General features: G+C 68.2%; 113 protein-coding genes and 1 tRNA gene (2 of these 114 running past the window's edge). 78 read left to right on the forward strand and 36 right to left on the reverse strand.

Translation table 11 applies throughout. The features are described 5' to 3' along the window. On the forward strand, window positions 1-688 hold the 3' portion of the coding sequence (locus ALI144C_RS43780; protein WP_076993166.1) for a VanW family protein. It extends 1,193 nt beyond the left edge of the window; 688 of the gene's 1,881 nt are visible here — the last part of the coding sequence; its start codon lies off the left edge, out of view; its stop codon occupies window positions 686-688. A 260-nt stretch (window positions 689-948) separates the two neighbouring features. Here the strand turns inward: ALI144C_RS43780 and ALI144C_RS43785 are convergent, their stop codons facing one another. Both ALI144C_RS43785 and ALI144C_RS43790 read right to left on the reverse strand, forming a co-directional pair. Then, window positions 949-2,781, reverse strand: a complete 1,833-nt coding sequence (locus ALI144C_RS43785; protein ID WP_076993167.1) for an acyl-CoA dehydrogenase — start codon at window positions 2,779-2,781, stop codon at window positions 949-951. A 134-nt stretch (window positions 2,782-2,915) separates the two neighbouring features. Beyond that, the gene (locus ALI144C_RS43790; protein WP_083753992.1) at window positions 2,916-3,656 is read right to left on the reverse strand and encodes a response regulator transcription factor; all 741 of its coding nucleotides are present in this window, start codon (window positions 3,654-3,656) and stop codon (window positions 2,916-2,918) included. A gap of 196 nt (window positions 3,657-3,852) precedes the next feature. On the opposite strand from ALI144C_RS43790, the gene ALI144C_RS43795 reads away from it, so the two are divergent. The 8 genes from ALI144C_RS43795 (at window position 3,853) to ALI144C_RS43830 (ending at window position 11,268) form a co-directional block, all read left to right on the forward strand. Next, on the forward strand, window positions 3,853-4,134 hold the full coding sequence (locus ALI144C_RS43795; protein ID WP_441297606.1) for a DUF6191 domain-containing protein: 282 nt from the start codon (window positions 3,853-3,855) through the stop codon (window positions 4,132-4,134). A gap of 50 nt (window positions 4,135-4,184) precedes the next feature. After that, window positions 4,185-5,054, forward strand: a complete 870-nt coding sequence (locus tag ALI144C_RS43800; protein WP_076993169.1) for a TIGR03619 family F420-dependent LLM class oxidoreductase — start codon at window positions 4,185-4,187, stop codon at window positions 5,052-5,054. A gap of 11 nt (window positions 5,055-5,065) precedes the next feature. Beyond that, complete coding sequence (locus ALI144C_RS43805; protein ID WP_076993170.1) at window positions 5,066-5,518, forward strand: nuclear transport factor 2 family protein; 453 nt, start codon at window positions 5,066-5,068, stop codon at window positions 5,516-5,518. A gap of 112 nt (window positions 5,519-5,630) precedes the next feature. Continuing rightward, on the forward strand, window positions 5,631-7,133 hold the full coding sequence (locus ALI144C_RS43810; protein ID WP_076993171.1) for a sodium:solute symporter family protein: 1,503 nt from the start codon (window positions 5,631-5,633) through the stop codon (window positions 7,131-7,133). 178 nt (window positions 7,134-7,311) lie between these two features. Continuing rightward, window positions 7,312-7,569, forward strand: coding sequence for a DUF1707 SHOCT-like domain-containing protein (locus ALI144C_RS43815; RefSeq protein ID WP_076993172.1), 258 nt, complete (start codon window positions 7,312-7,314; stop codon window positions 7,567-7,569). Window positions 7,570-7,737: 168 nt separating this feature from the next. After that, window positions 7,738-8,973, forward strand: a complete 1,236-nt coding sequence (locus tag ALI144C_RS43820) for an MFS transporter (RefSeq protein WP_143231219.1) — start codon at window positions 7,738-7,740, stop codon at window positions 8,971-8,973. A 244-nt stretch (window positions 8,974-9,217) separates the two neighbouring features. Next, on the forward strand, window positions 9,218-10,531 hold the full coding sequence (locus ALI144C_RS43825) for a sensor domain-containing diguanylate cyclase (protein ID WP_083753919.1): 1,314 nt from the start codon (window positions 9,218-9,220) through the stop codon (window positions 10,529-10,531). Window positions 10,532-10,755: 224 nt separating this feature from the next. Then, window positions 10,756-11,268: a phosphoribosyltransferase family protein gene (locus tag ALI144C_RS43830; protein ID WP_237774640.1), complete on the forward strand. Its 513-nt coding sequence runs from the start codon at window positions 10,756-10,758 to the stop codon at window positions 11,266-11,268. Here the strand turns inward: ALI144C_RS43830 and ALI144C_RS43835 are convergent. Then, complete coding sequence (locus tag ALI144C_RS43835) at window positions 11,265-13,499, reverse strand: DUF7507 domain-containing protein (protein WP_076993174.1); 2,235 nt, start codon at window positions 13,497-13,499, stop codon at window positions 11,265-11,267. The two genes, ALI144C_RS43830 and ALI144C_RS43835, sit on opposite strands and share 4 nt — an antisense overlap. A gap of 53 nt (window positions 13,500-13,552) precedes the next feature. Next, entirely contained in the window at window positions 13,553-14,146 is a 594-nt protein-coding gene (dcd, locus tag ALI144C_RS43840; RefSeq protein ID WP_076993175.1) for a dCTP deaminase, read from the reverse strand. Window positions 14,147-14,202: 56 nt separating this feature from the next. On the opposite strand from dcd, the gene ALI144C_RS43845 reads away from it, so the two are divergent. The 3 genes from ALI144C_RS43845 (at window position 14,203) to ALI144C_RS43855 (ending at window position 15,687) form a co-directional block, all read left to right on the forward strand. Then, window positions 14,203-14,273 (forward strand) — tRNA-Gly (locus tag ALI144C_RS43845). A gap of 140 nt (window positions 14,274-14,413) precedes the next feature. Further along, window positions 14,414-14,905: a SigE family RNA polymerase sigma factor gene (locus ALI144C_RS43850; protein WP_076993176.1), complete on the forward strand. Its 492-nt coding sequence runs from the start codon at window positions 14,414-14,416 to the stop codon at window positions 14,903-14,905. Next, entirely contained in the window at window positions 14,902-15,687 is a 786-nt protein-coding gene (locus tag ALI144C_RS43855) for a hypothetical protein (protein WP_076993177.1), read from the forward strand. The genes ALI144C_RS43850 and ALI144C_RS43855 overlap by 4 nt, the downstream gene beginning before the upstream one ends. Before the next feature lie 19 nt (window positions 15,688-15,706). Here the strand turns inward: ALI144C_RS43855 and ALI144C_RS43860 are convergent, their stop codons facing one another. Continuing rightward, window positions 15,707-16,393, reverse strand: coding sequence for an alpha/beta fold hydrolase (locus ALI144C_RS43860; protein ID WP_076993178.1), 687 nt, complete (start codon window positions 16,391-16,393; stop codon window positions 15,707-15,709). A gap of 10 nt (window positions 16,394-16,403) precedes the next feature. Beyond that, complete coding sequence (locus ALI144C_RS43865; RefSeq protein ID WP_076993179.1) at window positions 16,404-17,018, reverse strand: SRPBCC family protein; 615 nt, start codon at window positions 17,016-17,018, stop codon at window positions 16,404-16,406. Between the two features lie 230 nt (window positions 17,019-17,248). Here ALI144C_RS43865 and ALI144C_RS43870 point away from each other — a divergent pair, with 230 nt between their 5' ends. Genes ALI144C_RS43870 through ALI144C_RS43890 form a run of 5 tightly spaced genes read left to right on the forward strand, consistent with a single transcriptional unit; the run spans window position 17,249 to window position 23,751 of the window. Next, window positions 17,249-18,082 (forward strand): FAD binding domain-containing protein, encoded by an 834-nt coding sequence (locus tag ALI144C_RS43870; protein WP_076993180.1) that lies wholly within the window; start codon window positions 17,249-17,251, stop codon window positions 18,080-18,082. Further along, the gene (locus tag ALI144C_RS43875; RefSeq protein ID WP_076993181.1) at window positions 18,079-20,391 is read left to right on the forward strand and encodes a xanthine dehydrogenase family protein molybdopterin-binding subunit; all 2,313 of its coding nucleotides are present in this window, start codon (window positions 18,079-18,081) and stop codon (window positions 20,389-20,391) included. Before ALI144C_RS43870 ends, ALI144C_RS43875 begins: the two co-directional genes overlap by 4 nt. After that, a complete protein-coding gene (locus ALI144C_RS43880) occupies window positions 20,388-20,867 on the forward strand; it encodes a (2Fe-2S)-binding protein (protein WP_076993182.1) in 480 nt (159 codons plus the stop codon). Before ALI144C_RS43875 ends, ALI144C_RS43880 begins: the two co-directional genes overlap by 4 nt. Further along, complete coding sequence (locus ALI144C_RS43885; protein ID WP_076993183.1) at window positions 20,864-23,125, forward strand: xanthine dehydrogenase family protein molybdopterin-binding subunit; 2,262 nt, start codon at window positions 20,864-20,866, stop codon at window positions 23,123-23,125. The genes ALI144C_RS43880 and ALI144C_RS43885 overlap by 4 nt, the downstream gene beginning before the upstream one ends. Next, entirely contained in the window at window positions 23,122-23,751 is a 630-nt protein-coding gene (locus ALI144C_RS43890; protein WP_076993184.1) for a GntR family transcriptional regulator, read from the forward strand. The genes ALI144C_RS43885 and ALI144C_RS43890 overlap by 4 nt, the downstream gene beginning before the upstream one ends. 11 nt (window positions 23,752-23,762) lie before the next feature. Here ALI144C_RS43890 and ALI144C_RS43895 read toward each other — a convergent pair whose 3' ends face one another. Both ALI144C_RS43895 and ALI144C_RS43900 read right to left on the reverse strand, forming a co-directional pair. Further along, window positions 23,763-24,758, reverse strand: a complete 996-nt coding sequence (locus tag ALI144C_RS43895) for a cation diffusion facilitator family transporter (RefSeq protein WP_076993722.1) — start codon at window positions 24,756-24,758, stop codon at window positions 23,763-23,765. A gap of 49 nt (window positions 24,759-24,807) precedes the next feature. Then, complete coding sequence (locus ALI144C_RS43900) at window positions 24,808-26,994, reverse strand: (Fe-S)-binding protein (RefSeq protein ID WP_076993185.1); 2,187 nt, start codon at window positions 26,992-26,994, stop codon at window positions 24,808-24,810. 104 nt (window positions 26,995-27,098) lie between these two features. Here ALI144C_RS43900 and ALI144C_RS43905 point away from each other — a divergent pair, with 104 nt between their 5' ends. The 9 genes from ALI144C_RS43905 to ALI144C_RS43945 all read left to right on the forward strand — a co-directional run bounded on the left by ALI144C_RS43905 (window position 27,099) and on the right by ALI144C_RS43945 (window position 36,643). Further along, complete coding sequence (locus tag ALI144C_RS43905) at window positions 27,099-27,425, forward strand: DMT family transporter (protein WP_054296175.1); 327 nt, start codon at window positions 27,099-27,101, stop codon at window positions 27,423-27,425. Beyond that, window positions 27,422-27,988 (forward strand): TetR/AcrR family transcriptional regulator, encoded by a 567-nt coding sequence (locus ALI144C_RS43910; RefSeq protein WP_076993723.1) that lies wholly within the window; start codon window positions 27,422-27,424, stop codon window positions 27,986-27,988. Before ALI144C_RS43905 ends, ALI144C_RS43910 begins: the two co-directional genes overlap by 4 nt. Before the next feature lie 55 nt (window positions 27,989-28,043). After that, window positions 28,044-28,769, forward strand: a complete 726-nt coding sequence (locus ALI144C_RS43915; RefSeq protein WP_143231220.1) for an HAD family hydrolase — start codon at window positions 28,044-28,046, stop codon at window positions 28,767-28,769. After that, entirely contained in the window at window positions 28,766-31,114 is a 2,349-nt protein-coding gene (locus ALI144C_RS43920) for a glycoside hydrolase family 65 protein (RefSeq protein WP_076993187.1), read from the forward strand. Before ALI144C_RS43915 ends, ALI144C_RS43920 begins: the two co-directional genes overlap by 4 nt. A gap of 284 nt (window positions 31,115-31,398) precedes the next feature. Continuing rightward, window positions 31,399-32,232 (forward strand): DUF4097 family beta strand repeat-containing protein, encoded by an 834-nt coding sequence (locus ALI144C_RS43925; RefSeq protein WP_168211505.1) that lies wholly within the window; start codon window positions 31,399-31,401, stop codon window positions 32,230-32,232. A 153-nt stretch (window positions 32,233-32,385) separates the two neighbouring features. Beyond that, window positions 32,386-34,239 (forward strand): molecular chaperone DnaK, encoded by a 1,854-nt coding sequence (gene dnaK / locus ALI144C_RS43930; RefSeq protein ID WP_076993189.1) that lies wholly within the window; start codon window positions 32,386-32,388, stop codon window positions 34,237-34,239. Further along, a complete protein-coding gene (grpE, locus tag ALI144C_RS43935; RefSeq protein ID WP_076993190.1) occupies window positions 34,236-34,991 on the forward strand; it encodes a nucleotide exchange factor GrpE in 756 nt (251 codons plus the stop codon). The genes dnaK and grpE overlap by 4 nt, the downstream gene beginning before the upstream one ends. A 24-nt stretch (window positions 34,992-35,015) precedes the next feature. Next, a complete protein-coding gene (gene dnaJ / locus ALI144C_RS43940; protein WP_076993191.1) occupies window positions 35,016-36,191 on the forward strand; it encodes a molecular chaperone DnaJ in 1,176 nt (391 codons plus the stop codon). Beyond that, window positions 36,188-36,643 (forward strand): heat shock protein transcriptional repressor HspR, encoded by a 456-nt coding sequence (locus tag ALI144C_RS43945; protein ID WP_076993192.1) that lies wholly within the window; start codon window positions 36,188-36,190, stop codon window positions 36,641-36,643. The genes dnaJ and ALI144C_RS43945 overlap by 4 nt, the downstream gene beginning before the upstream one ends. Window positions 36,644-36,653: 10 nt before the next feature. Here ALI144C_RS43945 and ALI144C_RS43950 read toward each other — a convergent pair whose 3' ends face one another. Then, window positions 36,654-37,757 (reverse strand): FAD-binding oxidoreductase, encoded by a 1,104-nt coding sequence (locus tag ALI144C_RS43950; RefSeq protein ID WP_076993193.1) that lies wholly within the window; start codon window positions 37,755-37,757, stop codon window positions 36,654-36,656. Between the two features lie 331 nt (window positions 37,758-38,088). Between ALI144C_RS43950 and ALI144C_RS43955 the strand changes: the two genes are divergently transcribed. The 12 genes from ALI144C_RS43955 to ALI144C_RS44010 all read left to right on the forward strand — a co-directional run bounded on the left by ALI144C_RS43955 (window position 38,089) and on the right by ALI144C_RS44010 (window position 48,611). Next, window positions 38,089-38,862: a pyridoxamine 5'-phosphate oxidase family protein gene (locus ALI144C_RS43955; protein WP_076993194.1), complete on the forward strand. Its 774-nt coding sequence runs from the start codon at window positions 38,089-38,091 to the stop codon at window positions 38,860-38,862. Further along, window positions 38,859-39,317 (forward strand): MarR family winged helix-turn-helix transcriptional regulator, encoded by a 459-nt coding sequence (locus ALI144C_RS43960; RefSeq protein WP_076993195.1) that lies wholly within the window; start codon window positions 38,859-38,861, stop codon window positions 39,315-39,317. Before ALI144C_RS43955 ends, ALI144C_RS43960 begins: the two co-directional genes overlap by 4 nt. A gap of 50 nt (window positions 39,318-39,367) precedes the next feature. Next, entirely contained in the window at window positions 39,368-39,814 is a 447-nt protein-coding gene (locus ALI144C_RS43965; RefSeq protein ID WP_076993196.1) for a MarR family winged helix-turn-helix transcriptional regulator, read from the forward strand. A gap of 252 nt (window positions 39,815-40,066) precedes the next feature. Further along, entirely contained in the window at window positions 40,067-42,652 is a 2,586-nt protein-coding gene (gene clpB, locus ALI144C_RS43970; RefSeq protein WP_076993197.1) for an ATP-dependent chaperone ClpB, read from the forward strand. Window positions 42,653-42,685: 33 nt separating this feature from the next. Beyond that, window positions 42,686-43,381, forward strand: a complete 696-nt coding sequence (locus tag ALI144C_RS43975; RefSeq protein WP_076993198.1) for a hypothetical protein — start codon at window positions 42,686-42,688, stop codon at window positions 43,379-43,381. A 9-nt stretch (window positions 43,382-43,390) separates the two neighbouring features. Next, complete coding sequence (locus tag ALI144C_RS43980; RefSeq protein ID WP_076993199.1) at window positions 43,391-44,161, forward strand: SDR family NAD(P)-dependent oxidoreductase; 771 nt, start codon at window positions 43,391-43,393, stop codon at window positions 44,159-44,161. Between the two features lie 13 nt (window positions 44,162-44,174). Continuing rightward, complete coding sequence (locus ALI144C_RS43985) at window positions 44,175-44,975, forward strand: phospholipid scramblase-related protein (RefSeq protein WP_076993724.1); 801 nt, start codon at window positions 44,175-44,177, stop codon at window positions 44,973-44,975. A gap of 26 nt (window positions 44,976-45,001) precedes the next feature. After that, window positions 45,002-45,553 (forward strand): orotate phosphoribosyltransferase, encoded by a 552-nt coding sequence (gene pyrE, locus ALI144C_RS43990; protein ID WP_076993725.1) that lies wholly within the window; start codon window positions 45,002-45,004, stop codon window positions 45,551-45,553. Window positions 45,554-45,675: 122 nt separating this feature from the next. Continuing rightward, a complete protein-coding gene (locus ALI144C_RS43995; protein WP_076993200.1) occupies window positions 45,676-46,044 on the forward strand; it encodes a DUF2784 domain-containing protein in 369 nt (122 codons plus the stop codon). After that, on the forward strand, window positions 46,041-46,682 hold the full coding sequence (locus ALI144C_RS44000; protein ID WP_237774605.1) for a TrmH family RNA methyltransferase: 642 nt from the start codon (window positions 46,041-46,043) through the stop codon (window positions 46,680-46,682). Before ALI144C_RS43995 ends, ALI144C_RS44000 begins: the two co-directional genes overlap by 4 nt. A gap of 78 nt (window positions 46,683-46,760) precedes the next feature. Next, complete coding sequence (locus ALI144C_RS44005; RefSeq protein WP_143231221.1) at window positions 46,761-47,873, forward strand: glycoside hydrolase family 76 protein; 1,113 nt, start codon at window positions 46,761-46,763, stop codon at window positions 47,871-47,873. Between the two features lie 9 nt (window positions 47,874-47,882). Next, entirely contained in the window at window positions 47,883-48,611 is a 729-nt protein-coding gene (locus ALI144C_RS44010; RefSeq protein WP_076993202.1) for an SDR family oxidoreductase, read from the forward strand. Between the two features lie 6 nt (window positions 48,612-48,617). Here ALI144C_RS44010 and ALI144C_RS44015 read toward each other — a convergent pair whose 3' ends face one another. Next, on the reverse strand, window positions 48,618-49,610 hold the full coding sequence (locus ALI144C_RS44015) for a LacI family DNA-binding transcriptional regulator (protein WP_076993203.1): 993 nt from the start codon (window positions 49,608-49,610) through the stop codon (window positions 48,618-48,620). Between the two features lie 141 nt (window positions 49,611-49,751). On the opposite strand from ALI144C_RS44015, the gene ALI144C_RS44020 reads away from it, so the two are divergent. From ALI144C_RS44020 to ALI144C_RS44045, 6 genes are all read left to right on the forward strand, one after another. Then, the gene (locus ALI144C_RS44020) at window positions 49,752-50,756 is read left to right on the forward strand and encodes a substrate-binding domain-containing protein (protein WP_076993204.1); all 1,005 of its coding nucleotides are present in this window, start codon (window positions 49,752-49,754) and stop codon (window positions 50,754-50,756) included. Between the two features lie 4 nt (window positions 50,757-50,760). Further along, window positions 50,761-51,732, forward strand: a complete 972-nt coding sequence (locus ALI144C_RS44025) for an ABC transporter permease (RefSeq protein ID WP_076993205.1) — start codon at window positions 50,761-50,763, stop codon at window positions 51,730-51,732. After that, window positions 51,729-52,532, forward strand: coding sequence for an ATP-binding cassette domain-containing protein (locus tag ALI144C_RS44030; RefSeq protein ID WP_076993206.1), 804 nt, complete (start codon window positions 51,729-51,731; stop codon window positions 52,530-52,532). The genes ALI144C_RS44025 and ALI144C_RS44030 overlap by 4 nt, the downstream gene beginning before the upstream one ends. Beyond that, window positions 52,532-53,335 (forward strand): carbohydrate kinase family protein, encoded by an 804-nt coding sequence (locus tag ALI144C_RS44035; RefSeq protein WP_076993727.1) that lies wholly within the window; start codon window positions 52,532-52,534, stop codon window positions 53,333-53,335. The genes ALI144C_RS44030 and ALI144C_RS44035 overlap by 1 nt, the downstream gene beginning before the upstream one ends. Beyond that, window positions 53,322-53,930, forward strand: coding sequence for a nucleoside/nucleotide kinase family protein (locus ALI144C_RS44040; protein ID WP_076993207.1), 609 nt, complete (start codon window positions 53,322-53,324; stop codon window positions 53,928-53,930). Before ALI144C_RS44035 ends, ALI144C_RS44040 begins: the two co-directional genes overlap by 14 nt. Window positions 53,931-54,061: 131 nt before the next feature. Next, window positions 54,062-54,472: a VOC family protein gene (locus tag ALI144C_RS44045; protein WP_076993208.1), complete on the forward strand. Its 411-nt coding sequence runs from the start codon at window positions 54,062-54,064 to the stop codon at window positions 54,470-54,472. A 115-nt stretch (window positions 54,473-54,587) separates the two neighbouring features. Here the strand turns inward: ALI144C_RS44045 and ALI144C_RS44050 are convergent, their stop codons facing one another. Beyond that, the gene (locus ALI144C_RS44050; protein WP_083753922.1) at window positions 54,588-55,532 is read right to left on the reverse strand and encodes an alpha/beta hydrolase; all 945 of its coding nucleotides are present in this window, start codon (window positions 55,530-55,532) and stop codon (window positions 54,588-54,590) included. A gap of 130 nt (window positions 55,533-55,662) precedes the next feature. On the opposite strand from ALI144C_RS44050, the gene ALI144C_RS44055 reads away from it, so the two are divergent. After that, a complete protein-coding gene (locus ALI144C_RS44055) occupies window positions 55,663-57,036 on the forward strand; it encodes an FAD-binding oxidoreductase (protein ID WP_076993209.1) in 1,374 nt (457 codons plus the stop codon). Here the strand turns inward: ALI144C_RS44055 and ALI144C_RS44060 are convergent. From ALI144C_RS44060 to ALI144C_RS44075, 4 genes are all read right to left on the reverse strand, one after another. Further along, window positions 57,033-57,710 (reverse strand): DedA family protein, encoded by a 678-nt coding sequence (locus tag ALI144C_RS44060; protein WP_076993729.1) that lies wholly within the window; start codon window positions 57,708-57,710, stop codon window positions 57,033-57,035. The genes ALI144C_RS44055 and ALI144C_RS44060 overlap by 4 nt on opposite strands. A 40-nt stretch (window positions 57,711-57,750) precedes the next feature. Beyond that, entirely contained in the window at window positions 57,751-58,044 is a 294-nt protein-coding gene (locus tag ALI144C_RS44065) for a hypothetical protein (RefSeq protein WP_076993730.1), read from the reverse strand. Between the two features lie 10 nt (window positions 58,045-58,054). Next, entirely contained in the window at window positions 58,055-59,197 is a 1,143-nt protein-coding gene (gene nagA, locus ALI144C_RS44070) for an N-acetylglucosamine-6-phosphate deacetylase (protein ID WP_076993210.1), read from the reverse strand. A gap of 103 nt (window positions 59,198-59,300) precedes the next feature. After that, on the reverse strand, window positions 59,301-59,846 hold the full coding sequence (locus ALI144C_RS44075) for a SigE family RNA polymerase sigma factor (RefSeq protein ID WP_076993731.1): 546 nt from the start codon (window positions 59,844-59,846) through the stop codon (window positions 59,301-59,303). A 183-nt stretch (window positions 59,847-60,029) separates the two neighbouring features. Between ALI144C_RS44075 and ALI144C_RS44080 the strand changes: the two genes are divergently transcribed. Beyond that, entirely contained in the window at window positions 60,030-60,317 is a 288-nt protein-coding gene (locus ALI144C_RS44080; protein ID WP_076993211.1) for a YciI family protein, read from the forward strand. 8 nt (window positions 60,318-60,325) lie between these two features. On the opposite strand, the gene ALI144C_RS44085 is transcribed toward ALI144C_RS44080, so the two are convergent. Then, on the reverse strand, window positions 60,326-60,793 hold the full coding sequence (locus ALI144C_RS44085; protein ID WP_076993212.1) for a pyridoxamine 5'-phosphate oxidase family protein: 468 nt from the start codon (window positions 60,791-60,793) through the stop codon (window positions 60,326-60,328). Window positions 60,794-60,802: 9 nt separating this feature from the next. After that, window positions 60,803-61,711, reverse strand: a complete 909-nt coding sequence (locus ALI144C_RS44090; RefSeq protein WP_076993213.1) for an SDR family oxidoreductase — start codon at window positions 61,709-61,711, stop codon at window positions 60,803-60,805. A 207-nt stretch (window positions 61,712-61,918) separates the two neighbouring features. On the opposite strand from ALI144C_RS44090, the gene ALI144C_RS44095 reads away from it, so the two are divergent. Then, window positions 61,919-62,746 (forward strand): TIGR03620 family F420-dependent LLM class oxidoreductase, encoded by an 828-nt coding sequence (locus ALI144C_RS44095; RefSeq protein ID WP_076993214.1) that lies wholly within the window; start codon window positions 61,919-61,921, stop codon window positions 62,744-62,746. Here ALI144C_RS44095 and ALI144C_RS44100 read toward each other — a convergent pair. Continuing rightward, the gene (locus ALI144C_RS44100) at window positions 62,738-63,748 is read right to left on the reverse strand and encodes a nitric oxide synthase oxygenase (RefSeq protein WP_076993215.1); all 1,011 of its coding nucleotides are present in this window, start codon (window positions 63,746-63,748) and stop codon (window positions 62,738-62,740) included. The two genes, ALI144C_RS44095 and ALI144C_RS44100, sit on opposite strands and share 9 nt — an antisense overlap. Before the next feature lie 292 nt (window positions 63,749-64,040). Between ALI144C_RS44100 and fbaA the strand changes: the two genes are divergently transcribed. Both fbaA and ALI144C_RS44110 read left to right on the forward strand, forming a co-directional pair. After that, entirely contained in the window at window positions 64,041-65,075 is a 1,035-nt protein-coding gene (fbaA, locus tag ALI144C_RS44105) for a class II fructose-bisphosphate aldolase (protein WP_076993216.1), read from the forward strand. Between the two features lie 81 nt (window positions 65,076-65,156). Next, window positions 65,157-65,555 carry a DUF3151 domain-containing protein gene (locus tag ALI144C_RS44110; RefSeq protein WP_076993217.1) on the forward strand — a complete coding sequence of 133 codons (399 nt, stop codon included), beginning with the start codon at window positions 65,157-65,159 and terminating at the stop codon, window positions 65,553-65,555. Between the two features lie 3 nt (window positions 65,556-65,558). On the opposite strand, the gene ALI144C_RS44115 is transcribed toward ALI144C_RS44110, so the two are convergent. Continuing rightward, entirely contained in the window at window positions 65,559-66,185 is a 627-nt protein-coding gene (locus tag ALI144C_RS44115; protein WP_143231222.1) for an HNH endonuclease family protein, read from the reverse strand. Window positions 66,186-66,258: 73 nt separating this feature from the next. After that, on the reverse strand, window positions 66,259-66,798 hold the full coding sequence (locus ALI144C_RS44120; RefSeq protein WP_076993218.1) for a TetR/AcrR family transcriptional regulator: 540 nt from the start codon (window positions 66,796-66,798) through the stop codon (window positions 66,259-66,261). Window positions 66,799-66,910: 112 nt separating this feature from the next. Between ALI144C_RS44120 and ALI144C_RS44125 the strand changes: the two genes are divergently transcribed. Further along, window positions 66,911-67,816 (forward strand): alcohol dehydrogenase catalytic domain-containing protein, encoded by a 906-nt coding sequence (locus ALI144C_RS44125; RefSeq protein ID WP_076993219.1) that lies wholly within the window; start codon window positions 66,911-66,913, stop codon window positions 67,814-67,816. Here ALI144C_RS44125 and ALI144C_RS44130 read toward each other — a convergent pair. After that, complete coding sequence (locus ALI144C_RS44130; RefSeq protein ID WP_076993220.1) at window positions 67,809-68,489, reverse strand: hypothetical protein; 681 nt, start codon at window positions 68,487-68,489, stop codon at window positions 67,809-67,811. The genes ALI144C_RS44125 and ALI144C_RS44130 overlap by 8 nt on opposite strands. A gap of 65 nt (window positions 68,490-68,554) precedes the next feature. Here ALI144C_RS44130 and ALI144C_RS44135 point away from each other — a divergent pair, with 65 nt between their 5' ends. Further along, window positions 68,555-69,844 (forward strand): adenylosuccinate synthase, encoded by a 1,290-nt coding sequence (locus ALI144C_RS44135; RefSeq protein WP_076993221.1) that lies wholly within the window; start codon window positions 68,555-68,557, stop codon window positions 69,842-69,844. Between the two features lie 15 nt (window positions 69,845-69,859). Here ALI144C_RS44135 and ALI144C_RS44140 read toward each other — a convergent pair whose 3' ends face one another. Beyond that, entirely contained in the window at window positions 69,860-70,960 is a 1,101-nt protein-coding gene (locus ALI144C_RS44140) for a glycerophosphodiester phosphodiesterase (RefSeq protein ID WP_076993222.1), read from the reverse strand. A gap of 150 nt (window positions 70,961-71,110) precedes the next feature. Here ALI144C_RS44140 and ALI144C_RS44145 point away from each other — a divergent pair, with 150 nt between their 5' ends. The 12 genes from ALI144C_RS44145 (at window position 71,111) to ALI144C_RS56065 (ending at window position 83,289) form a co-directional block, all read left to right on the forward strand. Further along, window positions 71,111-73,120, forward strand: a complete 2,010-nt coding sequence (locus ALI144C_RS44145) for a TRAP transporter permease (RefSeq protein WP_076993223.1) — start codon at window positions 71,111-71,113, stop codon at window positions 73,118-73,120. Further along, window positions 73,104-74,099 carry a TAXI family TRAP transporter solute-binding subunit gene (locus tag ALI144C_RS44150; RefSeq protein WP_237774606.1) on the forward strand — a complete coding sequence of 332 codons (996 nt, stop codon included), beginning with the start codon at window positions 73,104-73,106 and terminating at the stop codon, window positions 74,097-74,099. The genes ALI144C_RS44145 and ALI144C_RS44150 overlap by 17 nt, the downstream gene beginning before the upstream one ends. Before the next feature lie 29 nt (window positions 74,100-74,128). Continuing rightward, complete coding sequence (gene purD / locus ALI144C_RS44155) at window positions 74,129-75,391, forward strand: phosphoribosylamine--glycine ligase (RefSeq protein ID WP_076993225.1); 1,263 nt, start codon at window positions 74,129-74,131, stop codon at window positions 75,389-75,391. A 112-nt stretch (window positions 75,392-75,503) separates the two neighbouring features. After that, entirely contained in the window at window positions 75,504-75,896 is a 393-nt protein-coding gene (locus ALI144C_RS44160) for a hypothetical protein (protein WP_083753926.1), read from the forward strand. 7 nt (window positions 75,897-75,903) lie between these two features. Continuing rightward, a complete protein-coding gene (locus ALI144C_RS44165; protein WP_076993226.1) occupies window positions 75,904-76,488 on the forward strand; it encodes a DUF3558 domain-containing protein in 585 nt (194 codons plus the stop codon). A 9-nt stretch (window positions 76,489-76,497) separates the two neighbouring features. Then, window positions 76,498-77,733, forward strand: coding sequence for a hypothetical protein (locus ALI144C_RS44170; RefSeq protein WP_076993227.1), 1,236 nt, complete (start codon window positions 76,498-76,500; stop codon window positions 77,731-77,733). Further along, window positions 77,730-78,488 carry an ESX secretion-associated protein EspG gene (locus ALI144C_RS44175; RefSeq protein ID WP_076993228.1) on the forward strand — a complete coding sequence of 253 codons (759 nt, stop codon included), beginning with the start codon at window positions 77,730-77,732 and terminating at the stop codon, window positions 78,486-78,488. Before ALI144C_RS44170 ends, ALI144C_RS44175 begins: the two co-directional genes overlap by 4 nt. 71 nt (window positions 78,489-78,559) lie before the next feature. Next, window positions 78,560-78,856, forward strand: a complete 297-nt coding sequence (locus ALI144C_RS44180; protein WP_076993229.1) for a hypothetical protein — start codon at window positions 78,560-78,562, stop codon at window positions 78,854-78,856. A 20-nt stretch (window positions 78,857-78,876) separates the two neighbouring features. Then, complete coding sequence (locus ALI144C_RS44185; RefSeq protein ID WP_076993230.1) at window positions 78,877-80,049, forward strand: transglycosylase SLT domain-containing protein; 1,173 nt, start codon at window positions 78,877-78,879, stop codon at window positions 80,047-80,049. Window positions 80,050-80,172: 123 nt separating this feature from the next. Then, window positions 80,173-81,822, forward strand: a complete 1,650-nt coding sequence (locus ALI144C_RS44190; RefSeq protein WP_237774607.1) for an alpha/beta fold hydrolase — start codon at window positions 80,173-80,175, stop codon at window positions 81,820-81,822. Between the two features lie 38 nt (window positions 81,823-81,860). Continuing rightward, window positions 81,861-83,009, forward strand: a complete 1,149-nt coding sequence (locus ALI144C_RS44195) for a pyridoxal phosphate-dependent aminotransferase (protein ID WP_076993231.1) — start codon at window positions 81,861-81,863, stop codon at window positions 83,007-83,009. A 118-nt stretch (window positions 83,010-83,127) separates the two neighbouring features. After that, window positions 83,128-83,289, forward strand: coding sequence for a hypothetical protein (locus tag ALI144C_RS56065; protein WP_168211506.1), 162 nt, complete (start codon window positions 83,128-83,130; stop codon window positions 83,287-83,289). On the opposite strand, the gene ALI144C_RS44200 is transcribed toward ALI144C_RS56065, so the two are convergent. Both ALI144C_RS44200 and ALI144C_RS44205 read right to left on the reverse strand, forming a co-directional pair. Then, window positions 83,290-83,874, reverse strand: a complete 585-nt coding sequence (locus ALI144C_RS44200) for an HAD-IA family hydrolase (protein ID WP_076993735.1) — start codon at window positions 83,872-83,874, stop codon at window positions 83,290-83,292. 2 nt (window positions 83,875-83,876) lie between these two features. Continuing rightward, window positions 83,877-84,890 carry a threonine aldolase family protein gene (locus tag ALI144C_RS44205; RefSeq protein WP_269086737.1) on the reverse strand — a complete coding sequence of 338 codons (1,014 nt, stop codon included), beginning with the start codon at window positions 84,888-84,890 and terminating at the stop codon, window positions 83,877-83,879. 138 nt (window positions 84,891-85,028) lie between these two features. On the opposite strand from ALI144C_RS44205, the gene ALI144C_RS44210 reads away from it, so the two are divergent. The 7 genes from ALI144C_RS44210 to ALI144C_RS44240 all read left to right on the forward strand — a co-directional run bounded on the left by ALI144C_RS44210 (window position 85,029) and on the right by ALI144C_RS44240 (window position 90,639). Next, the gene (locus tag ALI144C_RS44210) at window positions 85,029-85,547 is read left to right on the forward strand and encodes a SigE family RNA polymerase sigma factor (RefSeq protein ID WP_076993232.1); all 519 of its coding nucleotides are present in this window, start codon (window positions 85,029-85,031) and stop codon (window positions 85,545-85,547) included. A gap of 278 nt (window positions 85,548-85,825) precedes the next feature. Continuing rightward, window positions 85,826-86,326, forward strand: coding sequence for a hypothetical protein (locus ALI144C_RS55005; RefSeq protein WP_143231223.1), 501 nt, complete (start codon window positions 85,826-85,828; stop codon window positions 86,324-86,326). A 71-nt stretch (window positions 86,327-86,397) separates the two neighbouring features. Then, the gene (locus ALI144C_RS44220) at window positions 86,398-86,982 is read left to right on the forward strand and encodes a TetR/AcrR family transcriptional regulator (RefSeq protein ID WP_076993234.1); all 585 of its coding nucleotides are present in this window, start codon (window positions 86,398-86,400) and stop codon (window positions 86,980-86,982) included. Window positions 86,983-87,043: 61 nt separating this feature from the next. Beyond that, window positions 87,044-87,583 carry an RNA polymerase sigma factor gene (locus ALI144C_RS44225; RefSeq protein ID WP_076993235.1) on the forward strand — a complete coding sequence of 180 codons (540 nt, stop codon included), beginning with the start codon at window positions 87,044-87,046 and terminating at the stop codon, window positions 87,581-87,583. Further along, the gene (locus ALI144C_RS44230) at window positions 87,580-88,365 is read left to right on the forward strand and encodes a hypothetical protein (RefSeq protein WP_143231224.1); all 786 of its coding nucleotides are present in this window, start codon (window positions 87,580-87,582) and stop codon (window positions 88,363-88,365) included. Before ALI144C_RS44225 ends, ALI144C_RS44230 begins: the two co-directional genes overlap by 4 nt. Window positions 88,366-88,379: 14 nt before the next feature. Next, window positions 88,380-89,813: an adenylosuccinate lyase gene (purB, locus tag ALI144C_RS44235; protein WP_076993237.1), complete on the forward strand. Its 1,434-nt coding sequence runs from the start codon at window positions 88,380-88,382 to the stop codon at window positions 89,811-89,813. A 16-nt stretch (window positions 89,814-89,829) separates the two neighbouring features. Then, window positions 89,830-90,639: an MOSC domain-containing protein gene (locus tag ALI144C_RS44240; protein ID WP_076993238.1), complete on the forward strand. Its 810-nt coding sequence runs from the start codon at window positions 89,830-89,832 to the stop codon at window positions 90,637-90,639. On the opposite strand, the gene ALI144C_RS44245 is transcribed toward ALI144C_RS44240, so the two are convergent. Further along, a complete protein-coding gene (locus ALI144C_RS44245) occupies window positions 90,636-91,904 on the reverse strand; it encodes a M14 family metallopeptidase (RefSeq protein ID WP_076993239.1) in 1,269 nt (422 codons plus the stop codon). The genes ALI144C_RS44240 and ALI144C_RS44245 overlap by 4 nt on opposite strands. Before the next feature lie 206 nt (window positions 91,905-92,110). On the opposite strand from ALI144C_RS44245, the gene ALI144C_RS44250 reads away from it, so the two are divergent. Both ALI144C_RS44250 and ALI144C_RS44255 read left to right on the forward strand, forming a co-directional pair. Beyond that, window positions 92,111-92,842, forward strand: coding sequence for an ATP-binding cassette domain-containing protein (locus tag ALI144C_RS44250; protein WP_269086740.1), 732 nt, complete (start codon window positions 92,111-92,113; stop codon window positions 92,840-92,842). Beyond that, on the forward strand, window positions 92,839-93,477 hold the full coding sequence (locus ALI144C_RS44255) for a hypothetical protein (RefSeq protein WP_076993241.1): 639 nt from the start codon (window positions 92,839-92,841) through the stop codon (window positions 93,475-93,477). The genes ALI144C_RS44250 and ALI144C_RS44255 overlap by 4 nt, the downstream gene beginning before the upstream one ends. On the opposite strand, the gene ALI144C_RS44260 is transcribed toward ALI144C_RS44255, so the two are convergent. Genes ALI144C_RS44260 through ALI144C_RS44270 form a run of 3 tightly spaced genes read right to left on the reverse strand, consistent with a single transcriptional unit; the run spans window position 93,474 to window position 97,542 of the window. Beyond that, window positions 93,474-94,283 (reverse strand): SAM hydrolase/SAM-dependent halogenase family protein, encoded by an 810-nt coding sequence (locus ALI144C_RS44260; RefSeq protein WP_076993737.1) that lies wholly within the window; start codon window positions 94,281-94,283, stop codon window positions 93,474-93,476. The two genes, ALI144C_RS44255 and ALI144C_RS44260, sit on opposite strands and share 4 nt — an antisense overlap. A 29-nt stretch (window positions 94,284-94,312) precedes the next feature. After that, a complete protein-coding gene (locus ALI144C_RS44265) occupies window positions 94,313-96,067 on the reverse strand; it encodes an ABC transporter ATP-binding protein (protein ID WP_076993242.1) in 1,755 nt (584 codons plus the stop codon). Beyond that, window positions 96,064-97,542, reverse strand: a complete 1,479-nt coding sequence (locus ALI144C_RS44270; protein WP_237774608.1) for an ABC transporter ATP-binding protein — start codon at window positions 97,540-97,542, stop codon at window positions 96,064-96,066. Before ALI144C_RS44270 ends, ALI144C_RS44265 begins: the two co-directional genes overlap by 4 nt. A gap of 160 nt (window positions 97,543-97,702) precedes the next feature. On the opposite strand from ALI144C_RS44270, the gene ALI144C_RS44275 reads away from it, so the two are divergent. Both ALI144C_RS44275 and ALI144C_RS44280 read left to right on the forward strand, forming a co-directional pair. Further along, window positions 97,703-98,578, forward strand: a complete 876-nt coding sequence (locus ALI144C_RS44275; RefSeq protein WP_076993244.1) for a phosphoribosylaminoimidazolesuccinocarboxamide synthase — start codon at window positions 97,703-97,705, stop codon at window positions 98,576-98,578. Between the two features lie 86 nt (window positions 98,579-98,664). Beyond that, complete coding sequence (locus tag ALI144C_RS44280) at window positions 98,665-99,369, forward strand: DUF2334 domain-containing protein (RefSeq protein WP_076993245.1); 705 nt, start codon at window positions 98,665-98,667, stop codon at window positions 99,367-99,369. Here ALI144C_RS44280 and ALI144C_RS44285 read toward each other — a convergent pair. Continuing rightward, entirely contained in the window at window positions 99,321-99,956 is a 636-nt protein-coding gene (locus ALI144C_RS44285) for an MBL fold metallo-hydrolase (RefSeq protein ID WP_076993246.1), read from the reverse strand. The genes ALI144C_RS44280 and ALI144C_RS44285 overlap by 49 nt on opposite strands. Window positions 99,957-100,113: 157 nt before the next feature. Here ALI144C_RS44285 and ALI144C_RS44290 point away from each other — a divergent pair, with 157 nt between their 5' ends. After that, a complete protein-coding gene (locus tag ALI144C_RS44290) occupies window positions 100,114-101,601 on the forward strand; it encodes an aldehyde dehydrogenase family protein (RefSeq protein ID WP_076993247.1) in 1,488 nt (495 codons plus the stop codon). Between the two features lie 57 nt (window positions 101,602-101,658). Here ALI144C_RS44290 and purL read toward each other — a convergent pair whose 3' ends face one another. Genes purL through purS form a run of 3 tightly spaced genes read right to left on the reverse strand, consistent with a single transcriptional unit; the run spans window position 101,659 to window position 104,854 of the window. Further along, entirely contained in the window at window positions 101,659-103,944 is a 2,286-nt protein-coding gene (gene purL, locus ALI144C_RS44295) for a phosphoribosylformylglycinamidine synthase subunit PurL (RefSeq protein WP_076993248.1), read from the reverse strand. Then, window positions 103,941-104,618: a phosphoribosylformylglycinamidine synthase subunit PurQ gene (purQ, locus tag ALI144C_RS44300; protein ID WP_076993249.1), complete on the reverse strand. Its 678-nt coding sequence runs from the start codon at window positions 104,616-104,618 to the stop codon at window positions 103,941-103,943. The genes purL and purQ overlap by 4 nt, the downstream gene beginning before the upstream one ends. Next, complete coding sequence (purS, locus tag ALI144C_RS44305; protein WP_054296090.1) at window positions 104,615-104,854, reverse strand: phosphoribosylformylglycinamidine synthase subunit PurS; 240 nt, start codon at window positions 104,852-104,854, stop codon at window positions 104,615-104,617. The genes purQ and purS overlap by 4 nt, the downstream gene beginning before the upstream one ends. A gap of 131 nt (window positions 104,855-104,985) precedes the next feature. Here purS and ALI144C_RS44310 point away from each other — a divergent pair, with 131 nt between their 5' ends. Both ALI144C_RS44310 and ALI144C_RS44315 read left to right on the forward strand, forming a co-directional pair. After that, window positions 104,986-105,951, forward strand: coding sequence for an NAD-dependent epimerase/dehydratase family protein (locus ALI144C_RS44310; RefSeq protein ID WP_076993250.1), 966 nt, complete (start codon window positions 104,986-104,988; stop codon window positions 105,949-105,951). A 17-nt stretch (window positions 105,952-105,968) separates the two neighbouring features. Next, entirely contained in the window at window positions 105,969-107,534 is a 1,566-nt protein-coding gene (locus tag ALI144C_RS44315; RefSeq protein WP_076993251.1) for a GMC family oxidoreductase, read from the forward strand. Window positions 107,535-107,538: 4 nt separating this feature from the next. On the opposite strand, the gene ALI144C_RS44320 is transcribed toward ALI144C_RS44315, so the two are convergent. From ALI144C_RS44320 to ALI144C_RS44330, 3 genes are all read right to left on the reverse strand, one after another. Then, window positions 107,539-108,708 carry a hypothetical protein gene (locus ALI144C_RS44320; RefSeq protein WP_083753930.1) on the reverse strand — a complete coding sequence of 390 codons (1,170 nt, stop codon included), beginning with the start codon at window positions 108,706-108,708 and terminating at the stop codon, window positions 107,539-107,541. A gap of 55 nt (window positions 108,709-108,763) precedes the next feature. Continuing rightward, window positions 108,764-109,624 (reverse strand): aldo/keto reductase, encoded by an 861-nt coding sequence (locus tag ALI144C_RS44325; RefSeq protein ID WP_076993739.1) that lies wholly within the window; start codon window positions 109,622-109,624, stop codon window positions 108,764-108,766. Window positions 109,625-109,822: 198 nt separating this feature from the next. After that, a complete protein-coding gene (locus ALI144C_RS44330; RefSeq protein WP_076993252.1) occupies window positions 109,823-110,659 on the reverse strand; it encodes a lysozyme in 837 nt (278 codons plus the stop codon). A 225-nt stretch (window positions 110,660-110,884) separates the two neighbouring features. Here ALI144C_RS44330 and ALI144C_RS44335 point away from each other — a divergent pair, with 225 nt between their 5' ends. Continuing rightward, window positions 110,885-113,032: a putative bifunctional diguanylate cyclase/phosphodiesterase gene (locus tag ALI144C_RS44335; protein ID WP_083754000.1), complete on the forward strand. Its 2,148-nt coding sequence runs from the start codon at window positions 110,885-110,887 to the stop codon at window positions 113,030-113,032. On the opposite strand, the gene ALI144C_RS44340 is transcribed toward ALI144C_RS44335, so the two are convergent. Next, window positions 113,033-113,306, reverse strand: partial view of a type VII secretion system-associated protein gene (locus ALI144C_RS44340; protein WP_143231225.1) — the final stretch only. Its footprint extends 278 nt past the window's final position; 274 of the gene's 552 nt are visible here — the last part of the coding sequence; its start codon lies beyond the right edge, outside the window; its stop codon occupies window positions 113,033-113,035. It abuts the gene before it with no gap.

Genomic DNA, 113,306 nt, shown 5'->3' on the forward strand with positions numbered 1-113,306 from the left:
CATCAAAGAGGTCATCGGCGAGTTCACCACCAACGGCTTCGCGACGGACTCCGGCGTGAACATCCGAATGGTGGCCCAGAAGGTCAACGGGGCGATCGTGAAGCCAGGCGACACCTTCAGCCTCAACGGCTTCACCGGCCCCCGCGGCGCGGCACAGGGGTACGTGGAAGCAGGCGTGATCAAGGACGGTGCCCCCGGCCGCGAAGTCGGTGGCGGCATCTCCCAGTTCGCGACGACGCTCTACAACGCGTCCTACTTCGCGGGCCTGAAGAACGTCGAGCACAAGGAACACAGCTACTACATCAGCCGCTACCACAAGGCCCGTGAGGCAACGGTCTTCCAGGACCACAGCGGCAAGAGCGTGATCGACCTGAAGTTCGCCAACGACGCCCAGACGGGTATCGCGATCCAGACGGCGTGGACGTCGAAGTCGATCACGGTGAAGATCTGGGGAACCAAGCGCTACCAGGTGGACTCGGTGACCGGTCCGGACACCAACCCGACCCAGCCCGCGGAGAAAGCAGGTCCGGCGCAGAACTGCTCGCCGAGCAACGGGGCCCCGGGGTTCACGGCGACGGACACCCGCATCATCAAGGACCTCAACGGCCGTGAGGTCCGCCGCGAAACCCGCACGGTGAAGTACAACCCCCAGCCCAAGATCATTTGCCCGGGAACCCCGCCTGCCTGAGCGCCCAGCACCCAGTTCGAACCCCAACGCCCCCATAAACAGTCCCCCACCCAACCCGGGGGGCGTCCCTGCTCCAGTCTACCGGGGATAAGGCCTGGTCAAAGGGTTACTGGTGGGTTGTGGACAACCAGATTTGACGAAGGCACCTTCGGTGCGTTCGGGCCAGCCGCTGAGAACGCCCGGCCGCGTCCCATGCGGACAAAAGGGCGGCGATCCCCCGCCAGGGATCGCCGCCCTTCTCCGCCGCGGGAGCGGGGGTCTCAGAAGGCTGCTTCGTCGATCTCCATCAGGGAGTTGTCGGCGGCTTCCACGATCTTGCGGCCTGCGGAGAGCTCGGGCAGGACGTTGCGTGCGAAGAACGACGCCACGGCCACCTTGCCCTCGTAGAACGCCTTGTCGCGGGCGGAGACCTCGCCGGACAGCGCGCCGAGCGCCACCTCTGCCTGGCGCAGCAGCTGCCAGCCGATCAGCAGGTCACCGGTTGCCAGCAGCAGGCGGACCGTGTGCTGGCCGACCTTGTTGATGTTCTGCGGGTCTTCCTGTGAGCTGGTCAGGTGGCCGATCAGGGCGCCGATGATGCCCTGGACGTCCTCGAGGGCCTGCTTGAGAGCCGCGCGCTCTTCCTTCAGCCTGCCGTTCCCGCCTTCTTCCGCCAGGAAGTTGTTGATCTCCCCGGCCACGAAGGCCAGTGCCTGGCCCTTGTCGCGGACGATCTTGCGGAAGAAGAAGTCGAGGGACTGGATCGCCGTCGTTCCCTCGTACAGCGAGTCGATCTTGGCGTCCCTGATGTACTGCTCGATCGGGTAGTCCTGCAGGAAGCCGGAACCGCCGAGGATCTGCAGCGACTGGGTCAGCTGCTCGTAGGCGCGCTCCGAGCCGACGCCCTTCACGATCGGCAGCAGCAGGTCGTTGATCCTGGAGTTCAGGTCCGTGTCCTCGCCGAGCGCGATGCGGTCCTGGAAGGTCGCGGTGTACAGGTACACCGCGCGCAGGCCTTCGGCATACGCCTTCTGCAGCATGAGGCTGCGGCGCACCTCCGGGTGGTGCGTGATGGTCACGCGGGGCGCCGCCTTGTTGAGCATGTTCGGCAGGTCCGCGCCCTGCACGCGCTCCTTGGCGTAGTCCAGCGCGTTCAGGTAGCCGGTCGACAGCGTCGCGATGGCCTTCGTGCCGACCATCATCCGGGCGTACTCGATCACCTGGAACATCTGCGCGATGCCGTCGTGCACGTCGCCGAGCAGCCAGCCCACCGCCGGGGTGCCGTGCTGGCCGAAGGTCAGCTCACAGGTGGCCGACGCGTTCAGGCCCATCTTGTGCTCGACGTTGGTCACGAAGGCGCCGTTGCGCTCGCCTCGTTCGCCCGTCCGCGAGTCGAAGTGGAACTTCGGGACCAGGAAGAGGCTCAGGCCCTTCGTGCCCGGCCTCGTCTCGATGCCGGGGCCTTCCGGGCGGGCCAGCACCAGGTGCATGATGTTGTCGGTCATGTCCTGGTCGGCGGAGGTGATGAAGCGCTTCACGCCGTCCAGGTGCCAGCTGCCGTCCTCCTGCAGCACGGCCTTGGTGCGCGCGGCGCCGACGTCCGAGCCCGCGTCCGGCTCGGTCAGCACCATCGTGGCGCCCCAGCCCTGGTCGATCATCAGCTCGGCCCAGTGCTTCTGCTCGTCGTTGCCGTTGCGGTGCACGACCTCGGCGAAGTTCGGCCCGGCCATGTACATGAACAGCGCCGGGTTCGAGCCGAGGATCAGCTCGGCCGCCGCCCAGGTCACCGACGGCGGGATGCCGAGGCCGCCGAGCTCGTTGCTCAGGCCGATCCGGTACCACTCGCCGTCCCACAGCGCCTGGTAGGACTTCTTGAAGCTCTCGGGGAGCGTCACCGAGAACGTCTTCGGGTCGTACGTGGTGCCCTGCCGGTCACCGTCGACGAAGGAGTCCGCGAGGGGGCCGACGGCCACCTTGTTCAGCTCCGACAGCACGCCACGCGCCGTGTCCTCGTCCGCCTCCGCGAACGGTCCCGTGCCGAGCCGCTCCTGGACTTTGAACACCTCGAAGAGGTTGAACTCCAGGTCGCGAACGTTGCTCTTGTAGTGGGCCATTGGGTCGCTCCCCTGTGTGTCTGCGTTTCCGGGGCAGACTTGTGCTACTCGCCGGTAACAACAGGATATTACTTGCCGGTAACCCGGGCAAGCGGATCCCGCCGATGTGGTGAACCAGACGCTCTGGGCGGGGGTCAGTACGGGTGGTCTTCCTGGTTCACCGTGAGCACGCCGGAGCGGAAGGCCACCGCGACGGCGTGCGTGCGGTCTCGTGCGGACAGCTTGCGCAGGATGCTCTTCACATGAGTGCGAACCGTCTCCACGGATACGTACAGCACCTTGGCGATCGCCTGGTTCTCCAAGCCGTCCGCGATCAGCTGCAGCACCTGGTACTCGCGCCGGGACAGCGGCTGCTGGCCGTGGATGGCCATCACCGGTCCGCCGCCCTTGCCCTTCGGGGTGCCGAGTGCGGGCGCCAGCGTCGGATCGATGTACCGGCGTTCGGCGTGCACGCGCTGGATCGCCTGGATCAGCTGCGGCGGCTCGCTGCGCCGGGAGATCACGCCGTGCACGCCCGCGGCTATCGCTCCCGCGATGTACTGCGTGTTGCGCTGCGCCTCCCGGATCATCAGCAGGACGCCGAGGTCCGAGTCGTTGCCGATCAGCATCCGGGACAGGTGCCACCGCGGGTCGAGGCCCGAGTCGATGATCACCGCGTGCGGCCGGAACCGTTCACACAGTTGCAGTGCCGCGTGCGGGCTGCCCGCCGCGCCCACCCACCGCAGTCCCCTCGTCCGCATCACCAGGGCGGACAGGCCCTCGCGAACAAGCGGAACCGAGTCGACCAAGGCGATGCCCAGCCCGCCTTCCGTCGACCGCCCGGTGACAACCGCTCCTGTCGGTCGCACCTGGCGGTGGTCGATGTTGTTCACCATCCACGCCTCCACGCCCGGTCACTCGTCCGATAGTGCGACGTCAGCGGACTCGAGTAATGACGTTGTAGTCGTCTGTGACCGCCGGTAACACAAAAACTCACCCCTGCGGGTGATAAGCGAGCGACAAATCTCGTCCTGTGGGCCGGAACGAGTGCCTACCGCCGCCCGTTGGCCAGGCATGGAGATGATGTGGGGAGTGTCGCTGCCCGCCTTGGCCATGCTCCTCGTCGCGCTGGCGATCATGGAGTTGCTCTGGCGCCGGATCCGGCGCTCGAAGAAGTCGGGCGCACCCTTCTCCGGGGTGGCGTTCGACGAGTTCACGGCATTCCTCCACGGCGGCAAGCGGGTCGAACTCGATCAACGGGTGACGCAGTCCCTGATGCGTGAGGAAGAGCAGGACGGCGCGCCGCCGCGCCTTGTAGATCTCGACCGCGGGGTCGTGTTCCTCAATCGCCCAGACGGTGACAGCAAGAAGTAGAACACGTTACAGTTGTCCTTCCTGTCGGCGCGGGGAAGGACGGCATTCCGATGAAGTTCACGGTCGCCATCGCATTGAGTCCGCTCGACCAGCTGACCGAGCTGGCGCGTACCGCACAGGAGTGCGGATACTCGGCGATCGCACTGCCAGACTCGATTTTCTACTCCGAGAAGGTGTCGGCGGACTATCCGTACACACCGGACGGATCTCGGTTCTGGACCGAGGAGACGCCCTGGGTGGACCCGTTGGTCGCCGCTGCGGCGATGGGTGCCGTCACTGATGAGATCAGGTTCTACACGCAGGTTCTGAAACTCGGTCCGCGCAACCCGCTGCTGCTCGCTCGTCAGGTGCAGTCGGTCGCCTGCCTGACCGGCAACCGGTTCGGGCTGGGGGTGGGCATCGGCTGGACGCCGGAGGAGTTCGAGTGGTGCGGCGCGCCCTTCGACAACCGCGGTGCCCGTGTCGACGAGGCCATTGACGTGCTGAAACTGGTCCTCGGCGGCGGGATGGTCGAGTACCACGGGACCTACTTCGACTTCGACAAGCTGCGGATGAGCCCGGCACCGACCGAACCCGTCCCGATCTACGTCGGCGGGCACACCGAGCGCGGCCTGCGCCGGGCCGCGCGCGTCGGCGACGGCTGGACCTCGGCGATGATCAAGTTCGACGACCTGAAGGCCGTCGTCGACCGGCTCAGCCAACTGCGAGCCGAGTACGGGCGGACCGACGAGCCCTTCGAGATCCAGTCCGTCTGCGTCGACCGGTTCGGCGTCGACGGCTACCGCCAGCAGGCGGACATCGGTGTCACGGACGTACTGGTGGCGCCGTGGGTGTTCTACGGCGTCGGCATGGACGGCGACCTGGCCGCGAAGCAGGACGGCATGAAGCGCTTCGCCGACGAGATCGTGCACAAGCTCTGAAAGGGACTGGGATGACCGCTGTGACCTGGAAGGCGACCGAGACCGAGCACCCGGCCCGCACCGCGTCCCGCCGCTCGATGAGCGCGGTAAGCCGGGGCGCGAAGGACGAATGGGTGGCGCTGTTCGCGCCCGACGCGGTGATCGAGGACCCGGTCGGGGTGTCGATGATCGACCCGACCGGCCTGGGGCACCACGGCCACGACGGGATCCGGGCGTTCTGGGACAAGACAGTCGCCAGTGTGGAGCGGTTCGAGTTCGACATCGACGACTCGTTCGCCGCGGGCGACGAGGTCGCCAACGTGGGCACGATCCACGCCTTCCTGCCTGGTGGCATGCGCCTGGCCACCCAGGGCGTGTTCGTCTACCGGGTCGGTCCGGACGGTTTGATCCGGTCGCTGCGGGCGTTTTGGGAGGTGGACCGGGCAATGGGAACCCTGCGCAAGGCTGACGATTCATCTACATGAAACCGAGTCACGAATGTGACTCAGTTGTGGCCGAGACCTTCCCCTCCGATGTCACGCGTCCGTAAGACGTACGTCACAAGCCGCCGCGCGCTTGGTCGACGTTGGAGGTGCGATGGGCACTCTGGACTGGGTAGTCGTTGTCGGGTACTTCTTCGTGATGGTGGCCATCGGCGTCTGGTCGAAGGCCAAGGTCGCCAACACGAGTGACTTCTTCACCGCGGGCGGCAAGATGCCGTGGTGGCTCTCCGGGATCTCGCACCACATGTCCGGCTACAGCGCGGTCATGTTCGTGGCGTTCGCCGGTGAGGCGTACAAGTACGGGCTGACCGTCTACATCTGGTGGGCGCTGACGATCGGCGTCGGTGTCGGCGTCGGCGCGTGGCTGTTCGCGCCGCGCTGGAACCGGCTCAGGTCCAAGTACAACGTGGCCTCGCCGCTGGAGTACCTGGCCAAGCGCTACAACGTGCCGACGCAGCAGGTGCTCGCGTGGTCCGGCTCACTGCTCAAGGTCGTGGACATCGCGGCCAAGTGGGCGGCGGTCGCCGTGCTGCTGCGCGGGTTCGCCGGCGTGCCGATCACGTGGGGAATAGTGTTGATCGGTGCGGTCACCATGGTCTACTCGGTGATCGGCGGACTGTGGGCGGACGCGCTCACCGACTTCGGCCAGTTCATCATCCAGGCCGTCGCCGGGTTCGCCATGTTCGGCGCGGTGATCGCCCACTTCGGCGGCATCTCGTGGATCTGGGACATGTGGGGGCAGCTGCCCGCGCAGCACAGCCAGCCGCTGGCCGGGCCGTACACGGTCACGTTCTTCCTCGCGCTCTTCCTGATCAAGACGCTCGAGTACAACGGCGGCATGTGGAACCTGGCGCAGCGCTACATGGCCGCGCCGGACGGGTCTGCCGCACGCCGCTCCGCCGCCCTGTCCAGCGTGTTGTGGCTGGTCTGGCCGCTGGTGCTGTTCCTGCCGATGTGGGCCGCGCCGTTGATCGTGCCCGGCCTCGGCAACGCCGACGACGCGTACGTGGCCATGGGCGTCCAGATGCTGCCCGCCGGGCTGGTCGGACTGGTGCTCGCCGGGTTCTTCTCGCACACCATGGCGATGGTGTCCTCGGACGCCAACGTGATCTCCGCGGTGATCACCCGCGACATGCTGCCGAGGATCTGGAAGGGCATCACCCGGCTCGGCGAGGCCGCCCAGCTCCAACTCGCCCGCGTCACCACGTTTCTGTTCATCGCGGCCAGCATGCTGATCGCGATCGGCACGAGCGGCACCGGTGTGGTGATCAAGATCGTGGTCGACGTGGTCGCGGCGACCGTCGGAGTGATCGGCATCCCGCTCATCCTCGGCCTGCTGCCGTGGTTCCGCCGCTCCGGCCCGCGCGCCGCGCTGTCGGCCGTGCTGCTCGGCCTCGGCGTCTGGGCCGTGCTGTTCATCTTCCAGAAGAGCGATGTCGCGGTGTCCAAGGAGGCGCTGGTCGCGTATCCAATCCTCACGTCGACCGTTGTCTATGTCCTGGGTGGACTGTTCTTCCCGGAGCGCACCACCCGGCGCGACGAGCTGATCGACGCGCTCGACGCGGACCCCGCCCCCGAAGTGGCGGCGGTGAAGTAAAGCAACAAGTTGCCAACCCGATTGGCAACGCCGTGTGGGCGGGCAGCGCCGCTGTGTCCGCCCACACCGCTGCGTTGGACCGGATGGACCAGCGGCGGCACTGACGAATGGTCCAAAGTGGATCGGGCGCGTCCGGCGCGGCGTTCCGGCTGGTGGAGCGGTCCACTACCGTGAGGCCGTGGCGGATGACGCGAGGGTGCCTGCGCGGCCGCACGGCGAAGTGGACCCCCGTGATCTGCGGGTTTCCGATGCCGAGCGGGAGCACGTTGCCGGCCTGCTGAACAAGGCGCTGGCCAGAGGGCTGATCGACGTCGACGGGTTCGCGGATCGGCTCGGTACGGCCATGGGCGCGAGGACCCGCGGCGAGCTGAACGCCGTTGTGGTCGACCTTCCCGGCGTCGTCGTCCGGATCGATCCGAACGGCCGTGGTGGATGACCGATCGGACGTGGAACCGTGAGCCGATTTCCCGAGTCAATCTCACGAACAGGGCAACACGGCGACACGCCGGACCTACCGTCTGACGCTTTGTGATTGACTCGTGACGGCAAGCATCTAAGGTCCCGTCAGTCGGTAACCGGCGGGGCGTACATAAGGGGTCGGTGAGTGACGGAAGCACCGGGGCGAGTCACGTTCCGCGACGTGTTCGCCGTAGCTGAGTTTCGGGCGCTGTGGTTCGCCGAGATCTTCTCGATCGTCGGCGACCAGATGGCGAGGGTCGCGCTGTCGGTCCTGGTCTTCAAGCAGACGGGCTCGGCGACGCTGACCGGCTTGACCTACGCGCTGACCTTCGCCCCGTCCCTGCTCGGCGGCGTCCTGCTGACCGGCCTCGCCGACCGGTTCTCCCGGCGGAACGTGATGATCACCGCGGACCTGATCAGGGCCGCGCTGATCCTGCTCGTCGCCGTACCGGGAATGCCCTTCTGGGCGATGTGCGTGCTGGTCGCGTCGGCGACGCTGCTCAACCCGCTGTTCAAGGCCTCCCAGTTGGCGACCCTGCCGGACATCCTCAAGGGCGACCGGTTCATCACCGGGATGGCCATCCGCAACATCACCACCCAGGCCGGCCAGATGCTGGGCTTCTTCGGCGGCGGTGTGCTGATCTCCCAGATCGACCCGCGGATCGCACTGGTGATCGACGCCGGCACGTTCGTGCTGTCCGCCGTGATCCTGCGCGCGGGCATGCACCAGCGTCCGCCTGCGGCCAACCCCCGGCACCGGCCGTCGTTCTTCGGCTCGATCAGCAAGGGCAGCAAGGTCGTGTTCGCCGACCCCGGCCTGCGGACGTTGCTGCTGATCACGTGGCTGATGGGGTTGCTGCCGGTCTACGAGGGCATCGCCGCGCCCTACGCGCAGGTGTTCGGCGGTGGCGGTCTCGCCACCGGGCTGATCTTCGCGAGTGACCCTTTGGGCAGCGTTTTGGGCGCGTTCATCTACACCCGTTGGGTTCCCGCGTCGGTCCGCCCGCGCCTGCCCGGCCTGTTGTCCCTGGCGGCGGCGGTCCCCCTGTTGCTGTGTTTCCTGCAGCCGGGGCTCGTCGTCTCGCTGGTCATTTTCGTAGTGTCGGGGGGCATAGGTACTGTGGCGTTGATGCAGGCCACAGCGTCGCTCTCGCTCAACGTGCCAGACTCGAGCCGGGCGCAGGTGATGGGCCTGTCGAACACCGGCCTGACGACCGTGCTCGGCGTCTCGCCCCTGATTGGAGGTGTCGTCACGGACATGACAACGCCGCAGACCACGGTCGCCGCCTTCGGGACCGCCGGACTGCTCGCGGCGGTCCCGCTGGCGATCGCATGGCGCCGAAGCATCCGGAAGGACCCGGAGCGGTGGGTATCTCAGTGAAACCACACCCACGGAATATCGTTGCTGACGTTTCAGTGGGTGTGGCGGTCAGACGCGGCAGGTGGAGGCCTGGCGCGGAGACATCACTGTTCCTTGGTGCTGGCCATTAGGTGCTCACCTTTCACTTTGCTGACTACCAGAAAATACACACCTATGGCCCTTGTCGTCAGCCTGCTATCCGGTGGAAACTGTCTGTAAACGGGTAGTTCGCCTAGCGCGACAATGAGGGGTTTTGGGGGACGAGATGACTACGACAGGGGAACCGGCGAGGCGACTATGGGCGCCTGTCCGTGACTGGGCGTTGTGGGAGCGACCCCGACGCTGGGTCGTCTACACCCTCACGACCGAGGCGCTGACACTGGCGCTGGCGGTCGCCGCACTCGTGTTCGTGCCGGTCAGCGGCAAGCAGATGCTCATGTTCGGCGTGCTCGCGGTACTGGGGGTACTGCAGGCCGAGATGAGCCGCAAGATCGAGCGGGCCCGTCGTTCACTCAACGTCACGCCGCACGTCAGCATGACGTCGGTCTGGATGCTGCCCGCCATCCTGCTGCTGCCGCCCCAGTTGATCGCCGCGCTGGCTGTCACGTTCTACCTGCACCTGGGGATCCGCAGCTGGTCGGGGATCCAGCACGCGGCCGCGCACCGTACTGTGACGAACGGCACAACGGTAACCCTGACTTGTTTCGTGGCCAGTTGGGTCACCCACGCGTTCTTCGGCGCGAACCCGCTGGCGAGTGGGACCGAGGTGGCTGCGGCGGCGGTGTGCGTCGCGGGGGCGATGTACTTCCTGGTCAACACCGCGATCACCGGTGGCGGTCTGTATCTGGCCGCGCCGGAGAAGGCGAGCGTCAAGCGCATCGTCGGCACCTGGGACGACAACCTGCTCGACCTGGCCACCCTGTGCATCGGCGGCATGATGGTCATCGCATTGATCAACCAGCCGCTGATGGCGCTGATCACGTTCGTGCCGATGTTCGTGCTGCAGCGTTCGGTGCTGGCCAAGCAGCTCGAGGACCTGGCGTCCAAGGACCAGAAGACCGGCCTGCTCAACGCCACCGCGTGGCACCACCAGGGCAACCAGGAGGTCTCGCGGGCCGGCCGCACCGGCGGCGAGTTCAGCGTGCTGATGATCGACCTCGACTTCTTCAAGAAGATCAACGACACCCACGGCCACCTGGCCGGGGACGACATGCTGATCGCGCTGGCGGACATGCTCAAGCGCGAGACCAGGTCGCACGACCTCGTCGGCCGGTTCGGCGGCGAGGAGTTCGTGGTCCTGCTCGGCGGTTCGTCGGAGCTCGAGGCGGTCATCGCGGCCGAACGGCTCCGCCACCTGATCACCGAGCTCGTGGTCAGCACGCAGAACAACGAGGGCAAGCCGGTCGTGATCACCGAACGGACCGCGTCGATCGGCGTGGCCGCGTACCCCGAGGCTGGTCAGACCCTCGACGAGGTACTTGCCGCTGCGGACGCGGCGGTGTACGTGGCCAAGGAAAGCGGACGCAACAAGGTCGTCGGCGCCACAAACCGCCCGGTCGTGGTAACCACTGCGGGTTAACCCTCGCCGGTGATTGTCAGCTCACAGTAACCGCCGTCGCATTCAGTGCCACGGCGGTTACTTTTTGTTTTTACCGTTCGAGGGTGATTGACATACCATTGGTCATCATTCCGCCGAAGTTGCTTCTTTCCACCTGAGATCTTGGTGACAATTCACTTCGGCTGGCTGGCGAACAAAATCCCCGCTGTGACACGTCGCGCAGGCGCGATCACCGGTAGTCGATGATGGCCGTCGTGCTCTCCCAGATTCGGCGGATCGACGGCCACACCGACGTGTGGACCGTCTTCCGCGATCCGTCCGCACTTCGTCAAGTCGTGGCCGCGCTGGCCGAGCCGTACCAGGGGGTCGGTGTGACGACCGTCGCGGGCATCGAGTCGCGCGGCTTCCTGCTCGGCGGTGCGGTCGCCGTCGCGATGGGCGTCGGCTTCACGGCGATCAGGAAACGGGGTGCGCTCTTCCCCGGGCCGAAGGTGCGACACGTGACCGCCGCGGACTACCGGGGCAACGAGACCGAACTCCTCCTGCAGCGCGACTCGCTCGGGCCGGGCGACCGGGTGTTGCTCGTCGACGACTGGATCGAGACCGGCAGCCAGGCCGCGGCCGCCCAGTCGATGATCGCCGAATGCGGGGCGACCATGGTGGGCATCGCCACGATCATCGACGGCCTGACCGACGAGCGCCGCGCCGCCCTGCCGCCCGTTCACCGGCTCATGCGGCAGGACGACCTGCCGCATTAGTGCTGGACGTCCACGAACCCCACGCCCACACCGCTCACAAGCGGTCCAACGGACGCTCTACCCGTGACTGTGGCCACGGTGGTGACATCGTCCGCAGGCGCGGTCATCGTGCACGTGTAGTCGACTTGGTCCTTGAGCTCCCCGAGCGTCCGGGCACAGTCGGGCGCGACGGCGTCCGTGACCGTGACTTCGGTCAGCGGAACGTCGCCGGTGTTGCGGACGCTGACGGCGAACGTCACCGTGTCCCCCGGCTTGTACGGGCCCGCAGTGGTCAACGCGATCGAGACACCCGGGTGGATGACCGTGTAGGAGGCGTCGTCGGCCGCAGTCACCGTGCGCGTGGTGATATCCGTGCCGGTCACGGTTGCCTTGGTTGTGGTGCTTGATGCCCCAGCGACCTGCGTACACGTATAGGTCTGGGCATCTCCCGCACCGAGCTCGCCGACCTGCTTGCCACAGCCGGGAAGGTCATCGGCCACGGCGACCGCGGACAGCTGCGTGTCACCGGTGTTCTTCACCGTGATCTTGAACGTGACTGTGTCGCCCTGCCGCACCACGCTCGGCGTGACGTCCTTGGTGACCTGGATGTTCGGGTGGATCACCTTGACCGGCGCCTGAGCCGTGGCGGCGACACGCTTGCCGAGCCGGTCGGCCGCGCTGACCTCGGCCACGTTCACGTTGTCCGGCACAGGTGCCGTCGCGGTGCAGGTGTACGTCGTGGGTTCGGTGAGCTTCCGGGTGCAGTCCGGGGTCTTGGCGTCGACGACCTCGATCCCGGCGAGTGGCGTGTCACCCGCGTTGTCGACCTTGATGGTGAAGGTGACGGTGTCGCCGTCCCTGTACGCGGGCTTGTCGGCCTGCTTGGTGAGTTGGACCGCCGGGTTGAGCACTTCGACCGGTACGGACGCGCCACCGTCCACCTCACCGATCGAGGTGGACGCTGTGACCGCGACGGTGTGGGTGAAGTCGTCGGACGGCGCGGTGAGCTGACACGTCACAGCCTGGGACTGGCCCGGCTCCAACGCCGCGATCTTCGCGCAGTCACCCGGCGCGTCCCGGCCCGGCTTCGTCGTCTGGACCACCCGAACGTCACGGACCGGCACGCCACCGGAGTTCGTCACCGTGCTCGTGAACGTGACCTGGTCGCCGGGGTGCACCGCGGGTTTGTCCGAGGTCACCGACACCTGGAGCGCCGGGACCGCGACGGACACCACGACGCCCTGCGCCAGGTAGCTGTCACCAGTGGTGGTGAAACCGAGGTCCAGCGTGGTCGCGCCCACGTCGACCGGGACGTCGAGGGTCCGTGCGTCCACGCTGAAGTTGTTCGAGTCGCCTTCGGCCTGGGAGACAAAGAAGTTGTCGGTCCGGCCGGTGCCGTTCACCAGGAACCGGTCGCCGCCGATGCCCCAGTCGCCCTCGTACGCGGTCAGGCCGATCCTGGTCGACGCGGTGGCGGCGCGGAAACCGTTGACCCGCAACGTAGTTGTCTCGTCACCGGGGTTCTGCCGGACATGCCCGTCGAACACCATCACATGGCGTTTGCCCGCGCCCGGATGGCTGTACACGAGGGTGATCGACCAGCCGCCCACGCAGCCGAAACCCTTGGGGGTCCACACGTTCGCGACTGTCACAACAGTCGCGCCGGTCGTGAACGCGGCCGTCACGTCGGCGGAAGCGGTGTAGAGCTGACTCGACCCCCGGAACGTCCCCGGCGGGTCGGTCCGGAACGTCGCGGGCGCCACCTCGGTCGTCTTGGCCCCGACGGTGAGCTTGACCGACCGGTTCGGGGCCCCGTCCGGCAGGACCGCGGGCACCTGGGACTCACGGGACTGGCACATCCGCACGGTCGAGTCCGCGAACACACCGGTGTTCCCGCCCCAGCTCAGCCGGGCGTACTCCACTTTCGACCAAGCGGGCAGCTCCGGCGTCGCCGTGCTGGAGTTGAACGTGGCCGGGTCGCTGTCCACGTCCGACCACTGCATGAAGAAGTTGTCGTTCACCCGGTTGTTGCCGCGGTTGGCCGCGTCGGCACAGGCCTGCGGCGAGTTGCCGTCACCCGTCGCCGGTGCGTTGTCCGCAGCCACCGGACAACGCACAGAACTGTTGCCAACAACAAGAAAATCGCCGTTGAGGATCTTCGTGTACGTCGGCGAGAACGGCTGAAACTCAGCGGCGCGCGCACCGGCTGTCAAGCCTGCCAACAACATCAGCCCGACCAGCACAAGGCGCATACCAGCCGAGTTTGTCAGCGAACGCCGTCACGGACACCACCTCAGCCACTACTTCACCCGCTTGTGTCCCGCCTTGTATCCACCCGGTGGAAGTTCAGGTAAGCCCTTGACGGCGTCGGCCCCCGCTGACCCTGGTAACGAGACCCGGCCTTCTTCGACCCGTACGGGAACTCGGCGGCACTGGACAGCCGGAACAGGCAGAGCTGCCCGATCTTCATACCCGGCCACAACGTGATCGGCAGATTGGCGACGTTGGACAGCTCAAGCGTGATGTGCCCGGAGAACCCGGGGTCGATGAAGCCCGCGGTGGAATGAGTCAGCAGCCCGAGACGGCCGAGGGACGACTTGCCCTCGAGACGCCCGGCGAGATCGTCGGGCAACGTGACCAACTCGTAGGTCGACCCCAGCACGAACTCGCCGGGATGCAGCACGAACGGGTCGTCGCCCTCCTGCTCGACCAGTGACGTCAGCTCATCCTGCTGCTGCGCCGGGTCGATGTGCGTGTACTTGGTGTTGACGAACACCCGGAAGAACCGGTCAAGACGCACATCGATGCTCGAAGGCTGCAACATCGCCGGGTCGTAGGGCTCGACGCCCAGCCGTCCCGACTCCAGCTCCTTGGTCAGATCACGATCACTCAGCAGCACGCCAACACCCTAGCTGCGCCCCGCAGCCGATGTTGTGTATGCTCGGTCAGGCGTTCGCGGATGTAGTTCAATGGTAGAACATCAGCTTCCCAAGCTGAATACGCGGGTTCGATTCCCGTCATCCGCTCAACTCAGGTTTTAGCAGGTCAGAAGGGCTGTCTCCCCGGAGCGGGAGGCGGCCCTTCCGGCTTTTCGGGATCTCTTCGCGTCTGCGGGCAACCGCTGGGACGGGTGCGTCCGTACTAAGCGGCGACCGAGGAGGGACCGTTGGATCGTGATCGTGACTTCGGTGAGTACGTGGACGCGCGTGCTCTCCTGATGCGACGCACGGCGTACCTGTTGTGCGGGGATTGGCATCGGGCGGAAGACATCGTGCAGACGAGCTTGGCCAAGCTCTATGTGGTCTGGCCGCGGGTTCGGCGTGCTGACACTGTCGACGCGTATGTCAGGAAGGTGCTGGTTCGGGCCGCCATTGACGAGGGGCGGCGTGGCTTCTTCCGGCGGGAACGTGCTGTTGCCGATGTGCCGGACACGTCTGTGTCGGCTTCCGCTCCGGATTTCGATGTTCGGCGGGCGTTGGCCGCGTTGCCCGTCGGGCAGCGCACGATCCTGGTTCTGCGGTTCTGGGAGGACCTCAGTGTGACCGAGGTCGCCCGGCTCGTCGGTCGGACCGAAGGCACCGTGAAGAGCCAGACGGCGAAGGGCCTTGCCTCGCTGCGCGACCTTCTCGGGAACCCGAAACTCGAGGAACGGCGATGAACGACATCAAACAGACTTTGGCCACGGCGTTCGACGCCGAACCGCCCGTCCGCGTCGACCGCGACGAGGTGATCAGGAGCGGCCGTCGCCGCCTGTTGCGCAGGCGTGCCGTCACCGCGGGTGGGACCGCGCTCGCCGCGGGCGCTGTCCTGCTGAGCTCCACCTTCTTCCTCGGCCGGGGTGAGCCGGAGCAGTTGCAGGTGGCCGCCCCGCCCAAGCCCCCGGGAGCGGCGACCACGACTTCGAAACCGGCGAAGCCGCCCACGGCCGTCGAGCAGCGCCTCACCAACGCGCTGGCGGCGAGTCGCATCGTGCCGACGGACCTCACGTTGCGCCCGGTTCCTGACTGGCCGTCGGCGCCACTGACGTTCAAGCTGAGTCGTGACCGCTACGAAGCCGCCACCGACGTCGTCGACAAGCAAGGCAACGAAGGCACCATGTTCGTCATGGTCCAAATGCACGACCCTTCCGCGCCACCCACGGGACCCGGCTCCCGCGATGTGCGACCGTCCTGTGCCGCGCCCAACACCTGTGTGCAACGTGATTTCGGCGGTCGCTCGGTCCAGCTCACCACTGTCCCCTTTGGCACTGCGGGCGAGGTCATCCTCATGGCGGACACGAAACTGCCCGACGGCACAAGCGTTTACGCCTCGACCTCCAACGCTTCCAGCAAGGCTGTCGGCGAGCACGGCAAGTCCACCACTCCGCCGACCACGCCACACCACCTGCTCACCCTCGACCAGTTGGGGCAGATCGTCGGTCTCGCCGACATGAAGCTCTGACCGACGTGCCCAGCCCGGACTACCTGCGGGCACCGACGATCACGGCCGCGTCCCGGACGTGCCGGCTGAAGATCTCCGGGTGCGTCATCGGCAGGTAGTGGCCGGTCCCGGGAATCACGACCAGGCGGCCGTCCTGGGCGGCGGCGAGGAACTTGCGTTCGTGGTAGCGGAGATGGTCGTGGCCGCCGTTGATGAACCACGTGGGGCCGGGGTACTGGGCCACCGCACGCAACGGGTCGAACGAGCGCAAAGCGGTTACGACGGACGGGATCGCGGGTGTCGCGATGGGACCGGCGCCCAGGGCCGCGACGACGTCCGGCGGCAGAGTGGCACGGAACATCCGACGGCTGAAGCGTTCCCCACCGTCGGGCAAGCGAGTCAGAACACTGTGCATCGCAAGGAAAGGCGCCGTGGCGAAGCGGTCGGGCACAGTGGTCGAGCCCGCGACGACCAGACCGGCCACACGGGACGGGTGGGTCGCGGCGGTCGCCATGGAGACGTAACCGCCCAGGGAGTGGCCGACTACCAACGCGCGCCCGCCCAGTGCGTCGATCGCATCGGCGACCACCGCGACGGCGGCGTCCATCGTGAACGCGTCGCTGAGGCGGGCACCGTGGCCGGGTAAGTCCACCCGGTGCCCGAACTCGTACGAGATCCAGGCGCCCGCGTGGCAGCGAATGCCGTGGACCAGAACTACTGGGACCATAGTCCCGATATTACTGCGTCCGGATGACTATTTCGATCACTCGCTTCCTGCGCATGCCCAGGCCCGCGAGCAGGCCCAGCGCCACACCGGCCGCGACCGGGGCGTACTTCTTCAACAGCGGCACCACTATCAGTGCCGCGCCGTCGAGCGCCTCCGGAGTCGCCGACGTCACCGCGGCGGGGTTGTCGAAGGACTTCTCCACGTTGTGCGCGAACTCGTCGATCAGCCGCTGCGACACCTCGCCGATCACGCCGCGCCCGAACTGCGCCACCTTGCCCCGGATCATCAGGTCCGTTTCGATCGAGACCTTCGAGCCGTCGCCGTCGGGCAGCACACGGGCGGTCACGTGTGCGTCCGCGTTGCCCTGGCCGTGCTGTTCCCGGCCGGACGCCTTCAGGACCGCTGTGCGCGCCGCCTGGTCGACCGACAGGAACTTCACCGTCCCCGCGTAGGAGACGCCCAGCGGCCCTACCTTCACCTTTACTTCGCCGGTATAAGTGGAGTCGTCGGCGCGGCCGGTCAGTTTGCTCCCCGGCATGCATCCGGCCACTCGCTCGACGTCGAGCAGCGTCGCGAACACCTTCGCCGGATCCTGCGCGATGTGGACTTCGTGGGTCAGCTTCATTTCAGGTATCCATCAGTGCCTTGCCCGCCGTCGACGGGGATGTGTGCGCCGTTGATGACGCTAGCCCTTGGCGACGCGAGGAACGCCACCAGTGCCGCCCCTTCGTCGTCCTCGCTTCGGGAGTCCCAACTCCGACCACAACCACGAGAATGGGGTCCGACGTCAGATGATCGCTCGGGGACGAGGCTTATGTTGAAATATGGTATACCAAACGTGCCGGAAGGGGCCCTGTGAAGCCGGCGGCGTTCACCTACCACCGCGCCTACGACGTGAACGACACGATCGCGCAGCTGGCCGAACTCGGCCAGGACGCGAAGATCCTGGCCGGCGGGCAGAGCCTCGTCGCGATGATGAACTTCCGGCTGGCGAGGCCGAGCGCGCTGGTGGACATCACCAGGATCGCTGGCCTCGACTACCTGGAACGGGACGCACAAGGCCTTCGCGTCGGCGCGCTGACCAGGCACCGAACCGTCGAGACCGCGAAGATCGACGGTTTCGGCGTGCTGTCGAAAGCAGCGCGGTGGATCGGCCACTACCCCATCCGCTGTCGCGGCACGTTCGGCGGCAGCATCGCCCACGGCGACTCCACCGCCGAATGGTGCGTGCTGGCAGTTCTGCTCGAGGCCCGGATCGTCCTGCAAGGACCGCGTGGTCGCCGCGAGGTCCCGGCGACCGAGTTCTTCCAAGGTTTCTTCATGACCGCCGCGCAGCCGGACGAGATGATCGTCGAGGTCCGGTTCCCGAAACCGGCACCGCACGCGGCGCTGACCGAGTACTCCCAGCGGCAGGGCGACTTCGCGATCGTCGCCGCGAGCGCACGGCTTGACCTGACCGAAGACGAGGTGCTCACGTCCCGCGTCGTGCTCGGCGGCGTCGGTCAGCAACCTGTGGTCGTCGACGCGGACTTGGCCGGTCAACCGGCGAACGAGGAAACGTGGCGTGCGGCGGGCGAAGTGGCTGCGGCGCAGGTCGATCCGCCGTCGGATGGGCACGGCAGCAGCGCGTACCGCAAGAAACTCACGGCTGCGCTTGTGGCTCGCGCGCTCGCCGAGGCGGCGGCATGACGGCGTGGGTCGGGGCACGCGTTCCCCGCAAGGAAGACCGCCGGATGCTACTGGGGCGCGGTCGCTTCGTCGCCGACATGGCACGCGCGGACACGCTGCACGCCGGATTCGTCCGTAGTCCGTACGCATCCGCGACGATCAAGTCGATCGACGTCAGCGCGGCCAAGCGGGTCGACGGCGTGCTGGACGTGCTGACCGGCGCCGATCTCGGTGACCCGTTCCTGCGGGCGGTGCTGGAACGCGACGAGTTCACCCCGACGGAGATGCCGATGCTGTCGGGTGACCGGGTCCGTTTCGTCGGCGAACCGGTCGCCGTCGTGATCGCCGAGGACGCCTACGCGGCCGAGGACGGCGTGGAGGCGGTTGAGGTCGAGTGGGCGACCGGGCCGGTCGTGCTGGACATCGCCGCCGCGCTCGCCGCCGACGCTGAAGTCCACAGTGGAACGAGGAACTGCCTGGTCGACCTCGTGCTGTTCGACGATCCCGGGCTCGACGCGATCTTCGCCGACGCCCGGCTGACCATCGAGGCGACGTTCACCAGCGCACGGGTTTCCGCTCAGCCCATGGAAGGCCGCGCGACCATGGCCGAATGGGACGATCGCGACAGCCAGGTCGTCGTGCACACGTCCACACAGGTGCCGCACCAGTGCCGGTCCGGAATCGCGCAGGCACTGGGTATTCCAGAACGCTCGGTGCGGGTGATCGCGCCGGACGTCGGTGGCGGGTTCGGCCAGAAGTGCGTGGTCAGCCGGGAAGAGGTGGTGCTGGCCGCAGCCGCCATGCGCCTGCGCCGTCCGGTGATCTGGGTGGAGGACCGGCAGGAGAACCTGACCGCGTCGGTGCACGGCCACGAACAGCGTTACGACGTCACGGCCGCGTTCGACGCCGACGGCCGGATTCTCGGCCTGGCCGCGGACATCACGTGCGACATCGGCGCCTACTCGGTCTTCCCGTTCACGTGCGCGGTCGAGCCGTTGATGGCCGCGACCGAGTTGCCCGGGATCTACAAGGTCCCCGCCTACCGGGCACGTGGCCGCGGGCTGGCCACGAACAAGGCGCCGACCGCGCCCTATCGCGGTGTGTCCAGGCCGCAGATCGTGCTGGTCATGGAACGGTTGATGGAGAAGGCGGCTGCCCGGCTCGGCGTCGACCCGATCGAGATCCGCCGCCGGAACATGATCTTGCCGGGTGAGTTCCCGTACACCGGCGTCAACACCATCACGTACGACGAGGGCAGTTATCTGGAATCCCTCGACCTGACCGAGAAGAAAATCACGGAGGCCGGGTGGTATACCGAACGCGACCGGTTGCGTGAGCAAGGACTTCTCGCCGGAATCGGTTTCTCCTGTTTCTCCGAGCGAACCGCGTACGGCACGCCGACGATGTCGCAGCGCAGAATGCGGATGACGCCCGGATACGACACCGCGCACGTCCGAATGGACCCGTCCGGCGAGGTTGTCGTGACTACCGGGACATGTGGTCACGGGCAGGGACACGAAACGACATTCGCGCAAATCGTCGCAGACCAACTGGGGATTCACCCGGACCAAGTGCGACTTCGGCAAGGCGATACCGATCTGACCTCGTACGGGTGGGGCACGTTCGGCAGCCGCTCGATCGTGATCGGCGGCGGCGCGGCCCGCAAGGCCGCGGACGCGGTCGCGGGCAGACTTCGAAAAGTGGCCGCGCACCTGCTGGAGGTCGGCGAGGACGACGTCGAGCTCGCGGACGGCCGGGCCGGTGTGCGCGGGGTGCCGGACGTGTCGCTGCCCATCGCCGAGCTGGCTCGGGTGGTGCATTTCCAAACACACCGGCTGCCCGAGGAATGCCGCTACGGTCTGGAGGCGCGGGAAAGCGCGGACCCGCCGGGAACGTTCTCGAATGCGTGTCACGCAACACTCGTTTCCGTCGACCCGGAAACCGGGGACATCCGTGCGCGGAAGTTCTTGGTCGTGGAAGACTGTGGGGTCATCATCAACCCGTTGGTAGTCGACGGCCAAGTGCGCGGCGGTGTCGCGCAGGGGATAGCGGCCGCGCTCTACGAACGGATCACGTTCGACCAAGAAGGACAGCCGACGAGCGCGACTCTGATGGACTACCTGGTACCGACGGCGACCGAGATCTGCCCGATCGAGATCCACCACCTGGAAACGCCATCGCCGTTCTCCGAGAACGGTTCCAAAGGGATGGGCGAAGGCGGGACGATCGGTGCGCCCGCCGCCGTGCTCAACGCGATCAATGACGCGTTGGCGCACCGCGGTGTCGAGTTCGACCACATTCCCGTCATGCCGGAGGACGTGCTGTCATGAAGGACATCCACCTGATCGCACTCACGGTCAACGGCACCGAGCACGAGATCGTGGTCGAGTCCCGGCGCACGCTCGCCGACGTGCTGCGGCACGACCTGGGCTACACCGGTACGCACGTCGGCTGTGAGCACGGCATCTGCGGTGCCTGCACGGTTCTGCTCGACGGTCAGCCGGTACGGGCCTGCCTGATCTTCGGTGTACAGGCGGACGGCTGCGAAGTCCGCACGGTCGAAGGCCTCGCCGACGGTGACGAGCTCTCCGACCTGCAGAAAGCGTTCAGCCGCTGCCACGGGCTGCAGTGCGGGTTCTGCACGCCGGGGTTCCTGATGCTCGCCGAGGCCTATCTGTCCGAACAGGACGGTGTGCCGGACGAGTCGGAGGTCCGTGAGGTGATGGCGGCCAACCTCTGCCGGTGCACCGGCTACCAGGGGATAGTCGACGCGGTCCGGCAGGTCGCCGAGGAGCGCGCGGGATGACGGCGATCGGCGAGCGCCTGCCGCGCAAGGAGGATTCCCGCCTGCTGCGCGGTCTCGGCCGGTTCTGCGACGACCAGGACCGGGCTGGCCAGGTGTGGATGCGCGTGGTTCGTTCGCCGATCGCCCACGGCAGGCTGGTGTCGGTCAGGAAACCTGGAAACGCTGCCAGCGGCAGTGTCGTCACGGCTGAGGACCTGCCGCCGGGCGTGCGCATCCCGGTCCGCCTCAACGTGCAGGGCATCGACCTGACCGATCACCTGCAACCGGTTCTCGCAGCTGGGGAGGTCCGGTACGTCGGGGAGCCCGTTGCCGTGGTGATCGCGGACGATCCGTACGAGGCCGAGGACATCGCCGAGCGCGTCGAGGTCGAGATCGACGAGCTACCAGTCACAGTGGACACCGCAGCGGGCACGCTGGCCGCGGAGTTCGAACTGGGCTACGGCGACGTGGCGAGCGCGTTCGCCCAGGCAGCGCACGTCGTCGGGATCGAGTTCGACATCGGCAGGCACAGCGCGGTCCCGTTGGAGCCGCGGGCGTTGCTCGCCGACGTGGACCCGGCAACAGGGGCGTTGCAGATCTTCGGCATGACCAAGGTTCCGGTGTTCAACCGGGACGTGCTCGCGGGCATGCTCGGCATCGACGAACACCTGATCCACGTGCACGCCATGGACACCGGCGGCGGCTTCGGCGTGCGCGGCGAGTTCTACCCGGAGGACTTCCTGGTCGGATGGCTGGCCCGGAAACTGCGCCGCCCGGTCAAGTGGGTGGAGGACCGGGCCGAACACCTCGTCGCGGTCAACCACTCCCGCCAGCAGCACCACGTCATCTCGGCGGCGTTCGACGAGAACGGGACGCTGCTCGGGCTGAAGGACGACGTGCTGCACGACAACGGCGCGTACGCCAGGACGCACGGGATCATCGTGCCCGAGCTGACGTTGGCGATGCTGCCGGGCCCGTACCGCGTCCCGGCGTTCCACGGGCGCATCCGCGTCATGCTGACCAACAAGACTCCGTGCGGTACCTATCGCGCGCCGGGCCGATTCGAGGGAACCTCGGTCCGTGAGCAGCTGTTCGACGTCGCGGCGGACCGGATGGGCGTCGACCGCGTGGAACTGAGGCGCAGGAACCTGCTCACCGCGGACGAACTGCCGCACACCAGGGCGATGAGCACCCTCGGCACGGACGTCGTGCTCGACTCGGGCGACTACGTCGGCCTGCTGGACAAGGCGGTGGTCGAAGCCGACCGCCTCGGTTACCAGTCCCAGCTGGAATCGCTGCGGGCACGCGGGCACACCGCAGGTCTCGGCGTCGCGGTGTTCCTGGAGAAGAGCGGCCTCGGGCCACAGGAGACCGCGGACGTCGTGGTCGGCACGTCCGGCGAGGTCCGCGTGCACTCCGGCGGAACCTCGCTCGGTCAAGGCATCGAGACCGTGCTGGCGCAGGTCACGGCGGACGCGCTGACCGTGGACCCGGCGGTGGTGACCGTGGTCAACGGCGACACGGTGCTGCAGCCGTTCGGTGGTGGGTCATGGGCGTCGCGGTCCACAGTCGTCGGTGGCAGTGCGGTGCACAAGGCCGCCTTGGCGGTACGGGAACGCGCGATCCAGTTGGCTGCCCGGATGCTGGAGGTGTCCGAGGACGACCTCGATGTCACCGCGGGCGCGATCGGCGTCAAGGGCGCGCCGGGCACCAGTGTGTCGTACGCCGAGGTCGCGAAGGCCGCCCGACCAGGCAGTCCGCATCTGCGCGACGACGAACCCGCAGGGCTGTCCGCGCGACGCAGGTTCGAGGTCGAGCACATGACCTATCCGTACGGTGTGCACTTCGCGCTGGTGGACGTGGACACCGGGACGGGTCACGTGAAGGTGTTGCGCTACCTGGTGGCGTACGAAGTCGGCAGGGCGATCAACCCGACATTGGTCGAAGGTCAGCTACTCGGTGGTGTCGCACAGGGGGTTGGTGGCGCTTTGCTGGAGGAGTTCCGGTACGACGATGCCGGACAACCACAGGCGGTGACGTTCATGGACTACCGGATGCCGACGGCGGCGGAGTTGCCGCACGTCGACATCCTGGTGGCCCAGGACGCTCCGGCACCGGGCAATCCCCTTGGGGTGAAGGGAGCCGGTGAAGGCGGAGTGACCGCGGCGGGCGCGTCGATCGCGGGGGCGATCAGGGACGCGCTGAGCCTCACCGGTCCGGTGGGGCGGTTGCCGATGACCGCGGAGCGGGTGCGCGGTCTGATCGAGGAGGGGACATGACAGAGTCCGTACAACCGGCGTTGAACTACGTCAGCAAGACCGACATGGTGGTCGCGCTGATCCGTGAGTTGATCATCACCGGTGAACTGCCCGCGGGCAAGCAGCTCAGACAACGCGATCTCGCCGCGCGGTTCCACGTCAGCCAGACGCCGGTCCGCGAGGCGATGCGCAGGCTGGAGTCCGAAGGGCTGGTGGTCGGCGACGCCCACCGGGGGTTCACCGTCGTCGAGGCCGACTCCGGCTCGACCGAGGAGAACTTCCAGATCCGCGCGGCGCTGGAGTCGCTCGGCGCGGCGCTGGCCGCACCGAAGATCGACGAGGCCGGGATCGCCAGGCTGACCGACCTGAACGAGCGGATGCGCGGACTCGCCGAGAACGACCCGCTCTACCCCGAGCTCAACCGGGAGTTCCACTTCACGCTCTACGAGTACTCGCACAGCCCGCTGCTGCTGTCGCTGATGCGGCTGCTGTGGCAGGCGCTGCACGGCGGCCCGCGCGTGAACCGCAGCCACGCCGAGTCGATCAGCCAGCACGAGCTGATCATCGACGCGCTGCGCCGGGGCGACACCGAAGGCGCGCGCAAGGTGACCTACGAGCACATCATGGGCGCGCTTCCGCTGGGCTGAGGTGGAGCAGCTCAACCGTGCAGTTCCCTGCCGTAGCGCGCCAGAACCTTGGCGCGCAGGACAGGGTCGTTGCGCGGCACGGGTTCCAGGAAGATCTCGGTCAGTTCGGCGAACTCCGCCCGCAGGTCGGCCTCGATCCGGACGCACGCCCGTTCGAGGTCGGCCGCGCCCAGCTCGTCGTCGAAGTCCAGCCGGGCGCACAGCAGCACGCTGTCGGTGCCGGTGGTCATCGTCAGCAGGTCGACGACCGCCTCGACTTCCGGCGTCTTGCGCAACCGCATGCCCACCGCCTTGACCAGCACGGGGTCGGCCTGGCGGCCGATCAGCAGGCCCCGGTTGGTCCGGCTGAGCAGGTACGCCACGGCCGCGAGCAGCAGGCCGATCATGACCGACGCGATGCCGTCCGCCAGTTGTGACCCGGTGAGCTGGTGCAACCCGATCCCGGCGAACGCGATGAGCAGGCCGACCAGCGCGGCACTGTCCTCGAACAGGACGGTCTTGCTCGTCGGATCGTCGCTCTGGCGCAGGTATTCGGACAACGAGCGGTTCTCGGCCCTGGCGTCTCGGCGGGTCTGGCGCACGGCCTGCGTCCACGAGATCGACTCCAGCGCGAACGCCAACGCCAGCACGACGTACGCGACAACCGGCGACTCCTGTTCGACCGGCTCACCGAAGATGGCCGAAAAGCCTTCGTAGAAAGAGAAAACCGCACCGGATACGAAGATCGACACGGCTGCGAGCAACGACCAGAAGTAGCGTTCCTTGCCGTAGCCGAAGGGATGCGTGCGGTCGGCCGGTCGTGCGGACGTGCGCAACGCGGTGAGCAGCAACGCTTCGGTGAACGTGTCGGCGACCGAGTGCGCGGCCTCGGCGAGCATCGCGGCCGAGCCGGTGATCAACCCGGCGATCGCCTTCATGATCGCGATCGCCAGGTTGACCAGGAGTGCCAGTACGACGGTGAGCGTGCTCTCGCCGCCCGGTTTGTCCTCTTTGGTCTCGCGCGCCATGCCCCTCAGTGTGGCGGTCGGGACCTGGGCGTGCACGGCAACCCGGCCGTCAGCGGAGGCTGGGGGACTCCTCAGCCGGTTCCGGCTCGGGCTCCGGCTTGGGCTGGCCGCGCTTGACGGCGGTGAGCAACAACTGCGACACGTCCACGACCTCGACGTGCTCGCCCGCCATGCCGTCGCTCTTGCGCTGGGTGAGGCCGTCGTTGAGCATCACGCGGCAGAACGGGCAACCGGTGGCGATCTTCGTCGGAGCCGTGCCGAGGGCCTCGTCGACGCGGGCCACGTTGATGCGCTTGCCGATCCGCTCCTCCATCCACATCCGCGCGCCACCGGCGCCGCAGCACATGGACTTGTCGGCGTGCCGTGGCATCTCGCGCATGGACACGCCCGAGGACTCGATCAGCTCACGCGGTGCCTCGTAGACCTTGTTGTGACGGCCCAGGTAGCACGGGTCGTGGTACGTGACGTCCTCCGCCACGGGGGCGACCGGCACCAGTTTGCGCTCGCGCACCAGCTTGTTGAGCAGTTGCGTGTGGTGCACGACCTCGAACGTGCCGCCGAGCTCCGGGTATTCGTTGCCCAGCGTGTTGAAGCAGTGCGCGCAGGTCGCCACGATCTTCTTGACCTTGCGGTCCTCGAAGACGCCGTTGAGCACTTCCACGTTCTGCTGCGCCAGCATCTGGAACAGGAACTCGTTGCCCGCGCGCCGGGCCGGGTCGCCGGTGCAGGCTTCCTCCGAGCCGAGCACCACGTACTTCACGCCCGCGATGTGCAGCAACTCGGCGACCGCACGGGTGGTCTTCTTCGCCCGGTCCTCGAACGCGCCCGCGCAGCCGACCCAGAACAGGTACTCGAAGTCCTGGCTGCCGTCGAACACCGGGACCTCGAAGTCCAGGTCCTCGGTCCACTGCAACCGGTCCTTGGCGTTCTGGCCCCACGGGTTGCCCTTGTTCTCCAGGTTCTTGAACATCCCGTTCAGCTCGGCCGGGAAGTTCGACTCGATCAGCACCTGGTAGCGGCGCATGTCGACGATGTGGTCGACGTGCTCGATGTCCACCGGGCACTGCTCGACGCACGCGCCGCAGGTCGTGCAGGACCACAGCGCGTCCGGGTCGATGACGTCGCCGACGAGCGCCTTCTCCGACTCGGCCAGTGCGAGCACGTCGATGCCCGCGTGCGACTCCAGGCCGATCTCGTCACCGGCCATGTCACGCTTGCCGCCCGCCAGCAGGTACGGCGCCTTGGCGTACGCGTGGTCGCGCAGCTGGGTGATGACCAACTTGGGCGACAACGGCTTCTCGGTGTTCCATGCCGGGCACTGGGACTGGCAGCGCCCGCACTCGGTGCACGTGGTGAAGTCCAGCCAGCCCTTCCAGGAGAAGTCCTCGACCTTGCCGGCGCCGAAGACGTCCTTCTCCGGGTCGGCCTCCTCGAAGTCCAGCGGCTTGCCACCGCTCATCATCGGCTTGAGCTTGCCGAGCGCGGTGCCTTCCTCGCGCTTGAAGTAGATGTTGAAGAACGCGGTGAAGCGGTGCCACGCCACACCCATGGTCTGGTTCAGCGAGATCACGATCAGCCAGACCATCGCGGAGAAGATCTTCATCGCGGCGAAGATCGAGACCAGCGCGGGCTCGGCGGGCAGCACCGAGCCGATCAGCTTCGAGATCGGCGCGGACCACGTCGGCACGTCGAAGTAGCCGGCGGCGTACTTGGCGGCTCGGATGCCCATCACGCCGAGGCCTTCGACCAGCACGATCGCCTCGACGAAGTACGCGCGTCCCATCCGGGACCCGGTGAACCGCGACGAGCGGCCCTTGAACCGGGGGTGGTTGCTCTGCCTGATGTAGATCAGGCCGAGGATGCCGAGGACCGTGGCCAGCCCCAGCAGTTCGACGAACAGGTTGTACGGGCCCCAGTGCCCGATCCACGGCAGGTCCCAGCTGGGCACGAACACCTCGCCGTACGCGGCGACGACGCTCAGGATCAGCCCGCCGAACCCGGCCATGACGAACCAGTGCAGCACCCCGATGTGGCTCCACTTGAGCATCCGGGTGTGCCCGAGGACCTCTTTGACCATCACGGCCATGCGCCTGCCGAATGGGCCGTTGCGCGTGGAGTCCGGCTGGCCCAGCCGGATCGTGGCCAGCATGCGCCGCACCGTCATGGTCGTCATGACGATCGCGACCGCGGTCAGCACCACGCAGAGGATGCCGAGGATCAGCCCCAAGCCTGTCATGCGGCTGAAGGTAACGGGGGTTACTCGTCAGTAACCAGTCCAGCGTGATCTGGATCGCTCAAATTGCCTTGGTATTGGGACGATCGTCCCGTTAACTTGGCATCATGCCTCCATACCTGCTCCTCGCGGTCGCCATCGCCGGTGAGGTCGCGGCGACCACGTCGCTGAAGCTGTCGGAGAACTTCTCCAAGCCGGTGCCGTCGGTCGTGGTCGTGGTCGGTTACGTGATCGCCTTCGGCGTGCTCGCCAAGCTGCTCAAGGACGGTTTCCCGGTCGGTGTCGCGTACGCGGTCTGGGCCGCGGCGGGCATCGCGCTGGTCGCGGCCATCGGCGTGCTGTTCTTCAAGGAGCCGCTGACGTGGACGATGATCGGCGGCCTCGCGCTGATCATCGGCGGCGTCGTCCTGCTCGAACTGGGCAGGTCGCACTGATCCGGCAACCGGACGGCCGCAAGGCCAGGGGCGACCGCCGCAGGCAGGAGCTGATCGAGGCGACCCTGCGGGTGATCGAACGCGACGGCGTCGCGGGTGTGACCCACCGGACCGTCGCCAGGGAGGCGGGCGTGCCGACGACGTCGACCACGTACCACTTCTCCAGCCTCGAAGACCTGCTCACGGCCACGCTCACCTGGTGTGCGGGCGGGTTCACCACGGCCGTGCGCGACCTCGTCGAACGGGCCAGGATCAGGGGAAGCCAGGGTGCCCGCGAGGTCGCCGAGATGATCGTCGAAGCGCTCGGGCCGCAACGCGGTCGCACCATGGCCGAGTACGAGCTCTACCTGTTCGCCTCGCGCAGACCAGCGCTGCGCCCGGCCGCGCGGTTGTGGCTCGACGTGCTGACGAGCCTGGTGCAGCACGACGACGAGGTGGCCTTCCGCGCGTTCCTCGCCGGGATGGACGGGTTGCTGATGCAGGGCCTGATCGACGACGAGCCGCCGACCGTCGCCGAGCTCGAACCGGTGGTCGCGTACCTGATGCGACCGTCGAAACCCTGAGCTTCGACGCCGCCACGCGCTGAGGAATTCACCTCACCCGGGTAGTTTCGCCTGTGTGATGGGACTGCCGGATTCGATCAAGGCCCTGCTGTTCGATCTCGACGGAGTGCTGACCGGCACCGCCGAGCTGCACAAACAGGCCTGGAAGCGGACATTCGACGACTTCGTGGCAAGCAGGGAGGGGCAGCGGCCGTTCTCCGAGCAGGACTACCTGGACTACGTGGACGGCAGGCCGCGCGCCGACGGGGTGCGCACGTTCCTCGCGGCTCGCGGCATCCACCTGCCGGAAGGCGATCCGATCGACCCGCCGTCCGCCGAGACGGTCAACGGTCTCGGCAACCGGAAGAACGAGCTGCTGCTGTCGATCATCGACAACGAGGGCGTCCGGCCGTACCCCGGATCGCGGCGGTACCTCGAAGCCGCCGCGCGGGCCGGTCTGAGGATCGGCGTCGTGACGTCGTCGGCCAACGGCGAGGCCGTGCTGGCCGCCGCGGACCTGGCCAAGTTCGTCCAGGCCAGGGTGGACGGCGTGACCATCGCCGCGCAGGGCCTGCGTGGGAAGCCCGCGCCGGACTCGTTCCTGGCCGGTGCCAAGGCTTTGGGCGTGTCCCCCGGCGATGCGGCGGTGTTTGAGGACGCGCTGTCGGGTGTACAAGCAGGGCGAGACGGGAAATTCGGGTTCGTCGTCGGCGTGGACCGCGCGCACCAGGCCGACGCACTGCGCGCGCACGGCGCCGACGTGGTGGTCGAGGACCTCGCCGACCTGCTGGAGGAACGATGACGACGCCGGGCTACGAGATCTCGCCGTGGCAGTTGCGCTGGCGCGGACTCGACCTGGAGGGCCTGCGCCGCACCGAATCCACGTTCGCCCTCGCCAACGGTCACATCGGACTCCGCGGCACGTTCGAGGAAGGCGAGCCGCGCGGTCTGCCGGGGACGTACCTCAACGGCTTCTACGAGCAGCGCAAACTGCCGTACGCCGAGGCCGGGTACGGCTTCCCCGAGGACGGGCAGACGGTCGTCAACGTCACCGACGGCAAGATCATCCGGCTGCTGGTCGAGGACGAGCCGCTGGACATGCGCTACGGCCGCGCGCTGGACCACGAGCGTGTCCTCGACTTGCGCTCGGGCACGCTGCGCCGCCGCACCGAGTGGGAGTCGCCGACCGGCCGCCGGGTCCGGATCACCTCCGAACGGCTGGTGTCGTTCACCCAGCGCGCGATCGCGGCGATCCACTACACCGTCGAGCCGCTGGACGACAAGATCCAGTTGGTCGTGCAGTCCGACCTGCTGGCCAACGAGCCCGTGCTGTCACGGACCGACGACCCGCGCGTGGCGGCCGCCTTGGACAAACCGCTGATCAGCGACCACGCGGCGGCGGCCGACTACCGGGCCGTGCTCGCGCACCACACCAGGTTGTCCGGTCTGCGGCTGGCCGCGGCCATGGACCACGAGATCGACCTCGCCGAGGACAACGTCCGCACTGAGATGTCCGTCGAGGACGACCTCGCCCGGCTGACCATCGCGGCCGACGTGCCCAAGGGCAGCAAGCTGACGCTGACCAAGTACATCGCCTACGGCTGGTCGAGCCAACGGTCGTCGCCCGCGTTGCGCGCCCAGGTCGACGCCGCGCTGGTGGGTGCGTTGCAGACGGGCTGGCAAGGCCTGCTGTCCGAGCAACGGGCTTTCCTGGACGAGTTCTGGGACACGGCGGACATCGAGGTGGAAGGCGACGCGGAACTGCAGCAGGCCGTGCGGTTCGCGCTGTTCCACGTCCTTCAGGCCGGTGCCCGCGGCGAGTCACGGGCCATCCCGGCCAAGGGCCTGACCGGCCCCGGCTACGACGGGCATGCCTTCTGGGACACGGAGAGCTTCGTCCTGCCGGTGCTGACGTACACCATCCCGGACGCGGCACGCGACGCGTTGCGTTGGCGACACTCCACTTTGGACAAAGCGCGGGCGCGGGCGAAGACGTTGTGCCAGGACGGCGCCGCGTTCCCGTGGCGGTCGATCAACGGTGACGAGTGCTCGGGCTACTGGCCCGCGGGCACAGCGGCGTTCCACATCAACGCCGACATCGCCGACGCGGTGGTGCGCTACCTGAACGCCACGCAGGACAAGCCGTTCCAGGACGAATGCGCGCTGGAGCTGCTCGTCGAGACGGCACGGCTCTGGCTGAGCCTCGGCCACCACGACACGCACGGGAAGTTCCGCATCGACGGCGTCACCGGCCCGGACGAGTACACGGCCATTGTGGACAACAACGTCTACACCAACCTGATGGCCCGGCGGAACTTGCGCGCGGCGGCCGAGATGGTCGAGGCCAACCAGGCACAGGCGCGTCAGTTGGGCGTGGACACCGAGGAGGCGTCACGCTGGCGTGACGCGGCCGACGACATGGTTGTGTTGTACGACGACGAACTCCACGTGCACCCGCAGTCGGAGTGCTTCACCAGCCATGCCCGCTGGGACTTCAAGAGCACGCCGGCCGAGGCTTATCCACTGCTGTTGAACTACCCGTACTTCGACCTGTACCGCAAGCAGGTCGTGAAACAAGCGGACCTGGTGCTCGCGTTGCACCTGTGCGGCGACGACTTCACGCCCGAGGAGAAAGCCCGCAACTTCGCCTACTACGAGGGGCTGACAGTCCGCGACTCGTCGCTGTCGGCCTGCACCCAGGCGGTGATCGCCGCCGAGGTCGGTCACGTCGAGCTGGCGTACGACTACTTCGCCGAAGCGGCGCTGACGGACTTGCACGACCTGCACGACAACGTCCAAAACGGACTGCACATCGCTTCGCTCGCCGGTGCGTGGCTGGCGGTGGTCGCGGGGTTCGGCGGGATGCGCGACCACGGCGGGAAGCTGACGTTCGCACCGCGCCTGCCGCCGGAGCTGACCAGGATCGCGTTCCGGATGTCGTTCCGCGGCAGCAAGATCGGCGTGGAGATCAGGCCGGAACGAGCCGCGTACCGGCTGAACGCGGGCGAACCGCTGGAGCTGGCGCACCACGGCACCCCCTTCACCCTCGGCGCCGAGCCGGTGACCCTGCCCATACCGGCGCCGCCGAACCTGTCGACGCCCCAGCAGCCGCACGGCCGCGCACCCGCCCGCCGCCGCCCCAGGTAGTCGCCCCAGGCAGTCTTCGCAGGTGGGAGCGGGTCATCCTGTCGGCACGAGGTCGATCCTCCGGACGACTGAGCCGAACGGGGGTAGGGCTGGCACCAAGGTGCGAATGGCGGCCAACTCCCGCGCGCGGCCTACCCCTGACGCGTAACTTCCTTGCTGGCGGTCCACTCAGGGTCCTCGATCCGGGTCGGGTCCGGGTAGTCCCGGATGCCCCCCGGGGTGCGGGCTCAATAGGTTTTGGGCTGATGCAGGAAACGAATGCCGATGGGGAGCTGGAGATGGACATGTCTCGTCGTGTTGTGCTGGGGGTCTGCGCGATCGGCGTGGGGACGCTCCTGCTGTCCGGGTGCGACGGCTTCCGCGTGAACTCGTCGAACTTCAGCGATACCACCGACCTCACGCAGAAGGTCGCCGCGGTGCGGATCGACAACGGTTCGGGGTCCGTGCGGATCCGGACCGGGGCGACGTCGTCGGTCAAGCGGACTGTGTACTACCGCGGCGACAACAAACCGGGGCAGACCCATCGGCTCGAAGGTGACACGCTGGTCCTCAACGACTGTGATCAGAACAACTGCTCGGTCGACTACGAGGTCACGTTGACCGCCGCGGCCAAGGTCATGGGGGAGAACAGGTCGGGCGAAGTCGAAGTGGCGAGCATGTCCGAGGTGGGGGTACGGACCGGGTCCGGGGACGTCCGAGTCAGGGACATCCCCGGCCCGGTGACCGTCAACGTGCGCTCCGGCCGGGCCGAGCTGATCAACGTCGGCCAGTCCGCGGTGGTCGAGGCGGGCTCCGGCGACGTGGTGGTGACCGGGGTCAAGGGCGACGTCACGATCAAGGCCCGGTCCGGTGCCACGGACGCGACCGGCGTCGAGGGCAAGGCGTCGATCGACAGCTCGTCCGGTGATGTCCGTCTCGACATGGTCACCGCGCAGAGCGCGAAGGTGACCGCACAGAGCGGTGCCATCAACGTGCTGGTCCCGCGTGGGCAGGCGTACAAGACCAACGTGTCCACCAGTAGCGGGGAGAAGACGGTCAACGTCGACACCAGTCAGGACTCGAAATACGTCCTTGACCTGGAGGCGCGCAGCGGTGACGTGACGGTCGACTACCGCTGAGACCCAGCCGGGAACAAATCCGGGACCCCGCTCGTTGGCCTGTCAGGAAGGTTGAGCGGAACCCGCTCAAGTCTGATTTGACCGGCGTGAACTCCCGGGGGCAGACTTGAGCCATCCACGCTCAAGGCGAAGAACCACTACCGGGAGGATTCCATGGCGCGAGCGGTCGGCATCGACCTGGGGACGACCAACTCCGTCGTCGCCGTTCTCGAAGGCGGTGAGCCGACGGTCATCGCCAACTCCGAGGGATCTCGGACGACTCCGTCCATCGTCGCCTTCGCCAAGAACGGCGAGGTGCTCGTCGGGCAGCCGGCGAAGAACCAGGCGGTCACCAACGTTGACCGCACCATCCGCTCGGTCAAGCGGCACGTCGGCTCCAACTGGAAGACCGACGAGATCGACGGCAAGACCTACACGGCGCAGGAGATCAGCGCGCGCGTGCTGCAGAAGCTCAAGCGCGACGCCGAGGCCTACCTGGGTGAGCAGATCACCGACGCCGTGATCACCGTCCCCGCGTACTTCGAGGACGCGCAGCGGCAGGCCACCAAGGAAGCCGGTCAGATCGCGGGCCTGAACGTGCTGCGGATCGTGAACGAGCCGACTGCGGCCGCCCTGGCGTACGGCCTGGACAAGGGCAGCAAGGAACAGACCATCCTGGTCTTCGACCTCGGTGGCGGCACGTTCGACGTGTCCTTGCTGGAGATCGGCGACGGTGTCGTCGAGGTCCGCGCGACCAGCGGTGACAACCACCTCGGTGGCGACGACTGGGACCAGCGGATCGTCGACTGGCTGGTGGAGAAGTTCAAGCAGTCCAGCGGCATCGACCTGACCAAGGACAAGATGGCGCTGCAGCGCATCCGCGAGGCGGCCGAGAAGGCGAAGATCGAGCTGTCCAGCTCGACCAGCGCCGCCATCAACCTGCCGTACATCACGGTCGACGCCGACAAGAACCCGCTGTTCCTCGACGAGACCCTGTCCCGCGCGGAGTTCCAGCGGATCACGTCCGACCTGCTGGACCGCACCCGGGCACCGTTCAACAACGTGATCAAGGACGGTGGCATCAACGTCGCCGACATCGACCACGTGGTGCTCGTCGGTGGTTCCACCCGCATGCCCGCGGTGACCGACCTGGTCAAGGAGCTGCTCGGCGGCAAGGAGCCCAACAAGGGCGTCAACCCGGACGAGGTCGTGGCCGTCGGCGCCGCGCTGCAGGCCGGTGTGCTCAAGGGTGAGGTCAAGGACGTCCTGCTGCTGGACGTGACCCCGCTGTCGCTGGGCATCGAGACCAAGGGCGGCGTGTTCACCAAGCTCATCGAGCGCAACACGACCATCCCGACCAAGCGCTCGGAGATCTTCTCCACCGCGGACGACAACCAGACCACGGTCGGCATCCAGGTCTTCCAGGGCGAGCGCGAGTTCGCCGTGCACAACAAGAAGCTGGGCACGTTCGACCTGACCGGCCTGCCCCCGGCGCCGCGCGGCGTCCCGCAGATCGAGGTCACCTTCGACATCGACGCGAACGGCATCGTGCACGTGTCGGCGAAGGACCTGGGCACCGGCAAGGAGCAGTCGATGACCATCACGGGCGGCTCGGCGCTGCCCAAGGAGGACATCGACCGGATGGTCAAGGACGCCGAGGCGCACGCGGAGGAGGACAAGCTCCGCCGCGAGGAGGCCGAGGTCCGCAACCAGGCCGAGACGCTCGTCTACCAGACCGAGAAGTTCCTCAACGACAACGAGGAGAAGGTCCCGGCCGACGCCAAGGAGAAGGTCACCTCGGCCATCACGGAGGCCAAGGAGGCGCTCAAGGGCGAGGACACGGCCGCGATCAAGGCCGCGGTCGAGAAGTTGTCGCAGGAGTCGCAGGCCATGGGCGCGGCGATGTACGCCTCCGCCAACGCGGCCGGTGGCGGCGAGGGTGCCCAGGCGGGTGGCCAGGGCGCGCAGCAGCCGAAGGACGACGTGGTTGACGCCGAGATCGTCGACGAGGACGAGAAGAAGAAGTGACTGACCAGGGACCGCACGACAACAACACCTCCGCTGACACCGAGCAGTCCGGGGAGCCACGAGTGGTGGTGCGCGACCGTCGCCGGATCGACCCGGAGACCGGCCAGGTCAAGACCGTGACCGAGGAGGTGCCCGTCGACGAGGCGGGCGCCCCCGAGGGCGGCAGGCACGCGGCGTCCGAGGAGCACACAGACGCCGCGCCGCCTGAGGTCGAGGCCGAGATCGTTCCGGACATCGTCTCGGAAGAGGTCTCACTCAAGGAGCAGCTCGAGGAGCGCACCAGGGACCTGCAGCGACTGCAGGCCGAGTACGCCAACTACCGCAAGCGGGTGGACCGCGACCGGGAGAGCGTGGTCACGGGCGCCAAGGCCGCGGTGATCAACGAACTGCTCGCGGTGCTCGACGACCTCGAGCGGGCGGCCGCGCACGGCGACCTGACCGGTGCGTTCAAGGCGGTGGCGGACAAGCTGACCGCCACGCTGCAGCGCGTCGGGCTCGAGCCGTTCGGCCACGAGAACGAGGCGTTCGACCCGTCCGTGCACGAGGCCGTCCAGCACGACACGTCCCCGGACGTGCAGGGCCCGACCGTGACCGCGGTACTGCGCCGCGGCTACCGGATCGGCGAGCGGACGCTGCGCCCCGCGCTGGTGGCCGTGACCGACCACGAGCCCGGCGCACCGGCGGCCAAGGCGCAGGAATGGGTCGAGCCGGCCGAGGAAAAGGCAGATGGCGATCCGGCTGACCGGAACTGACCAGCGGAAGGGAGGGGACGTCCGGTGAGCGCTAGGGACTGGATCGACAAGGACTTCTACCGTGAGCTGGGCGTCTCGTCCAGCGCGACGGACGCGGACATCAAGAAGGCGTACCGCAAGCTGGCCAGGGAACTGCACCCGGACGCCAACCCGGGCAACGTCGAGGCCGAGTCGCGGTTCAAGGCGGTGTCCGAGGCGTACGGCGTGATCGGCGACCCCGAGAAGCGCAAGCAGTACGACGAGGCCCGCAGGCTGTTCGGTGGCGGGCTGCGCGGGTTCGGCGGTGGCGGCGGTGGTGGCGCGGGCGGCTTCGACGTCAGCGACATCTTCGGCGGCGCGAACGCGCAGGGCGCGGGCGGCGGTTTCAGCGGCCTCGGCGACATCCTCGGCGGCCTGTTCGGCAGGCGCGGCCAGGGATCGACCGCGGGCAGGCCACGCCGCGGCGCCGACGTGGACACCGAGGTGCGGATCGACTTCCTCGAAGCGGTCCGCGGCGCGACTGTCCCCTTGCGACTGTCCAGCCCGTCCACGTGTGGCACGTGCAACGGCAACGGTGCCCGGCCGGGCACCACGCCGCGCACCTGTCCGACGTGCAACGGCGCGGGCCTGAACACGCGCAGCCAGGGCGCTTTCGCCTTCAGCGAGCCGTGCCGCGACTGCCGCGGCACCGGCCGGATCGTCGACGACCCGTGCCCGGAGTGCGGCGGCGACGGCGTGAGCACCAAGAGCCGGACGCTGACCGTCCGCATCCCGCCAGGGGTGGAGGACGACCAGAAGATCCGGCTGGCCGAACAGGGCGAGCCCGGCCAGAACGGCGGGCACGCAGGTGACCTGTACGTGCGCGTGCACGTCACACCGCACGCCATCTTCGGCCGCTCGGACAACGACGTGACCATCACCGTGCCGGTCACGTTCCAGGAACTCGCGCTCGGCACCACGCTGACCGTGCCCACACTGGACGGCAAGGTCTCCTTGCGCGTCGCACCGGGCACAGCCAACGGCCGGGTGTTCCGCGTTCGCGGCAAGGGCGTCGTCAAACGCGACGGCGTGGCCGGGGACCTGCTCGTCACCGTGCAGGTGTCGGTGCCGAGCAAGTTGTCCGACGAGGCACAGGCAGCGCTGGAGGAGTACACGAAGGCCACCACGGGCCAGGACCCCCGGCCCGAGCTGACCGCCTTGCTGAAGCAGAGGAGCGAATGATGATGCCCTCGTTCCCCAGCGGCGTCCCCTTCCCGGCCAACGCCGACGAGGACACCCCGATCTTCGTGATCTCGGTGGCAGCCCAGTTGTCCGGCTTGCACGCGCAGACCCTGCGCAGCTACGACCGCCTGGGCCTGGTCTCCCCCGGCCGGACCTCGGGCGGGGGGCGGCGGTACTCCATGCGCGACATCGCGGTGCTCCGCGAGGTTCAGCGTCTCTCCCAGGAGGAGGGCGTGAACCTCGCGGGTATCAAGCGGATCATCCACCTGGAGAACCAGGTGACCGCGCTGCAGGCCCGTGTGGAGGAACTCACCCACGAACTGACCGCGGCGTACGTGGCGGCCGAGCAGGCCGCGGCGGCTGTGCACGCGTCCTACCGGCACGACCTGGTGCCTGTCCGCAAACCGGCCACAGCGCTGGTGGTCTGGAAACCGCAGCCCCGCCGCGGTTAAGCCGGGCTGCTCAGTCCAGGGTGAACGGGTCGTACGTGATGTGGTCCAGCGGCGTGCCCGCGACGAGCATGCGCGAAACGGTCGACCTGATCATCGCTGGTGACCCGCTGACAAGCACATCCCGGTCCGCCCACGCTCCATAGCGCGTGACCACGTCGGCCAGAGTGCCGTGCTCGACCCCGGTGGCGTCCGGTTCGGACTCGAGCACGGGGACCACGGTCAGCCACGGGTTGGTGCTGGCCAGGTGCTGCAGGTTCTTGAGGTCGTACAGATCAGACAGAACGCGGCCACCGTAGAAAAGGTGCACGCGCGGATTCTCGCCCCACTGGCTGAGCTCGTCGATGATCGCCCGCATGGGAGCGAGGCCCGTTCCGCCGGCGACCATGACTAAGTCCCTGGTGTTCTCCCTGTCCACGCGCATCCGGCCGAGCGGCGGGCCGAGCCGCCACGTTTCGCCGACCTGCGTGTGTCCGACGATGGCGCGGCTGACCCAGCCGCCTTCGACCGTCCGGATGTGGAAGTCGATGGTCCCGTCCTCGCGGGGCGCGTTGGCCGGGGAGAGGTAGCGCCACAGCCTCGGCCGGTGCGGCGTTTCGACGCTGACGTACTGGCCGGGCGTGTACGGCATCGGGTGATCGGTCTGCACGGTGACGACGGCCAGGTCCATGCCGATGCGGTGGTGGTCGACGACAGCCGCCGGGTACCAGGCGGGCCCGTCGTCGGCGTTGGCCGCGTCGAGCATCGCGCGGGCCATGATCGTGTACGCCTCGGCCCACGCGCGTTCGATCTCGTCGGTCCAGGACTTGCCGGAGAACTTCTTCACCGCGGCGATCAACGCCGTGCCGACGGCCTCGTAGTGGGCGCTGATCACACCGAACTTGCGGTGGTCGCGGCCGAGTTGGCGCAGGAACGGGTTGAGGTCGTCCGGCCGGTCGACCAGTTGCACGATGTGCACCAGGGCGCGCAGCAGGCGGGAGCGCTGGACCTGCATGTTGGCGGGGAACATCTCCCGCGCGTTCGGCGACAGGCTGAACAGCATCCCGTAGAAGAACTTGGCGACTTCGTCGGACTTGGGCTCGACGACGGCGAAGCTCTCCCGGATGAGCCGCACCATCGCGGCCGCGCCGGACGCGGCGTCCGATGATCTGGCCTGCGCTGGGCTCGGGGACTTGGGGGACTGCGGTATCGGACTCACTACTGCGTTCGCGGTCATGGTCGGGGCACGGACTCCAACCTGTGGCTCAGACGTCTTGACGGGCGTCACTGTCTTGTCACGTATCCATCCCCCGACAGGGTTGGACAGTAACCCGATTCTCGTGGGATGTCCGCCTTGATGCCACCTTCGTGTACTTGTGTGTGACGCAAAGTTCCCCGTCTTCCCTCTTCCGGCGGACAACCGACAGGCGGGCTGGGCGCTCGCCGCTTGATATGAAACTGTTACGCGCGTGCCTTTCGCAACCCCGACCCCCACCGGCACCGCCGAGGCGCATCTGTTGGACCTCGAACTGGCGGAGCCCACACCCAGGCCGCGGCCGAACCTCGCCGTGGTCGGGACAGAAATGCCCGATCCCCTCATGGACGCCGAGGAAGCCGACCTGCCCGGATCCAGAGGCGAGCACCTGCTGCAATGCGCATACGGCAGTCGCGACCGGGCCAAGAAGTTCTACGACAACCAGCTGCTCGACCACCTCAACGAGGCGATGATCGAGTTCGTCGGCCGGATGGAGATGGCCTTCGTGGCCAGCGCGGACGCCAAGGGCGAGTGCGACTCGTCGTTCCGTGCGGGCCCGCCGGGTTTCCTGCGGGTGCTCGACGCCAAGCACGTCGCGTACCCGGAATACCGGGGCAACGGCGTGCACGCCAGCCTCGGCAACGTCTGTGAGAACCCTCACTTGGCAATACTGATGGTCGACTTCGTCCGCGATCTCATCGGCCTGCACGTCAACGGCAAGGCGAGGGTCGTCGAAGACGCCGACATGCGTGCGGACCACCCGGACCTGCCCACCGACCACGACCGCGGCCGCACCCCGGAGCGCTGGGTGGTGGTCGAGGTGGAAGAGGCCTACATCCACTGCCGCAAGCACATCCCCCACCTGCAGCCGGTCTCGCGGACCCGCGAGTGGGGCACCGACGACACCAGGCGAAAAGGCGGCGACTACTTCGCGGCCAAGGCCACACAGCGGCTGGAACGGGAAGTGGTGCACACTTCCCGGCAGTGAACAGCACGAGCACCCACCCGACCGGCGACCGGGAGTCCGCGACCCACGCACTGGAGCGCGAACTGTCCGTGCTGTTCGGGCGGGCGCGAAGCGTCTCGCTGAGCCTGGCGGCCCGGGTTCACCCCGAACTGGACGCGGCCTGCTATGCCCTCCTGCTGCACCTGGGCGACGTCGGCCCGGTTCGCGCCGCCGACGTGGTGGAGCGCACCGGCCTGGACAAGTCGACGATCAGCCGCCAGATAGCCCGCCTGGAAGAACTCGACCTGGTGGAGCGCGTGGCCGACCCCCACGACGGCCGCGCCCGGCTCGTCCAGCTGACCGACGTGGGTGCCCAGCGGCTCGAAACCGTGCGAACCGACCGCCGCGCCCGCCTGCACGCGATCCTGGACAGCTGGCCGACCGACGAGATCACCACGTTCTCCACCTTGCTGGGCAAGCTGAACCGCGACCTCTGACCCCGCTGATATAGTTGTATTTGACAACAAATAATGGTGGAGGTCCGGCGATGAAGCCCACTTCCGAGGACTACATCGGCCTGCTGCGGCAGGTCCGGGTCCTGATGGAGATGCAGCACGCCGCCACCATGCGCAGCTGGGAGGAAACCCGGCTGCAGCCGGGTGCGGGCAAGCTGCTCGCCGAGTTGTCCTACCGCGGTGAGTCCCGGGTTTCCGATCTGGCCGGGCTGCGTTTCGTCGACGCCTCGGTCGTCAGCCGCCAGGCCGCTCAGCTGGAGAAGCTCGGGTTGATCAGGCGGCGGCCCGCGCCGGACGACCGTCGCGCCGCCCTGCTGAGCGTCACCGAGGAAGGCGAGCGCGTGCTCGACCAGTGGCGCAAGCACCAGGCGGACGCGATGGCCGATGCGCTGAGCGACTGGGACGCCGAGTCCGTCGCCGCCGCCACCGAGCACCTCGCCCGGATCAACGAGGGATTGCGGGCCCGCCTGTCCGGCTGAGATCACACGCGGAGAAACCGGTTCCACCCGGACGGCCGCTTGCTCGTGCCCGGGTCGTTCCGGTTATCCACCCCGCTGTGGATAGCGACCTGCGGTTTGTGGGCAACTGGGCACTTTGTGTGGACAACCACGTTGGTACATGTGAGTGAACTTGAGTTGAGCGGAACAGACTCAACTTTTCTGACGTTGGGCATGATGACGGCTTCTGCGGGAAGCTGGCACCAGGGCATCACACGCGTACTGAGGTGAGGGATGGACGCTTTCAACCCGACCACGAAGACCCAGCAGGCGGTCTCCGCCGCGGTCCAGGCGGCGACTGTCGCGGGGAACCCGGACGTCTCGGCGGCGCATCTGCTGGCCGCGCTGCTCGCGCAGGGCGACGGCCTGACCGCGCCGCTGCTGACGGCGGTCGGTGCGGACCCCAGGGTGATCGGCAAGGAGCTGGAGAAGGTCCTCTCCGCTCTGCCCGCGGCGACCGGCGCGACCGTCTCGCAGCCGAACCTGAACGCCGAGGCGGCCAGGTCGTTGTCGCAGGCGCAGAAGCTCGCGACCGAGATGGGCGACGAGTACGTCTCCACCGAGCACGTCCTCTACGGCCTGGCCTACGAACGCGGCGCGGTCGGTGAACTGCTGCGCAGGCACGGCGCGACGGCCGAGGCCATCAAGGACGCGTTCACCAAGGTCCGCGGCTCGTCCCGGGTGACCAGCCCCGACCCGGAGGGCACGTACCAGGCGCTGGAGAAGTACGGCGTCGACCTGACCGAGCGGGCGCGCAAGGGCGAGCTCGACCCGGTGATCGGCCGGGACGCCGAGATCCGCCGTGTGGTGCAGGTGCTTTCCCGCCGGACCAAGAACAACCCGGTGCTGATCGGTGAGCCCGGTGTCGGCAAGACCGCCATCGTCGAGGGCCTCGCGCAGCGGATCGTCGCGGGTGACGTGCCGGAATCCCTGCGCGGCAAACGAGTCGTCGCGCTCGACCTCGGCTCCATGGTCGCCGGTGCGAAGTTCCGCGGCGAGTTCGAGGAGCGGCTCAAGGCCGTGCTCAAGGAGATCACGGACTCCGCCGGTCAGGTCGTCACGTTCATCGACGAGCTGCACACCATCGTCGGCGCGGGCGCGACCGGTGAGGGCGCGATGGACGCGGGCAACATGATCAAGCCGATGCTGGCCCGCGGCGAGCTGCGGATGGTCGGCGCGACCACACTGGACGAGTACCGCGAGCACATCGAGAAGGACCCCGCGCTGGAGCGCCGGTTCCAGCAGGTGCTCGTCGGCGAACCGTCGGCCGAGGACACCATCGGCATCCTGCGCGGCCTCAAGGAGCGCTACGAGGTCCACCACGGTGTCCGGATCACCGACGCCGCGCTGGTCGCCGCCGCGACGCTGTCCGACCGCTACATCACCGCCCGCTTCCTGCCCGACAAGGCGATCGACCTGATCGACGAGGCCGCGTCCCGGCTGCGGATGGAGATCGACTCCCGGCCGGTCGAGATCGACGAGGTCGAACGGTCCGTGCGGCGCCTGGAGATCGAGGAGATGGCGCTGGCCAAGGAGGAGGACCCGGCCTCCAAGCAGCGGCTGGCCGCGTTGCGCGCCGAGCTGAGCGAGAAGCGCGAGGCGCTCAACGCGTTGACCGCGCGCTGGCAGAACGAGAAGGGCTCGATCGAGAAGGTCCGCAACCTCAAGGAGGAGCTGGAGCAGTTGCGCGGCGAGGCGGACCGGGCCGAGCGCGACGGTGACCTGGCGAAGGCCTCCGAGCTGCGCTACGGCCGGATCCCCGGGCTGGAGAAGCAGTTCGAGGCGGCGACCGAGTCGACCAAGTCCGAGTCGGTGATGCTCAAGGAGGAGGTCGGCCCGGACGACGTCGCCGAGGTCGTGTCCGCGTGGACGGGGATCCCGGCGGGCCGGATGCTGGAAGGCGAGACCGCCAAGCTGCTGCGGATGGAGCTGGAGCTGGGCAGGCGGGTCGTCGGCCAGGCCGAGGCCGTGCGTGTGGTGTCCGACGCGGTCCGCCGCTCGCGGGCCGGTGTCGCCGACCCGGACCGCCCGACCGGGTCGTTCCTGTTCCTCGGCCCGACCGGGGTCGGCAAGACCGAGCTGGCCAAGGCGCTGGCGGAGTTCCTGTTCGACGACGAGCGGGCGATGATCCGCATCGACATGAGCGAGTACGCCGAGAAGCACTCGGTGGCCCGCCTCGTCGGCGCCCCGCCCGGCTACGTCGGCTACGACCAGGGCGGTCAGCTCACCGAGTCGGTGCGGCGGCGGCCGTACAGCGTGGTCCTGCTCGACGAGGTCGAGAAGGCTCACCCGGACGTGTTCGACGTGCTGCTGCAGGTCCTGGACGACGGCAGGCTGACCGACGGCCAGGGCCGCACGGTCGACTTCCGCAACACGATCCTGGTGCTGACGTCCAACCTGGGCTCGCAGGCCATCGCCGACGTGAACCTGGACGAGCAGCAGCGCAAGGACGCGGTGCTGGCGGTGGTGCAACGGCAGTTCAAGCCGGAGTTCCTCAACCGGCTCGACGACATCGTGGTGTTCCACCAGCTCGCCACCGAGGAGCTGACCTCGATCGTCGACATCCAGATCGAGCGGCTCGGCCGCAGGCTGGGCCAGCGCAGGCTCACCCTGGAGGTCACCCCGGCGGCACGGGACTGGTTGGCGCTCAACGGGTTCGACCCGGTGTACGGCGCGCGGCCGTTGCGGCGACTGGTTTCGTCGGCGATCGGCGACCAGCTGGCGAAGAAGCTGCTGGCCGGTGAGATCACCGACGGCGACACGGTCAAGGTGGACACCACCAACGACACGGCCGCGTTGGTCGTAGCGCGCGCCGAATGATCCGAGCCGGGGATGTCCGCTAGTCTCTGACTGGTGGGCATCTCCGCGTGGGTGTGGTTCGCCGTCGCCGCTGTGGCGGCCGTCGGCGGGGCCGCGCTGCTCGCCCGAGACCGTGCCGTCCGGACCTCACGCAACCGTGAACGGCGCCGGTGGGCCGCGTTGCGCGGCTGGCAGTTCACCGAGACCGACAACGTCCTGCCGACCCAGTGGGACGGTGGCGCGCTGGCGTACTACGGCGGCGGGATCGCCAGGGACGTGGTGGCCGGTTCCACCTTCACCGCGGACGGCAGGCGCCGGGTCTACGTCTACGACCTCGACAACGGCGGCCGCGTCAGCGCGGTGATCGTCGCGGTGCAGTGCCGCCGCAAGCACGAGGTCGTGGTGGAGCTGTGGCTGCCGAGCGTGCCGTTCGAGCAGGAGCACATGCCTGAGCTGCTCGGCCCGGTCGGCCAGCGGTACGCCTTCGTCTCGGATCTGGCCAAGGCCCGGGCCCTGATCACGCCCGACCTGGTCGACGCGGCCGAGGAGATCGGCCCGGACGTGATGGTCGCCTGGATCGAGGACGGCTGGGTGCTGGCGGCGGCGCCCGTCAACGCCAACCCCTCCCGGCTGGAGCGCCTGCTGCGCAGCCTCGGTGAGGTGGCGGACGTGGTGGACCCGTTCGAGGACGACGAACAGCCCTCGCCGGACGGCACGGCTCAAATCCCGCCGGGGCGGCACGGCCAGTAGTTTGGCCCCATGCCCACTGCTCTCGTCACCGGCGCCACGGCTGGCATCGGCAACGCTTTCGTGCACCGCCTCGCCTCGGACGGCTATGACGTCGTGCTCGTGGCCCGCACCGAGCCACGGCTGCACGAGGTGGCCGCACAGATCAGGGACAAGCACGGCGTCAAGGCCGAGGTGCTGGCGGCCGACCTGTCCCGCGAGGAGGGCAGGCTCGCGGTCGAGCGGCGCCTGACGGACGGCGATCCGGTGGACCTCCTGGTCAACAACGCCGGTTTCGGCACGCGCGGGCGGTTCGAGGACGTCTCGGTCGACTGGATGCAGGGCCAGTTGGACGTGAACGTCACCAGCGTGCTCCGGCTGACCAGGGCGGTGCTGCCCGGCATGATCGAGCGCGGGCACGGCGCGGTGGTCAACGTGTCCAGCATCGCGGGTTTCTTCCCCGCCACCGGCCCGACGTACGGCGCGACCAAGTCCTACGTGACGTCGTTCTCCGAGGGGCTCGGCATGGCGCTGAAGGGCACGGGCGTGCGCGTGATGGCGCTGATCCCCGGGTTCACGCGGACCGAGTTCCACGACCGGGCGGGCGACGAGAAGCAGACGTTCCCGGACTTCATGTGGCTGCGGGCCGACCAGGTGGTCGACCAGTGCATGACCGACCTCGCGCACGGTCGGATCCGCTCGATTCCCGGCTGGCAGTACAAGTTCCTGGTAGGGATAACCCGGTTGCTGCCGCACGGCGTGCTGCGCAAGCTGGAGGCCGGTGTCGGCCGAGGTCGCACGTGAAAGGAAATCGCTGATGAGCCAACCACCGGGCTGGTACCCCGAGCGTCCCGGATCCACGGTGCTGCGCTGGTGGGACGGCGCGCAGTGGACCAACCACACCCAGCAGAAGTCGGACGCCAGCGCGTGGGAGGTCGAGATCGGCGGCCAGCACGACCCCGGCCGGGTGCGCGACCAGGTGCAGCAGGCGGGTGGCGGCCAGGCCGGGCAGGGCGGCGGGACGCTGTTCACCGAGCCGGTGCTGGTGGTGAACCAGAAGACCAAGCTGATCGAGATGAGCAACGAGTACGCCGTCTTCGACCAGCGGGGCCGCCAGTTGGCGTCGGTGGTGCAGGTCGGCCAGAGCGCGCTGAAGAAGGCCGTGCGGTTCCTCTCCAGCTACGACCAGTTCATGACGCACAAGCTCGAGGTGCGTGACCTCAACGGGCAGACGATGCTGCGGCTGACCAGGCCCGCGAAGGTGTTCAAGTCCCGGATCGTGGTCGAGCACGGCAACGGCCAGCCGATCGGCGAGATCGTCCAGGAGAACATGATCGGGAAGATCAACTTCGCCTTCGTGGTGAACGGCCAGCAGATCGGCGGGATCCGCGGCGAGAACTGGCGCGCGTGGAACTTCATGATCCACGACCACACCGGCCAGGAGATCGCCAGGATCACCAAGACCTGGGAGGGCTTCGCCAGGACCATGTTCACCACGGCGGACAACTACGTCGTGCAGATCCACCGCCCGCTGCAGAACCCGATCGCGAGCCTGGTCGTCGCGGCGGGTCTCGCGGTCGACACGGCACTGAAGCAGGACGATCGCGGTTTTGGCTGATCGGCGGTGGCTTAGGGTTGGGTCCCGTGCACGTTGACCAGAACGCCAAATCCGAACTCGCTCGGCTCATCACTGAACTCGCCGTTGTCCGCGGCCGGGTGACGTTGTCCTCCGGTGAGGAGGCCGACTACTACGTCGACCTCCGCCGGGCGACGCTGCACCACGCCGCCGCCCCGCTGATCGGCAAGCTGCTGCGTCAGCTCACCGCCGACTGGGACTACGTGGCCGCCGGTGGTCTCACCCTCGGTGCCGACCCGGTCGCGACCGCGATGATGCACGCCGCTGCGGCGCAGGGTGACGTGCTCGACGCGTTCGTCGTGCGCAAGTCGGCCAAGGAACACGGGATGCAGCGGCGGATCGAGGGCATCGAGGTCGCCGGGCAGCGCGTGCTCGCGGTCGAGGACACCTCGACCACCGGCGGCAGCGTGCTGACCGCGGTCGAGGCCCTCAGGGAAGCCGGTGCCGACGTCGTCGGTGTGGTCACCGTGGTGGACCGGGCCACCGGCGCGAGGGAGGCCATCGAGGCGGCCGGGCTGGAGTACCGGTACCTGCTGGGTCTGGCCGACCTCGGTTTGTAAAGGGTGCCTGCTGCCCATCCTCAAGGGTGGGCAGCCCCACTACCTGCGTGAACAGTTGCTTTGAACGCCATGTGCGGGCCAGACTTGGCGGTAAGGGGAGAACTGCAGGGTGGTGATGGCGGGTGGACGCGTTCCTTGCCGATGTGACGGTGGTGGCGCACTTCGCCGCGCTGCTGTTCATCGGTCTCGGCGGGTTTCTCGCCTGGCGCTGGCCGAAGGTCATCTTCGTGCACATCTTCTTCGCCGCGTGGGGTGTCGCGGTCAACGTGGTCCCGTGGCTGCCGTGCCCGCTCACCGCGTTGGAGGACTACTTCCGCCACCGGCAGGGCCTCGGGTCGTTGCCCGGCGGCTTCAACGAGTACTACATCTACGACGATCTGATCCCGCGTAACCTGTTGCCGGTGGTGGCAGTGCTAGCGATCGTGGTGCTCGTCGTGTCCTATGTCGGCGCGTACGTCCGGTGGCGCAACCAGGCCAAAGTGCCCGCGTGACCGGACCGACGGAGTGGGTGTTCGGCGATCCTGTCGGGGTCGGACCGTGGGAAGGCCCCTGGCCGGACGACCCCAAGTACGACCCCGGGCTGCTCGCCGAGGGGGACAAGCGCAACGTGGTGGACGCGTACCGCTACTGGCGCCGTGAGGCGGTCATCGCCGACCTCGACACCAGGCGCCACGATTTTCACGTCGCGATCGAGAACTTGCAGCACGACCACAACATCGGCACGGTGGTCCGGACCGCGAACGCCTTTCTGGCCAAGGCGGTGCACATCGTGGGCAGGCGGCGGTGGAACCGCAGAGGCGCCATGGTCACGGACCGCTACCAGCATGTGGTTCATCACCCGGATGTGGGTTCTTTGCTCGAGTTCGCCCGTGCGGAGGAGTTGGCACTGGTCGGCGTGGACAACACGCCGGGCGCGCAACGGCTGGAGACTGTCAAACTTCCGCGGCACTGCGTGCTGCTGTTCGGTCAAGAGGGCCCTGGCCTGTCCGAACAGGCACGCGAGGCGGCGACCACGACGGTGTCGATCGCGCAGTTCGGGTCGACCCGGTCGATCAACGCCGGAGTGGCCGCCGGTGTGGTGATGCACTCATGGATCCGTGACCACGCGGACCTGGATTCCGCCTGGTGATGGATAAATTCCCCCAAGTGGGGCACGTACCACGCTGAGGGGTACCTCGGGACCGATCCAGATACCACCATGGGCGATATGGCCAGAGAGCTCGTCGCCACCGCCCGCTTGTGGGCGGCGCGCGCCGCGGTGTCGGAGTTGGGTGTGCACGCCAGGCACCTGCGCCGGCTATGGGCGCGCCCTGGCACGTTGCTCGGAGTCGACGGGTGGCCACCCACTCGGGGCGAGCGCCTGTTCGGAAGGTGGAACTACTTCGCACAAGCGCATCTGATCGACTGCTTGGTGGACGCGCAGGAGCGCGCCCCGACGGCGACCCGCGCGACCTCGATCGCGCGCATCGTGCGCAGTGTCCGCCTGCGACACGGCCGCCGATGGGTCGACGAGGACTACGGCGACGCGGCGTGGCTCGGCCTGGCGCTGATGCGGGCCGCGCAGTACACGCCGGTGAAGATCGCGGTCCGGGACATCGTCCGGGTCCTGCGCGGTGCGTGGACCGACCACGCGGGTGGCGGGCTCTGGTCCCGCGCGGACGAGAACCTCAAGAGCGTCAGGGTGAACGGCCCGGCGACGATCCTGCTGGCCCGCTGCGGCGACCGGGTGGACATGCAACGCGCGCGGGCGATCGCCGAGTGGATGGAAGACACCCTGCTCGACGAGATCACCGGTCTGATCTGGGTGGGCCTGCACGTGAACCTCGACGGCGAGGTCCGCGAGACGATCAAGGAGGCGTACACCTACATCCAGGGCGTCTACCTGGGAGTGTGCCTGGAGCTGGCAGCCGGTGACCCGGTGTGGGCGGAACGGGCCGAGCGCACCATCATCGCGGTGTCCGAGCACTTGGCGAACAACGGTGTGCTGCGTGGCCAAGGCGGGGGCGACGGCGGCATCTACACCGGCATCCTGGCGCGCTACCTGGCGCTGGCGGCGTTGCGCCTGCCCGCACTGACCGGAGCGTCGGCGACAGGCCTGGCCGCGAGCCACGTGGCGGAACGCCTGGTGCTCACGAGCGCGGCGGCGGCATGGCGAAACCGCGCCGTCGCACGCGGCGGCCCCCTCTACGGTCCGGATTGGACAGTTCCGTCCCGCGTCCCCCGATCCCCCCGGCACAAGATCGCGGAGCGGGAGCTGTCGTCCCAGCTCGGTGGCTGGATGGTTCTCGAAGCGGCGGCCCTGCTGGAGAGAAGTCACTAGTCTGGCCACATGGGTGTTGTGGTCGTGACCGGCGGCAGCCGGGGAATCGGTGCGGCGATCTGCCGCGTGGCCGCCAAAGCCGGGCACAAGGTCGTCGTGAACTACGTCGGCAACGCGGAAGCCGCGCAAGCGGTCGCGAAGGACACCGAAGGCGTCGCGGTCAAGGCGAACGTCGCCGACGAGGCGGACGTCATCCGCCTGTTCGACACGGCAGCCGAACTGGGCCCGGTGACGGGGCTGGTCTGCAACGCGGGCGTCACCGGCAACAGGATCGCCCGGCTGGACGAGCAGGAAGTCGGCACGGTCCGCGAGGTGCTCGACGTGAACGTGGTCGGAACCTTCCTGTGCAACAGGGAAGCCGTCCGCCGGATGTCCACGGCCCACGGCGGTGGCGGCGGCGTGATCGTCAACATCTCTTCCACCGCAGCGCATCGAGGCTCACCCGGCGAGTGGGTTCATTACGCGGCAAGCAAAGCAGCGGTGGAGACCCTGACGAAGGGGCTCGCGCTGGAAGTCGCCAACGAGGGCATCCGGGTCAACTGCGTCGCACCGGGCACCGTCGAAACCGAGTTGCACGAGGCAGCGGGTGCCCCGGACCGTGTGGCCAGGATCGCGCCGTTGATCCCGATGCGGCGCGGCGGTCAGCCCGAGGAGATCGCGGACGGCGTGATGTGGCTGCTGTCGGATTCCGCCTCGTTCGTGACCGGCTCGATCGTGACGATCAGCGGCGGCCGATGAGGCGATTCACAAACACCCGCAGGAATTGCGGTGCATCAATGTCGGTTGCAACCGGGCAGTGGTCGGCTGGCGGGACGGGTCGGCGATTCGGTTCAGCAGCATCCGCACCGCTGTCCGGCCGATTTCGGCGATCGGCTGGGCCATTGTCGTGATCGGCGGATCGATCAGATCGGCCCATTCCACGTCGTCATATCCGACGACCGCGAGTTCCCGGCCGATTTTCAGGTCGCGCCTGCGTGCTTCGTGCAGGACTCCGGACAACATCACGTTGTTCCCAGCCACGACCGCGGTCGGCGGGTTGTCTAAGTCCAGCAGCCGGCCGAGTGCCGCCGCCGCGGGTTCCGCCGCTGATTCGCCGGACTGCACGAGGGCTTCGTCCCAGCTCAGGCCGGAGCGGCCGAGGCCGAGGCGGTAGCCGAGCACGCGCTCGGACGTCGTGGCCAGGCCGTCCGCGCCGCTGATGATCCCGATCCGCTTGTGCCCGAGTTCGGCGAGGTGTTGCACCAGTGCCGAGGTGGAGTGCACGTTCTCGGGGCCGACCTGGTCGAAGTCCGTGCCGACCGTCAGCCGGTCGACCAGCACCATCGGGATGCCCAGCTGCTTGAGCTCCGGCAGCACGGTCCCCGCCGCGCGCGGGGACGGCGTCAGGATGAGCCCGTCCACCCGGCGCGACCGCAGCGTGCGGACCGCCGACTGCTCGGTGGCCTGTTCGTCGTGGGTGTCGGTGAGCACGAGCGTGTAGCCCGACTTGGTGGTCTCGTGCTCGATCGCCTGGATCAGTTCGCCGAAGTACGGGTTCGCCACGAGCGAGATCGCGACACCCAACGACCGGGTGCCGCCGGTGACCAACGACCGGGCGATGGCGTCGCCGGTGTACCCGGTGCGTTCGATCGCGTCGAGCACCCGGAACTTGGTCTCCGGCGCGACCGCACGCGTGGAGTTGACCACGTGCGACACCGTCGTGATGGAGACGCCCGCCATCTGGGCGACATCCTTCATGGTGACCAAGCTTGTCTCCCTGTGCTCTCTGTCGCCCTGGGACAAAGGCGGCGCCAAGCGTTTGCGCAAACGGTTGCGACAGGCTAAGTGAATCATTAACTTCCCCGCAACCAGGCACGCCAGGCTCGCCAGGAGGAAGTCATGGGACGACGTGGTCTCGCCATCATCGCCGCCGGTCTGATCGCACTCGCCGCAAGTGGTTGTACCAGCCAGAAGACCGGCAGTGGTGGCCAACCCGCCGATGGCGGCCGGATCAAGGTCGGGCTTGTGACCAAGACCGACTCGAATCCGTACTTCGTCGCGCTGCGCGACTCGGCGAAAGCGGAGGCCCAGACGCTGGGCGCGGACCTGATCGCGCTGGCGGGCAAGTTCGACGGCGACAACGAGGGCCAGGTCGCCGCGATCGAGAACCTCGTCCAGCAGGGCGCCAAGACGATCATGATCACGCCGAGCAACTCGACCGGCGTGCTCGGCGCCATCAAGAAGGCCCGTGACCGGGGTGTCCTCGTGATCGCGCTGGACACCGAGACGGATCCGAAGGAAGCCGTCGACGCCACGTTCGCCAGCGACAACACCGAGGCCGGGCGGATGCAGGGCACGTACGTGAAGGCCGCGCTCGCGGGCAAGGCGCCCAAGGTGATCATGCTCGACGGCACGCCCGGCTCGACCGTGAGCGAGCAGCGCCACAACGGGTTCCTGCAGGGCGTCGGCCTGAAGGACGGCGACCCGGCGATCGTCGGCGTCGAGGCGACCAACGGCGAGCAGAACAAGGCGCAGACCGCGACCGAGAACCTGCTGCAGCGCGACGCCACGTTGACCGCCGTGTACACGCTCAACGAGCCGGCCGCGCGTGGCGCGTACGTGGCGCTGCAGGCCAAGGCAATCGCCGCCCAGGTTGTGATCGGCTCGATCGACGGCTCTTGCCAGGGCGTCAAAGACGTCAAGGACGGCAAGGTCGTCGCGACCGTCATGCAATTCCCGAAGAAAATGGCGGCACAGGGTGTGCAGGCCGCCGTGGAATTCGGCAAGTCCGGAAAGAAGCCGACCGGATTCGTGAACACCGGCGTCACCGTGATCACCGACAAACCGGTTTCCGGCCTGCAGAGCCAGGACACCGCATGGGGCCTGCAGAACTGCTGGGGCTGAGCCGATGAGCACAATCAAGGAGCGCAGCGAATTCATCCTGCGCACCCCGGCGATCGGGCCCGCGCTCGCCTTGGTCGTGGCGGTGGTGGTCTTTTCCATCACCACGGACACGTTTCTGAACGTGGACAACCTTTCACTGGTCGTCCAGCAGTCGCTGGTGATCGGCACGCTGGCGCTCGGGCAGACGCTGGTGATCCTGACCAGCGGCATCGACCTGGCCAACGCGGCGATCGCGGTGTTCGCGACCCTGCTGATGGCCAAGCTGACCCTCGAGTCGGGCATGCCCGGCGTCGTCGCGCTGCTGATCGGGATCGTCGTCGCGGCGGCGATCGGCGCGGTGACCGGCGGGATCGTGACGGGATTCCGGTTGCCGCCGTTCATCGTCACGCTCGGCATGCTGACGATCGTGACGGCGGTCAGCCGGATCTACGCCGCCGGCCAGAGCTTCCCGGTCACCGACGACACGCTCGGCTTCCTCGGCCAGAAGCAGTACCTGTTCGGCCAGGTCGAAGTCACCTACGGCATGGTCCTGATGCTGGTGATGTACATCGGCCTCTGGTACGCGCTGACCCGGACCGCCTGGGGCAAGCACGTCTACGCGGTCGGCAACGACCCGGAGGCGGCGCGGCTGTCCGGTATCCACGTACGACGCAGCCTGCTCGGCGTGTACGTCGTGGCCGGTGTGATCTACGGGATCGCGGCGTGGCAGGCGCTCGGCCGCGTGCCCAACGCGGACCCGAACGCGTTCCAGCTCGGCAACCTCGACTCCATCACCGCCGTGGTGATCGGCGGGACGAGCCTGTTCGGCGGTCGTGGCAGCGTGATCGGCACGCTCGTCGGCGCGCTGATCGTGGCGGTCCTGCGCAGCGGCCTGACCCAGGCCGGGATCGACAACCTGTACCAGGACGTGGCGACGGGTGTGCTCGTGATCGCCGCGGTCGCGGTGGACCGGTTCTCCCGGGGGAGGCAGCGATGACACCGGTGCTGGCGGCGAAAGGCCTGGTCAAGCGGTACGGCCGGGTGACGGCGATGGACGGTGCCGACTTCGACCTGAACGCGGGCGAGGTGCTCGCGGTGGTCGGCGACAACGGCGCGGGCAAGTCCACGTTGATCAAAACCCTGTCCGGGGCGGTGATCCCGGACGAGGGCGAGATCCGCGTCAACGGCGAGCAGGTCCACTTCCACGGCCCGCTGGACGCCCGCAAGCACGGCATCGAGACCGTCTACCAGGACCTCGCGCTCGCCCAGGCGCAGGACATCGCCACGAACATGTTCCTCGGCAGGGAGAAACGGCGTCCGGGATTCCTCGGCGCGGTGTTCCGGCTGCTGGATTCCGGCGGGATGCGCGCGGAGGCGCGGCGGGTGCTCGACGAGCTGGGGATCACCATCAAGTCGATGACCCAGCCGGTGGAAACGTTGTCCGGTGGGCAGAGGCAGGCGGTCGCGGTCGCACGCGCCGCCGCTTTCGGCACCCGGGTCGTGATCATGGACGAGCCGACGGCCGCCCTCGGCGTCGCGGAGTCGGCCAAGGTGCTCGACCTGATCGGCCGGATCCGCGAGCGCGGCCTGCCGGTGGTGCTGATCAGCCACAACATGCCGCACGTGTTCGAGATCGCCGACCGCGTGCACGTCCACCGGCTCGGCAGGCGGGTCGCGGTCGTCTCGCCGAAGACGCACTCGATGAACGAGGTCGTGGGTCTGTTGACGGGTGCGTTGCGGATGGCCGACGACGGCACGATCGAGGAAGTCGGTGTGACGACGGGGCTGAACCGTTGATCCTCGCCGTCGGACTGTGCACAGTGGACCTCGTACAGCGGGTGGGTGTGCTGCCCGTGCCCGGCCAGAAGGTGCAGTCCGATTCGGTCGAGCTGGTCGCGGGCGGCCCGGCGGCGAACGCGGCGATCACCGTCGCCGCGCTCGGCGGACGTGTCCGGCTGGTGACTGTGCTCGGCGCGCATCCGTTGGCGGACCTGGCAAGGCGTGATCTGGAGCACTACGGCGTCGAGGTGGTCGACGTCCAGCCGGATCGCGCCGCACCGCCGACGGTCAGCGCGGTGTCGGTCCGGATCGGCGACGGCGAACGGACGGTCGTGTCCCACAACGCCGCCGGGACGACAGCCGCCGCGGCGATCGACTTGTCCGATGTGGACACCGTACTGCTCGACGGGCACCACCCGGCGCTGGCGCTCGCGGCCGCCCGTGCCGACGTCCCGGTGATCCTGGACGCGGGCAGCCGCAAGGATGTTTTCGACGAGCTGCTGCCGATGGTCGACGTGTGCGCGTGTTCGTCGGCGTTCCGGGATCCCGTCGACTGCCCGGTCGTCACCCGCACGAACGGCCCCGGTCCCGTGCACTGGTCTGTCGGCGCCGAGAGCGGCGAAGTGCCTGTGCCACCGGTGGTAGCGAAGGACACCTCGGGCGCGGGCGACGTCTGGCACGGTGCTTTGGCCTACGCGGTGTCGCGCCTCGGCCGGGTGCCCGATGCCGCCGATCTACCGGATCTGATCCGATACGCCAACCGCGTCGCCGGTCAGCGGGTACAGCACGAAGGAGCGAGTTGGCGCGATGGACTTCGCTGAACTGGTTGGCCGGGCACGCGCGCTGGCCGCGGCGGACCGGGCTGTGCTCGGCATCTGCGGCGCGCCCGGCGCGGGCAAGTCGACGCTGGCCGCGGAGCTGGTCGAGGCACTCGGCGATCTGGCGGTTTATGTCGGTATGGACGGTTTCCACCTGGCGCAGAGCGAGTTGGCGCGGCTCGGCCGAACTGAGCGCAAGGGCGCGTTGGACACTTTCGACGGCTCCGGGTACGTGAACCTTCTGAAAAGGCTGAGAAGCCAGGGTGACGAGGTGGTGTACGCGCCGGAGTTCCGCAGGGAGATCGAGGAACCGGTCGCCTGCGCGGTTCCGGTGTTCCCGCGGACCCGGCTCGTCGTCACGGAGGGCAACTACCTGCTGGTCCCGGACAAGCCGTGGGGCGAGGTCCGCGACCTGCTGGACGAAGCCTGGTTCCTCCACCTTGACGAGGGCGAACGGCACCGCAGGCTGATCGCGAGGCACGAGGCGTTCGGCCGGAGCCCCGAACAGGCCCGTGACAGAGCGTTGGGTCCCGATGAACGCAACGCAAGCGTGATAAACGCTACGGCAGAACGCGCTGATCTCGTGCTAAATGGGTAGCGAGTACATCTCGCGCTGTGGAATGTCCTATAACAGCGTGCTCACGACACCCGACTTGTAGACAGTCGTGCGGCACTATGGCGGAGCGGCCTCCCCCCGATCGCAGTGGCCGCACGAAAGGACGGACCGAGATGCCCACGTTGAGCGGCGTGCATCACATCGCGCTGACCGTGACCGACGTGGATCGCAGCGTCCCCTGGTACGAGCGTGTCCTCGGGTTCAGCGTTGTCGGATCCCAGGACGAGGACGCGCTCGGCGTGCGCAAGGTGTTCCTGCGCGGCCCGGGCGACGGTTTCGCGCTCACCCTCATCCAGCACCCGTACGCGGCGGGCAGCGTCTTCGACGAGAAGAAGCCCGGTCTGGACCACCTGTCGTTCTCGGTGCCGGACGAGGGCTGCCTGGCCGAGTGGACCGACCGGCTCGACGAGCACGGCGTGATGTACTCGCCGATCACCGAGGAGCACAGCGCCCCCGGCACGTCGGTGATCGCGCTGCGCGACCCGGACGGCATCCAGCTGGTGCTCTGGGCGGAGAAGCCCTAGCCGGGAAGCCCGGCAGCACCCCTGGCTGCCGCTGAGAGCCACGAACAGCTCCCCGGCGGAAGCGGAATGCCCCCACGGCCCGTACGCCGCTCAGATCGAGCCGTGGACAGAAGGCCTATGCGGCGACGATCTCGTCAGCGACTTCGCGGACGAACTCGCCGATCTGCCGCAGCGCGGTGTTGGCCTCGGGCAGCCACGGTGCGAACCAGTGGAAGACGTGCACCTGACCGGGCCAGATCCGCAGGTCGCAGTACGCGCCGGAGCGCCGCAACGACTCGGCCATCCGCTCGGAGTCGCCCCGCAGGCATTCGGTGTCGCCGACGTGGATCAGCACCGGCGGCCAGCCGCGCTTGCGCACCTTCAGCACGTCCAGCCTGCGGTTGGTCAGCACGCTCTCCCCGGCGTACGCCGTGCCGCACCAGATCGCGTAGTCCGGCGGTACGAACGGATCCCGCAGCGCCTTGTCGCGGGACGCCAGCTCGGCACCGGTCAGGTCGAGGAACGGCGACAGCATGACCGCCGAGCTCGGCATCGGCAGCTTCTCGTCGGCGATGTCGGCGAGCAGGCACGCGGTCAGGTGCCCACCGGCCGAGTCGCCGCCGACGACGATCTGCGACGGCTGGTAGCCATCGCTCAACAGCCAGCGGTACGCCGACAGCGCGTCCTCGGCCGCCGCGGGGAACGGGTGCTCCGGCGCCAACCGGTAGTCCAGCACCAGCACCGGCAGCTCGGCCGACGCGGAGATCCGCGCCGCCAGTTGGCGGTGCGTCCTCGGTGACCCGCACACGAACCCGCCGCCGTGCAGGTACAGCATGATCCGGCCGGAGTCCCTGGCTTCCCTGGCGGTCACGAGCTGGCCGGGCACGCCACCGGCGGTGACGGGCTTGACCTTGGTGCCACGGGGCAACGGAGTCCGGCCCAGCGCGTCGAAGGCCTCACGCACGATTCGCAGCGGAGTCGAACCGGGGCGGACCACGCCGCCGAACACGCGCAGGCCACGCATCATGGCCAGTGCGAGCACCCGGCTCGCCATGCTGGGGGTAGCAGGTAGCTCAACCATGGCGATGCCTCCCCGACGCCGCGTCGACTGTGACGTGACACCAATCACTGTAGATCACCGGGCACCTGGTTCGCTGCCCTGGAGAAAGACTTGTTACAGGGATGCCCTCACCTGGCGTTACGGTAAACCCATGACGTTGGCAGAGCGGCTGAGGACGGCGCTGGGGGCGGACGCGGTCATCACGGATCCGGACGTGACCAGCAGCTACGAGCGCGACATGATGCCGTTGGCGCCCAACGGGTCGCCGCAGGCGGTCGTCCTCCCGTCGACCACTGCCGATGTCCAGGCCGTCGTGCGCATCTGCGCCGAACTGGGTGTGCCGATCGTCCCGCGCGGCGCGGGCAGCGGCCTTACCGGTGCTGCCAACGCGATCGAAGGCTGCGTCATGCTCGTCACCTCGCGGATGAAGGAGATCCTGGAGGTCGACGCGGACAACCGGCTCGCTGTCGTGCAACCCGGTGTGGTCAACCTCGATTTCCGCAACGCGGTCGAGAAACACGGCCTGTTCTACCCACCGGATCCGTCCAGCTACGACTGGTGCACGATCGGCGGCAACATCTCCACCAACGCGGGCGGCCTGTGCTGCGTCAAGTACGGCGTCACCACGGATTCGGTGCTGGGACTGGAAGTCGTGCTCGCCGACGGCGAGGTGCTGCGGACGGGCCGCCGGACGGTCAAGGGTGTCGCGGGTTACGACCTGACGAAGCTGTTCATCGGCAGTGAGGGAACTCTCGGCGTCGTCACCGAGATCACGGTCGCGTTGCGCCCCTTGCCACAGGCGCCCGGAACCACGATCGCGACGTTCCCGACCATCGAGGCAGCGGGCGTCGCCGTGTCCCGGATCGTGCGCGAAGGCCTTGTGCCGTCACTGATGGAGATCATGGACGCCACGTCGATCAAGGCGGCCGAGGACTACCTGAAGACGGAACTGGGCGCGGCCCAGGGATGCGCGGCGCTGCTGCTGTGCCAGTCGGACGCCGGTGGCGAGGCGGCGCGGCGCGAACTCGAAGTGATCGAACAGGTCTGCCACGCGGCCGGTGCGGATCTGGCGTACACGACCCACGATCTGGCCGAGGGGCAGATGCTCCTGCAGGCGCGGCGCGTGGTGCTGACCGCGTTGGAGCTCTACGGCACCTGGCTGACCGACGACGTGTGCGTGCCGCGGACCAGGATCGCGGAGCTGATGACCGGCTGCGAGCGGATCAGTCAGGAGTGCGGTCTGCGGATCGCGGTCGTCGGCCACGCGGGCGACGGCAACATGCACCCGACGATCGTGTACGACGCCTCATCGGAGGATGAATTCGCCCGCGCCCGCAAGGCTTTCGACGACATCCTGGACGTCGGCCTGAGCCTGGGCGGCACGGTCACCGGCGAGCACGGCGTCGGGCGGATCAAGAAGGACTGGCTGGAGCGTGAGATCGGCCCGGTGGGCATGCGCGTCCACCGGGCCGTCAAAGCCGCTCTCGACCCCGGGAACCTCTTCAACCCGGGTTCGATGTTCTAGTGCTCGATCTTGGGCAGCACCTGGGTCTGCGCGCTCGCGCTGGCCGTGGCGTGCTTCTTCTCCTTACGCGCCTTGACCACCTCGATGATGATCGGCACCACCGAGAGCAGCACGATCAGGATGATCGCCATCTCGATGTTGTTCTTCACGAAGTTGAACTCACCGAGGAGACTGCCGAGTACGGTCAGCCCGGCCGCCCACAGGACAGCGCCGACGGCCGAGTAGGTGAAGAACTTCTTCTGGTCCATCTTGCCGACGCCCGCGATCGCGGTGATGAACGTGCGGACGATGGGGACGAATCGGGCGAGGATGATGGCACGTGCGCCGTACTTGTCGAAGAACTCGTGCGTCTTGGTCACGTACTCCTGCTTGAACAGCCTGGAGTCCGGTTTGTTGAACAACTTCGGGCCCACCCAGCGGCCGATGTAGTAGCCGGTCACGTTGCCGACGAACGCACATACGGCGACCAACGTGCACACCAGCCACAGCGGGTGGCGAATGGTGCCCTGTGCGACGAACAGCCCGGCCACGAACAGCAACGAGTCGCCGGGTAGGAAGAAGCCCACCAGCAGCCCGCATTCGGCGAAGATGACCAGGCAGAGGCCGACGAGTACGAACCCGCCCAGCCCCTCGAGCAGCCCTTGGGCGCTCAGCCAGCTAGGCAGGAGCGACATGGTGTTGGTGGTCACGGGCAAACACGGTACCGGGGGATACTTAGAGAACGGTGAGCAGTCCCATCACAGCGCCGCACGCGAGCCCCAGCGCGACCGCGACGAGCAGCACTGACCAGCCGCTCAGCTCGCGCCGAGGCAGCGGCTCGGGGAACGGCTCCATGAACGCGTCCGGGTCCTCGTCGTCGGGCATGGCCTGGGTCTGCAGCCGTGCGGCCAGCCCCAGGTCGTCGCCGGAAAGCAGGCCGAAGCCGGGCGTCGCGGGCGGACCGGTCTGGACGGCCTGTGCGCGCAGCGCCTCGGAAAGCAGGAGCTCCGGGTCCTTGTCCTTGGCCACGAGGGCCAACCTACTTGACCCACTCCCCGCGGGCCATCACACCGGTCGGCCGCAGGTCGGCGTCGAGCAGGACGAAGTCCGCCGCGAGCCCCACGGTCAGCGACCCGGTCTCCTCGGTCAGGCCGAGCAACGCGGCCGGTCGCGTCGAACAGGCCGTGACCGCCTCGCGGATGGTCAGCCCGCAGCCGGTGACCAGGTTGCGGAAGGCCGCGTCCATGGTGAGCGTGCTGCCCGCCAGCGACCCGCCACCGGCGATCCTCGGCACGCCGTCGACCACCGTGACCTCGAGCCCGCCCACGTCGTACACGCCGTCGCCGACACCGGCGGCCGCGATCGCGTCCGTGATCAGCACGGTCCGGCCGGGCCCGGCGTGCCGGGCGGCCAGCCGCACGACCGTGGGGTGGACGTGCACCAGGTCCACGATCAGCTCGACCGTGATCCTCGGGTCGGTCATCAGCGCGCCGATCGGTCCCGGCTCCCTGTGGTGCAGCGGCCGCATGCCGTTGAACAGGTGCGTGGCCACGGTCGCGCCCGCGTCGATCGCGGGCAGCACGGTCGCCTCGGTCGCGTCGGTGTGGCCGATGGCGGCGATCACGCCGTTGTCGACCAGCGTGTGGATCGCGTTGACCGCGCCTTCGAGCTCGGGCGCGATGGTGATCATGCTGACCGAGCCGTCACCCGCGGCGAGCAGCTTGCGGATCGACGACGGCTCAGGCGGGCACAGGATGGCCGGGTCGTGCGCGCCGCAGCGGGCCGCGGACAGGAACGGGCCCTCCAGGTGGATCCCCGCGATCAGCCCGTCCTTGACCAGTTCGGCCAGCGCGGCGACCTGGTTGACCAACTCGGGAACCGGCCGTGAGACCAGGGAGGCGAGCATGGTCGTCGTGCCGTGCCTGCGGTGGGCCTCGACAGCTGTGCCGATGCGCAGCGGGTCGGTGTCCGTGAAGGCCTCGCCGCCGCCGCCGTGGCAGTGGATGTCGACGAAACCAGGCACGACCCACGCGCCTGCCGCGTCCATGACCTGGACGCCGGACTGCTCGGGCACGCCCGAGCCGATGGCGGTGATGGTGCCGTTCTCGACTTCCAGCCACCCGTGATCGAGGACACCGTCGGGCGTCACAACCTTGGCCCCGCTGATCACCAGGTGCGTCATGGTGACGATGATGGGACATGAACCCGTGATTGGTCTATACCAACAGGCGAGTGTCACTCGCCCGCATGAGTACGGACGTCTTTGTTATGGCCCCAAACGGCCGCTAGGCGGGGCCAGCCATGATTTTCTGCAACGCGTCCAGCGCGCGCGATGCCGTGGACTTGACCGTGCCCTTGGAGATGCCCGCGGCCTCGGCGATCTCGGCTTCGGACAAACCGCCGTAATAACGCAGAACGAGCACCTCGCGCTGCCGTGGCGGCAGCTGCGACAGCGCCTGCACCACGGCCTGGTGCTCGGCCGTGAGCATGGCGAGGCTCTCGGCGGACCGCGCGTTCACCGCGTGCGGCGGCGTGTAGTCACGTGCGGTCTTGCGACGGCGCAACACGCTGCGCGAGCCGTTCACCACGGCCGTCCGCAGGTAGCCCACCGCAGCCGCGCCGTCACGCAGGTTGGACCAATGCCGGTGCAGGCCCGTGAACGCCTCCTGCACCACGTCCTCGGCCGTCGCGGGCTCGTCGACCAGCAGCAGGGCCAGCCGGACCAGCCGCATCCGGTGCATGCGGTACAGGTCTTCCAGCGTCAGCCGGGCCGGTGCCTCGGCGATGCTGCCGCCGTCGAGCGCGCGCAGGCGGGTGAGCGTGGTCTCCACGCTGCGCTCCGCGTTGTTCTCCGGGCCTGGCCACGTCGGTGTGCCGCCCTGGAACTGCTGCGACGGCTGGTTGCCGCCGAAAGTGCCGCCATGACCTGTCACGCTGTGAGCGTATCGGTCGACCGGCTTGACCACAGCGTCCGATCATCAACAACGTCCGGGCAGGCCACTACCATCGGCGCCATGGCCTGGTTCACCGCTGACGTCACGTACACAACCGACCGCGACAAGCTGGCCGCCGTGCGCCCCGCGCACCGCGACTACCTGCGGGAACTCGTCGACCAGGGCATCGTGGTCGCGGGTGGGCCGTGGGCCGACGACCTGGGCGGCTTCGTGGTCTACCAGGTCGAGGACCGAGCCCAACTGGACAAGGTCCTCGCCGACGACCCGTACACGACCGAAGGCGTCGTGGCCGAGCGCGCGGTCCGGGAGTGGAAGATCACCCTCGGCTCCTGGCTGCCGCAGTCCTAGTCCTGGTCCTAGTACGTCCCGCCGAGCTTGCGGTGGTCCCAGCTGACCACCTTGGTCGGCCGGAACACCAGGCCGACGCGCTTTTCGGCCTGTGCGCGGATGAACTGCGCCGCGGCGGTCAGCACCTCGGAGTTGCCTGCGGACATCTTGCCGAGCAGCTCCGTGCCGATCCGCACGATCTGTTCGGTGTCCTCGACGATCTCGACATCGCACTCCATCGACACGCCCTGCAACTCCTCGTAGGCGACGCCGGTCTCCACGAGCACGGTCGCCTCGGCAAGTCGGCGTAGATTCGCCACTTTCTGCGAGGTGCCGTACGTCCACGTGGCGATGCCGTCGCCCTCCACGATGTAGAAGACCGGCACGAGGTGCGGGCGGTTCTTCGGGCCGACCGTGGCCACGTTGGCCACACGCCCGGACTCGAGGTACGCGCGGACCTCGTCGGGCGTCATCTTGATCTGCTCGCGGCGTGACATGGGGCTGATCTAACCCTTCCTGGCCTCCGCGCGTGCGTCGAGATCGGCGCGTGCACCCGGCCCCACGATGCTGGCTTCCTTGCTGCCCCGCGCGGCGATGTCCTCGATGGCGGCCTTGTCCGCCCTCGGGATCATGCCCCGGGTGGCGAGCTCGACGATCCGGGGCAGCAGTGCGCGGATCAGCTTGGTCGCGCCGACCCAGCCGGGGACGTGGATGGCGCGGGCCCGTTTGGTGATGCCGGTGCTGATCAGGTCGACCGCCAGTGAGAGCGGGTACGTCTTGCCCGCGAGGCCGGGCGCGTTCGTCCGCAGCGAGCCGAAGACCGGGTGCTTGTCGGCGCTGTTGACCATGTCCGTGGCGATCCACGTCGGGTGCGCGACACCGACGGACACACCCAGGTGGTGAACCTCGGCACGCAGGCTGTTGGCGAACGCCTCGACACCGGCCTTGGCCGCGCTGTAGGCGGCGTTCGCGGGAATGTGCATGATCGCCGCGGCGGAGGACACGATCAGCGCGTACCCACGGCGCTCGATCAGGTGCGGCAGGGCCACGCGGACGGTGCGCCAGACACCGAGCAGGTCGACTTCGATGACGCGCTCGAAGGCGTCCCGGTCGATCGAGCGGACGAAACCGGTGGCCGCGATCCCGGCGTTGGCCACGACCACGTCGATCCCGCCGAAGTGCGCGACGACGCCGTTGACGGCCTTCTCCAGCGACTCCCAGTCGGTGACGTTGGCTTCCCAGTGCGCGGCGTCCGGGCCGCACTCGGCCGCGACCTTCCCCAGCTCGTCCGGCTCCAGCCCGACCAGCGCGAGCTTGGCGCCCTGCGCGGCCAGCCGTTTGGCCACGCCCGCGCCGATGCCGCGGGCCGCCCCAGTGATCAGTACAACCTTGCCGTTGATGTCGCGACCGCTCACTGGGCCTCCTCACCCTCGGGTCCGGACCGGTTCGACCGCACCCAACCTACTGTTAGTAACCTACTGTGGGTCAGGAAGGGGCCTGAGTCAATCCGTCCAGCTCGTCGAGTGGGAACACGTCAAGTCCGGTTCGGGGAATGTTCGACATGCGTCGAACGTATTCCTGAGGGGAAGATCGACGTGGTCGCAGAGCGAAGGGCGAGAAACATGCAGCTGGGCAAGGTCGGCATCTGGAGCATGGTCCACCTCTGGACCGATCGGCCGGAGGTCGCGGCCGATCTGGAGAACCTCGGGTTCGGCACGCTGTGGCTCGGCGGATCCCCCAGCGCCGACCTGCGGATCGCGGAAGCCCTGCTGGACGCGACCAGCACGCTGACGGTGGCCACCGGCATCGTGAACGTCTGGGCCGCCGAAGCGGCCGAACTGGCGGAGTCCTACCACCGGATCGCGGCGAAGCACGCCGACCGGTTCCTGCTCGGCATCGGCGCGAGCCACAAGATGTTCAACACCCAGTACGAGAAGCCGTACACCAAACTGGTGTCCTATCTGGACGAGCTGGACGCCGCCGGTGTGCCCGCTGCGGGCCGGGCGCTGGCGGCGCTTGGCCCCAAGGTGCTTGCCCTGTCGGCCGAGCGCAGCGCGGGCGCGCACCCGTACTTCGCCCCGGTCGAACACACCAAGCAGGCCAGGCAGACCCTGGGCGAGGGTCCCCTGCTCGCCCCGGAAGTGGCCGTCGTGCTCGAACCCGACCGCGACCGGGCCGACCGGATCATCCGCCAGTACACGGACCTGTACCTGAAGCTGCCCAACTACACCAACAACTTGCGCCGCCTCGGCTACACCGACGAGGACTTCGCCAACGGCGGCAGCGACAAGTTGCTCGGCGCGCTGATCCCCCAGGGCGTCGACAACATCGTCGCCACCGTCGCCGCGCACCACGCGGCCGGCGCGGACCACGTGAACCTGCAGGTGCTCACCGCCGACGGATCCCTTGACCTGGAAGCGTTCGAGACGTTGGGCACCGCCCTAACGTGACCTGTGCGGCCGGAAGGCCGGGCGGTCGCCCCGGTTGCGCCGGGACCGGAGCCAGGCCAGGCGGTGCTGTGTTTCGGCGTAGTGGTCGGTGATCGTGACCCGGGCGGTGTCGAACGAGTGCAGCACCGCCCGGTTGAGCTCCAGGGTGGCGCGGTCCCGCCAGAGCGTCCGGTCGGTGGACGTGTCCAGCCCCAGCCGGTCGGCGACCGGCCGGAGCATCGCGTACGCGGATTCGTCGGCGAGACCGCGCGTGCCGATGTCGGTGCCGACGAACCAGGTGTTGAACGGCGCCGCGGGGTAGTCGATCCCGCCGACGCACAGGCGCATGTTGGTGATCACCGGCACGGCCGGCCAGCGCAGGCCGAGGTCGGCGAACCACGGCAGGTCCGGGTGCGTCAACGGCACCTCGGTGACCACTTCGCGGGGGATCCTGAACGGCTGCGGATCCTGCAGGCCCGTGCTGACCACGAGCGGCAGGTGGTCGAAGGCGGTGCGTGCGAGGGGTGGCTGCCAGCCGAGTGCCTCGACGGACTCGGTGAACTCGATGTTCCTGGCGTCACCCGATTCCGGGTAGCCCGCGTAGCTGACCAGGTGGGCGTTCCAGATCCGCGGGCCGGGCGAGTCCGGCCGGTCGGGGGCGAACACGGTGACGAGCGGCTGGATCTTGCCGCCGTTGGTGGCCAGCCGGAGGTGTTCGAAGCACTGGGCCGCGACCGCCTGCGCCTTGTGGATGCCGCGCAGGTCGCGGATCTTGAGCCGTCGCCACGGCAGTCCGCTCGTGCACCAGCCGGTGTCGCGCAGCGCGACTCTGGCGCCGTAGCAAAGTTCCTCATTCGTGTGCCGGTAGGTGCCGGTCTCCGCGATCTCCGCGCGCACCTCGGCCAGCCGATGGCGCACAGCGCCCGCCTCGGGGTGCGCGTCGTGGAACATCCGCAGGAAGTCCTCCGCCGCGGCGAAGGTGACCGGACCGCCGGTGATCTTTTCGTTATAAAGGGCGGTCACGGGCCAGAAATCTACGTGCGCCCACGGCTTTGTCGACACTGCCAGACGGGTCACCCACGAGAGTCAGCCATTCGGGTGGGCGATGCACCCAGCGTGAGTGCTTCGGCAGGTGACGTTCACGGCTTGAGTCCACGATCGGGCCGAACAGGGTGCACGTCAACTGAATCGATCGCGAAGGCCGTCACCACCAGGTTGTCACCGAGTGTCACCGGTGGTGCTCACGGTGACCGCCAGTCGGGGCCTCGTAGGATTCGGCTGCACAGGCATCCCAGCCCCGAGGAGGACGAGACCGATGCCCATCGCCACACCCGAGGTCTATGCCGAGATGCTGGACCGGGCGAAGCAGAACGAGTTCGCCTACCCGGCCATCAACGTCACCTCCTCGGAGACCCTGAACGCCGCCCTGCGCGGCTTCGCCGAGGCGCAGAGCGACGGCATCATCCAGGTGTCGACGGGTGGCGCCGAGTTCGCGTCCGGCACCAAGGTCAAGGACATGGTCACCGGCTCCGTCGCGCTGGCCGAGTTCGCGCACGTGGTCGCCGACAAGTACCCGGTGAACATCGCGTTGCACACCGACCACTGCCCGAAGGACAAGCTGGACGGCTTCGTGCGTCCGCTGATCGAGATCTCGAAGCAGCGCGTCGCCAAGGGCCAGAACCCGCTGTTCCAGTCGCACATGTGGGACGGCTCGGCGGTGCCGATCGACGAGAACCTCAAGATCGCTGCCGAACTGCTCGCCCAGACCGTCGAGGCGAAAATCATCCTCGAGGTCGAGATCGGCGTGGTCGGCGGCGAGGAGGACGGCGTCGCCAACGAGATCAACGACAAGCTCTACACCTCCGAGGACGACTACCTCAAGACGATCGACGCGCTGGGCGCGGGCGAGCGCGGCCGCTACCTGCTGGCCGCCACCTTCGGCAACGTGCACGGCGTCTACAAGCCGGGCAACGTGAAGCTGCGCCCCGAGGTCCTCAAGGGCGGCCAGGAGGTCGCCTCGCAGAAGCTGGGCCGCCCGGCCGACTCGAAGCCGTTCGAGCTGGTGTTCCACGGCGGCTCGGGCTCGGAGCTGTCGGAGATCCACGAGGCCCTGTCGTACGGCGTGGTGAAGATGAACATCGACACCGACACGCAGTACGCCTTCACCCGCCCGATCGCGGCCCACATGTTCAGCAACTACGACGGCGTGCTGAAGATCGACGGCGAGGTCGGCAACAAGAAGACCTACGACCCGCGCAGCTACCTCAAGAAGGCGGAGACGGCGATGGCCGACCGCATCATCGAGGCCTGCCAGCACCTGAAGTCCGCGGGCCGCATGATCGCGGGCTGACCCGCGGTCGAATCCGAATCCGACAGAGCCCACGCCGGTCTCGGCGTGGGCTCTGTGCTGCCGGGCTGATTGGATGGGGGCATGCAGAACAACCTGCTTGGCCCCGAACCCACGTTGCTGCCCGACCGCGCCGAGCAGCAGGCCGCCATCGAGTCGGGCAAGGACGCGGCCGAAGTCGCCGCCGCCTGGCCGGACTTCAGCGAGGCCTGGGCTGTGCTCGCCGAGCAGGCCCTCGGCAAGGGCGAGCACGTCGCCGCGTACGCCTACGCCCGCACCGGCTACCACCGGGGCCTGGACCAGTTGCGCCGCAACGGCTGGAAGGGTTTCGGCCCGATTCCGTGGAGCCACCGCCCCAACCAGGGTTTCCTGCGGGCCCTCGCCGCGCTGGGCAAGGCGGCCAAGGCCATCGGCGAGACCGAGGAGTACGACCGGGTCCGCAAGTTCATCGAGGACTCCGACCCGGCCGCGCCCCAGATCTAGCCGCTAGCAGCGGTCGAGCATCGAGTTCAGCGCGGCCTTCTCGTTCGAGTTGACCGTCAGCGCCCACTTGTACTTCGAGCCGATCCACATCCGGGCGTAGGTGCAGTGGTAGGACGTGAGCGGCGGCTTCCACACGTCGGGTGACTTGTCGCCCTTGGCCTGGTTGACGTTGTCGGTCACGGCGATCAGCTGCGGGCTGGACAGGTCGTTGGCGAACTGCTGGCGCTTCGACGTCGTCCACGACTTCGCGCCCGTTCTCCACGCGTTGGCGAGCGGGACGACGTGGTCGATGTCGACGTCCGAGGCCGCCGACCAGGTGGCGCCGTCGTACGGGCTGAACCACTTGCCGGACGTGGCGGCGCAGGAGGCGTCGACGACGACGTTGGTCCCGTCGCGCTTGAGGACTTCCTCTCTGGTGTTGCACGAGCCGGAAACGGTGGTCCAGTGCGGGAAGAGGTCGCGGTTGTAGCCGTCGCTCGATCCGTCCGGGGCCACCGTCAGCCCGTTCAACTGGGTACGTGCGGTGGATGCGCTGGGAATGCCTGGCGGTGTCGCCCATGCCGCGACTGCCGTGCCGAGCAGCAGTGCGACGACGAGGAGCAGGGCCCGTAAGGCACTTTTGGCGATCATGTCACCTCCGTGTCGTGGGTCACTCGACCGTGACCCACGGAGGTAGCGTGAGCAATACCTCCGGGTGACACCCTTACGACGGATGCCGTAACTCGACGTCGATGATCGCGCGCATCATTTCCGCTGTCCGGTCCGCGATCACCCTGGCTGAGCAGGGACGATCGTGGTCCAGCCACCACGTGATGGCCTGCACGGCGACCGCGCCGACAACGGTCGGCGTCAAGTCGTTCCCAGCTTTCCCAGTCAGGTGATGTGCGCTGATCGACGCCATCTTCGCGCGCATCGTGTCAGCGAACCACGTACCCGCCTTGCGGCTCAGCAGCGCCTTGTAAAGCCGCTCGTAGGTGGCGACGTGGTCGAAGAACTCCGTCCAGAGTTGCGGCACGTCGTCGGGCGCGGTGGCCATGAGCTCGTCGAGCGCGTCGTCGAAGACCTGCTCGGCCAGGTGGTACTTGTCCCGGTAGTTCCGGTAGAACGCGGCCCTGCTGACCATCGCGCGGGTGGTGAGCTCGCCGACGGTGATCCGGTCGAAGCCACGCTCGTCGATCAGCTCGACCAACGCGTCGCGCAACAGGATCCGGGTCCGGCGCACCCGGAGGTTCTGCTGAGACAAAACCGGCTCCTCGTCCAGGCTGGGACAGACCGTCTCGGTTGCACCTTGGCGACCGGTCGACGCTCGGACAGTCTGCCTCAAGAGAGACAAAGTGTCTCGTTTGGAGGGGAACATGCGGGTGATCCGGGTCCACGAGTTCGGCGGCGCCGAGGTGCTGCGCGTGGAAGAAGTCGGACGGCCCGAACCGGGCGATGGGCAGGTGCTCGTCGAAGTCGAAGTCGCGGCGGTCCTGTTCGCGGACACGTTGCTGCGACGCGGCACCGTGCCGTCGTGGGCGGTGCCGTACGTCCCCGGCTTCGAGATCGGCGGCGTGGTGGTCCACGCCGAGGACCAGGCGCTGGCCGGCAGGCGCGTGGTGGCCAGGACCAGCGGTTTCCAGGGTGGTTACGCGGAGTTCGCGCTGGCCGACCACGTCCACCCGGTTGCGGACGGTATGCCGATCGAGCACGCGGTGGCCCTGTTCGGCGGTGGTGACATGGCGATCGGCCTGCTGGACGTGATGCGCGTCGGTGCCGCCGACACCGTGCTGGTGACCGCCGCGGCAGGCCGGATCGGCTCCATGCTGGTCCAGGCAGCCCACGCCCGCGGTGCCCACGTGATCGGCGTGACCAGCCCCGACAAGCTGGCGGCGGTCAAGGAGCTGGGCGCGCAACCAGTCACGTACGACGACGAGAACTGGGGCGAACCCAGCGTGGTCCTCGACTCGGTGGGCGGCGAGGTCGGCGGACGAGCCGTCGCCGTCGCCCAGGACCGCGTCGGGCTGTACGGGTACACCTCAGGGCAGTGGCCGCAGGTCGACACGGCGTTGATCGCGCAGCGCGGGCTGACTGTCGTCGGCGCGTCCGGGGTGCTGCAGCGCCGGAGCTCGCAGCGGCAACGAGCGGACGCGGAAACGGCTTTGAACAGCGGTATGACCGCCAAGATCCACGCCGTCCACCCCCTTGACCGGGCCGTTGACGCGCACAACGACCTCGAGCAGCGCCGGAACACCGGAGCCGTGCTGCTGCGGCTCAAATGAGCCCTCTGGCGACGCGGAGATCCGAGGTGTGCCGGTACCAGGTCCACCGAGACACCTGCCGCGGGTGCTGCACGCCGTCCTTGACCGGCAGCACGGGCAGGCTGCCCAGTTGGAACGCGCGGCCCTTGAACTCGCTGACCCGTTTGCCGAGCAGCCCGCGGCGGATCACGCGGACGACGAGCCCGTTGCGGCCGGACGGGTCGGGCGTGACTTCGATAGCACTGATCCGGCCACGCAGCGCCGTTGTGTCGTCGCAGTAACCAACACCCCGTGTCGGCCCGATCCTGCCCAGCCCGACCAGCACGCCACCGGCATCGTCGCGTAGCAGCGGGATCGGGTCGACGTCGCCGCGCAGCGCGACCTCGATCGCCTTGCCCGGGTCCGTCGGCAGGTCCCAGAGGTCCGCGACCGGCGAGTCACCGGTCGGCACGAACCCGACAGCCACCTGGTCCACGAGTTCTTTGCGCATGATCCGCAGCACTACCGCGGCCAGGTCCGCGTCCGTGCCCAGGACCACGATGCGACGCTCGCCGAGGCCCTTGAGCAGGGGATCCACGTCCGTTCGACCCGGTGTGGCCGGCACCGCGGACACCTCGACGTCATCACGCTCGGTCAGCGACGCCAACCGATCGTGTCCGGCCGAATCGCCACAGGCCAGTACGAGTGCACCCACGCTGAGCTCCTGGTCTAGTCTCCATTACCGGCATTTCGCACGCCCGAATCCACCTGGAGTTTCACATGCCGGCCATCGTGGTCATCGGCGCCCAATGGGGCGACGAAGGTAAAGGCAAGGCAACCGACCTGTTCGGTGACCGCGTCCAGTGGGTCGTCCGCTACCAAGGCGGCAACAACGCCGGGCACACCGTGGTTCTTCCCGACGGGCAGAACTTCGCGTTGCACCTGATCCCGTCCGGGATCCTCTCGCCGAACGTGAACAACGTGATCGGCAACGGCGTGGTGGTCGACCCCGGTGTCCTGCTGGAGGAGCTGTCGGGGCTGGAGGCGCGCGATGTCGACACCAGCAAGCTGCTGATCTCCGCCGACGCGCACCTGATCATGCCGTACCACGTGGCCATCGACAAGGTCACCGAGCGCTACCTGGGCAAGTCCAAGATCGGCACGACCGGTCGCGGCATCGGCCCCTGCTACCAGGACAAGGTGGCCCGCGTCGGCGTGCGCGTGCAGGACCTGCTGGACGAGAAGATCATGCGCCAGAAGGTCGACGCGGCGCTGGACTTCAAAAACCAGGTGCTGGTCAAGGTCTACAACCACCGCGCGCTCGACCCCAACCAGGTCGTGGACACCGTGCTGGAGCAGGGGCAGAAGTTCCTCAGCCGGATCGCCGACACCCGCCTGCTGCTCAACCAGGCGCTCGAGCGCGGCGAGAACGTGCTGCTGGAGGGCTCGCAGGGCACCCTGCTGGACGTCGACCACGGCACGTACCCGTTCGTCACGTCGTCGAACCCGACGTCGGGCGGCGCGTCGGCCGGGTCCGGCATCGGCCCGACCCGGATCACCACGGTGATCGGCATCCTGAAGGCGTACACCACGCGGGTGGGTTCCGGGCCGTTCCCGACCGAGCTGACCGACGAGATGGGCGAGAACCTGCGCAAGCAGGGCGGCGAGTTCGGCGTCACCACCGGGCGTTCGCGGCGCACGGGCTGGTTCGACGCGGTGATCGCGCGGTACGCCGCCAGGGTCAACGGCATCACCGACTACTTCCTGACCAAACTGGACGTGCTGTCCGGCCTCGACACCGTGCCGATCTGCGTCGGGTACGAAGTGGACGGCCGCAGGGTCGACGACATGCCGATGACGCAGACCGACGTGCACCACGCCATCCCGGTCTACGAGGAGATGCCGGGCTGGTGGGAGGACATCAGCCAGTGCCGCGAGTTCGATGAGCTCCCGGCGACCGCGCGGGCCTACGTCGAGCGGTTGGAGGAGCTGTCGGGTGCCAGGGTCTCGGCGATCGGCGTCGGCCCCGGCCGTGACCAGACGATCGTGCGCCACGAACTGGTCCGCTGATGTGCTTGCACCTTGTCAGCGCCTGTTCTTGCGGGCCTCCACCGCCGTGTCCGTGTTGTCGGTGAACACGCCGTCGACGCCGGTGGCGAAGAACTTCTCGAACTCGCCGAACGCGTTTCCGTACTCAGCCGGGACGGCGGACGAGCGGAAGTCGGCGGGCAGGAAGTTGTTCTCGTTGCGGAAGGTGTACGGCACGACCTTCAGCCCAGCCTTGTGCGCGTCGGACACCAGCGACGTCGGCGCCTTCAGGAATCCGGCCGCGTCACGGGGGATGACCTGTCCCTTCTCCGGGCCGAGCCAGTCGGCGTACTTCGCCACGTCACGCAGGCCCGCCGGGCTCACGATGTCGGCGTACGTGCGCGGGTCGCCCTTCACGATGAAGTCGTACGGCGCGCCCGCAGCGCTGGTCAGCTGGACGAGTTGGACCCTGAGCTGGCGGTTGAGCGCCACCAGGTTGCCGACCTCGAAGGACTGCACGACGACCTTCGCACGCGGGTGGTTGAGGCCGTTGCGGTCGAGAGTGCGGACCAGGCCGGGCTCGAGTGCCTTGCCGATCGACTGGAAGTACGTCGGGTGCTTGGTCTCCGGCGCGATGCCGATCTCCCGGTGCAGCTCCCAGGACAGGCGCCTGCTCAGCTCGATCACTTCCTGGAAGGTCGGCACCTCGAAGCGCTTGGTGTAGATCGTGTTGCGCTGGCGGATGTCCGGGATGCGCTCGGTCGCCCGCAGGGTCTTGAGTTCCGCCAGGGTGAAGTCCTCGGTGAACCAGCCGGTCAGCGGGGCTCCGTCGATGGTCTTCGTGGTCTTGCGACCCGTGAACTCCGGCCGGGACGCCACGTCGGTCGTGCCGCCGATCTCGTTCTCGTGCCTGGCCACGAGCACACCGTCCTTGGTCGACACCAGGTCGGGTTCGATGTAGTCCGCGCCCATCCGGGCGGCGAGTTCGTAGGAGGCCAACGTGTGCTCCGGGCGGTAGCCGGAGGCCCCGCGGTGCCCGAAGATCAACGGCTTGGCCTGGTCACCCCTGCCCTGCGCCTGCGGGTCCGCGGTCGCCGGCCCGACCATCGCGACCAGCGCGATCCCACTCAGCGCTAATGCGGCGAGTCGTTTCCCCATCACGTGCCTCCTTGCTGCGAACGAAGTGCGTGGACGCTACCTGGCATTCCTGCACGGTCGGCCACGCTCGGATGAACGTTGTGCGCGTCTGTCCTAAGGCAATGCAAAGAACAGTGTGATGCCGACCACCTCACCGGGTACGTTCGCCGGGTGACCACCGCAGAGCAGCGCAGCGTCGACGACATCGTCGGCGCGCACGACGAGGAACGTCCGGCGCGGAAGTTATCCCCACGCTGGGAACGAGCGCTGTGGATCGTCGGGGCGGCGGTCGCGCTGCTGGTGCTCAAGCAGGTCTTCCTGCCGTTCGACCAGGGCAACCAGTACTACCTGGTGATCTTCCTCGCGGTCACGCTGCCGCTGGTCTTCCTCGCGTACCGGCCCGCGGGACGCGGCGCGACGGAGAACGACGACCCCGGTGTGATCGACTGGGTACTGTCCGCGCTCACGCTCGTGGTCGCGCTCTACCCGTTGCTCACGGGGTTCGACGCGTTCCTCGACCGGCAGGGTCAGCTGTCCACTGTGGATGTCATCGCCGGTGCTGTCCTGTTGTTGCTCATCCTCGAGGCGACCAGGCGCACGACCGGCCTGGTCCTGCCGATCATCTGCCTGGTCTTCCTCGCATACGCCTACTACGGCGGGTTCCTGCCGCAGAGCTGGGCGATCTCGCACGCGGGCATGAACTTCGACGAGATCATCAGCGCCTTGTACGACCCCAGCAACGGTTTCTTCGGCACGCCGCTCGATGTCGCCGCCACCTACATCGTGCTGTTCACGATCTACGGTGCCGTGCTGGCCAACTCGGGTGCGGGCAAGTTCTTCGTGGACTTCAGCTTCGCCTTGTTCCGCAAGTCGCGCACGGCGCCCGGCCGCACCACGGCGCTGTCCGGGTTCCTGCTGGGCACCGTGTCCGGTTCGGGCACGGCGACCACGGTCACGCTCGGCGCGATCACCTGGCCGATCCTGAGGAAAGCCGGGTATCCCAAGGAGAACGCCGGTGGTCTGCTGGCCGCGTCCGGAATCGGCGCGATCCTCTCGCCGCCGACGCTCGGTGCCGCCGCGTTCATCATCGCCGAGTACCTGGAGACGTCGTACCTCACCGTCCTGCTCTGGGCGATCGTGCCGACACTCCTGTACTACCTGGGGATCGTGTTCGCGGTCGAGGCCGACGCCCGCCGGTTCGGCGCGCACTCGGTGGACGTGGACTCGCCGAAAGCCCTGGCCGTGCTGGCCAAGGGCGGGTACCACTTCGCGTCGCTCGCGATCATCGTCGTGTTCCTGGCGTTGGACATCCCGCCGTTCTCCGCGGTGGTCTACGCCTCCGGTGTGGCGGCGCTGTTCTCGTTGGTGGGCAAGCTGTTCGGTGAAGACAAGCGGGCCGCGCTGATCGCGTGGCTCAGGGAACTCGTCGACTCGCTGTCCGAGGGTATCCGCGGTGCGCTGCCGGTGATCGCGGTCTGCGCCGCGGCGGGCGTGATCACGTCGACGATCACCAAGACCGGACTCGGGCAGGTGCTCGCCGACGCTTTGGTGAAGGCCGCGAACTCGTTGTCCGACAACCCGACCGTGGTGCTCGCGCTGACGGTTGTGTTCTGTGCCTTGGCAGTCTGCGTGCTCGGCCTGGCTGTCCCGGTCACCGCGTCGTTCATCATCTCGTGGGTGGTGATCGGGCCCGCGCTGATCACGCTTGGCGTGCAACCCGCCGAGACGGCGATGTTCATCTTCTACTACGCGGTGCTGTCCGAGGTCACTCCGCCGACGGCGCTCGCGGCCGTCGCGGCGTCGGCCATCACCGGTGGCGCGGTGCTGAAAACCATGTGGCAGACGTGGAAGTACACGTTGCCCGCGTTCCTCGTGCCGCTGGCGTTCGTACTCACCGACAACGGTTCCGCGTTGCTGCTGCAACGCCCGTTCCTCGACGTCGTGTGGGTGACGGCCGTGTCCGCGGTCGGCGTGGCCGTGCTCGCGGTCGTCACGACCGGCTGGCTGTTCGGTCCGGCCAAGATGCCCGTCCGGGTGCTGTGCGTCCCGGCCGCGCTCCTGCTGCTCTACCTGCAGCCACTTTCCATCGCGGTCGGGGCGGGCTTCGCCGTTGCCGCCGTCGTCGTGCACTTGCTGTTGCGGCAAAAGGACAAGGAGATCAACAGTGTCGACAGTGCGTAAAGCACTCATTGGTGTGGTGGGGGTCGCGCTGGTGGCCACCGGCTGCGGCGGCAAACGCGAGGACAACAACCAGTCCGCGCAACAACCCGGCGGACAGGCCTCGTGCGAGGCGTCCGAGGGGCGCGTGACCATCGCCACCGGCAACGTCGGCGGCGTGTACTACGTGCTCGGCGGCGGCCTCGCCCAGGTGATCAGCAACAACTCCAAGCTGAAGGCCACCGCGGCGGACACCGGCGCGTCCGTGCAGAACATCCAGCAGCTCGCGGACAAGACGTACGACATCGCGTTCTCGCTGGCCGACACGGCAGCCGACGCCGTGCAGGGCAAGTCCGCGTTCGAGGGCAAGCCGCAGAAGGTCCAGGCCCTTGCCCGGATCCACTCGAACTACACCCAGGTCGTGGTGCGCGCCGACAGCGGGATCAACAGCGTCGCGGACTTCCGCGGCAAGCGGATCTCCACCGGTTCGCCGAAGTCGGGCACCGAGGTGATCGCCAACCGGCTGCTGCAGGCGGCCGGGCTGAAGGACAGCGACCTCTCACCGCAGCGGCTGGCGCTGCGGCAGACCGTCGACGGGATGAAGGAAGGCAAGATCGACGGGCTGGTGTGGTCCGGCGGCCTGCCCACCCCGGAGATCACCGACCTGACCACCTCCATGGGCGGCAAGGTGAAGTTCATCGACATCACCCCGCAGCTCGGCGCGCTCAAGCAGCTCAACCAGGTCTACGACCAGGGCACCATCCCGGCCGCGACCTACAAGCAGCCCGCCGACGTGCCGACCATCGTGGTGCCGAACTTCCTGCTGGTCCGCGAGGACTTCCCGGCGGGCAACGCGTGCGCGATCACGAAGCTGATGTTCGACAAGAAGGCGGATCTGGAGAAGACCCACCCGTCGGCGAAGGAGATCACCAAGGAAACGGCCATCAGGACCGATCCAGTACCGGTCCACCCCGGTGCCAAGCAGGCCCTCGGGGTGAGCTGAACGGAGCACGGCACCTATCCTTTCCAGTCGTGCGAGTTCTGGTCATCGGGTCTGGGGCCCGAGAGCATGCCCTGGTCCTCGGCTTGTCGCGGGACCCGCAGGTCACCGCCCTGGCCTGCGCCCCCGGCAACGCCGGGACAGCGGCAGTCGCGGAGCAGTACGGCGTCGAGGTGGGCAACCCCGCCGAAGTCGCCGCACTGGCTGAGCGGTGGAAGGCCGACCTCGTCGTGATCGGCCCCGAGGGGCCCTTGGTCGAGGGTGTCGCCGACGCGGTCCGCGCGGCGGGCTTCGCCTGCTTCGGCCCGTCCGCCGACGCCGCCCGGATCGAGGGCTCGAAGGCGTTCGCCAAGGACGTGATGGCCGCGGCGGGCGTCCCGACCGCGCACAGCGAGATCGTCGACAACCCTGCCCGGCTGGACGCGGCACTGCAGCGCTTCGGCCCGACCTACGTGGTCAAGGACGACGGCCTGGCCGCGGGCAAGGGCGTCGTGGTGACCCAGGACCTCGCGACCGCCCGCGCGCACGCGATGACGTTGTTGGAAGGAGGCCACCCGGTCCTGCTGGAGTCGTTCCTGTCCGGACCGGAGGTCTCCCTGTTCTGCCTCGTCGACGGCAGGACAGTGGTCCCGTTGCTGCCCGCGCAGGACTTCAAGCGCGTCGGCGACGGCGACCACGGCCCCAACACCGGCGGCATGGGTGCGTACACCCCGCTGCCGTGGGCAGGGGGCGACCTGGTGTCCACCATCGTGGACAAGATCGTCCAGCCGGTCGTGGACGAGATGGCCAAGCGCGGCGTGCCCTTCTCCGGCCTGCTGTACGCGGGCCTGGCGATCACCCCGACCGGCCCGCAGGTGATCGAGTTCAACTGCCGCTTCGGCGACCCCGAGACCCAGGCGGTGCTGGCCCTGCTGCGCACCCCGCTGGGAGAACTGCTCAACGCCGTGGCCACCGGAACCCTCGCCGACCAGCCCCCGCTGGACTGGGCAGAGGGATCAGCGGTGACCGTGGTGGTGGCGGCAGAGGGCTACCCCGGCAGGCCCCGCACGGGAGACGTGATCGCGGGCAGCGAAGCCGAAGGAGTCCTGCACGCGGGCACCCGCAGGCGCGAAGACGGCGCGGTGGTCTCCTCAGGCGGCCGGGTGCTCTCGGTGGTCGGAATGGGCGACGACCTGGAAGCGGCGCGCCAGGATGCGTACCGTCGGATCGAGAACCTGCACCTCGCCGGCTCGCACCACAGGACGGACATCGCACTGCGCGCGTCACGCGGAGAGGTCGCGGTTCCCGCTAGCTGATTCGGTGGAACCGGGTGGCCGGTTTCTCCGTCAAACTTCACGTAGAGGTCTACCAGCGTTGGTAGCCTACGAAAAGAGACCGGACGACTACAGAACGTACGGGGGTGCGTGAATGGAAGAGACGACCGGCTCACTGTCGTGGGCGCAAGCGCTGGCATCGATTCCCGAAGCCCCGGCAGGCGCGGCGACGTTGAAGGTGAACCACGACAACGTGCTCGCCGCGGCCAAGATCATCCAAACCCAGATCGACGCGCTGAACGACACGTTCGCCACGCACAGTCGGTCGTTGATGATCGAGCCCACAGCGGAGGATCCGGTGAGCGTCGACGCGGCGAGCGCCTGGAATTTCCGGCTGGTGCTGGCCGACGACTCCTACGCGGCGAGGATCACCGATTACGTGACCAGCCTGCGCAACATCATGTCCCAACTCCAGAACAGCGCGAAAACCTATGGATTCAACGACCAGGACATCGCAGCGGTCTTCGGGACGACGACGGTTGCGTAGGCCGGTCATGGTCGCGCTGCTCTGTGCGGTGGCGCTGACCGGGTGCACGGAGAGTGAGCCCGGCCAGGCGGTTCCGGCTGGCAACGGCGGCGCGCAGGGCTCGGGCGGCTCGAAGCCGAGCGTGGCCATTCCGCCGAGGCCCAGGGAGATGAAGCTCGACGGCGTCGACCCGTGCAAGCTGCTGACCCAGGAGCAACTGGGGCAGCTCAAGGTCAACCGGAAGCGCAACAAAACCCAGGACGGCGACGCCTTCAAGGGATCTCCCCAGTGTCTGATGGACGGCACGGAAGGCAAGAACGCTTTCGACTACGAGGTCTGGGCGATCACCAGTGAGGGATTCGAACCCTGGTTGTCCGGCAAGCGGAATGTCGAGGCCAAACTCGTCTCGATCGATGATTTCCCGGCAGCGGATTACCACATCCGTGGCAGCGGCGGCGCATTCGACTGCGCGACCGCGGTGGGCGTGGCCGAAGGCCAGCAATTGATGGTCGTCTTCCGGCCGAGTCGCAACGCCTTCACCCAGGAGCAGATGTGTTCGAAGAGTGAGCAGGCCGCGCACTTCGCCATGCAGACCCTCAAGACCCTGAAGTGAGGAACCGCCATGTCCGGAACCGAGATCGGTGACTACCGATTCGCCGGCTACAGCAACGAGGAACTCGCCGTCATGGTCGACCAGATCCGCCAGGGTCGTGGGTCGGAGAGCATGAACCGCGCCGTCGACGCGCTCACGGCGATCGCCAACAGCCTCAAGCAGACCGACGAGGTCCTGCGCACCGAGCTGACGAAGATCGGCGTCGAGTGGACGGGCGCCTCCAGTGACGACGCCCAGGTCGTGATGTCCGACTCGTCCCAGTACGGCGGCGAGGCGACCGGGACCATCACCAGTTCGGCCGGTGCTGTCTGCAACCAGGGTGACGACTACTCCCGCACCCGCAACTGCGCGCCCGAGTCGAGTGCGCTGCGGGGCGCGAAGGACTACAACCTCGCCGACAAGCTGCTGCTGCACACCACGGATCACTCCGCGGAGGTCAAGCGCACTCAGGCCGCGCGGGCGCAGGCTGTCGACGCGATGAACGGCTACGCCAACGCCAGCAAGTCGAACCTGGGCGCCTACCAGGCGCTTCCTGTTCCGCCTGGGCTCAACCTCGTCGCCGCTCCGCCGACCAAGGCGTCGACCGGCACGAGCATTTCCAGCGTCGGTGGTGGTTCCGCGGCGTTCGCGCCGGGTGGTGCGTCGATCGCCGGTGTTCCGGGCGGTGCTCCTGGTGTTCCGGTCGGGTCGTTCGACGCCACGGGTCAGCCGTTGGTCGGTGGGGGCCAGTCCGGGCCGCATTCCGGGGTTCCTGGTCAGCCGGGTCAGCCCGGGGTCCCGGGCAAGATGACCGGGATCGGTCCGATGCCCGGTGGCGGGCCGTTGCAGCCGGGTTTCGCGCAGGGCACCCCGCCGGTTCGCCCGTACTACGAGGGCATGACCAACGCCGTCGCCGGGATGGTCGGTGGCGCGCAGGGCGGGGCCGCTGTCGGGTCGGTCGCGGACAAGGAGCGTCTCGCGCCCAAGACCGGCGGTCGTCCGTCGGCGCTTCCGCCGGGTGGTTCTCGTGGCACGGGGTCCGCGTTGAGCGGGTTGCCGCCTGAGGAGGCCGCGGCGGCGCGGACCGCTGAGCGCGTCGGGGCCAAGAGCAAGCCCGGTGCGTCGATGATGCAGCCTGCCGCGGGCACCGCGCAGGGCGAAGAGGATGAGGAGCACGTGCGCAAGTACGGCATCGAAGCTGAGGACGTGTTCGCCGACGGCCGGATGGTCATGCCGTCGGTGCTTGGGGAAGACGACGACGAGTGAGCCTGGTTCTCTCCGCGTGTGAGTTCGACGTCATCTGGGAGAGCGAGCGGCTGCCCGACCGCCATGTCGCGCTCGACGTGCCCAGCCCCGGCAAGACCCACGCCGAACGAGCCGAGCTCGTGCGCAAGACGTGGCGTGCGCTGGAGTCACGGGGCCTGGCGCAGTCCGGCCGGGCGAATCCGGAGCTTGTGGACGCGCTGGAGGTCCTCGCCCATCCGCATGTCAGCGTCGACGCGTGGATCTGGGCCGGTCGCGAGGTGAAAGCGTTTGCGGCCGTCGCGGGCCGAGCGGCGCAGCTGGCTGTGGTCGACGAGGGCCAGGTGTGGCTGATCCCGGCACGGGACAGCGCGCTGGCCGAGTCCGCTGTGTCGGTCGCGGGTGACATGCCCGCGGGCCGTGGCCGGTCGGTCAGCCTGCCCAACGACCTGGTGACCGCCGCGGACGACGAGTCGCACGGCGACACGAAGAAGTTCATCACCAATCTCGAGGCGAAAGGCCTCGCGTTGAGCGAGGCTCAGGCACTGACGTCGATGCTGTCCGGAATCACCACGCGCGGACAGTTCGGTGCCGAACGCCATCACAGGGACAAGCGAATTGTCCGCGCTGCACGGGTTGTCGCTTTTCACGACAATCCGACGGGCCGGTACTGCGACCTGGTGAAGCCCAGCCCGGACGGTCGCACCTGGTTGACGGTGTCGCCGGGCGACAACCAGCGGCTCGCCACGTTTGTGTGGGAACTGCTCGACGAGATCTGAATTCGCTCTATGGTTGTCGGGAACCAGTGAGGGGTTCTCTGGCGTCACACATGTGGCGAAGGGGTGGGGACGTGGCCGGTTACAACATCGAGGCGATCAACAACTGCATGACGACCGTGCAGAACTTCAAACCGAAGTTCGGGCAGATCGCGGATTCGTTCCAGAACGTGCAGAGCGACGCGGCCGCCTACGGTGCGCTGCCGAGTTCCGGCGCCGTGTCGGCCGCGGTCGACGAGGTGAACAGGTTGATGCTGAGCGAGTTCGACAAGGCCGAGCAGCTGCTCGACGGGATCGCCCGCGCGCTCGACGCGGTGGTCCAGAGCGTGCAGAACGTCGAACAGCAGACCGCCAAGACTTATTCGGTTTGATGCTGGGGAGGAGCTGAGCGGTGAGCGCTGCGGCTGAGTTGGGGAGCTACCCGGGCGGCGACGCCGTGCTGGCGGCCGCGCGGAAGGTCGAGAACGCCAACAGCGGCTCGATCAACGCCGCGGCCCAACGGCTCACGCAGGCGGGCACGGGAGTCAGTGAGAACGGCACGGGCGTGGCCAATTCGGTCAAGGCGCTCGACGCGGCGTGGCAGGGCGCGTCCGCCGACCAGTTCGTGGCCTACATGGACCGGTTCGCCAAGGCGGGTACCGCCAGCGGCGAGGGTCTGGCCAAGGCCGGTGCGGCGCTGACCAAGGTGGCGACCGCGATCGACGACGCCAAGCACTTCGTGTCCAACCGGTGCGAGCAGGCGCTCGGCGAGATCAACCGGATCAAGCAGGCCAACGCGGGCGCCGACGCGGCCACGCTGGACGCCGAGTTCCGGCCGATCACGTCGGCGGCCGCGACGGACATCGAGAACAAGCTCAAGGAGACCGAGGAGCAGATCAAGGCCGCGGCGACCGAGATCAAAGCGGCCGCGAACCCGAGCGCCCGGTTCTCCGACATCCCCGAGCCCGGCAGCCAGCCGTACGTGCCCGGTCCCGGCAAGACGATCGACTGGAAGCCCGAGGCGCCGAGGGACGACAAGACCACACCGTCCGGAACGGACACTCCCGGTCAGACCGGCACGGGCAACACCGGCAACACCGGTGGCAGCAGCGGCTCCAGCCACAGCGGAACCGGCGGGGGCAGTGGCCACAGCGGTGGTGGCGGTGGTGGTGGAGGAGGAGGCGGCGGCCTCGGCTCCAGCGGTGGCCCGCCCGCGGGCCCGCCGCCCGGCAACGTCCAGGAGTGGATCAAGCAGGCGCAGGAGATCCTGCGCGCCAACGGGATCAACGTCAGCGACGCGGACGTGCCGAAGATCTGGGCGATCATCCAGCACGAGTCGGCCGGTAACCCCAACGCCATCAACAACTGGGACTCCAACGCGGCGAAGGGCACGCCGTCCAAGGGCCTGATGCAGTGCATCGACCCGACTTTCAACAGTTACAAACTGCCCGGCCACGACGACATCTGGAACCCGGTCGACAACATCTGCGCGGGCGTGAACTACGCGATCTCCCGCTACGGGTCGCTCGACAACGTCCCGGGTATCAAGGCCATGGCGGGTGGCGGCGCGTACCGCGGGTACTGACGGGGTTTATGGCGAGAAGTGGTCCTGTTCGGTTGGACAATTCCGCCGAAAGTCTGATGTGCGGGCATTTCCCTGCTCCTAGGTTCGCACTGTCCATGGTGCGTGACAGGGAGTGGGATCTCCGTGACAGGAACGAGCAGGACCAGAAGAAGCCGACTGGCGTACGCCGGGGTGAGCGTGATGGCCGCGGTCGGCGTCATGACGGGGGTGGCACCGGTCGCCAGTGCGGCTGTTCCTCCTGGCTTGCAGGAGTTCTACGGCCAGAAGCCGACGTGGAAGCCGTGCGCGGACGAAGGGCCGCTCGCCGAGTTGCAGTGCGCGACCCTGACGGTGCCGATGAACTACCGCAAGCCGGGTGACGAGCGCATCGCGGTGACGATCAGCAAACTGCCCGCGAAGGACCCGGCCAAGCGCCGTGGCGTGCTGCTGCTCAACCCCGGTGGTCCCGGCGGTGAGGGTGTCGACCTGCCGCTGGCGTTCGCCGACCGGCCGATCGCGCAGGTCTACGACATGATCGGTTTCGACCCGCGTGGTGTCGGCCGCTCGACCCCGCTGGAGTGCGAGAACACCCCGTCGATCGCGAGCCTCCCGTCGAGGCCGACCGACGAGCAGTTCGCGGTGTTCACCGCGCAGGCGCGCAGCGACGAGGCCGCCTGTGAACGGGCCGCCGGTGGCCTGCGGCCGTACATCAACACGCCGAACACCGCTCGCGACATGGACGTGATCCGGGGTGTGCTTGGCGAGAAGAAGATCAACTACTTGGGCTTCTCGTACGGCACCTACCTCGGCGCGGTCTTCGGCAGCCTGTTCCCGGCCAGCCTGGACCGCAACGTGCTGGACTCCGCGGTCAGCCCGGACTGGATCTGGCGCGAGCAGTTCAAGCAGCAGGCCGTGGCCATGCGGCAGAACACCGAAGCGATGTTCAAGTGGATCGGCGAGCGCAACTCCGTGTACGGGCTGGGCACGTCCCAGGCCGAGGTGTTCGCGACCACCGAGGCGCTGGCCGCGAAGCTGGCGACCAAGCCGATCGAGGACCCGTTGTACGGCACCGTCGACCGGTCCGCCTACGACCTGATCGTCGGTTTCATCTCGCGCTTCCGCCCGGCGTGGGACGAGCAAGGCCGGATGATCAAGGCATTCAAGGCAGCGTCGGACGGCACCCTCGCCACCGAGTCCGCCGAGGTCAGGGACGCGGTCAAGGCCGCGAAGCTGGTCAAGGAGCTGGGCATCGCCAACACGTTCAACGGCGTGTTCCAGACCGTCACGTGCGAGGCCGACTGGCCGCAGGACCTGCAGATCTACTACAGCGACATGCGGCTGTTCCGTGAGAAGAACCCGTACGGCTTCGGCGTGTTGCGCGCCGCGCCGACCGAGTGCACCTTCCGCAGCTTCAAGCCCGCCGACAGGGTCACCGACCTCAAGCGTTCCGGCTACCAGACCGGACTGGTGATCCAGGCCGAGGGTGACGCGAACACGCAGTACGACGGCGGCCCCGCGATGGCCACCAGGCTGAAGGACCAACTGGTGTCGGTCGCGGACGACGGCACCCATGGCCTCTACACCCGCAACGCCTGCGCGTCGACCATCATCGACAACTACCTCGTCAACGGTGTGCTGCCGGGTTCGCGCGTCACCTGCCCCGGCGACCCGCGTCCGGACATCCCCGCCGACGAGCAGGCCGCCGGTCGTTCCGCGCGTGCTCCGCAGGCGGACGTGACGGACTCCGTGCAGCGCTTCATCTCCGAGAAGCGATTGGGTAAGGGTGTTTTCTGAGTGATCACATGAGGCACGGGCGGCGTTAGGGTGATCTTATGGCTCATAGCCCGCTGACAGTCGCCGCACGTGCCTCTGTGCCGCCGTTCTACGTGATGGATGTCGTCGAGGCCGCCAACGCACGGCAACGCGCCAAGGGTGACGTCGTGTCGTTGGCGGCAGGGCAGCCGTCCGCCTCCGCGTCGGCGCCGGTACTCGAAGCGGCCGAGAAGGTGTTGCGCAGCAACAAACTCGGCTACACCGAGCAGTTGGGCATCCCCGAGTTGCGGGAAGCCATCGCCGGTCACTACGACCGGAAGTACTCCGTGCGGGTGTCGCCGGAGGACGTGGTCGTCACGACCGGTTCCTCCGGTGGCTTCCTGCTTTCCTTCCTGTCCGCGTTCGACCCCGGTGACCGGGTCGCGCTGGCGCGGCCGGGATATCCGGCGTACCGCAACATCCTCACCGCGCTGGGGTGCGAGGTCGTCGAGATCGACACCTTCCAGCCGACCGTCGAGCTGCTCGACGGGCTCGGCCCGATCAAGGGCGTGGTGATCGCCAGCCCGGCCAACCCGACCGGCACCATCGTCGCGGGATCCGAACTGGCGGCGATCGCGGGCTGGTGTGCCGAGCACGGCGTCCAGCTGATCAGCGACGAGATCTACCACGGCATCGAGTACGGCACCAAGCCCGCGTCGGCGTGGCAGTACAGCCGGGAAGCGGTGGTGGTGAACTCGTTCTCCAAGTACTTCGCGATGACCGGCTGGCGGCTGGGCTGGCTGCTCGTGCCGCAGCGGCTGCACCGGGCGGTGGAGTGCCTGATCGGCAACTTCAACATCTGCGCACCGGTGCTGGCGCAGCACGCCGCCGTCGCCGCTTTCACCGACGAGTCCTACGCGGAGCTGGACGGGCACGTCGCGAAGTACCGGACGAACCGGGACACCCTGCTCGACGGCCTGAAACAGCTCAAGATCGACCGCCTCGCGCCCGCCGACGGCGCGTTCTACGTCTACGCCGACATCGAACACCTCACGCACGACGCGATGAGCTGGTGCCAGCGGCTGCTGGCCGACACCGGCCTGGCGATCGTGCCCGGCATCGACTTCGACCCCGAGCACGGCTCGAAGTTCGTCCGGCTCAGCTTCGCGGGCGCGCACCACGAGATCGAGGAGGCCCTGCGCAGGCTGGGCGGGTGGATGACCCCCTGACCCCCTGATGCGGTAAATCGGGGTCATTCCCGATGGTCGGCCCCCTCACCCGCTGGTTGACTGGGAACCACGGGTGAGCGCGGATCGTTCACTACCTGACCCGATGGGGAGGCTGGACATGTTGGTGAAGATCCTCGGCGCGATCGTTGTGATCTGGCTGGCGTTCATGCTCATTGGCTGGATCTTCTCGGCCTTCAAGTGGCTGCTGATCATCGCGGCCGTGGCCACGGTGGGAACGCTCGCCTACGGTGCCATCAAGCGTTCCCAGATCAAGTCGTAGCTACAGAATTCCGACGGCGGCCAGGTGCGTACGCGCCTCGGCCGCCGAGACCCACAGCCGGGCGTCGATCCCGGCCGCGGCCGCGCCGTCGATGTTGACCTGGCGGTCGTCGAAGAACACGCAGTCCTGAGGCCGGGCGCCGAGGCGCTTGAGCAGTTCCGCCCACATCTCCGGGTCGGGCTTGGCGATGCGCAGATCCCCCGAGAAGATCAGGTGCGCGAACGATTTCGTCCACGCCTCGAGCTCGACCAGGCGGCCGAACGCCGACGGCGCGTTGGACAGCAACGCGAGGCCGTGCCCGGCCGCCCGGATTTCCGCGATGAGTTCCAAAGTGGATTCTTCGCAGGTCATCCAGCCCAGCCCGTCGATCTTGGCCAGCTGGGCCGAAGTCGTTTCGTCCAACGGCTTTCCGGCGACGGTCGACCAGTAGTCCACGTCGGACATGCCCCGGTCGTACGCCTCCCGGTGCGCCCAGTACGCGGTTTCGAACGCGACCTGGTCCGCGCCGAGCGCTTCGGCGAGTTCCGGCAGTGCGGTGGTCCGCTTGCTGATGACCTCGCCGTAGTCGAACACGATCCAGCGCACGGTCACTCCTTGTCCAGTCGGCGAAACACTTCGGTGATGTCGTCGGCTGCGACGTCCCGGTGCGTGACGAACCGGACCCTGCCGTCCATCGGGACGGCGAGCACGCCCACACCTTGCAACTGGGACAGCGCCTGCTCCAGGTCCGGCACGGTGGCCAGCACGATGTTGGTGTCGGGCCGCGTCACGTCCCAGCCGCGTTCACGCAGGCCGTCGGCGAGCGCGGTGGCCTTGGTGTGGTCCTCGGCCAGTGAGTCGATGTTCTCCAGTGCGACCAGCCCGGCAGCGGCCAGCACACCGCCCTGCCGCACGCCACCGCCGAGCATCTTGCGGACGCGGCGGGCCTCGGCGACGAACGCGGCCGACCCGGCGACCATCGACCCGACCGGCGCACCCAGGCCCTTGCTGAGGCAGACCTGCACGGTGTCCGCGCCGACGGTCAGCGCGGACGGCGGCAGGCCGAGCGCGACCGAGGCGTTCCAGATCCGGGCGCCGTCCAGGTGTACGGCCAGGCCACCTTGCTTGGCCACCGTGACCAGTGCGGTGTGCTCGTCCAGCGGGGTCACGGCCCCACTTGCCGCGTTGTGCGTGTTCTCCAGGCACAGCAGAGTCGTGTACAGCCCGAAGTACGGTTGCGGTCCGCCGATCGCGTGGCGGACGGTCTCCGGTGCCGGTCGTCCGGGACCGCCGCCCCACGGCAACGCCTCGGGCATGCCGCCCGCCAGCCAGGCCGCACCGCCCTGCTCGTGCGCGAGCACGTGTGAGCCCTTCGTGGCCAGGAACCGGTCACCGCGTTTGAGGTGCAGCATCAACGCGATCAGGTTGCCCATCGAGCCGCTCGGCACCCACAGCGCGGACTCGACGCCGAGCAGCCCGGCAACGGTCTCCTCGAGCTTGGCCATGGTCGGGTCGTGGTCAAGCACGTCGTCACCGACCTCGGCAGCAGCCATCGCGGCCCGCATCCGTTCGTCTGGTCGGGTGACGGTGTCCGAGCGCAGGTCGATGATCGCAGCGGTCACGGAGTCGATCCCACCAATGCGACGGCCCCGGGGGCAAGCAGATTCGGGGTGTGGCGTAGAACTCATCCACGAACCGTGCAACCGTAGAGGCGGCCCGGTCCGTCCCTTAACCGAAGACGACGAGCGGAGAGAGTCCGCGTGGATCAGCGCGACGAGCAGGAGTTCGCGGAGTACTTCGAGGCTCGGCGAGACGCCGTGCGCCGAACCGCGTTCTTGCTGTGCGGCGACTGGTACCGCGCGGACGACCTGGCTCAGACCGCGTTCGTCGCGTTGCACCGGCGGTGGCGCAAGGTGCGTGACCGTGGGGCGTTGGACGCCTACGTCCGCCGGACGGTGGTGCGCGCGATGATCGACGAGTCGCGCCGGCCATGGCGCCGGGAGCGGTTCGTCGAGCAGTTGCCTGAGCCCGCGCCGACGGATGCCGAGGTCGGTGACACGGTTGCGACGAGGTCCGCGCTGCTCGACGGTCTGAAGCAGGTGCCGCCACGGCAACGGGCGGTGCTTGTGCTGAGGTTCTTGGAGGGCTTGGACGTGGCGGCGACCGCCGAGGCGCTCAAGTGCTCGGAAGGAACGGTCAAGAGCCAGACCGCGCGTGGGCTCACCGCTCTGCGGGAGGCGCTGGGCGATTCGTTGGACGATTTGCGACCGGCATCGTGAGGAGGTGGATGTAGGTGGACGAGAAGAAGCTTGCGGAGCTGTTCAGGGATGCGGTGGGTGACACGCCACCGCCCACCTTCGGTACCGGTGAGGTTCGGCAGGCTTCCCGCCGTGCCGCAGCGAAACGCCGTAACGCCGTCGTGGGCGCTTCGGCCCTTGCTTTCGTCCTGGTCGCGGGCGGAACAGTGACGGCGGTCGCCCTTTCGGGTGGAATTGCGGACCCAACAGCGGCGAATGCCCCCGCTCTCTCGGGCGGAGGACCCCAAACCGGTGGCACTATGTACAGAGAAGAGGAGCCCGCTCCAGCCAACGGCCCGTCGGTCATGGGGCAGTCCTCTCAGCAGGACAACCGGTCGAGTGCGCCTAAGCAGGGAGGACATTCGACTGGTAATGCCGGCACAGCCGGCAGCACCCCGAGTGGGTGCCAGGCGGACCGGGAGCTCGCTGCTGCCCTCGCGGGCGAGCTCCCGGCCGCCCCTGGAAAAGCGCAGGTCGTCGACGTCCCGTTCGGCTGTCCGCCGGGCTCGCGCGGCGCGGCCTTCACCGTGACCGACGGCTCCAAGGCCGGAACGGTGTCCATCGTCCTGGTGCCCAAGGGCACGTACTCCGTCGCGCCGCTCGGCGCCGAGGTGCAGGGCACCGCGAACGCCCAGAGCGAGGCCGCCAGCGGCAACCAGTTACACGTCGTCAGCCAGCCTGATCCGAACGTGCAGCCGGTGGAGGCGCCGTACACGGACACCATCGCCAAGTTCGCCAACGACATCGCGCCCCGGTTCTGACGAGGCGGTTCTGACGAGGTACGGCGCATCCGCGCTCGCCGGTCGGTGTCCACTACTACGCTGGGTGGACTATGACTGCCGCGAGTACGCCCAAAGGTGAACGCAGGCGCCAGGCTCTCGTCGATGCCGCCGCGCAGTTGCTGGCCGAAGGCGGCTTCGACGCGATCCGGCACCGTGCCGTGGCCGAGCGCGCGGGGCTGCCGTTGGCGTCCACCACGTACTACTTCGACTCGCTCGACGAGTTGATCACGGCGGCGGTCGAGCACCGGGGCGTGGAGGAGTTCGCCCGTGGCTGGGCGCAACTGGAGCGCACGCCGCAGGACGCGGGGTTCGACGTCCTCGTGGAGCTGGTGCTCGACCAGTTGCTGGGGGACGAACCGGAGTCGGGTGACGCGGAGGCCGTGTTGCTTCGGTACGAACGGCTGGTCGGGACCGGGCGCAGGCCGTACTTGAAGCCCGTGATGGGCAAGGATGCCGTCAAGCTGCGGGAACTGTTGTCGGCGATCTTCGCCAAGTGCGGGTTGCCGGTCACGGCCGACCGCATCGAGCAGGTGGTCGCGCTGGTCGACGGTGCCGTGCTGAACGCGATCATCGAGATCCACGCGGACCCGAGGGCACGGGCCAGGCAGATGCTCAGGACGGCACTCGCTCGATAGCCGTGCAACCTTCGCTCCGGGCCGTACGTGAGTTAGGTCGGGAATGCGAAGGGAGCCCATAGTGCGCAAACCCGACGAAGAGAGCTTCCGGGCTTTCGCGGGCAAACACGCCGCAGGGCTACGCCGCTGCGCCTACTTGTTCTGCGGCGACTGGCACCTTGCCGAGGACTTGACTCAACAAGCCTTGATCAAGATCTACCGCGCGTGGGGCAAGGTGCAGAAGCAGGACAGCCTGCAGAACTACTCGCGGCGGGTGTTGCTCAACACCTGGCTGGACGAGAAGCGCAGGCCGTGGCGGCGCAGCGAGCTGAGGTACGAGTCCGTGCCGGACACCGCGGACGTGTCCGCCGATCCCGAGGCCGCTCAGAACCGGTCGTGGGCGAAGGACATGACCCACCGGGCGTTGCTGGAGCTGCCGCCGCGTCAGCGGGCCGCGCTGGTCCTGCGTTACTTCGACGACCTGTCGGTCGCCGAGACGTCCGCGGTGCTCGGGTGCTCGGAGGGAACCGTGAAGAGCCAGACCGCCCGTGGCCTGGCGACTTTGCGGGAAGTGGTGGAGAACCTGACGGCAGGTAGGCCGGCTAGGAGGGTTGTGTCTTGAGTGAACACGAGCTTCGGGAAGGGTTGCAGCTGGCCGTGGCCGACGAGCCCCCGATGAGCTTTGACATCGACGAGCTGGTGACCACGGCGGAGCGCGCGGTGCGTCGTCGCCGTGCCCTCGTCGCCGTTGGCGTGAGCACGGCCGCTGTGGCCGTCGTCGCCGTGACCGTGCCGGTTGTGCTGGGGATGAGCGGCACGTCGGAGGAGATCCCCGTGGCCGCGCCTCCGCCGCCGTCGGCCAGCGCGCCTTCGACGCCACCGTCGGCACCACCGTCGTCGGTGACGAAACCGCCGCTGACGAAGCAGCAGCTCACTCAGCGCGGCAACGAGATGCGGACGTACCTGAACACCCAGTTGCCGAAGGTGGCCCCCACGGCGAAGGGTGTCAACACCCTGCCGTTCGGCGGCGAGGCCGAAGGCGCCGTTTCCGATGGCCAGGCCTACCTGGACGCGTTCGTCAAGTTCAAAGTCGGCACCGTGCCGACGGCCGCCGCGGTCCAGGTGCGCAACGACCAGGAGCACCAGTGCGACGGCAGCTGTCAGGACCTTCCACAGCCGGACGGCAGCAAGGTGGTCATCGAGACGACCAACGGTCCGGCGGGCAACAACCCGGCGATGACCATCGTCAGCGCCATCCACATCCGCAAGGACGGCACGCTCACCCGGGTCTCCGCGTACAACTACGACCCGACCAGCGGTTCCGCGCCCGTGTACCAGCCCGACGTGGCGCTCACGGTCGACCAGATGGTGCGCCTGGCCACTGATCCGACTCTGCACCTGTAGGTGGCATACCCTGTGTGACCGTGAAGCCGCGCATCCCGAACGTCCTCGCCAACCGCTACGCCTCGGTCGAGCTGGCCCAGCTGTGGTCGCCTGAGCACAAGGTGGTCCTGGAGCGCGAGCTGTGGCTCGCGGTCCTCAAAGCACAGTCCGAGCTGGGGATCGAGGTTCCCGACGGTGTCGTCGCGGACTACGAGCGGGTCGTCGGCGAGGTCGACCTCGCGTCGATCGCCGAGCGTGAGCGGGTCACGCGGCACGACGTGAAGGCGCGGATCGAGGAGTTCAACGCGCTGGCCGGGCACGAGCACGTGCACAAGGGCATGACGTCCCGTGACCTGACCGAGAACGTCGAGCAACTGCAGATCAAGCGGTCGCTCGAACTGATGGCGGCACGGACTTTGGCCGTGCTCGCGCGGTTGGCGCGGTTGGCCACCGAGCACACCGATCTGGTGATGGCGGGCCGTTCGCACAACGTCGCCGCGCAGGCGACGACGTTGGGCAAACGGTTCGCCACCGCCGCGGACGAGTTGCTTGTCGGGTTCGAGCGGCTCACGTCGCTGATCGAGCGGTACCCGTTGCGCGGTGTCAAGGGGCCGGTCGGCACGGCGCAGGACATGCTGGACCTGCTCGGCGGCAACGAGTCCACTCTGGACGAACTGGAGCGCGGGGTCGCCGAGCACCTGGGTTTCCAGCGCGTGTTCACCAGTGTCGGCCAGGTGTACCCCCGCTCGCTCGACTTCGACGTCGTGTCCACTTTGGTGCACCTGGCCGGTGCGCCGGGCAGCGTCGCCAAGACGATCCGGTTGATGGCCGGGCACGAACTGGTCACCGAGGGCTTCAAGCCCGGTCAGGTCGGCTCGTCGGCCATGCCGCACAAGATGAACACGCGCTCCTGCGAGCGGGTCAACGGGTTCGCGGTGATCCTGCGCGGCTACCTGTCGATGGTCGGCGAGTTGTCCGGCGACCAGTGGAACGAAGGCGACGTTTCGTGCTCGGTCGTGCGTCGGGTCGCGCTCCCGGACGCGTTCTTCGCGTTGGACGGCCTGTACCAGACGTTCCTGACCGTGCTCGACGAGTTCGGCGCGTACCCGGCCGTGATCGCTCGTGAGCTCGACCGGTACCTGCCTTTCCTCGCCACGACGAAGGTCCTGATGGCGTCCGTGCAGGCGGGGGTCGGCCGGGAAACCGCGCACGAGGCGATCAAGGAGCACGCCGTCGCGGTCGCGCTCGCCATGCGGGAGCAGGGCCAGGCCGACAACGACCTGCTTGCCCGGTTGGCCGCCGATGACCGGATTCCCCTGGAACGCTCCCAGCTGGACGCGCTGCTCGCCGACCGGCACTCGTTCACCGGAGTGGCCGACAGCCAGGTCCGCGCGGTTGTGAAGCGTGTCTCAGAAGTGCTCGAGAACTACCCGGAGGCCGCGGGTTACGCTCCCGCGCCGATCCTCTAGCGGTTAACTTGGAGGCATGGGGCGTGTCGTCGAGCTGATCCGGTACATCGTCAAAGGCTGCGCCGGCGAGTCGCTCCAGCGCAGCGCTGCCGGCCCGATGGGCCTGGCCGACGACAGGCTGTACATGGTCGTCGACCAGAACGGCAAGTTCATCACCCAGCGCACCATGGCGAAGATGGCCCTGGTGCGGCCGAGCCTCGGCGACGGGACGATCAAGCTCGCCGCGCCCGGGTTCGACGACGCCGAGTTCGACGTGGTCCACGACGGCGAGCAGCTCGAGGTCGTGCTGCACAAGTGGACCGGCAAAGCCGTCGACCAGGGCACTGGACCCGCCGAGTGGTTCTCGCGGTTCATGGGCGAGCCGGTTCGGCTGGTGCGGGTGCCGCCGGACCTCGAGCGGCACTCCAACGGCGTGGTCGGCGGCCTCGTCGGGTTCGCCGACGCCGACGCGCTGCACGTGATCGGCGAGTCCTCGCTCGCGCACCTCAACAGCCGGATCACCGGCAGCGGCGGGCAGGCCCTGCCGATGAACCGGTTCCGGCCGAACGTGGTGGTCAGCGGCTGGGAGGAGCCGTACACCGAGGACCGCGTGCAGACCATGACCATCGGCGCGGTGGAGGTCGGCTGGGAGAAGAACGCGATCCGGTGTGTGGTCCCGACCGTCGACCAGGCGACCGGCCAGCGGGCTGGCCACGAGCCGACCAGGACGCTGGCCGGTTACCGGCGGGTGGAAGGCGGGGTCACCTTCGGTGCCAAGTTCGCCGTGCTCACCGCGGGCGAACTGGCCGTCGGCGACCCCGTCTCCGTCACCTCGTGGCTTGACTAGCAGGTGCCGCCGATGATGCGCGGCGGGCAGTCGCTGTAGCTGAGGAACAGCGAGACCGCGCGGTCGTTGCGTGTGGTCTCGCGGACGATGACCTCGTCAGGCGGGTAGAAGCCGCCGCCGCCGGACCGCGGGTACATCTCGAACGTGTAGCTCCAGATCTTGTGCACGCCCCACATCCAGTCGTTGACCGAGCCATCGGTGACGTACAGGTCACTGGACTGTTGCGGTGTGTAGCCGTTGGTCTGGGCCATCTGCGTGCCGAGCGTGCGGAACGTGCGCTCCTGGGCGGCGTCGAGGCCTGGAGCGGTGTTGTTGTAGGTGTAGCCGTACGGCCACAGCACCAGCTCCGAGTAGGTGTGCCAGTCGATGTGCGTCTTGATCTGTTGCACACCGCCGACCACGCGCGAGGTCACGAAGTCACGCAGCCGCTGGGTCTCCGGCGCCGAGAACGCCGACGGGCCGCGATAGGTCTCGCTGGCGGTCGACCCGCTCGAACCGCCGCAGCAGCCCCACTGGAAGCCCCAGTTGCGGTTCAGGTCGGTGCCCACGTTGGCCGAGCCGGCGTTGGGCTGGCGGTTCTTGCGCCACGACCGGTACGAGCCGGAGGCGATGTCGTACTCCGAGCCGTCCGGGTTGACGCTCGTGACGATCCAGATCTCCTTGCTGTTCACCTCGTTGGTGATGGCTGTGTCGGTGCCGTAACCGTCGGTGTACCGGTTGGCGATCCGCAGGCACATCTCCGGCGTCAGGTGCTCACGGGCGTGTTGCTGGCACGTGAACAGGACCTCGGGCTCGTTCTCGTCGGTCGCCACGTTGTCGCTGATCTTCAGCAGCCACAGATCACGGTTCTGGTAGCTCTTGCCGATGCTCGACAGCGTCGCGATCTGCGGGTGGTCCGCGACGATCTTGCGCAGCTCCGAGGTCTGTTCGGCGTAGTTGTGGTACATCGAGTCGGCAGGCGGGAAGTCCAGCGTCGTCGCCTGCGGGGTCAGCCGGAATCCCGCGTTCCGCAGCGCCTTCGCCTGGCTCTCGGTGGCCGCGAAGGTGAGCGTGCCGCTGTCGGTTCCGTGGATGTCGACGCCGAACCGGCTGATCGCGGTGCGGGACACCGGTGTCGTGTTGTCGACGGTGTAGACCGTGGTCGCCTGGTTCTGGGCGACGGCGGCCGTGCTCTGGTCGGGCTGCGCCGATGCCGTGAGCGGCAGGGGCAGCAGGATGGCAGCGCCAAGCGCCGCCGCGGCCACCAGACCGCGACGAGACCTCATGGGCTCTCCTTTGTGAACTTGCGTGCAGGGTGTCTCGTAGCCTGGGTCGGCTCACCGAGCGTGCGCAAGACGCAACCGCGCGATTACCCACGTACGGCCGAAGGGGTGAAGCCCTTTGGCGGCGAACCGATCGTCGGTTCCGGCAATATGGGAACGTGACAGTGGTTCAGCAAGTTCGAAAACGCTACTCGCGCAACGGCCCGTGGGTGCTCGACGGGATCGATCTAGCTGTGGAACCAGGGCTTATGACCGTCATCGTCGCTGGTAATGGCATCGGCAAGTCCACATTGCTCCGGATCGTCGCCGGTGCGTCGGTGCCGACCAGCGGCACGGTCATCGGCAGACCGCGCACGGTCGGGTACGTTCCCGAACGCGCACCGGCGGCGATCCGGATGACCGCGCGCCAGTACCTCGCACACATCGGGCGGATGCGCGGCCTGTCACCGGGGGAAACCAACGCCCGCACGAACGAACTGGCGGAGCGGCTGCGGCTGGTGCCGGGGCCGGACGTGCCGATCGCCGCGCTGTCCAAGGGAAACGGCCAGAAGGTCGCGGTCATGCAGGCGTTCCTGAAACACCCGGATCTGCTCGTGGTGGACGAACCCGCGACCGGCCTCGACGCGCCCGCGCGCGCCGAGCTCACCGCGCTGATGGCACAGGCCGAACAGGACGGTGCCCGGATCCTGTTGAGCGTTCACGAAAGCGCGGTGCCCAACGGCCGCATGTACCGCCTGCGTGACGGCAAGCTCGAGCCGGAAGCGTTGCGGGGTATGCGAGTCTCGTTGCGACCGACGCGATCCGGTTTGCGTGCTGGTGACCTGGGGGCCGAGGTCCTGCTGGAGGAACCAGGTCGTGTCGTCGTGCGCACCGACGACGCGGACAAACTCCTGCTCACCGCGTTGGCCGACGGCTGGTCGCTGATCGAGGCGGTGTCATGAGCCCATTGGTCCGCTATCTCGCCGCGGATGTGCTGCGCGGTCAGCGTTGGGCCGCGCCGATGTTGGCGTACCTGGCGATTCTGATGATCATCGGTCCACCGACCGGTCCGGTGCTGCCGACGTACGCGATGGCGTCCGCGGCGCTCGTGCCGATCGGGCTGTGGATCACCATCGTGGTGATGCACAACGAGGAGCCGATGCAGGCGGCGATCACGATGTCGATCAACGGCGGTTTCCGCCGGGTGTGGCTGGCCAAGGTCGGCACCGCACTGCTGTGCACGGGCGTGCTCGGCGTGGCCGGGCTGGTCTGGCTCACCGCGACCTCCGGTCAGGTCGCGCAGATGGGCGTGGGCGCGGTGGACTTCGCGATGACGACGCTGGCCGGGGTCGCGTTCGGCACGGTGATCAGCCGCCCGGTGCTGGCCAAGCTCGGCTGGACGATCGTGCTCGGGGTCGGGATCTGCTTCGCCCAGCTGTTCGTCCGCCAGGCGCCGCCGGTGAACGCCCTGATCGACCTGTACGCGGGCGACCACCCGGGCCCGGCCGGAACGGTGTTCCTGATCGCCGCCGAGTCGGTCGTGCTGTCGGTCGTGGTCATCGCACTGGCCCACGCGCTGGCGAAACGCCGTGTCTAACGTCGTATCTCGGCGATCGGGTCGCGCTGGCCGACCATCAACAGCGACGACGCGAACCCCTGGTTGACCGCGATCGCCACGTGCCCGGCCGAGTCGACGAACACCAGCGCCTCGCCGGGCTCGACGTCGTCGAAGGTGCGGCCGATCGTGGCGTCCACGGTGTGCATCCCGATCTGCACCTGCACGGACGCGCCCGGCAGCAGCAGCCCGGTCGCGATGATGTCGCGGACCTGCGCGGCCAGTTGGATGTTGCCGAAGTGGTCGACCGAGAGCACGTCGGAGCGCAGCCGCTGGCTGCCGACCACGACCTTCGGCTCGGCCAGCTGCACCAGCGTCGCCGGGTCGATCTCCGGCCCGAAGTCCGACGGCTGCACACCGAGCGTCAGGTACGCGGCGGCGGGCGCGAAGATGTCCCGGCCGTGGAACGTGTGCGACACCGAGGGAAGGCGGTACTCCTCGGCCACGAGCTCGTAGACCGCCTGCGGGCCGCCGAGCGCGCTCGCCGCCGGCACCATCAGCCCGTTGTCCGGCCCGACGAACACGCCTTCCTCGGTGACGATGAGAATCCCGCGGCGGCCGGTGCCGACTCCCGGATCCACCACGGCGACGTGCACCGAAGGCGGCAGGAACGGGACGACTTGGGCGAGGATGGTCGCGCCGCGCCGCACATCCTGCGGCGGCACGGCGTGTGACACGTCGATGACCTGCGCTTTCGGTGCTTTCTGGGCGATGACGCCTCTGCACGCGGCCACGAAGCCGTCAGCCAGCCCATAGTCGGTGGTCAGCGAAACCCAGTCGAAGGCCATGCGCATTGATACCTTGTTCCTGTGACCTTCTAACGCATGGCTCCCCGTTTCTCGCCCGAGAAGCTGCCGACCAGGCTCGCGTACGAGCCCCGAGCGGCCATCAGCTCGTCGTGATTGCCCAGCTCGACGATGCGTCCGCCGTCCATCACCGCGATCCGGTCGGCGTCCCTGGCTGTCGAGAGCCTATGCGCGATGGCGATCACTGTCCGGCCGGACAGTACAGCGTTCAACGACCTCTCCAGTCTGCCGGACGCCGACGAGTCCAGAAGGGACGTGGCCTCGTCGAGGACGAGCGTGTGCGGGTCGGCGATCACCAAGCGGGCCAAGGCGATCTGCTGCACCATCGCCGGTGCGACGGCTTCACCACCGGAGCCGACCACCGTGTCCAGGCCGTCCGGCAGCGCCTTCGCCCAGTCGGCCGCGTCCACTGTGCGCAGTGCATCCCACAGCTCGTCGTCCGTCGCCGCACGAGGCAGCGTCAGGTTCTCCCTGAGCGTCCCGCCGAACACGTGCTGCTCCTGCGTCACCAGAACGATCTCGTTGCGGCGCTTGGCCAACGGCAACGCCGTGACCTCCACGCCGCCGATGGTCACCGAACCCGAGTCGGGTGCGTTGATCCCGGCCAGCAACCGGCCGAGCGTCGACTTGCCCGCACCGGACGGACCGACGACGACCAGCCGCTCACCCTCCACGATGTCCAGGTTGATGCCGTGCAGCACCTCGCGGCCCGGGCTGTACGCGAACTTCGCGTCCCGCACGGTGATGGCCGTGCCCTTCGGCGTCGCGGACTCGTCGCCGGGATCCGGCATGATCTGCTGCACGCCGAGGATCCGGCGCAACGCGGCATTGCCGACCTGCAACTCGTCCATCCAGGTCAGCGCGCCGTTCAACGGCTCGACCAGCGCCCGCGCGTACAGCACGACCGCGGTGATCGCACCGATCCCCGCGATGCCCTCCGCGTAGGCGATGCCACCGATCAGCAGGATCGCGGCGAGCGGCAGGATGAACGCGACATCCAGCCCGCCGAGGAACCACGCCCACAACCGGCTGCAGTACCACTCGACGCCGACAGCCTTGTCCAGGTTGCGGTCGTTGAGCCGCAACCGCCGCTCGCGCAGCCGCAACGCCTCGACCGTGCGCCCGCCGTCGGCCGTCTCGTGTGTGCTGGAGTGCACCTCGGCCCAGTTCGCCAGCGCTTCCTCGTACTTCGGGATCACCCTGGGCCGGTACCAGCGCGTCGCCACGACCAGTACCGGAACGGCCACCAGCATGCCGAGAGCGACGACCGGTGACGTGATGAACATGGCCACCGCTGTCAACGCCACCGTCACGGTCGCGATGGTGATCTCCGGCGCTGCCTGCCGCAGGCCCTCGTCCAGCTTGTCCACGTCGGAGGTGGCCCGGCTGAGCAGGTCGCCCGTACCGGCCGACTCCACCGTGGACAGCGGGAGCCGGACGACGTGCTCGACCATGCCCTCACGGGCCTCGGCGAGCAGCCGCTCACCGAACACGGCCGCCCGGAACTGGGCCTGTCTGCGCAGCACCGCGTGCACGACGAGCACACCGACGAAGATCAGCGCGACCACGTCGATGTGCGTCGTCGTGGTGCCTCCGGACACCGAGTCGACCAGGTTGCCCAGCAGTTGCGGGCCGACCAGGCCGACCAGGGTGGCCGCGCCGAACAGCGACATCATCCCGAGGAACGACTTCTTGTTCTTCGACGCGACCGACCAGATCCACGCGCGGACAGCGCGCTTGTCCGCCAAGGGGAGTGTTGTCTTCATGGGGTGTGCACCTCGTCCGCCACTCGCGTCCACAACGGACTCTGACTGAACACGACGGTCGTCCGGCCCCGGCGCAGTTCGGCCACCCGCTGGGTGATCCTCGCCTCGGTGTGGGCGTCGACCGCCGATGTCGGTTCGTCGAGCACGAGCACGTCCGCGTCGAAGCTCAGCGCACGCGCCAGCAGCATCCGCTGCCGCTGGCCACCGGACAGCGTCCGGCCGCGTTCGGCGAGGAACTCCTGTGTGCCGTGTTCGAGGCCGTCGACGACGTCCATCGCGTCGGCGGCCCACAACGCGGTGTCCAGTTCCACGGACCCGCCCATGTCGACCTCGTCGGCGAGCTTGCCCGAGAACAACACGTCCTGGTTGTGCGCCACCAGGATCCGGTCCCTGACCTCCTCGATGTCGGCTTCCCGCAGCGGGACGTCGCCCGCGAGGACGGCCGCGTCGACGTACCGGCCGAGCCGGTCGGCGAACGCCCCCGACCCGGTGGTGGCCACCACGGTCAGCTTCCCCGCGGCGAACGTGAGCCCCGATGTGTCGTCGTGCAGCCCGAAAGCGCCTGGCGGCAACGGCTTCGGGTGCTCGGGGGACTCGAACGCCGGTCGCATGGCCAGGATCGTGCACGCCCGCTTGGCCGCGACCATGCTCTCGTTGTAGTGGTGCACCGCCTCGGCGGCGACGCCGACCGGGATCACCAGGAACGCCGACAGGCCGTAGAACGCGACCAGTTCGCCGATCGTGATCGTGCCGTCGAGCGCCAGCCGCGCACCGAGCCACAGCACCAGGATGGTCACCAGACCCGGCAACAGGATCTCGATTCCCGACAACCAGGAGTCGATCCTCGCGGCGTTCACACCGGCCCTGCGCACGCGCTGGCTGGTTTCGGTGAACCGCGCGGTGAACTGCTTCTCACCGCCGATGCCACGCAGGATCCGCAGGCCGGACACGATGTCCGAGGCCATCGACGTGGCCGCGCCCACCTCGTCCCGGTGCTTCTCGGTCCGTTCACGCAACGGTCCGAGCAGGGGAACCAGGCCCAATGTCGCCAACGGCACGCCGACGAGGACGATGAGGCCGAGCAGCTGTGAGCTGGACAGCACAGCCACAGCGGCGATGACGAACGAGACGAGGCCACCGGTCAGCCGTCCGATGACCTCCAGCGCGCCACCGATGCTGTAGATGTCCGACGACCCGATCGCGACGATCTCACCGGTCTTGATCTTCGACGGCAACGCCGCCCCGACACGGGTGGCGTGCTGCATGACGGCTCTCTGCATCAGCGCGGCACCGTTGAGCCACGCCTTGTCGCCCGCGCGCGTCAGCATCAACGTGCTGAAGGCGGACAGTGCACCGAGTGCGAGCAGCACACCTGCCCACATGAGCAGGGCGCCGGTGTCCCGAGGGGCGATGCCCTCGTCGATCGCCGCACCGATGACCAATGGGGTCAGCGTCAGCGGCCCCATCCACAACATGCCGAATACCATCGACGCGAGCAGCGCACGCGGCGACGAGCGGATCACCCACCACAGGAACCGCAGCGGGGACCGCGAATCTGGGGTGAGTCAATAGTTGTGCATGTCGCGCAAGCTACCGGGGCACGTGTGACCACCGCTACGCAATTATGCTCTTGCTGTGCCTTCGCTGACTGAGTATCCGCAGGTAGCCGCCGGGAAGATTCGCGAGCTGTACGCGGTGGACGACGATCACCTGCTGCTGGTCGCCTCGGACAAGATCTCGGCGTACGACTACGTGCTGCCGACGACGATCCCGGACAAGGGCCGGGTGCTCACCGCGATGAGCGTGTTCTGGTTCGGCCTGCTCGACGGCCCGAACCACCTCGTGGCGTGGGACGACCCGCGGATCCCCGAGGAGGTGCGCGGCCGTGCGCTGCTCGTGCGCCGGTTGACGATGCAGCCGGTCGAGTGCGTCGCCCGCGGCTACCTGACCGGGTCCGGCCTGGTCGACTACCGCAAGACCGGTGGGGTCTGCGGCGTCGCGCTGCCGCCTGGCCTGGTGGAGGCCTCCCAGCTGCCGGAGCCGATCTTCACGCCCACGACCAAGGCCGAGGTCGGCCAGCACGACGAGGCGATCGACTTCGACGCGGTCCGCGCCGCCGTCGGCGACGAACTCGCCGTGCGGCTGCGCGACACCACGCTGGCCACGTACGCGCAGGCGGCGGAGCACGCGCTGAGCCGGGGCATGATCCTCGCGGACACCAAGTTCGAGTTCGGCATCGACGAATCGGGCGAGCTGGTGCTCGGCGACGAGGTGCTGACGCCGGATTCGTCCCGGTTCTGGGCGGTCGACGGCTATGAACCGGGTAAGGTGCAACCCGCGTTCGACAAGCAGATCGTGCGCGACTGGCTCACCTCGCCCGCGTCCGGCTGGGACCGTGCGTCCGGTGACCTGCCGCCCGAGCTGCCCGCGGCGGTCGTCGAGGCGACGAGGTCCCGGTACGTCGAGGCGTACGAGCGGGTCTCCGGTAAGTCCTTTGCGGACTGGATCTGATCACTCCTTCGTGATTTCACGACAATGGCGTCGGTTCGTTACCCGCACGACAAGCCGGCGCCATTCTCGTGGGGCGTCATGGTGATGTGTCCGCACGCCTGGTGGTCTCCCTGTCCGGAATCGGGATCCGGACCCTGCACCGCTGCGCCGAACTCGCTGGAGAGCTGGACCTTCGGGGGGTCTCGCTCTCGCTGTTGTTCGCACCGCGGCTGGCAGGGGCGGGGCAGCACAAAGTGGTGGTGGACTGGGTGCGGCAGCGGCGCGTTCGGGGGGACGCGCTGCTGCTGCACGGCTTCGACCTCACCGACGCGCCACGCAGGCGCGCCGAGTTCGGTTCGCTGCCCGCGCACGAGGCCGGTCTGCGCCTGACCGCCGCCCGTAGGCTGATGGGCAGGCACGACCTCGAAGTCGACGCCTTCGCCCCGCCGCAGTGGGCGGTGTCGCCCGGCACGTTGACCGCGTTGCGGCGAAACGAGTTCGCCCTGTGCGCGGACGCCACGAAGATCTACGACCTGCGCACCGACGCCGTCCACAAGGGACGAGTGCACGGCCTGGCCGCGAACGAGCGCGTGGAGACGTGGTCCTGCTTCGCGTTGGTGCTCAGCGTCGCGCGGGCGGCCCGGCGCGGCGGTCTGGTCCGGCTGTCGGTCGACGCGGCCGACCTGGCCAAACCGGGGCCACGGCGGGCGATTCTCGACGCGATCGACATCGCCACCCACCACGGCGCCGAGTCGTCGACGTATCAGACGGCTGTCGTCTCCCCGGGGGTGAGCACGCGGACCTCGGTCTGACTGGGGCCGAGTTCGGCGAACCTGCCGTAGTACATCTGCGGCACGCTGACCACGGCCTCGTGGATCGGGATGGCCACGCGTGCCTTCATGATCCGCAGGAAGTCGACTGCCTCGGACAGCTTCTGCCACGGCGCCGCGGTCGGCATGGCGAGCACGTCGACGGCCTGGTCGGGGCGGTGGAACGAGTCGCCGGGGTGGTAGAAGGCGCCGTCGTCGAGCACGTAGCCGACGTTCGGCGGCACCGGGACCTCGGGGTGGATGATCGCGTGGTTGCCACCGACCGCGTTCACCTGGGTGCGGCCGATCTGGAAGCGCTCACCGGGTTTCACGGTCCGCGCGGCCAGACCGACGTCGACGACGTCCCGCGCCGACGCCGGGTCCACGATCAGCTGCGCCTTCGGGTTGGCCTTCATCAGCTCGACCAAGCGCGGCACGTCGAGGTGGTCGGGGTGCTGGTGGGTGATCAGGACCGCGTCGAGGTGCCGGACTTCCTCGAAGCCCTTCGAGAAGGTGCCGGGGTCGAACAGCAGTCGTTCCGAGCCGCTCTCGGCCAGCACACACGAGTGTCCGAAATGGACGAATTGCATCCGCGTTCCTCTCAGCTCGAACTCGACACAAGTTCATCCCCCCGTGCACTGCGGTTGTAGTCGACACTACGCCCGGCGCGTTCGCCGTGGTCACTGGCCGTCGCCAAGGAGGCTACCGTCGAGTAACCTCGGCGGTAGCCAACCAGGAGGCGCCCTCATGACCACCGTCGAGCACAAAGTCGAGACGTTCGACTCGTTGAACCCGGCCACCGACGAGATCGTCGGGACGTACCCCGTGCACACGGCGCAGGACGTGGCCGACGCCGTTGCCAGGGCGCGCAACGCGTCCGCGTGGTGGCAGTCCCTCGGGTTCGCCGGTCGCACGGAACGCCTGCAGCGCTGGAAGGGCACCATGACCCGGCGCGCGCCCCAGTTGGCCGAGGTGGTCCACCAGGAGACCGGAAAGCCGCACGCGGACGCGATGCTCGAGATCATCCTGGCCATCGACCACACCGCGTGGGTCGCGAAGAACGCACGCAAGGTACTCGGCCCCAAGCGCCGCTCCTCCGGGTTGCTGATGGCCAACCAGGCCGCGACGGTGGAGTACCAGCCGCTGGGCGTGGTCGGCGTGATCGGCCCGTGGAACTACCCGGTCTTCACGCCGATGGGCTCGATCGTCTACGCGCTGGCGGCGGGCAACGCGGTCGTCTTCAAGCCGAGCGAGTACACCCCCGGCGTGGGCAAGTGGCTGGTGGACAGCTTCGCCGAGGCGGTGCCGGAGCACCCGGTGTTCCAGCTGATCACGGGCTTCGGCGCGACCGGTGCGGCGCTGTGCCGGTCGGGCGTCGACAAGGTGGCCTTCACCGGCTCGGCGGCAACGGGCCGCAAGATCATGGCGGCCTGCGCGGAAAACCTGACCCCGGTGCTGATCGAAGCGGGCGGCAAGGACGCGCTGCTGGTGGACGAGGACGCGGACGTCGAGGCGGCGGCGGACGCGGCGGTCTGGGGCGGCATGTCGAACGCGGGCCAGACCTGCGTGGGCGTCGAGCGCGTCTACGTGCACGAGAAGGTCTACGACGCCTTCGTGGCCGCGACAGTCGCGAAAGCCAAGGGCGTGCGCGCGGGCGGTGACGCCGACGCCCAGATCGGCCCGATCACGATGCCCGCCCAACTCGACATCATCCGCAAGCACATCTCGGACGCGATCGCCCGAGGCGGAAAAGCCCTCGTCGGCGGGGTCGACGCGGTCGGCGACCGCTTCGTGCAGCCGACGGTCCTGGTGGACGTCCCCGAGGACTCGGTGGCAGTGCGCGAGGAGACCTTCGGCCCGACACTGACCATCGCGAAGGTGAAGGACATGGAGGAGGCGGTGGCGAAGGCCAACGACTCCCGCTACGGCCTCGGCGCGACCGTGTTCGCCAAGCGCCGCGGCATGGAACTGGCCCGCCGCCTGCGCTCGGGCATGACCGCGGTGAACTCGGTGATCAGCTTCGCGGGCATCCCCTCCCTGCCGTTCGGCGGGGTGGGCGACTCGGGCTTCGGCCGGATCCACGGAGAGGACGGCCTGAAGGAGTTCACCCGCGCCAAGGCGATCGCCCGCCAACGCTTCCGCGCCCCGATCACCTTGACAACCTTCACCCGCACGGAGAAAACCGACGCGACCGTCGCGAAGCTCATCACGCTCCTGCACGGCAAACGCAAGTAGCAACCCTCGTGAGTGTTTTGGCCGGTCAGAACCCGGCCAAAACACTCACGAGGTCTTTCAGTGGAACAGGGCGGGCAGGGTGCCCTGCCAGGCGTTGGCCAGTTCTTCCAGTGCGAAGGTGGCGACGTCCTGGATCTCCAGTGCCTTCGACTCCGGGTCCACCACGCCGAGCTTGCGCCACGGCATCGAGCGGGCCGTGAGCATGTCGGTGAACCGCAGCTCCTCCGTGCGCGGCACCGCGACGATCACACGACCGGTCGACTCGGAGAACAGCTGCACGAACGGGTCCTGCTCGCTGTCGAGGAAGATCCGCGCCCCGGTCTGGCCGATCAGGCACGCCTCCACGATCGCCTGCGCCAGACCGCCTTCGGCCAGGTCGTGGGCCGCGGAGACCATGCCGTCGCGGGAGCCCGCGCGCAGGATCTCCGCGAGGAGCATCTCGTGCGCCAGGTCCACCTTGGGCGGCAGGCCGCTCAGCGACCCGTGCACGACGTGCGCCCATTCCGAGCCGCCGAACTCGTCGGACGTCGTTCCCAGCAGCAGCAACGTCTCGCCTGCTTCGGCGCCGATGCCCGTCGGGATGCGCCTGCGCACGTCGTCGATCACGCCGAGCACGCCGACCACCGGGGTCGGCAGGATCGCCGTCGAGCCGGTCTGGTTGTAGAAGCTGACGTTTCCGCCGGTCACCGGGATGCCCAGCTCGACGCAGCCGTCCGCGAGGCCGCGTACCGCCTGCTCGAACTGCCACATCACACCGGGGTCCTCCGGCGAGCCGAAGTTGAGACAGTTGGTCACGGCCACCGGGGTCGCGCCGCTCACGGCGACGTTCCGGTACGCCTCGGCCAGCGCGAGCTGAGCCCCGGTGTACGGGTCGAGCTTGCAGTAGCGGCCGTTGCAGTCGACGGAGAGCGCGACGCCACGGCCGCTTTCCTCGTCGATCCGGATCATGCCCGAGTCCGACGGCTGCGACAGCACGGTGCCGCCGCGCACGTACCGGTCGTACTGGTCGGTCACCCAGCCGCGGGACGACAGGTTGTGCGACCCGGCCATCCGCAGCACCAGATCACGCAGGTCCGAAGTGGACGGGCGGGGCAGCTCGATCGGCTGCTGCAACGAGTCCTGCTCGGCCGGGCGCGCCACGGGGCGGTTGTACACCGGGCCCTCGTGTGCCACCGTGCGCGGCGGGACGTCCACCACGACCTCGTCGTGCCACGTGATCACGAGACGACCGGTCTCGGTCACCTCGCCGATCTCGGTCGCGGTCACGTCCCACTTCGCGCACACCCGCATGAAGGCGTCCACATCGGACGGTTTGACGACCGCGCACATCCGCTCCTGCGATTCGCTCGACAGGATCTCGGCCGGGGTCATCCCTTTGGCGCGCAACGGAACCCTGTCCAGGTTCACGTGCATACCGCCGTCGCCGGCGCTGGCCAGCTCGGACGTCGCGCACGAGAGCCCGGCGCCGCCGAGGTCCTGGATGCCGACCACGATGCCCTCGCGGAACAGCTCGAGGCAGCACTCGATCAGCACCTTCTCCATGAACGGGTCGCCGACCTGCACCGACGGCAGCTTCTTGCGCCCCGCCGTGGTCTCGTCGCCGGAGAACGTGTCGGACGCGAGCACCGACACGCCGCCGATGCCGTCGAGCCCGGTCCGCGCCCCGAACAGGATGATCTTGTTGCCGGTCCCGGACGCGTGCGCCAGGTGCAGGTCCTCGACCCGCATCGCACCCACGCACAACGCGTTGACCAGGGGGTTGCCCAGGTAGGTCGAGTCGAAGACGACCTCGCCGCCGATGTTGGGCAGGCCGAGGCAGTTGCCGTAGCCGCCGACACCGGCCACCACGCCCGGCAGCACCCGGCGGGTGTCCGGGGCGTCGGCCGGGCCGAACCGCAGCGAGTCCATCACGGCCAGCGGCCGCGCGCCCATCGCCATGATGTCGCGCACGATCCCGCCGACCCCGGTCGCGGCGCCCTGGTAAGGCTCCACGTAGGACGGGTGGTTGTGGCTCTCGACCTTGAAGGTGACGGCCCAGCCGTCGCCGATGTCGACCACACCGGCGTTCTCGCCGATGCCCGCGAGCATCTTCGAGCGCATCTGCTCGGTGGTGGTCTTGCCGAAGTACGACAGGTGCACCTTGGACGACTTGTAGGAGCAGTGCTCGCTCCACATCACCGAGTACATCGCGAGCTCGGCGTCGGTGGGCCTGCGGCCGAGGATCTCCCTGATCCGCTGGTACTCGTCGTCCTTCAGGCCCAGTTCGCGGTACGGCTGGGCGGTCTCCGGAGTGGCTTCCGCGTGCTTGACAGTGTCCGTGTTGTCTGCCTTGTTGGCTGTCATGCCTTCACCAGTGCGTCGATGGCGGAAAAGAACATTCCCAGCCCGTCGTCCGACGGTCCGGTCAGCGCGTCGATGGCGTGCTCGGGGTGCGGCATCAGGCCGACCACCCGGCCACGCGCGTCGGTGATCCCGGCGATGTCGTTGAGCGACCCGTTCGGGTTGCCGCCGACGTACCGGAACACCACGCGACCCTCGCCCTCCAGCTCGGCCAGGGTGTCGCGCTCGGCGACGTAACCGCCCTCCCCGGACTTCAGCGGGACCAGGATCTCCGCGCCCTTGTCGTACCGGGTGCTCCAGGCGGTCGAGGTGTTCTCCACCTTCAGCCACTGGTCACGGCAGACGAAGTGCAGTTCGTGGTTGCGCACCAGCGCGCCCGGCAGCAGCCCGGCCTCGCACAGGATCTGGAAACCGTTGCAGATCCCCAGGATCGGCATGCCCTTCGCGGCGGCCTCGATCACCGGGCCCATCACCGGGGCGAACCGGGCGATCGCGCCGCAGCGCAGGTAGTCGCCGTAGGAGAAGCCGCCGGGCACGATCACCGCGTCGACACCACGCAGGTCGGCGTCGGCGTGCCAGAGCGGCACGGCCTCGGCGCCCGCGTACTTCGCGGCTCGGGCGGCGTCCTGGTCGTCGAGCGTTCCAGGGAAGGTGATGACACCGATCTTCGCTGTCATGCGTCGAGCCTCCGGACGGTGAAGTCCTCGATCACGGTGTTGGCGAGCAGATCGGCGGCGATCTTGGTGAGCGTCTCGTCGTCGACCGAGTCGTCCACCTCCAGCTCGAAGCGCTTGCCTTGGCGAACCTCGGTCACACCCTGGAAACCGAGACGGGGCAGTGCTTTGGCCACCGCCTGTCCCTGTGGGTCGAGAATCTCCGGCTTGGGCATTACGTCGACGACGACACGGGCCACGGTCGTTTGCTCCCATTGTCAAGAACATCACAGCGGGTCACGATGGACGGGGGAAGCCTACCTGACCTGGGAGTTTCGCTCTGCGCGAGCAGGCTGGCGGAGCGGGCGGGGTGACGGCGAGTATCGATGACATGCGACTTCTCGTTCTGGGTGGGACGGCTTTCCTCGGCCGCGCGATCGCCGCGGCGGCTGTCAGGCGCGGGCACGACGTGACCTGCGCGGCAAGGGGGAGCTCGGGTGACGCACCCGCCCCGTTGATCAAGCTCGACCGGGACGATCCGGACGGCCTGGCCCCGCTGCGCGGCGAGCGGTTCGACGCCGTGGTGGACGTGGCGAAAATCTCCTATCCGCACGTCCGCAGGGCCGTCGACGAGATCGAGGCGGGCCACTGGACGTTCGTCTCCTCGATCAGCGCGTACGAGCAGTTCCGCACCGGCGGGGTCGACGACCCGGTCTTCGACCCGGTGTACGAACAGGGCACGGCGCAGACCATGGACAGCTACGGCGCCATCAAGGTGGCCAGCGAGAACGCGGTCCGGGACGTCTACGGGGAGAACGCGTTCATCGTCCGCGCGGGCCTGATCACCGGACGTGGTGACGTCAGCGACCGCTTCGGCTACTGGCCCGCCCGGCTGTCCGGCGACGGCCAGGCCGTCGTACCGGACGCGCCGGACCAGGCCACGCACCACGTGGACGTCGAGGACCTGGCGGCCTGGGTCGTCGGCGGCGCCGAGCGCCGTGTCGGCGGCACGTTCAACGCCAGCGGCCTGCCGGTCCCGCTCGGTGAACTGCTCGCCAGGATCAAGGCGGCCGTCGGCGGGGACGCCGAGATCGTGCCGGTCGGCGAGCAGCAGCTCATCGACCTGGAGGTCGGCTGGTGGTCCGGGCCCCGGTCGCTGCCGCTGTGGATCCCGAACGGTCACATCATCGGCGCGAACTGGGACGTGCGGCCCGCGATCGACGCCGGGCTGAAGTTCCGTTCGGTCGAGGAGGCCGCGTTGAGCGCGCTGGAGCACGAGCGTGAGCTGGGGCTGGCACGCCCGCGCAAGGCGGGGCTCACCCGTGGGGAGGAAGCTCACATTCTCGGTGCGGTCTGAATGGCAGTATCTGGTGAATGCGCGAGACTTTCGACTACATCGTGGTAGGCGCCGGTAGCGCGGGTTGTGTGCTGGCCAATCGGCTGACCGAGGATCCCGGTGTCCGGGTGTTGCTGCTGGAGGCAGGCGGCGAGGACACCGCGGACGAGATCCGCATCCCCGCTGCGTTCGCCAATCTGTTCAAGACCAAGTGGGACTGGAACTACGAGACGGTCGAACAGAAGTACATGGGCGACCGCACGTCGTACTGGCCGCGGATGAAAGCACTCGGCGGCTGCTCGTCGATGAACGCGATGATCTACATCCGCGGCAACCGCGCCGACTACGACGCCTGGCGTGACGAGCACGGCGCGACCGGCTGGGGCTGGGACGACGTGTTGCCGTACTTCGTCCGCGCGGAACACAACACGCGCCTCGGTGGGCCGCTGCACGGCGGCGACGGCCCGTTGTTCGTCGAAGATCGCCGCTACACGCACGAACTGTCCAGCGCATGGGTCCAGGCCGCGGTCGCCTGGGGCATGAAACCGACGGACGACTTCAACGGCGCCGACCAGGAAGGCGCGGGGCAATACCAGGTGACGTGCCACAACGGCCGCCGCTGGTCGACAGCGGACGCGTACCTGCGGCCGATCCTGGACAGGCCGAACCTGACCGTGCGCACGAACGCGCAGGCCACCAAGGTCGTGCTGGAGTCGACCAGGGCCGTTGGTGTCGAGTACGTGCACAAAGGCGCGGTCAAGACAACCTACGTCGACCGTGAGGTCGTGTTGTCCGGCGGCGCGATCAACTCGCCGCAGCTGTTGATGCTGTCCGGCATCGGACCGGCGGAACACCTGCGGGAGGTGGGAATCGACGTCGTCGTCGGCATCGACCAGGTCGGCGAGAACCTGCACGACCACCCGGCGGCCGCGATCATCTACAGCACCCGCGAGACGACCGACCTGATCGACTACGTCACCCCGGGCCGCCTGGTGCAGTGGCAGCTGGCCGGCCGCGGCCCGCTGGCGTCGAACATCGGCGAGGCAGGCGGTTTCATCCCGACCAGCGACGACCTGCCCGCACCGGACATGCAGTTCATCGTCGCGCCGACCTTCTTCTACGACAACGGGATGCACGAGCCGCCCGGCCGCGGCTTCACCGCCGCCGCGGTGCACGTCGCGCCCAAGAGCCGGGGCAGACTGCGGCTGCGGTCAGGCAATCCCCTATGGCGCCCGGAGATCGACCCGGCGTACTACACCGACCCGTCGGACATGGCGGTGATGATCGCCGGAATCCGGATGCAGCAGGAGATCTGCGAGCGGCCGGCGATCGCGCGGTACCTCGGTGCGCCGTACAAACCGGAGTCGCTGGAGTTGACCGACGCCGAACTGGCCGACCACGTCCGGGACGTGACCCAGACCCTCTACCACCCGGTCGGCACGTGTTCGATCGGCACGGTCGTCGACCCGACGCTGAAGGTCAACGGTGTCGAAGGACTGCGCGTCGCGGACGCGTCGGTGATGCCGATGGTGCCGCGCGGCAACACCAACGCCCCGTCGATCATGGTCGGCGAGAAAGCCGCGGACCTCCTGAAAGGCTCGTGAGTGTTTACGTGCGGATCAGGCCCGTTCCGTCGTCCTGGTGGTCGACGATCCAGCCTTCGGGCAGGTCGTTCTTCATCTCCAGCGACACGGTCATGCCGTAGGTCTCGGCGGACGACGCGACCGCCGACGACATGTCGATCCCGCCGCGGAACGTGCTGTGGTTGAGGTCGATCGGCTGCGCGAACTTGCTGCCCCGCAACACGACCTTGCCGTCGAACGTCGCCTGCGCCAGCTTGGTGACACCGTCGAACTTGGACTGCTTGAGGTCGACGAGCTGGTCGGCCTCGAAGTTGGCGAACCAGGCGCGCTTGTGGAACGTGGTGCCGGGCGCGATGAACTTGCCCCAGCTGTGCGCCGCGGTGAACCACGCGTCGCCGAAAATCTCCATGTTGCCGAATGCGTTGGCCTCATACAGGTTCACCGACCGCGCGGTGAGCTGGCCGACCACGCGCTCGGAGATGTCGAAGTACTCCAGCGTGGCGCCGGTCAGGTCGAGGTCGTACGTCGGTGCCCGGCCGTCGCCGCTTTCCGGCAGCAGTTCGCCGATCAGCCGCTGCGCGGTCAGCCTGACCTGGCGCTCGCGGTCGGCGTCCACCGACTCCTCCACGGCCTCGTCCGCGCCGCGCAGCCGGGCGTAGTGCGCGTGGTCGAACGGCCTGCGCAGATATGCGCACAGCACGTCGAGCACGGTTTGCGTGTACTCCGAGCGGCTACGGGCGAGCCCGGCGAGTGCGTGCATCGCGCCTACCCTGACCTGGTCGGCCTCGTCGCCGAGCAGTTCGATCGACCTCGCGAAGCGCTCGTCGGTGGATCGCTCGCGGTCGTGCTGCATCCGCTGGGTTTCCATCTGCTGACGGGCCTGCTCCAGGGTGTGCCGCTGGTCCTCGAGGTCGTGCCTGCGGCGTTCGATGTCCTGGCGGTCCTCGTCGATCCTGCGGCGCTGGTCGCTGAGCCACAGCGCGTACAGCGCCACGACGGCGGCGGCCGCGAGACCGCCCGTCCGGAAGGCCTCGCTGAGCGTCGACCCGCCGTCGAGCAGGATCCACCCCGAGACGGTCGCCGCCAGGCCGACAGCTCCGGTGACAGTGGCGACGAGTGCGCGTGCCTGCTGGGCGAACACCACCCCGCTGCCGATCAGGAGCAACAAGCCGACGATGAGCAAGGCCAGATGCATCCGCACATTTTGGAGGCATCCGGCCCTGGCCGGTAGGGCCGGATGCAGCAGTTGCTCAGGACTTGTCCAACTGCGCGAGTTCGCCTTCCGTCAGCGCGAGGTCGACGGCCGCGGCCGAGTCCTGGATGCTGGCTGGCCGCGACGAGCCGGGGATCGGGATCACGTGCGGTGACTTGGCGAGCATCCACGCCAGGCAGACGCGCTGCGGGCTGACCCCGTGCGCCGCGCCGACCTCGGCGAACTTGGCGAACCGCGATCCGAGCTCACCGGCTTTGCTGATGCCGCCGAGCGGACTCCACGGCAGGAACGCGATGCCCATCTCGTGGCACAGCTCCAGCTCCGGCTCGCTCGACCGGAACGACGGCGAGAACTGGTTCTGCACCGCGACGAGCCTGCCGCCGAGGATCTCGTTGGCCTGCTTGATCTCCGCCGGGTTGAAGTTCGAGATGCCGGCGTACTGGATCTTGCCTTCGTCCAGCAGGTCGCGCAGCGCGCCGCACGACTCGGCGATCGGCACAGCCGGGTCCGGACGGTGGAACTGGTACAGCCCGATCGTCTCGACGCCGAGGCGCTTCAGCGACGCCTCGCAGGCCTGCTTGATGTACTCGGCCGAGCCGTTGAGCGCCCATCCGCCGCCGGGGGTGCGGGTGTGCCCGCCCTTGGTGGCGATCAGCACGTTGGACGTGTCACCGCCGTACGAGGCGACGGCGTTGGCGATCAGCGTCTCGTTGTGCCCGAAATCGCTGTCGTCGAGGCTGTACGCGTCGGCCGTGTCGATGAAGGTGATGCCCGCGTCCAGCGCCGCGTGGATCGTGGCCGTCGCCTGCTGCTCGTCCGGTTTGCCCTCGATCGACAGCGGCATGCCGCCCATGCCGATCGCGCTGACCTGCGTGTCGCCGATACGACGGGTCCGCATGGAAGTTCTCTCCTTCTGCCGTTCGCTGCGTGCGCTTCCAGCCTGCGCCCGCTGTGTCGATCTGGCCAACCGGACTGCGCGCCACTGTGCGAACTGGGCAGAGGATTGTTTGTGGGTTTCCAACAAGGTGGCCGAAATGGCCAGCGCCGCGGCGACCGTGCTGCTCGACGCGGTCGCCGCGGCCACGGGTGGTCGTGGTCAGCCGTTCGCCAGTGCCTGCAGGCGGTCGTAGGCGCCGTTGAACTGGTTCTGGTCGATCGGGCTCGACGAGTACTGCCAGATCGTGTAGAAGCCCCACGCGTAAGGCAAAGTGCCGACGGATGAGGCGTACCTGGCCACCCACAAGGGGCTCGTCGACGAGAAGTCGCCACTGACGCACTGCGACCACCAGCTGGTGCTCGTGTAGATCACCGGCCAGCGGCTCGTGCGGGCGTGGTACCGGTCGCTGAAGGACTTGATCCAGCCGGTCATGGCCGACTTGGACAGTCCGTAACAGGTCGCGCCGTTGGGGTTGTACTCCATGTCCAGCGCGCCGGGCAGCGTCTTGCCGTCACGCGACCAGCCGCCACCGTTGTTGACGAAGTAGTCCGCCTGCGCCGCACCGCTCGACGTGGCCGGCTGGGCGAAGTGGTACGAACCGCGGATCATGCCGACGTTGTAGGAACCGTTGTACTGCTGGGCGAAGTACGGGTTTCGGTACCCGGTTCCCTCGGTGGCCTTGACGTAGGCGAACCGCTTGCCCTGACCCCACCAGTACGCCCAGTCCACATTGCCCTGCCAGCCGCTGACGTCGATGCCGTAGACGACGGCTTGCACGCCGACGTCCCGCGGCACCAGCACCATCTGCTGGTTGCCCTCGTGCTTGGCGATCTGGGAGCCCATCGGGTGGTCGTTCTCGGCGACGTACCGATCGATCTGATCAACTGCCGGCTCCGGCTGGGCGCTGGCAGGTAACGCGCCGAACAGGAGAACGGAGGCGGACACCACTGCGGTCAGCATGCGGCGGCGGCCCCTTGGGATTGCAGGGATCTTCATGGGGATGCCCTTTCCTTGCCCTCGCTGGACGGCTTACTGAAAGTAGCCGCCTGAGTCAGGATTGTGAGCCCATAACTACCCATTTGTCACGCTTTGGTGTGAAAGAATCACTAGGGTTAACCAACTTGACAGTTGCGGGGCTGAGTACGTTGCTGTTCAAAGCCGGTAAGGTTTGCCTCGGCCGGCCAGTTGGATCGATCGTGCGAGTGCCGAAGGGTGTGGACGGTGGAAAGCCCGAGCTGGCCCGCGGCCGAGGGGGCGGGCGGGTGTGAGAGGTTCGCCAGGCGCTGGGCTGCGGCCGTCCGGAACACCAGTTATGTCGCGCTGGAGACTGAGGAGATCGTCGAGCGGCTGACCGAGTTCGGCAAGGTTCTCGTCGACGCGGCGAACGCGGACGTCTACCCGCACCAGACCGTCGAGTGGATCGGGATCGAGCTCGTCCGCATGCGGTTCTCGGAAACGGAATCCCTCGCCTCGTCCATCCGGGTGATCGGCGACGGCCTGCTCGCGCTGTCCGACTCGTCCGAACGGGCGATGAAGCGGCTGCCGCACATTCTCGCTTCGCTCGTGACTGGGTTCAACGAGGCGATCAGCGAACGAAACCTGGAAGATCAACAGCCCGAATCGGTGCGCGCGGCGGTGATGGACGCACGCCGCGGTGCACACGCGGCGTTGCGGGCGAGCGAGGCCCGGTTCCAGGCGGTCTTCCACGAAGCGGCCGTCGGCATCGGCATCTGCGACATGCGCGGCAACATGATCGACGCGAACCGGGCGCTGTCCGATCTGCTCGGAATGCCGCTGTCCGAACTGCGCACGATGAACATCGAGGAGTTCTTCGAGAAGGACATGCCCGCCAAGCTGCGCGAGGAGTACGACGAAGCGCTGGCGGGCCTGCGGGACAACTACCAGGTGGAGCGGCGGTTCCGGCGCCGCGACGGCGTGACGCTCCGGACGAACCTGAAGGTGTCGGTCGTCCGCGACGAATCGGGCCGCCCGCAGTACCTGGTCGGGATGATCGAGGACATCACCGAGCGGCACACCCTGCAGCGCAGGCTGCGTCACGAGGCCACGCACGACCCGCTGACCGGCCTGCCGAACCGCGCGTTGTTCCAGGAGCGGCTGAACGAGGTCTTCGCCACCGGCGGGCAGACCAGGGTGGGCCTCTGCTACCTGGACGTCGACGGGTTCAAGGTGATCAACGACAGCCTCGGCCACGACGTGGGCGACCAGTTGCTCGTCGCGGTCGGCGCCCGCCTCGGTGTGCTGGTGGACGGTCCGGACCGGATGGTCGCGCGGATGGGCGGCGACGAGTTCGTGGTGCTGGTCCAGGACTGCGAGTCCATGAAGGACCTGACGGTCCTGGCGGAGAAGATCCTGTCGGCACTGCGCGAGCCGGTGCGCATCGGCGGCCACGACCTGACGGTGTCCGCGAGCATCGGGATCGTCGAACGCCCCTGCGAGGGCACGACACCGGCGGACACCATGCGAGACGCGGACGTGACGCTCTACTGGGCCAAATCGGACGGGAAAGACCAGTACGCCTGCTTCGACCCGGAACGCAACGCGCACGAGGTGGCCCGCTTTACCCTGTCGGCGCGGATGCCCGCGGCACTGGAACGCGAAGAGTTCTACGTGCACTACCAGCCGATCGTCCGCCTGCCGGACGGCGAGCTGCACGGCGTGGAGGCCCTGGTCCGCTGGCGGCACCCGGAATTCGGCGCGCTGGGTCCGGACCGCTTCATCGGACTGGCCGAGGAGACCGGACTGATCGTCCCGCTGGGACGCTGGGTGCTGAGGACAGCCTGCGTGCAGGCGAAGCAGTGGTGGGACAGGTTCGGCGACAACGCGCCGTACGTGAGCGTGAACCTGGCGGTTCGTCAGTGCCGCGATCCCGGCCTGGTCGACGACATCCGCAAGATCCTCGCGGAAACCGGCCTACCGGCCCACCGCGTGCAGCTGGAGCTGACCGAGAGCGCCATCATGGGCGCGACCGGCGAACCGCTGGAAATGCTCCGCACCCTGGTGGACCTGGGTCTGACGATAGCGATCGACGACTTCGGCACGGGCTACTCGAACCTGGCGTACCTGCGCGTCCTGCCGGTCAGGACGCTGAAGATCGCGGGCTCCTTCCTCGAAGGCCTCCGCGACCCGGGCAACGCGAGCCTGGTGGACACCCAGATCGTCCGAACCCTGGTCTCACTGGCCCACCTGCTGGGCCTGACGGTGACAGCGGAAGGCGTCGAGACGACCGAGCAGGCGGATCGACTGCGCAGAATCGGCGCGGACTGCGCCCAGGGCTGGCTCTACGCGAAGTCGGGCCCACCGGAGGACATCGAGAAGTGGCTCACGGCGGCGACCGCGGGCCAGCGCTGATCAGGCTGGTACCCGGGCGGCGAGCAACTCGGCAGGCACGATCGCGCTGAGCGGTCCGACCGGGTTGACCAGCAGCGGGAAGCCGTTCAACAACGGCGCCAGATCCCGTCCGGTGATCACGCGCCACCCTGGCCACGCGGCGGGTACGTGCTCGGAAGCGGTGCACACGGGCACGAACACGCGGCCATCCGAATCCGGGAAGCCGATCACGTCCCGGTCCTCCGACGACGCCGCGTACAGCAGCAACGAGGCGTCCAGCAGCAGTGCGGGCAGT

It is taken from the genome of Actinosynnema sp. ALI-1.44 (assembly GCF_001984155.1).
Classification (GTDB): domain Bacteria; phylum Actinomycetota; class Actinomycetes; order Mycobacteriales; family Pseudonocardiaceae; genus Kibdelosporangium.

Bases quoted from the DNA above. Each gene is read 5' to 3' on its own strand.
- ALI144C_RS43785 (WP_076993167.1), bottom strand. From the start codon at position 2,781: ATGGCCCACTACAAGAGCAACGTTCGCGACCTGGAGTTCAACCTCTTC.
- ALI144C_RS43790 (WP_083753992.1), bottom strand. From the start codon at position 3,656: ATGGTGAACAACATCGACCACCGCCAGGTGCGACCGACAGGAGCGGTT.
- ALI144C_RS43800 (WP_076993169.1), top strand. From the start codon at position 4,185: ATGAAGTTCACGGTCGCCATCGCATTGAGTCCGCTCGACCAGCTGACC.
- ALI144C_RS43805 (WP_076993170.1), top strand. From the start codon at position 5,066: ATGACCGCTGTGACCTGGAAGGCGACCGAGACCGAGCACCCGGCCCGC.
- ALI144C_RS43810 (WP_076993171.1), top strand. From the start codon at position 5,631: ATGGGCACTCTGGACTGGGTAGTCGTTGTCGGGTACTTCTTCGTGATG.
- ALI144C_RS43825 (WP_083753919.1), top strand. From the start codon at position 9,218: ATGACTACGACAGGGGAACCGGCGAGGCGACTATGGGCGCCTGTCCGT.
- ALI144C_RS43830 (WP_237774640.1), top strand. From the start codon at position 10,756: ATGGCCGTCGTGCTCTCCCAGATTCGGCGGATCGACGGCCACACCGAC.
- ALI144C_RS43835 (WP_076993174.1), bottom strand. From the start codon at position 13,499: ATGCGCCTTGTGCTGGTCGGGCTGATGTTGTTGGCAGGCTTGACAGCC.
- ALI144C_RS43855 (WP_076993177.1), top strand. From the start codon at position 14,902: ATGAACGACATCAAACAGACTTTGGCCACGGCGTTCGACGCCGAACCG.
- ALI144C_RS43860 (WP_076993178.1), bottom strand. From the start codon at position 16,393: ATGGTCCCAGTAGTTCTGGTCCACGGCATTCGCTGCCACGCGGGCGCC.
- ALI144C_RS43865 (WP_076993179.1), bottom strand. From the start codon at position 17,018: ATGAAGCTGACCCACGAAGTCCACATCGCGCAGGATCCGGCGAAGGTG.
- ALI144C_RS43875 (WP_076993181.1), top strand. From the start codon at position 18,079: ATGACGGCGTGGGTCGGGGCACGCGTTCCCCGCAAGGAAGACCGCCGG.
- ALI144C_RS43880 (WP_076993182.1), top strand. From the start codon at position 20,388: ATGAAGGACATCCACCTGATCGCACTCACGGTCAACGGCACCGAGCAC.
- ALI144C_RS43885 (WP_076993183.1), top strand. From the start codon at position 20,864: ATGACGGCGATCGGCGAGCGCCTGCCGCGCAAGGAGGATTCCCGCCTG.
- ALI144C_RS43890 (WP_076993184.1), top strand. From the start codon at position 23,122: ATGACAGAGTCCGTACAACCGGCGTTGAACTACGTCAGCAAGACCGAC.
- ALI144C_RS43895 (WP_076993722.1), bottom strand. From the start codon at position 24,758: ATGGCGCGCGAGACCAAAGAGGACAAACCGGGCGGCGAGAGCACGCTC.
- ALI144C_RS43900 (WP_076993185.1), bottom strand. From the start codon at position 26,994: ATGACAGGCTTGGGGCTGATCCTCGGCATCCTCTGCGTGGTGCTGACC.
- ALI144C_RS43905 (WP_054296175.1), top strand. From the start codon at position 27,099: ATGCCTCCATACCTGCTCCTCGCGGTCGCCATCGCCGGTGAGGTCGCG.
- ALI144C_RS43920 (WP_076993187.1), top strand. From the start codon at position 28,766: ATGACGACGCCGGGCTACGAGATCTCGCCGTGGCAGTTGCGCTGGCGC.
- ALI144C_RS43925 (WP_168211505.1), top strand. From the start codon at position 31,399: ATGTCTCGTCGTGTTGTGCTGGGGGTCTGCGCGATCGGCGTGGGGACG.
- dnaK (WP_076993189.1), top strand. From the start codon at position 32,386: ATGGCGCGAGCGGTCGGCATCGACCTGGGGACGACCAACTCCGTCGTC.
- ALI144C_RS43945 (WP_076993192.1), top strand. From the start codon at position 36,188: ATGATGATGCCCTCGTTCCCCAGCGGCGTCCCCTTCCCGGCCAACGCC.
- ALI144C_RS43950 (WP_076993193.1), bottom strand. From the start codon at position 37,757: ATGGTGCGGCTCATCCGGGAGAGCTTCGCCGTCGTCGAGCCCAAGTCC.
- ALI144C_RS43965 (WP_076993196.1), top strand. From the start codon at position 39,368: ATGAAGCCCACTTCCGAGGACTACATCGGCCTGCTGCGGCAGGTCCGG.
- clpB (WP_076993197.1), top strand. From the start codon at position 40,067: ATGGACGCTTTCAACCCGACCACGAAGACCCAGCAGGCGGTCTCCGCC.
- ALI144C_RS43980 (WP_076993199.1), top strand. From the start codon at position 43,391: ATGCCCACTGCTCTCGTCACCGGCGCCACGGCTGGCATCGGCAACGCT.
- ALI144C_RS43985 (WP_076993724.1), top strand. From the start codon at position 44,175: ATGAGCCAACCACCGGGCTGGTACCCCGAGCGTCCCGGATCCACGGTG.
- ALI144C_RS44005 (WP_143231221.1), top strand. From the start codon at position 46,761: ATGGCCAGAGAGCTCGTCGCCACCGCCCGCTTGTGGGCGGCGCGCGCC.
- ALI144C_RS44010 (WP_076993202.1), top strand. From the start codon at position 47,883: ATGGGTGTTGTGGTCGTGACCGGCGGCAGCCGGGGAATCGGTGCGGCG.
- ALI144C_RS44015 (WP_076993203.1), bottom strand. From the start codon at position 49,610: ATGAAGGATGTCGCCCAGATGGCGGGCGTCTCCATCACGACGGTGTCG.
- ALI144C_RS44020 (WP_076993204.1), top strand. From the start codon at position 49,752: ATGGGACGACGTGGTCTCGCCATCATCGCCGCCGGTCTGATCGCACTC.
- ALI144C_RS44025 (WP_076993205.1), top strand. From the start codon at position 50,761: ATGAGCACAATCAAGGAGCGCAGCGAATTCATCCTGCGCACCCCGGCG.
- ALI144C_RS44030 (WP_076993206.1), top strand. From the start codon at position 51,729: ATGACACCGGTGCTGGCGGCGAAAGGCCTGGTCAAGCGGTACGGCCGG.
- ALI144C_RS44040 (WP_076993207.1), top strand. From the start codon at position 53,322: ATGGACTTCGCTGAACTGGTTGGCCGGGCACGCGCGCTGGCCGCGGCG.
- ALI144C_RS44045 (WP_076993208.1), top strand. From the start codon at position 54,062: ATGCCCACGTTGAGCGGCGTGCATCACATCGCGCTGACCGTGACCGAC.
- ALI144C_RS44050 (WP_083753922.1), bottom strand. From the start codon at position 55,532: ATGGTTGAGCTACCTGCTACCCCCAGCATGGCGAGCCGGGTGCTCGCA.
- ALI144C_RS44055 (WP_076993209.1), top strand. From the start codon at position 55,663: ATGACGTTGGCAGAGCGGCTGAGGACGGCGCTGGGGGCGGACGCGGTC.
- ALI144C_RS44060 (WP_076993729.1), bottom strand. From the start codon at position 57,710: ATGTCGCTCCTGCCTAGCTGGCTGAGCGCCCAAGGGCTGCTCGAGGGG.
- nagA (WP_076993210.1), bottom strand. From the start codon at position 59,197: ATGACGCACCTGGTGATCAGCGGGGCCAAGGTTGTGACGCCCGACGGT.
- ALI144C_RS44080 (WP_076993211.1), top strand. From the start codon at position 60,030: ATGGCCTGGTTCACCGCTGACGTCACGTACACAACCGACCGCGACAAG.
- ALI144C_RS44085 (WP_076993212.1), bottom strand. From the start codon at position 60,793: ATGTCACGCCGCGAGCAGATCAAGATGACGCCCGACGAGGTCCGCGCG.
- ALI144C_RS44095 (WP_076993214.1), top strand. From the start codon at position 61,919: ATGCAGCTGGGCAAGGTCGGCATCTGGAGCATGGTCCACCTCTGGACC.
- fbaA (WP_076993216.1), top strand. From the start codon at position 64,041: ATGCCCATCGCCACACCCGAGGTCTATGCCGAGATGCTGGACCGGGCG.
- ALI144C_RS44110 (WP_076993217.1), top strand. From the start codon at position 65,157: ATGCAGAACAACCTGCTTGGCCCCGAACCCACGTTGCTGCCCGACCGC.
- ALI144C_RS44115 (WP_143231222.1), bottom strand. From the start codon at position 66,185: ATGATCGCCAAAAGTGCCTTACGGGCCCTGCTCCTCGTCGTCGCACTG.
- ALI144C_RS44125 (WP_076993219.1), top strand. From the start codon at position 66,911: ATGCGGGTGATCCGGGTCCACGAGTTCGGCGGCGCCGAGGTGCTGCGC.
- ALI144C_RS44135 (WP_076993221.1), top strand. From the start codon at position 68,555: ATGCCGGCCATCGTGGTCATCGGCGCCCAATGGGGCGACGAAGGTAAA.
- ALI144C_RS44140 (WP_076993222.1), bottom strand. From the start codon at position 70,960: ATGGGGAAACGACTCGCCGCATTAGCGCTGAGTGGGATCGCGCTGGTC.
- ALI144C_RS44160 (WP_083753926.1), top strand. From the start codon at position 75,504: ATGGAAGAGACGACCGGCTCACTGTCGTGGGCGCAAGCGCTGGCATCG.
- ALI144C_RS44165 (WP_076993226.1), top strand. From the start codon at position 75,904: ATGGTCGCGCTGCTCTGTGCGGTGGCGCTGACCGGGTGCACGGAGAGT.
- ALI144C_RS44170 (WP_076993227.1), top strand. From the start codon at position 76,498: ATGTCCGGAACCGAGATCGGTGACTACCGATTCGCCGGCTACAGCAAC.
- ALI144C_RS44195 (WP_076993231.1), top strand. From the start codon at position 81,861: ATGGCTCATAGCCCGCTGACAGTCGCCGCACGTGCCTCTGTGCCGCCG.
- ALI144C_RS56065 (WP_168211506.1), top strand. From the start codon at position 83,128: ATGTTGGTGAAGATCCTCGGCGCGATCGTTGTGATCTGGCTGGCGTTC.
- ALI144C_RS55005 (WP_143231223.1), top strand. From the start codon at position 85,826: ATGTACAGAGAAGAGGAGCCCGCTCCAGCCAACGGCCCGTCGGTCATG.
- ALI144C_RS44220 (WP_076993234.1), top strand. From the start codon at position 86,398: ATGACTGCCGCGAGTACGCCCAAAGGTGAACGCAGGCGCCAGGCTCTC.
- ALI144C_RS44240 (WP_076993238.1), top strand. From the start codon at position 89,830: ATGGGGCGTGTCGTCGAGCTGATCCGGTACATCGTCAAAGGCTGCGCC.
- ALI144C_RS44245 (WP_076993239.1), bottom strand. From the start codon at position 91,904: ATGAGGTCTCGTCGCGGTCTGGTGGCCGCGGCGGCGCTTGGCGCTGCC.
- ALI144C_RS44255 (WP_076993241.1), top strand. From the start codon at position 92,839: ATGAGCCCATTGGTCCGCTATCTCGCCGCGGATGTGCTGCGCGGTCAG.
- ALI144C_RS44260 (WP_076993737.1), bottom strand. From the start codon at position 94,283: ATGGCCTTCGACTGGGTTTCGCTGACCACCGACTATGGGCTGGCTGAC.
- ALI144C_RS44265 (WP_076993242.1), bottom strand. From the start codon at position 96,067: ATGAAGACAACACTCCCCTTGGCGGACAAGCGCGCTGTCCGCGCGTGG.
- ALI144C_RS44270 (WP_237774608.1), bottom strand. From the start codon at position 97,542: ATGTTGTGGATGGGGCCGCTGACGCTGACCCCATTGGTCATCGGTGCG.
- ALI144C_RS44285 (WP_076993246.1), bottom strand. From the start codon at position 99,956: ATGCAATTCGTCCATTTCGGACACTCGTGTGTGCTGGCCGAGAGCGGC.
- ALI144C_RS44290 (WP_076993247.1), top strand. From the start codon at position 100,114: ATGACCACCGTCGAGCACAAAGTCGAGACGTTCGACTCGTTGAACCCG.
- purL (WP_076993248.1), bottom strand. From the start codon at position 103,944: ATGACAGCCAACAAGGCAGACAACACGGACACTGTCAAGCACGCGGAA.
- purQ (WP_076993249.1), bottom strand. From the start codon at position 104,618: ATGACAGCGAAGATCGGTGTCATCACCTTCCCTGGAACGCTCGACGAC.
- ALI144C_RS44310 (WP_076993250.1), top strand. From the start codon at position 104,986: ATGCGACTTCTCGTTCTGGGTGGGACGGCTTTCCTCGGCCGCGCGATC.
- ALI144C_RS44315 (WP_076993251.1), top strand. From the start codon at position 105,969: ATGCGCGAGACTTTCGACTACATCGTGGTAGGCGCCGGTAGCGCGGGT.
- ALI144C_RS44320 (WP_083753930.1), bottom strand. From the start codon at position 108,708: ATGCATCTGGCCTTGCTCATCGTCGGCTTGTTGCTCCTGATCGGCAGC.
- ALI144C_RS44325 (WP_076993739.1), bottom strand. From the start codon at position 109,624: ATGCGGACCCGTCGTATCGGCGACACGCAGGTCAGCGCGATCGGCATG.
- ALI144C_RS44330 (WP_076993252.1), bottom strand. From the start codon at position 110,659: ATGAAGATCCCTGCAATCCCAAGGGGCCGCCGCCGCATGCTGACCGCA.